The 112,973-nt window shown below is 72.6% G+C and carries 104 protein-coding genes, 1 tRNA gene, 5 pseudogenes and 2 riboswitches (2 of these 112 only partly in view); of the genes and pseudogenes, 40 read left to right on the forward strand and 70 right to left on the reverse strand.

The window, feature by feature from the left end; genetic code table 11:
- Together pstA and pstB are read left to right on the forward strand one after the other, a co-directional pair.
- Positions 1-327, forward strand: partial view of a phosphate ABC transporter permease PstA gene (pstA, locus tag BXA10_RS02160; protein WP_076466914.1) — the 3' end only. 762 nt of this gene lie to the left of the window's left edge; the window shows 327 of its 1,089 coding nt (coding positions 763-1,089); its start codon lies off the left edge, out of view; its stop codon occupies positions 325-327.
- Positions 328-347: 20 nt separating this feature from the next.
- Positions 348-1,124 (forward strand): phosphate ABC transporter ATP-binding protein PstB, encoded by a 777-nt coding sequence (pstB, locus tag BXA10_RS02165; RefSeq protein WP_076467348.1) that lies wholly within the window; start codon positions 348-350, stop codon positions 1,122-1,124.
- A gap of 125 nt (positions 1,125-1,249) precedes the next feature.
- Here the strand turns inward: pstB and BXA10_RS02170 are convergent, their stop codons facing one another.
- Complete coding sequence (locus BXA10_RS02170) at positions 1,250-2,083, reverse strand: NUDIX hydrolase (protein WP_076466916.1); 834 nt, start codon at positions 2,081-2,083, stop codon at positions 1,250-1,252.
- A gap of 70 nt (positions 2,084-2,153) precedes the next feature.
- Here BXA10_RS02170 and BXA10_RS02175 point away from each other — a divergent pair, with 70 nt between their 5' ends.
- Positions 2,154-3,122, forward strand: a complete 969-nt coding sequence (locus BXA10_RS02175) for a Gfo/Idh/MocA family protein (protein ID WP_076466918.1) — start codon at positions 2,154-2,156, stop codon at positions 3,120-3,122.
- A 103-nt stretch (positions 3,123-3,225) separates the two neighbouring features.
- Here BXA10_RS02175 and BXA10_RS02180 read toward each other — a convergent pair whose 3' ends face one another.
- From BXA10_RS02180 to BXA10_RS02195, 4 genes are all read right to left on the reverse strand, one after another.
- A complete protein-coding gene (locus BXA10_RS02180; RefSeq protein WP_076466920.1) occupies positions 3,226-4,233 on the reverse strand; it encodes an inorganic phosphate transporter in 1,008 nt (335 codons plus the stop codon).
- A 4-nt stretch (positions 4,234-4,237) separates the two neighbouring features.
- Positions 4,238-4,864, reverse strand: coding sequence for a DUF47 domain-containing protein (locus BXA10_RS02185; protein WP_076466922.1), 627 nt, complete (start codon positions 4,862-4,864; stop codon positions 4,238-4,240).
- Positions 4,865-4,993: 129 nt separating this feature from the next.
- On the reverse strand, positions 4,994-5,992 hold the full coding sequence (locus tag BXA10_RS02190) for a PPK2 family polyphosphate kinase (RefSeq protein ID WP_076466924.1): 999 nt from the start codon (positions 5,990-5,992) through the stop codon (positions 4,994-4,996).
- Positions 5,993-6,118: 126 nt separating this feature from the next.
- A complete protein-coding gene (locus BXA10_RS02195) occupies positions 6,119-6,625 on the reverse strand; it encodes a DUF402 domain-containing protein (protein WP_076466926.1) in 507 nt (168 codons plus the stop codon).
- Between the two features lie 122 nt (positions 6,626-6,747).
- On the opposite strand from BXA10_RS02195, the pseudogene BXA10_RS32655 reads away from it, so the two are divergent.
- Both BXA10_RS32655 and BXA10_RS32660 read left to right on the forward strand, forming a co-directional pair.
- Positions 6,748-8,109 (forward strand): annotated as a pseudogene (locus tag BXA10_RS32655) (ATP-dependent DNA helicase); the annotation flags it as partial.
- Between the two features lie 114 nt (positions 8,110-8,223).
- Positions 8,224-8,907: pseudogene (locus BXA10_RS32660) on the forward strand (ATP-dependent DNA helicase); the annotation flags it as partial.
- 36 nt (positions 8,908-8,943) lie between these two features.
- Here the strand turns inward: BXA10_RS32660 and BXA10_RS02205 are convergent.
- Positions 8,944-10,437, reverse strand: a complete 1,494-nt coding sequence (locus BXA10_RS02205) for an AI-2E family transporter (RefSeq protein ID WP_425436011.1) — start codon at positions 10,435-10,437, stop codon at positions 8,944-8,946.
- Between BXA10_RS02205 and BXA10_RS02210 the strand changes: the two genes are divergently transcribed.
- Positions 10,400-10,738, forward strand: a complete 339-nt coding sequence (locus BXA10_RS02210; RefSeq protein WP_076466932.1) for a GroES family chaperonin — start codon at positions 10,400-10,402, stop codon at positions 10,736-10,738. The two genes, BXA10_RS02205 and BXA10_RS02210, sit on opposite strands and share 38 nt — an antisense overlap.
- A gap of 115 nt (positions 10,739-10,853) precedes the next feature.
- Positions 10,854-11,021, forward strand: a complete 168-nt coding sequence (locus BXA10_RS31300; RefSeq protein WP_165947321.1) for a hypothetical protein — start codon at positions 10,854-10,856, stop codon at positions 11,019-11,021.
- Positions 11,022-11,097: 76 nt separating this feature from the next.
- On the opposite strand, the gene BXA10_RS02215 is transcribed toward BXA10_RS31300, so the two are convergent.
- Positions 11,098-12,513, reverse strand: a complete 1,416-nt coding sequence (locus tag BXA10_RS02215) for a PrsW family intramembrane metalloprotease (RefSeq protein WP_245828093.1) — start codon at positions 12,511-12,513, stop codon at positions 11,098-11,100.
- A gap of 65 nt (positions 12,514-12,578) precedes the next feature.
- Positions 12,579-12,699, forward strand: a riboswitch (SAM riboswitch).
- A 45-nt stretch (positions 12,700-12,744) separates the two neighbouring features.
- On the opposite strand from BXA10_RS02215, the gene BXA10_RS02220 reads away from it, so the two are divergent.
- Positions 12,745-14,010 (forward strand): aminotransferase class V-fold PLP-dependent enzyme, encoded by a 1,266-nt coding sequence (locus BXA10_RS02220; protein ID WP_076466934.1) that lies wholly within the window; start codon positions 12,745-12,747, stop codon positions 14,008-14,010.
- An 88-nt stretch (positions 14,011-14,098) separates the two neighbouring features.
- Here BXA10_RS02220 and BXA10_RS02225 read toward each other — a convergent pair whose 3' ends face one another.
- Positions 14,099-15,358 carry an FUSC family protein gene (locus BXA10_RS02225; protein WP_076466936.1) on the reverse strand — a complete coding sequence of 420 codons (1,260 nt, stop codon included), beginning with the start codon at positions 15,356-15,358 and terminating at the stop codon, positions 14,099-14,101.
- A 74-nt stretch (positions 15,359-15,432) separates the two neighbouring features.
- Between BXA10_RS02225 and BXA10_RS02230 the strand changes: the two genes are divergently transcribed.
- The gene (locus BXA10_RS02230; RefSeq protein ID WP_076466938.1) at positions 15,433-16,089 is read left to right on the forward strand and encodes an HD domain-containing protein; all 657 of its coding nucleotides are present in this window, start codon (positions 15,433-15,435) and stop codon (positions 16,087-16,089) included.
- Positions 16,090-16,159: 70 nt separating this feature from the next.
- On the opposite strand, the pseudogene BXA10_RS02235 reads toward BXA10_RS02230, so the two are convergent.
- Positions 16,160-16,372, reverse strand: a pseudogene (locus BXA10_RS02235) (DUF4031 domain-containing protein); the annotation flags it as partial.
- Positions 16,373-16,533: 161 nt separating this feature from the next.
- Between BXA10_RS02235 and BXA10_RS02240 the strand changes: the two are divergent.
- A complete protein-coding gene (locus tag BXA10_RS02240; protein ID WP_076466940.1) occupies positions 16,534-17,934 on the forward strand; it encodes an FAD-binding oxidoreductase in 1,401 nt (466 codons plus the stop codon).
- Between the two features lie 115 nt (positions 17,935-18,049).
- Here BXA10_RS02240 and BXA10_RS02245 read toward each other — a convergent pair whose 3' ends face one another.
- Both BXA10_RS02245 and BXA10_RS02250 read right to left on the reverse strand, forming a co-directional pair.
- Positions 18,050-18,580 carry a hypothetical protein gene (locus BXA10_RS02245; RefSeq protein WP_076466942.1) on the reverse strand — a complete coding sequence of 177 codons (531 nt, stop codon included), beginning with the start codon at positions 18,578-18,580 and terminating at the stop codon, positions 18,050-18,052.
- Positions 18,581-18,664: 84 nt separating this feature from the next.
- Entirely contained in the window at positions 18,665-20,491 is a 1,827-nt protein-coding gene (locus BXA10_RS02250; RefSeq protein WP_076466944.1) for a glycerol-3-phosphate dehydrogenase/oxidase, read from the reverse strand.
- A gap of 133 nt (positions 20,492-20,624) precedes the next feature.
- Here BXA10_RS02250 and BXA10_RS02255 point away from each other — a divergent pair, with 133 nt between their 5' ends.
- From BXA10_RS02255 to BXA10_RS02265, 3 genes are all read left to right on the forward strand, one after another.
- Positions 20,625-23,081 (forward strand): S8 family serine peptidase, encoded by a 2,457-nt coding sequence (locus tag BXA10_RS02255; RefSeq protein WP_076466945.1) that lies wholly within the window; start codon positions 20,625-20,627, stop codon positions 23,079-23,081.
- Positions 23,082-23,149: 68 nt separating this feature from the next.
- Positions 23,150-24,082, forward strand: coding sequence for a GNAT family N-acetyltransferase (locus BXA10_RS02260; protein WP_076466947.1), 933 nt, complete (start codon positions 23,150-23,152; stop codon positions 24,080-24,082).
- A gap of 90 nt (positions 24,083-24,172) precedes the next feature.
- Positions 24,173-24,415, forward strand: coding sequence for a hypothetical protein (locus BXA10_RS02265; protein WP_245828094.1), 243 nt, complete (start codon positions 24,173-24,175; stop codon positions 24,413-24,415).
- A 168-nt stretch (positions 24,416-24,583) separates the two neighbouring features.
- On the opposite strand, the gene groL is transcribed toward BXA10_RS02265, so the two are convergent.
- The 3 genes from groL to BXA10_RS02280 all read right to left on the reverse strand — a co-directional run bounded on the left by groL (position 24,584) and on the right by BXA10_RS02280 (position 28,260).
- Positions 24,584-26,206, reverse strand: a complete 1,623-nt coding sequence (gene groL, locus BXA10_RS02270) for a chaperonin GroEL (RefSeq protein WP_076466948.1) — start codon at positions 26,204-26,206, stop codon at positions 24,584-24,586.
- Positions 26,207-26,480: 274 nt separating this feature from the next.
- On the reverse strand, positions 26,481-27,707 hold the full coding sequence (locus tag BXA10_RS02275; RefSeq protein WP_076466950.1) for a hypothetical protein: 1,227 nt from the start codon (positions 27,705-27,707) through the stop codon (positions 26,481-26,483).
- A gap of 349 nt (positions 27,708-28,056) precedes the next feature.
- The gene (locus BXA10_RS02280; protein WP_076466951.1) at positions 28,057-28,260 is read right to left on the reverse strand and encodes a cold-shock protein; all 204 of its coding nucleotides are present in this window, start codon (positions 28,258-28,260) and stop codon (positions 28,057-28,059) included.
- Between the two features lie 224 nt (positions 28,261-28,484).
- On the opposite strand from BXA10_RS02280, the gene BXA10_RS02285 reads away from it, so the two are divergent.
- A complete protein-coding gene (locus BXA10_RS02285) occupies positions 28,485-29,015 on the forward strand; it encodes a GNAT family N-acetyltransferase (protein ID WP_076466953.1) in 531 nt (176 codons plus the stop codon).
- 66 nt (positions 29,016-29,081) lie between these two features.
- Here the strand turns inward: BXA10_RS02285 and paaN are convergent, their stop codons facing one another.
- The 3 genes from paaN to thrC form a co-directional block, all read right to left on the reverse strand.
- Entirely contained in the window at positions 29,082-30,755 is a 1,674-nt protein-coding gene (gene paaN / locus BXA10_RS02290; RefSeq protein WP_076466954.1) for a phenylacetic acid degradation protein PaaN, read from the reverse strand.
- 52 nt (positions 30,756-30,807) lie between these two features.
- Positions 30,808-31,827, reverse strand: coding sequence for a GNAT family N-acetyltransferase (locus BXA10_RS02295; RefSeq protein WP_076466956.1), 1,020 nt, complete (start codon positions 31,825-31,827; stop codon positions 30,808-30,810).
- A gap of 347 nt (positions 31,828-32,174) precedes the next feature.
- A complete protein-coding gene (gene thrC / locus BXA10_RS02300; RefSeq protein WP_076466957.1) occupies positions 32,175-33,461 on the reverse strand; it encodes a threonine synthase in 1,287 nt (428 codons plus the stop codon).
- An 11-nt stretch (positions 33,462-33,472) separates the two neighbouring features.
- Positions 33,473-33,606, reverse strand: a riboswitch (SAM riboswitch).
- A 377-nt stretch (positions 33,607-33,983) separates the two neighbouring features.
- On the opposite strand from thrC, the gene BXA10_RS02305 reads away from it, so the two are divergent.
- Positions 33,984-34,664: a DUF4232 domain-containing protein gene (locus tag BXA10_RS02305; protein WP_076466959.1), complete on the forward strand. Its 681-nt coding sequence runs from the start codon at positions 33,984-33,986 to the stop codon at positions 34,662-34,664.
- Positions 34,665-34,670: 6 nt separating this feature from the next.
- Here BXA10_RS02305 and BXA10_RS02310 read toward each other — a convergent pair whose 3' ends face one another.
- Positions 34,671-35,534, reverse strand: coding sequence for an ABC transporter permease subunit (locus BXA10_RS02310; protein ID WP_076466960.1), 864 nt, complete (start codon positions 35,532-35,534; stop codon positions 34,671-34,673).
- Positions 35,534-38,401 (reverse strand): alpha/beta fold hydrolase, encoded by a 2,868-nt coding sequence (locus BXA10_RS02315; RefSeq protein WP_076466962.1) that lies wholly within the window; start codon positions 38,399-38,401, stop codon positions 35,534-35,536. The genes BXA10_RS02310 and BXA10_RS02315 overlap by 1 nt, the downstream gene beginning before the upstream one ends.
- A gap of 96 nt (positions 38,402-38,497) precedes the next feature.
- On the opposite strand from BXA10_RS02315, the gene BXA10_RS02320 reads away from it, so the two are divergent.
- A complete protein-coding gene (locus BXA10_RS02320) occupies positions 38,498-40,804 on the forward strand; it encodes an AAA family ATPase (RefSeq protein ID WP_076466963.1) in 2,307 nt (768 codons plus the stop codon).
- Positions 40,805-40,939: 135 nt separating this feature from the next.
- Here the strand turns inward: BXA10_RS02320 and BXA10_RS02325 are convergent, their stop codons facing one another.
- From BXA10_RS02325 to BXA10_RS02415, 19 genes are all read right to left on the reverse strand, one after another.
- On the reverse strand, positions 40,940-41,293 hold the full coding sequence (locus BXA10_RS02325; protein WP_084752122.1) for a gas vesicle protein K: 354 nt from the start codon (positions 41,291-41,293) through the stop codon (positions 40,940-40,942).
- On the reverse strand, positions 41,290-41,691 hold the full coding sequence (locus BXA10_RS31305) for a gas vesicle protein (RefSeq protein ID WP_084752125.1): 402 nt from the start codon (positions 41,689-41,691) through the stop codon (positions 41,290-41,292). The genes BXA10_RS02325 and BXA10_RS31305 overlap by 4 nt, the downstream gene beginning before the upstream one ends.
- Positions 41,685-42,719, reverse strand: coding sequence for a GvpL/GvpF family gas vesicle protein (locus BXA10_RS02335; protein ID WP_076466965.1), 1,035 nt, complete (start codon positions 42,717-42,719; stop codon positions 41,685-41,687). Before BXA10_RS02335 ends, BXA10_RS31305 begins: the two co-directional genes overlap by 7 nt.
- Positions 42,703-43,080, reverse strand: a complete 378-nt coding sequence (gvpJ, locus tag BXA10_RS02340; RefSeq protein ID WP_076466966.1) for a gas vesicle protein GvpJ — start codon at positions 43,078-43,080, stop codon at positions 42,703-42,705. The genes BXA10_RS02335 and gvpJ (BXA10_RS02340) overlap by 17 nt, the downstream gene beginning before the upstream one ends.
- 1 nt (position 43,081) lies before the next feature.
- Positions 43,082-43,429 carry a gas vesicle protein GvpO gene (locus BXA10_RS02345; RefSeq protein ID WP_076466968.1) on the reverse strand — a complete coding sequence of 116 codons (348 nt, stop codon included), beginning with the start codon at positions 43,427-43,429 and terminating at the stop codon, positions 43,082-43,084.
- Complete coding sequence (locus BXA10_RS02350; RefSeq protein ID WP_076466969.1) at positions 43,386-43,835, reverse strand: gas vesicle protein GvpG; 450 nt, start codon at positions 43,833-43,835, stop codon at positions 43,386-43,388. The genes BXA10_RS02345 and BXA10_RS02350 overlap by 44 nt, the downstream gene beginning before the upstream one ends.
- A 3-nt stretch (positions 43,836-43,838) precedes the next feature.
- Entirely contained in the window at positions 43,839-44,594 is a 756-nt protein-coding gene (locus BXA10_RS02355; RefSeq protein WP_076466971.1) for a GvpL/GvpF family gas vesicle protein, read from the reverse strand.
- Positions 44,587-45,033, reverse strand: a complete 447-nt coding sequence (gene gvpJ / locus BXA10_RS32665; RefSeq protein ID WP_076466972.1) for a gas vesicle protein GvpJ — start codon at positions 45,031-45,033, stop codon at positions 44,587-44,589. The genes BXA10_RS02355 and gvpJ (BXA10_RS32665) overlap by 8 nt, the downstream gene beginning before the upstream one ends.
- Complete coding sequence (locus BXA10_RS02365; RefSeq protein ID WP_076467354.1) at positions 45,030-46,232, reverse strand: SRPBCC family protein; 1,203 nt, start codon at positions 46,230-46,232, stop codon at positions 45,030-45,032. The genes gvpJ (BXA10_RS32665) and BXA10_RS02365 overlap by 4 nt, the downstream gene beginning before the upstream one ends.
- Positions 46,233-46,234: 2 nt before the next feature.
- Positions 46,235-46,648, reverse strand: coding sequence for a hypothetical protein (locus BXA10_RS02370; protein WP_076466974.1), 414 nt, complete (start codon positions 46,646-46,648; stop codon positions 46,235-46,237).
- Positions 46,649-46,932: 284 nt separating this feature from the next.
- Positions 46,933-47,442, reverse strand: coding sequence for a GNAT family N-acetyltransferase (locus BXA10_RS02375; RefSeq protein WP_076466975.1), 510 nt, complete (start codon positions 47,440-47,442; stop codon positions 46,933-46,935).
- Positions 47,443-47,554: 112 nt separating this feature from the next.
- Entirely contained in the window at positions 47,555-48,439 is an 885-nt protein-coding gene (locus BXA10_RS02380) for a hypothetical protein (RefSeq protein ID WP_084752128.1), read from the reverse strand.
- Positions 48,423-49,073: a DUF3618 domain-containing protein gene (locus tag BXA10_RS02385; RefSeq protein ID WP_076466977.1), complete on the reverse strand. Its 651-nt coding sequence runs from the start codon at positions 49,071-49,073 to the stop codon at positions 48,423-48,425. The genes BXA10_RS02380 and BXA10_RS02385 overlap by 17 nt, the downstream gene beginning before the upstream one ends.
- 21 nt (positions 49,074-49,094) lie before the next feature.
- A complete protein-coding gene (locus BXA10_RS02390; protein ID WP_076466978.1) occupies positions 49,095-49,487 on the reverse strand; it encodes a phage holin family protein in 393 nt (130 codons plus the stop codon).
- Complete coding sequence (locus tag BXA10_RS02395; protein ID WP_076466980.1) at positions 49,484-50,161, reverse strand: hypothetical protein; 678 nt, start codon at positions 50,159-50,161, stop codon at positions 49,484-49,486. Before BXA10_RS02395 ends, BXA10_RS02390 begins: the two co-directional genes overlap by 4 nt.
- A 314-nt stretch (positions 50,162-50,475) precedes the next feature.
- Positions 50,476-50,916, reverse strand: coding sequence for a DUF3263 domain-containing protein (locus BXA10_RS02400; RefSeq protein WP_076466983.1), 441 nt, complete (start codon positions 50,914-50,916; stop codon positions 50,476-50,478).
- A 277-nt stretch (positions 50,917-51,193) separates the two neighbouring features.
- Positions 51,194-52,210, reverse strand: a complete 1,017-nt coding sequence (locus BXA10_RS02405) for an ABC transporter permease subunit (RefSeq protein WP_076467359.1) — start codon at positions 52,208-52,210, stop codon at positions 51,194-51,196.
- Positions 52,207-53,217 carry an ATP-binding cassette domain-containing protein gene (locus BXA10_RS02410; protein WP_076466984.1) on the reverse strand — a complete coding sequence of 337 codons (1,011 nt, stop codon included), beginning with the start codon at positions 53,215-53,217 and terminating at the stop codon, positions 52,207-52,209. Before BXA10_RS02410 ends, BXA10_RS02405 begins: the two co-directional genes overlap by 4 nt.
- A 141-nt stretch (positions 53,218-53,358) precedes the next feature.
- Positions 53,359-54,144: a DeoR/GlpR family DNA-binding transcription regulator gene (locus BXA10_RS02415; protein ID WP_076466986.1), complete on the reverse strand. Its 786-nt coding sequence runs from the start codon at positions 54,142-54,144 to the stop codon at positions 53,359-53,361.
- Positions 54,145-54,343: 199 nt separating this feature from the next.
- Between BXA10_RS02415 and BXA10_RS02420 the strand changes: the two genes are divergently transcribed.
- From BXA10_RS02420 to nagA, 3 genes are read left to right on the forward strand one after another with little or no spacing between them, the layout of a single operon-like run.
- Positions 54,344-55,273, forward strand: a complete 930-nt coding sequence (locus tag BXA10_RS02420; protein ID WP_076466988.1) for an SIS domain-containing protein — start codon at positions 54,344-54,346, stop codon at positions 55,271-55,273.
- Positions 55,270-56,253 carry an ROK family protein gene (locus BXA10_RS02425; protein ID WP_245828095.1) on the forward strand — a complete coding sequence of 328 codons (984 nt, stop codon included), beginning with the start codon at positions 55,270-55,272 and terminating at the stop codon, positions 56,251-56,253. The genes BXA10_RS02420 and BXA10_RS02425 overlap by 4 nt, the downstream gene beginning before the upstream one ends.
- On the forward strand, positions 56,250-57,359 hold the full coding sequence (nagA, locus tag BXA10_RS02430; RefSeq protein ID WP_076466990.1) for an N-acetylglucosamine-6-phosphate deacetylase: 1,110 nt from the start codon (positions 56,250-56,252) through the stop codon (positions 57,357-57,359). Before BXA10_RS02425 ends, nagA begins: the two co-directional genes overlap by 4 nt.
- Before the next feature lie 167 nt (positions 57,360-57,526).
- Here nagA and BXA10_RS02435 read toward each other — a convergent pair whose 3' ends face one another.
- Positions 57,527-58,741: a DUF4032 domain-containing protein gene (locus BXA10_RS02435; protein WP_076467365.1), complete on the reverse strand. Its 1,215-nt coding sequence runs from the start codon at positions 58,739-58,741 to the stop codon at positions 57,527-57,529.
- A gap of 80 nt (positions 58,742-58,821) precedes the next feature.
- Between BXA10_RS02435 and BXA10_RS02440 the strand changes: the two genes are divergently transcribed.
- Both BXA10_RS02440 and BXA10_RS02445 read left to right on the forward strand, forming a co-directional pair.
- Positions 58,822-59,595, forward strand: a complete 774-nt coding sequence (locus tag BXA10_RS02440) for a phosphatase PAP2 family protein (RefSeq protein ID WP_076466991.1) — start codon at positions 58,822-58,824, stop codon at positions 59,593-59,595.
- A gap of 11 nt (positions 59,596-59,606) precedes the next feature.
- Positions 59,607-60,851: an APC family permease gene (locus BXA10_RS02445; RefSeq protein ID WP_139337861.1), complete on the forward strand. Its 1,245-nt coding sequence runs from the start codon at positions 59,607-59,609 to the stop codon at positions 60,849-60,851.
- A 50-nt stretch (positions 60,852-60,901) separates the two neighbouring features.
- Here BXA10_RS02445 and BXA10_RS02450 read toward each other — a convergent pair whose 3' ends face one another.
- Positions 60,902-62,878, reverse strand: a complete 1,977-nt coding sequence (locus BXA10_RS02450; protein ID WP_076466993.1) for an NAD-binding protein — start codon at positions 62,876-62,878, stop codon at positions 60,902-60,904.
- 93 nt (positions 62,879-62,971) lie between these two features.
- On the opposite strand from BXA10_RS02450, the gene BXA10_RS02455 reads away from it, so the two are divergent.
- The 3 genes from BXA10_RS02455 (at position 62,972) to BXA10_RS02465 (ending at position 65,799) form a co-directional block, all read left to right on the forward strand.
- Positions 62,972-63,478 (forward strand): MSMEG_6728 family protein, encoded by a 507-nt coding sequence (locus BXA10_RS02455; RefSeq protein ID WP_076466995.1) that lies wholly within the window; start codon positions 62,972-62,974, stop codon positions 63,476-63,478.
- A gap of 40 nt (positions 63,479-63,518) precedes the next feature.
- Positions 63,519-65,048, forward strand: coding sequence for an FAD-dependent oxidoreductase (locus BXA10_RS02460; protein WP_076466997.1), 1,530 nt, complete (start codon positions 63,519-63,521; stop codon positions 65,046-65,048).
- Between the two features lie 307 nt (positions 65,049-65,355).
- A complete protein-coding gene (locus BXA10_RS02465) occupies positions 65,356-65,799 on the forward strand; it encodes an HNH endonuclease (RefSeq protein WP_076466998.1) in 444 nt (147 codons plus the stop codon).
- A gap of 105 nt (positions 65,800-65,904) precedes the next feature.
- On the opposite strand, the gene BXA10_RS02470 is transcribed toward BXA10_RS02465, so the two are convergent.
- The 5 genes and pseudogenes from BXA10_RS02470 to BXA10_RS31975 all read right to left on the reverse strand — a co-directional run.
- On the reverse strand, positions 65,905-66,672 hold the full coding sequence (locus BXA10_RS02470) for an enoyl-CoA hydratase/isomerase family protein (protein ID WP_076466999.1): 768 nt from the start codon (positions 66,670-66,672) through the stop codon (positions 65,905-65,907).
- Positions 66,673-66,747: 75 nt separating this feature from the next.
- A complete protein-coding gene (locus BXA10_RS02475) occupies positions 66,748-67,377 on the reverse strand; it encodes a histidine phosphatase family protein (protein ID WP_076467001.1) in 630 nt (209 codons plus the stop codon).
- 82 nt (positions 67,378-67,459) lie between these two features.
- The gene (locus BXA10_RS02480; protein WP_076467003.1) at positions 67,460-67,876 is read right to left on the reverse strand and encodes a VOC family protein; all 417 of its coding nucleotides are present in this window, start codon (positions 67,874-67,876) and stop codon (positions 67,460-67,462) included.
- A gap of 35 nt (positions 67,877-67,911) precedes the next feature.
- Positions 67,912-68,310 (reverse strand): helix-turn-helix domain-containing protein, encoded by a 399-nt coding sequence (locus tag BXA10_RS02485; RefSeq protein WP_175649082.1) that lies wholly within the window; start codon positions 68,308-68,310, stop codon positions 67,912-67,914.
- 219 nt (positions 68,311-68,529) lie between these two features.
- Positions 68,530-68,710 (reverse strand): annotated as a pseudogene (locus tag BXA10_RS31975) (helix-turn-helix domain-containing protein); the annotation flags it as partial.
- Between the two features lie 53 nt (positions 68,711-68,763).
- Here BXA10_RS31975 and mgrA point away from each other — a divergent pair.
- The 4 genes from mgrA to BXA10_RS02510 all read left to right on the forward strand — a co-directional run bounded on the left by mgrA (position 68,764) and on the right by BXA10_RS02510 (position 73,443).
- Positions 68,764-69,813, forward strand: a complete 1,050-nt coding sequence (mgrA, locus tag BXA10_RS02495; RefSeq protein WP_076467005.1) for an L-glyceraldehyde 3-phosphate reductase — start codon at positions 68,764-68,766, stop codon at positions 69,811-69,813.
- 648 nt (positions 69,814-70,461) lie between these two features.
- A complete protein-coding gene (locus BXA10_RS02500) occupies positions 70,462-71,034 on the forward strand; it encodes an RNA polymerase sigma factor (protein WP_076467007.1) in 573 nt (190 codons plus the stop codon).
- Complete coding sequence (locus BXA10_RS02505) at positions 71,031-72,167, forward strand: hypothetical protein (RefSeq protein WP_076467009.1); 1,137 nt, start codon at positions 71,031-71,033, stop codon at positions 72,165-72,167. The genes BXA10_RS02500 and BXA10_RS02505 overlap by 4 nt, the downstream gene beginning before the upstream one ends.
- A 571-nt stretch (positions 72,168-72,738) precedes the next feature.
- Positions 72,739-73,443 (forward strand): hypothetical protein, encoded by a 705-nt coding sequence (locus BXA10_RS02510; protein ID WP_139337862.1) that lies wholly within the window; start codon positions 72,739-72,741, stop codon positions 73,441-73,443.
- Between the two features lie 253 nt (positions 73,444-73,696).
- Here the strand turns inward: BXA10_RS02510 and BXA10_RS02515 are convergent.
- Positions 73,697-73,773 (reverse strand) — tRNA-Thr (locus tag BXA10_RS02515).
- 354 nt (positions 73,774-74,127) lie between these two features.
- Between BXA10_RS02515 and BXA10_RS02520 the strand changes: the two genes are divergently transcribed.
- Positions 74,128-75,219 (forward strand): ABC transporter ATP-binding protein, encoded by a 1,092-nt coding sequence (locus BXA10_RS02520; RefSeq protein ID WP_076467013.1) that lies wholly within the window; start codon positions 74,128-74,130, stop codon positions 75,217-75,219.
- 72 nt (positions 75,220-75,291) lie between these two features.
- Here BXA10_RS02520 and rlmB read toward each other — a convergent pair whose 3' ends face one another.
- A complete protein-coding gene (rlmB, locus tag BXA10_RS02525) occupies positions 75,292-76,428 on the reverse strand; it encodes a 23S rRNA (guanosine(2251)-2'-O)-methyltransferase RlmB (protein WP_076467015.1) in 1,137 nt (378 codons plus the stop codon).
- Complete coding sequence (gene cysS, locus BXA10_RS02530) at positions 76,428-77,846, reverse strand: cysteine--tRNA ligase (protein ID WP_076467374.1); 1,419 nt, start codon at positions 77,844-77,846, stop codon at positions 76,428-76,430. The genes rlmB and cysS overlap by 1 nt, the downstream gene beginning before the upstream one ends.
- A gap of 342 nt (positions 77,847-78,188) precedes the next feature.
- Here cysS and BXA10_RS02535 point away from each other — a divergent pair, with 342 nt between their 5' ends.
- Both BXA10_RS02535 and BXA10_RS02540 read left to right on the forward strand, forming a co-directional pair.
- The gene (locus BXA10_RS02535; protein WP_076467376.1) at positions 78,189-78,842 is read left to right on the forward strand and encodes an IclR family transcriptional regulator; all 654 of its coding nucleotides are present in this window, start codon (positions 78,189-78,191) and stop codon (positions 78,840-78,842) included.
- 251 nt (positions 78,843-79,093) lie between these two features.
- Complete coding sequence (locus tag BXA10_RS02540; RefSeq protein ID WP_076467017.1) at positions 79,094-80,167, forward strand: hypothetical protein; 1,074 nt, start codon at positions 79,094-79,096, stop codon at positions 80,165-80,167.
- A gap of 170 nt (positions 80,168-80,337) precedes the next feature.
- Here the strand turns inward: BXA10_RS02540 and BXA10_RS02545 are convergent, their stop codons facing one another.
- Together BXA10_RS02545 and BXA10_RS02550 are read right to left on the reverse strand one after the other, a co-directional pair.
- Complete coding sequence (locus BXA10_RS02545) at positions 80,338-81,048, reverse strand: HAD family hydrolase (protein ID WP_076467379.1); 711 nt, start codon at positions 81,046-81,048, stop codon at positions 80,338-80,340.
- Positions 81,049-81,384: 336 nt separating this feature from the next.
- The gene (locus BXA10_RS02550; protein ID WP_076467019.1) at positions 81,385-82,350 is read right to left on the reverse strand and encodes an EamA family transporter; all 966 of its coding nucleotides are present in this window, start codon (positions 82,348-82,350) and stop codon (positions 81,385-81,387) included.
- An 86-nt stretch (positions 82,351-82,436) separates the two neighbouring features.
- On the opposite strand from BXA10_RS02550, the gene BXA10_RS02555 reads away from it, so the two are divergent.
- Positions 82,437-82,979, forward strand: a complete 543-nt coding sequence (locus tag BXA10_RS02555; protein WP_076467021.1) for a CGNR zinc finger domain-containing protein — start codon at positions 82,437-82,439, stop codon at positions 82,977-82,979.
- A 136-nt stretch (positions 82,980-83,115) separates the two neighbouring features.
- Here the strand turns inward: BXA10_RS02555 and BXA10_RS02560 are convergent, their stop codons facing one another.
- The 5 genes from BXA10_RS02560 to BXA10_RS02580 all read right to left on the reverse strand — a co-directional run bounded on the left by BXA10_RS02560 (position 83,116) and on the right by BXA10_RS02580 (position 91,751).
- Complete coding sequence (locus BXA10_RS02560) at positions 83,116-84,525, reverse strand: class II fumarate hydratase (RefSeq protein ID WP_175649083.1); 1,410 nt, start codon at positions 84,523-84,525, stop codon at positions 83,116-83,118.
- Between the two features lie 46 nt (positions 84,526-84,571).
- Complete coding sequence (locus tag BXA10_RS02565) at positions 84,572-87,553, reverse strand: AfsR/SARP family transcriptional regulator (RefSeq protein ID WP_076467025.1); 2,982 nt, start codon at positions 87,551-87,553, stop codon at positions 84,572-84,574.
- A 268-nt stretch (positions 87,554-87,821) separates the two neighbouring features.
- Positions 87,822-89,489: a fumarate hydratase gene (locus tag BXA10_RS02570; protein ID WP_076467027.1), complete on the reverse strand. Its 1,668-nt coding sequence runs from the start codon at positions 89,487-89,489 to the stop codon at positions 87,822-87,824.
- Between the two features lie 136 nt (positions 89,490-89,625).
- Positions 89,626-91,071 carry an outer membrane protein assembly factor BamB family protein gene (locus BXA10_RS02575; protein ID WP_076467029.1) on the reverse strand — a complete coding sequence of 482 codons (1,446 nt, stop codon included), beginning with the start codon at positions 91,069-91,071 and terminating at the stop codon, positions 89,626-89,628.
- A gap of 191 nt (positions 91,072-91,262) precedes the next feature.
- Positions 91,263-91,751, reverse strand: a complete 489-nt coding sequence (locus BXA10_RS02580) for an Lrp/AsnC family transcriptional regulator (protein ID WP_076467030.1) — start codon at positions 91,749-91,751, stop codon at positions 91,263-91,265.
- Between the two features lie 138 nt (positions 91,752-91,889).
- Between BXA10_RS02580 and hppD the strand changes: the two genes are divergently transcribed.
- The 5 genes and pseudogenes from hppD (at position 91,890) to BXA10_RS02605 (ending at position 97,162) form a co-directional block, all read left to right on the forward strand.
- The gene (hppD, locus tag BXA10_RS02585; protein ID WP_076467031.1) at positions 91,890-93,098 is read left to right on the forward strand and encodes a 4-hydroxyphenylpyruvate dioxygenase; all 1,209 of its coding nucleotides are present in this window, start codon (positions 91,890-91,892) and stop codon (positions 93,096-93,098) included.
- Positions 93,099-93,303: 205 nt separating this feature from the next.
- Positions 93,304-94,334: pseudogene (locus BXA10_RS02590) on the forward strand (RDD family protein).
- Positions 94,331-95,434 (forward strand): histidinol-phosphate transaminase, encoded by a 1,104-nt coding sequence (gene hisC / locus BXA10_RS02595; protein ID WP_076467033.1) that lies wholly within the window; start codon positions 94,331-94,333, stop codon positions 95,432-95,434. The pseudogene BXA10_RS02590 and the gene hisC overlap by 4 nt, the downstream one beginning before the upstream one ends.
- Positions 95,435-95,574: 140 nt before the next feature.
- Entirely contained in the window at positions 95,575-96,129 is a 555-nt protein-coding gene (locus BXA10_RS02600) for a hypothetical protein (RefSeq protein ID WP_076467035.1), read from the forward strand.
- A 22-nt stretch (positions 96,130-96,151) separates the two neighbouring features.
- Positions 96,152-97,162 (forward strand): peptidase, encoded by a 1,011-nt coding sequence (locus BXA10_RS02605; RefSeq protein ID WP_139337863.1) that lies wholly within the window; start codon positions 96,152-96,154, stop codon positions 97,160-97,162.
- 132 nt (positions 97,163-97,294) lie between these two features.
- Here the strand turns inward: BXA10_RS02605 and BXA10_RS31800 are convergent, their stop codons facing one another.
- The 6 genes from BXA10_RS31800 to BXA10_RS02635 form a co-directional block, all read right to left on the reverse strand.
- Positions 97,295-97,684 (reverse strand): LPXTG cell wall anchor domain-containing protein, encoded by a 390-nt coding sequence (locus tag BXA10_RS31800; RefSeq protein ID WP_139337864.1) that lies wholly within the window; start codon positions 97,682-97,684, stop codon positions 97,295-97,297.
- A 315-nt stretch (positions 97,685-97,999) separates the two neighbouring features.
- Positions 98,000-99,253, reverse strand: a complete 1,254-nt coding sequence (locus tag BXA10_RS02615) for an outer membrane protein assembly factor BamB family protein (RefSeq protein WP_076467042.1) — start codon at positions 99,251-99,253, stop codon at positions 98,000-98,002.
- 147 nt (positions 99,254-99,400) lie between these two features.
- The gene (locus tag BXA10_RS02620; RefSeq protein ID WP_076467044.1) at positions 99,401-99,883 is read right to left on the reverse strand and encodes an SRPBCC family protein; all 483 of its coding nucleotides are present in this window, start codon (positions 99,881-99,883) and stop codon (positions 99,401-99,403) included.
- A 158-nt stretch (positions 99,884-100,041) separates the two neighbouring features.
- Positions 100,042-100,251: a DUF397 domain-containing protein gene (locus BXA10_RS02625; protein ID WP_076467046.1), complete on the reverse strand. Its 210-nt coding sequence runs from the start codon at positions 100,249-100,251 to the stop codon at positions 100,042-100,044.
- Between the two features lie 199 nt (positions 100,252-100,450).
- Positions 100,451-101,650: a fumarylacetoacetase gene (gene fahA / locus BXA10_RS02630; protein ID WP_076467048.1), complete on the reverse strand. Its 1,200-nt coding sequence runs from the start codon at positions 101,648-101,650 to the stop codon at positions 100,451-100,453.
- Positions 101,651-101,698: 48 nt separating this feature from the next.
- A complete protein-coding gene (locus BXA10_RS02635) occupies positions 101,699-102,580 on the reverse strand; it encodes a hypothetical protein (RefSeq protein WP_076467054.1) in 882 nt (293 codons plus the stop codon).
- Between the two features lie 94 nt (positions 102,581-102,674).
- Between BXA10_RS02635 and BXA10_RS02640 the strand changes: the two genes are divergently transcribed.
- Positions 102,675-103,841, forward strand: a complete 1,167-nt coding sequence (locus BXA10_RS02640) for a homogentisate 1,2-dioxygenase (RefSeq protein WP_076467057.1) — start codon at positions 102,675-102,677, stop codon at positions 103,839-103,841.
- 54 nt (positions 103,842-103,895) lie between these two features.
- Here BXA10_RS02640 and BXA10_RS02645 read toward each other — a convergent pair whose 3' ends face one another.
- From BXA10_RS02645 to BXA10_RS02665, 5 genes are all read right to left on the reverse strand, one after another.
- On the reverse strand, positions 103,896-104,936 hold the full coding sequence (locus tag BXA10_RS02645) for an NAD(P)-dependent alcohol dehydrogenase (protein ID WP_076467058.1): 1,041 nt from the start codon (positions 104,934-104,936) through the stop codon (positions 103,896-103,898).
- Between the two features lie 172 nt (positions 104,937-105,108).
- Positions 105,109-106,128, reverse strand: coding sequence for a tetratricopeptide repeat protein (locus BXA10_RS02650; RefSeq protein WP_076467061.1), 1,020 nt, complete (start codon positions 106,126-106,128; stop codon positions 105,109-105,111).
- Positions 106,129-106,138: 10 nt separating this feature from the next.
- Positions 106,139-106,624 carry a 2-C-methyl-D-erythritol 2,4-cyclodiphosphate synthase gene (gene ispF, locus BXA10_RS02655; RefSeq protein ID WP_076467382.1) on the reverse strand — a complete coding sequence of 162 codons (486 nt, stop codon included), beginning with the start codon at positions 106,622-106,624 and terminating at the stop codon, positions 106,139-106,141.
- A gap of 13 nt (positions 106,625-106,637) precedes the next feature.
- Positions 106,638-107,333: a 2-C-methyl-D-erythritol 4-phosphate cytidylyltransferase gene (ispD, locus tag BXA10_RS02660; RefSeq protein WP_076467064.1), complete on the reverse strand. Its 696-nt coding sequence runs from the start codon at positions 107,331-107,333 to the stop codon at positions 106,638-106,640.
- Between the two features lie 55 nt (positions 107,334-107,388).
- A complete protein-coding gene (locus BXA10_RS02665; RefSeq protein ID WP_076467066.1) occupies positions 107,389-107,874 on the reverse strand; it encodes a CarD family transcriptional regulator in 486 nt (161 codons plus the stop codon).
- Positions 107,875-108,205: 331 nt separating this feature from the next.
- Here BXA10_RS02665 and BXA10_RS02670 point away from each other — a divergent pair, with 331 nt between their 5' ends.
- Entirely contained in the window at positions 108,206-108,886 is a 681-nt protein-coding gene (locus tag BXA10_RS02670) for a hypothetical protein (RefSeq protein WP_076467068.1), read from the forward strand.
- 16 nt (positions 108,887-108,902) lie between these two features.
- On the opposite strand, the gene BXA10_RS02675 is transcribed toward BXA10_RS02670, so the two are convergent.
- From BXA10_RS02675 to BXA10_RS02690, 4 genes are all read right to left on the reverse strand, one after another.
- On the reverse strand, positions 108,903-109,658 hold the full coding sequence (locus BXA10_RS02675; RefSeq protein WP_076467070.1) for a hypothetical protein: 756 nt from the start codon (positions 109,656-109,658) through the stop codon (positions 108,903-108,905).
- Between the two features lie 22 nt (positions 109,659-109,680).
- Complete coding sequence (locus BXA10_RS02680) at positions 109,681-110,730, reverse strand: type III polyketide synthase (RefSeq protein WP_076467384.1); 1,050 nt, start codon at positions 110,728-110,730, stop codon at positions 109,681-109,683.
- A 73-nt stretch (positions 110,731-110,803) separates the two neighbouring features.
- Positions 110,804-111,970: an acyl-CoA dehydrogenase family protein gene (locus tag BXA10_RS02685; protein ID WP_076467072.1), complete on the reverse strand. Its 1,167-nt coding sequence runs from the start codon at positions 111,968-111,970 to the stop codon at positions 110,804-110,806.
- Between the two features lie 43 nt (positions 111,971-112,013).
- A complete protein-coding gene (locus tag BXA10_RS02690; protein WP_076467074.1) occupies positions 112,014-112,775 on the reverse strand; it encodes a methyltransferase domain-containing protein in 762 nt (253 codons plus the stop codon).
- On the opposite strand from BXA10_RS02690, the gene BXA10_RS02695 reads away from it, so the two are divergent.
- Positions 112,774-112,973 carry the 5' end (the start) of a UbiA family prenyltransferase gene (locus BXA10_RS02695; protein ID WP_076467075.1) on the forward strand. It continues 688 nt past the right edge of the window, so the window shows 200 of its 888 coding nt (coding positions 1-200); its start codon is at positions 112,774-112,776; its stop codon lies beyond the right edge, outside the window. The genes BXA10_RS02690 and BXA10_RS02695 overlap by 2 nt on opposite strands.

A 112,973-nucleotide genomic window follows, 5' to 3' on the forward strand; every position in this document is an offset into this window, starting at 1 on the left:
GGCGTGCCCAAGTGGAAGACCATCCTGCGGGTCGTGCTGCCGACGGCGCTGCCGGGCATCGTGACCGGCGTCATGCTCGCCATCGCCCGCGCGGCCGGCGAGACGGCGCCGGTGCTGCTCGTCGCCGGCGGCGGCGCGGCGATCAACTTCAACCCGTTCGAGAACAACCAGTCGTCGCTGTCGCTCTTCGTGTACCAGCAGGCCGGCGACGCGTCGCGGTTCTCCCCCGCCCGGGCGTGGACCGCGGCTCTCACCCTGGTAGCCCTCGTCCTGATCCTGACGATCGCGGCGAAGCTGCTGGCCCGTCGTAACCGGCTCGGCCGATGAACTTCGGAGGTACCACCACCATGGCCAAGCGCATCGAAGCCTCGAACGTCACCGCCTACTACGGCGGCTTCAAGGCGATCGAGAACATCAACCTCACCGTCGAGCCGAAGACCGTCACCGCCCTGATCGGCCCGTCCGGCTGCGGCAAGTCGACCTTCCTCCGCTCGATCAACCGGATGCACGAGGTGCTCCCCGGTGCCCGGGTCGAGGGCAGCCTCACCATCGACGACCAGGACATCTACGACCGGGACGTCGACGTCACCGCCGTCCGCCGCATGATCGGCATGGTCTTCCAGCGGCCCAACCCGTTCCCCACCATGAGCATCTACGAGAACGCGGTGGCCGGGCTGCGCCTCAACGGCGTACGGAAGAAGTCGATCCTCGACGAGGCCGCGGAGAAGGCGCTGCGCGCGGCGAACCTCTGGGACGAGGTCAAGGACCGGCTCGGTAAGCCGGGTGCGGGTCTCTCCGGCGGTCAGCAGCAGCGGCTCTGCATCGCCCGGACGATCGCCGTCGAGCCGCAGGTGGTCCTGATGGACGAGCCCTGCTCGGCGCTCGACCCGATCTCCACGCTGGCCATCGAGGACCTGATGTTCCAGCTCAAGGACAAGTTCACGATCATCATCGTCACGCACAACATGCAGCAGGCCGCCCGGGTCTCGGACCGTACGGCCTTCTTCTCGATCGAGAAGACCGGCGACCCCGGCCGCCTCATCGAGTACGACAACACCCAGAAGATCTTCAGCAACCCGACCCAGAAGAAGACCGAGGACTACATCACCGGCCGCTTCGGCTGACCCGCCCCACCCCGCCCCTCCGGCGGCGCACTTTCACGGAAAGAGTGGCCATTCCACGGGGGATGGCCACTCTTTCCGTGAAAGTGCGCGCTTCTCTGGGGAGGGGGGCGGGCGGGAGCGGGGGGTCAGTGGAGGCGGAAGTGGGGGGTGTCGTTGTCGGGGTCGTCCAGGTGGGGGGTTACGGGGGTAGCCGCGTCGCGGGTGGTGGCGGCTCGCACGACACCGCTCAGGTCGCCGGCCGCGGCCACCTGCGCCAGCGTCACCAGGGTCGGCGGCAGCATGTTCAGTTCGCCCGCCTCCGCCTTCGCCCGGGCGTCCGCCGGCGGGAGCCAGAGCGTGCGATCGGCCTCTCGCGACACGTGCCGGGGCCGCTGACCCTCGGGCAGCAGGGCCACGAAGAAGTACGTGTCGAAGCGGCGCGGCTCGAACTCCGGCGTGATCCAGCGGCTCCACGGCAGCAGCAGGTCGGAGCGGAGAGTGAGTCCCCGCTCGGCGAGCAGGCCCGCGAAGCCGACCTCGCGCTGCTCCAGCGCGACCCGGGCGGCCTCCCAGTCGTCCCCGCTCACGTCGCCGACAACGCTCGCCGCGTCCGCGCCGGCGAGCAGCACGCCGGCCTCCTCGAAGACCTCCCGGGCGGCCGCACAGACCACCGCCTGCGCGGCGTCCGGCGCGAGCCGGAGCCGTTCGCCCCACTCGGCCGGCGTCGGACCGGCCCAGTCCAGGTGGGTCTCGGAATCCGACCGGTCCACCCCACCGCCCGGGAAGGCGTACATCCCACCGAAGGTCATCGCGGCGACGCGACGGATCAGGTACACCTCGAAGCCGGGGCCGGCCGGACGGAGCAGCAGCACGGTGGCGGCCACCCGGGGCACCGCCGGCACCCCGCCCTCGGCACGGAACCGCCGGGCGTGCTCCACCAGAGCCGGCGGCGCGGGGAAGCCGTCGGGGTCGATCGTCATGCCGTGAGCCTAGTCGCGCCCCCGGGAGCGCATGATCGCCCGTTCACCTGGCTGGACTAGCGTTGCCGCCATGACTCGTTGGGGCATCCTGGCCACCGGCCACATCGCCGCGCGCTTCGCCGAGGATCTCCGGCTGGTGCCGGACGCGGAGCTGGTCGCCGTCGGTTCGCGTACACCGGAGAGCGCGAAGCTCTTCGCCCAGAAGCACGACGTGCCGCGCGCGTACGGCTCGTGGGCGGAGCTGGCCGCCGACCCGGAGGTCGACGCCGTGTACGTGGCGACGCCGCACTCCGCCCACCACGCCGCCGCCATGACCTGCCTCTCGGCCGGGCGGGCGGTGCTGCTGGAGAAGCCGTTCACGCTCGACGTGGCGACCAGCAAGGAACTCATCGACACCGCCCGCGCCGCCGGGGTCTTCCTCATGGAGGCCATGTGGATGCGGACCAACCCGGTGATCCTGCGCCTGGTCGAGCTGATCGCCGACGGCGCGATCGGCACCGTGACCAGCGTGCAGGCCGACTTCGGCGTACCCGGGCCGTTCCCGCCCGAGCACCGGATGCGTGCCCGGGTGCTGGGCGGCGGCGCCCTGCTCGACCTGGGCATCTACCCGATCAGCCTGGCGCACCTGCTGCTCGGGGTACCCCAGCACGTCCGCTCGTGGGCCAAGATCGGCCCGGAGGGCGTGGACGAGAACACCGGTGTGGTCCTCGGCTACGACTCGGGCGCGGTCGCGACGCTCAGCTGCGGCATCATCGGGGCCACCCCGCTGGTCGCCTCGATCACCGGCACCGCCGGCCGGATCGACCTGCCGGCGCCGTTCTTCCGGCCCGACTCGCTGACCCTGCACCGGGCCGGCGCCGAGCCGGAGACCGTCTCGCTGGACGTGCCCGGCGGGGGCTACCAGTACGAGGCGATCGAGGTGCAGCGCTGCCTGGCGGAGGGCCTGCTCGAGAGCCCGCTGGTGCCGCACTCCACCACCCTCGAGGTGATGAGCCTGCTCGACACGATCCGCGGCCAGATCGGCGTCGACTACGCGTGAGCGTCGATCGGATGTGAAACAGGGGCCCCGGTCGTCGCTTCCACGACGACCGGGGCCCCTGTCCGATCCGGGCTCGCTCCGGCATGGCCCGGCGAGCGGTGGCTCAGCCGAAGAGCGGGCGCACCACCAGGTACGCGATGCAGGAGATCAGCGCCGCGGCGGGGAACGTGATGATCCAGGCGAGCACGATGTTGCCCGCGACGTTCCAGCGGACCGCGGAGAGCCGCTTCGTCGCGCCCACGCCCATGATCGCCGAGGTGATCGTGTGGGTGGTGGAGATGGGGGCCTTGAGCACCAGGGCGTTGAAGTAGAGCACCGCGCTGGCCACCGTCTCGGCGGCGAAGCCCTCCGGCGGGCCCAGGTCGATGATCTTGCGGCCGAGGGTGCGGATGATCCGCCAGCCGCCCGCGTAGGTGCCGAGCGCCAGCATGGTCGCGGAGGTCCAGAAGACCCAGCCCGGGATGTGGGTCTTGCTCTCCTGGAAGCCGCCCGTGTAGAGCGCGAGGACCACGATGCCCATGGTCTTCGCCGCGTCCTGCATGCCGTGGCCGACCGACATGGCTGCCGCCGACGCGGTCTGCGCCCAGCGGAAGCCCCGGTTCAGCTTGCCCGGCTGCCCCTTCCGGAACAGCCAGAGGATCGCGAGCATCACCAGGTAGCCCAGCGTGAGGCCGACGATCGGCGAGAGCACCATCGGCAGGATGACCTTCTCGACGATGTTCACCCACTGGACCACACCGCCGGTGGCGAGGAGCGTGGCGCCGACCAGGCCACCGAACAGGGCGTGCGAGGACGACGACGGCAGGCCGAAGTACCAGGTGATGAGGTTCCAGCAGATCGCGCCGAGCACTCCGGCGAAGACGACACCGAGGCTGCCCACCCCGGTGGGTAGCGTGACCAGGCCGTCGCCGACCGTCTTCGCCACGCCTGCGCCGAAGTGCGCTCCGACGAAGTTTCCGACGGCGGCCAGCAGGAGGGCGACCCGGGGTGTCAGCGCCCGGGTGGAGACGCTCGTCGCGATCGCGTTGGCGGCGTCGTGGAAGCCGTTGGTGTAGTCGAACACCAGGGCAGCCGCGATCACCGCCAGAACGGCGATGAGTTCGGGGGTCACAGGATCAGGACTCCTTGACCGCGATGGTCTCGACTGTGTTGGCCACGTGCTCGAAGGCGTCGCACGCGGCTTCGAGCTCGTCGGCGACCTCCTTCATCTTCAGCACGGTCAACGCGTCGTACTCGCCGGAGAAGAGGCGGACGAGCAGCATCCGGTACGCCTGGTCACCGTCGTTCTCCAGCCGGTTGCACTCGATCCAGTAGTCCTCGAGATCCTTCATCGACTTGAGCCGGGGCATCGCCTCGGCGGTCAGCTTCGCCTGCTGGTCGAGCACGTTGACCAGCTCGTGCATCTCCCGGGGCAGCGACGGCAGCTTCGTCAGGCCGTACAGGTAGAGGAGGTTCCCCACCGCCTCCAGGTGGTCCATCACGTCGTCGAGCAGCGACCCGAGCCGGTAGATGTCCTCCCGGTCGAACGGGGTGATGAAGGTAGAGTTGATCTTCTTGTACAGCTCGTGGGTGATCTGGTCGCTGTCGTGCTCCACCTCGGTCAACCGCTCGCTGACCGACTGCACCTCGACACCGGGCAGAGCCAGCTCGTTGAGCAGCTCGGTGCCCCGAACCAGGTTCTGCGCGGCCCTGGTGAAGAGCTCGTAGAAGGCCCCCTCGGTGGGGCGGAAGGAAAACTTCACAGCACGGACCTCGTCGTGTCGGTGGAAGGGTGGCGGACGCCGCCAGGACGCCTGCCCTGGGAATGCTAGGGAACGCCGATGCCGGGAAATTCCCGGCCCACCCCAGGCCAAGCCACATTCATCGCTCGTTCACCTGCCGTTCACCTCTGGCGTCCCTCGCGCCTCGACGACCCCAGTTCGCAGCCGCTCCCGCTCCCGTGCCGGATCGAAACCCGCGGGCGGATACTCCAGGTCGAGGGTGTCGAAGGTCTCTCGGAGCAGGTGGGCCACCGCCCAGTCCCGGTACCACTTGCGATCGGCGGGCACCACGAACCAGGGCGCGGCGTCCGTGCCGCACCGGCCCAGTGCCTCGGCGTACGCGGCCTGATAGTCGTTCCAGCGGGCCCGGGCGGCCACGTCCGCCGGGTTGTACTTCCAGTACTTGCGCGGGTCGTCGAGCCGTTCGAGCAGGCGCTCGCCCTGTTCCGCGTACGAGATGTGCAACATGACCTTGATCAGGGTCACGCCGCTCTCGGTCAGCTCGCGCTCGAAGGCGTTGATCTCGTCGTACCGGGCCCGCCAGGTGGCCGCAGGCACCAGTGCCTCGACCCGGGCCACCAGCACGTCCTCGTAGTGGGAACGGTTGAAGACCCCCAGGTAGCCGGCGGCCGGCAGCGCCCGCCGGATCCGCCACAGGAAGTCGTGCCGCAGCTCTTCGGGGGTCGGCGGACCGAAGGAGCGGATGTGCAGCCCCAGCGGATCCATGGCACCGGCGACCCGCTTGATCGTGCCGTCCTTGCCGCCGCAGTCCATCGCCTGGAGCACCAGCAGCACCCGCCGCGCCGGTCCCGACCCGCCCGGCCGGCTGGACCCGCCGAGGGACCCGGGACCGTCCACGGGACCCGGGTCGGGATCGGCGACCTTCGCCTCCGCGTAGAGCATCTCCTGCTGCCGGCCCAGCTCGGCTCCGATCAGCCGCACCTGGGCCCGGGCCCAGGCCTTCCGGCGCTCACCGGTCACCGTCTCGCCCGGCAGGCCCGGTGTGGACCGCGGGTCGACCGTGCCGAGGTCGACCGGCGCCGTCGCCCTCAGCAGCCACCGCAGGGGCCCGTCGACCGGCGCTACGACTTCCGTCTCACGAGGTGCCACCCTCGGATCATCACCCGTCGACGCCGAACCCGCGCGCCGACCGCCCCCGATGATCATGAGGTTGGCGGGGATCCGATGATCGAAGCCGCCGTCAACCTCATGATCGGCGGGCGCACGCGGTGGGGGTCAGAGAACGAGGGCGAGCCACTTGCGGTACGCGGTGGCGAAGGGCTCGGTGCCGTCGCCGAGCGCGGTCAGGAGCCACCGCGCCGCCGCCTCCGCCTCGGCCACCAGCTCCTCCGGATAGCCGAAGCGCACCCGGTGCTCGGCGAACTCGTCCTCGTCACGCAACTCCACGACGCCTGTCGCACGTCGGCGGACCACGTCCAGGTCGAGGTCGTAGAGGTGGACGGTGTCGTCGGATTCCCAACGGGCCGGGCTGGCGATGTCGCAGTAGACCTCGCTGGTGCGGGGCGGCGGGTTGAACATGCCGGTCCACCACGCCTGGTGGGGCACCAGGAGCACGAACGGAATCTGCTCCACCGACGGCCGCCCGTGGTAGATCGACTTCGTGCCGACCGGTACGCCGAGCCAAACCCCGAGGTCGTCCTCTGCGAGCCGACGGGCCGGGTAGTCGCGGTGGGCGCTGCCGTCGTACTTGCGGTAGATCACGCGGACCACGTCGCTCGGCATGAGTCGCACCCTAACCGATATCGCCCACTCGTCGTAGCGCCGATGTAACGGGCTGAACCCGACGGGCCGCCACGCGGCGGAGGGGCGCGCCCGGTGTCGGCGGCGGCGGGTACCGTCGCACGGTGACCCTGCCCCGCGCCGCCACCGGTTCCAGCACCCCGTCGGCCCGTACGGGGCGGCGGCGCGGCACCCGGCCGAGCGGCGAGAAGCTGCTCGCCGCCGCCGTGGGGGCCGTCCCCGGTGGCACCGCCCGCCCCGGCCAGCAGCAGATGACGGCCGCGATCGAGGAGTGCGTGACCGCCCGCGAGCACCTGCTCGTGCAGGCCGGCACGGGCACCGGGAAGTCCCTGGGTTACCTCGCTCCGGCGCTCACCGTCGAGGGGCCGGTCGTCGTCTCCACCGCCACCCTCGCGCTCCAGTCCCAGCTCGTCGACCACGACCTGCCCCGGCTGGCCGACGCGGTCGAGCCGCTGCTCGGCCGCCGCCCCACCTTCGCCGTGCTGAAGGGCCGACACCATTACCTCTGCCTTGCCCGGCTCGACAACTCGACCGAGGAGGAGCCGACCGACGGCCTCTTCGACGCACCGTCCTCCGGCCCGGCCGGCGGCAAGTGGCTCGGCGAGGCCGGCCGGCTGGGCAAGCAGGTTCAGCGGCTACGGGACTGGGCCATGGATACCGCGACCGGGGACCGGGATGAGCTGGATCCGGGCGTCGACGACCAGGCCTGGCGCCTGGTCTCCATGCCGGCCCGGGAGTGCGTGGGGGCGACCCGCTGCCCGTTCGGCGCGGAGTGCTTCGCCGAGGCGTCCCGGGCCCGGGCACGCGAGGCGGACATCGTCGTCACCAACCACAGCCTCCTCGCGGTGGACATGCTCGCCGGGCGGCAGATCGTGCCGCCGCACAAGCTGCTCATCGTCGACGAGGCGCACGAACTGGCCGACCGGGTCTCCTCGGCCGCACAGGCCGAGCTGGTACCGGAGCTGATCGACCGGTCCACCCGTCGGGCCCGGCCGCTGCTGAAGCCGGAGACCGCGGAGGCGCTGACCGCCGCCGGCGACGCGCTCGCGGTGGGGCTCGCCGAGGCGCCGGCCGGGCGACTCACCGCCGGCCTGCCCCCGGCGTTGCGCGAGGCGTGCACCCTGCTCGACGCGGCCACCCGGGCCGCGCTCGACGCGATCGGGGACGTCAAGTCCGACGATCCCGACCCGGTACGCAAGCAGCAGGCCCGGGCCGTGCTGGACGAGCTGTCGACCACGGCGCAGCGGCTGCTGGAGGAGAACGAACACGACGTCGCCTGGGTCGAGAAGCCCGACAACGGTAGCCGCCGGGCGCTGGTGGTGGCCCCGCTGTCGGTCGCCGGCACCCTCGCCACCCACCTCTACGAGGACCGCACCGTGGTGGCCACCTCGGCCACCCTGACCCTCGGCGGCCGGTTCGACACGGTGGCCCGGGCGCTGGGGCTGGAGGCCCCGGCCGCTTCGCCGCCCTCCCCGGCGGCCGCCGCCCTGGCCGCTTCCACCGACAGGAGTGGCCGCACGGGTACCAGCAGCGGCGGCCGCCGAGGCGAGGCGGGTGCGGAGCGCGAGGCGGGGGCTGCGCCCACGAGCGGGCCGGGCTGGCGGTCACTGGACGTCGGTTCGCCGTTCGACTACGCCCGGCAGGGCATCCTGTACGTCGCCGCCCACCTGCCCAGACCGAGTGTCTCGGGCCTGCCCGACGCGGCCGGTGAGGAGCTGCTGGACCTGGTCCAGACACTCGGTGGTCGTACCCTCGGGCTCTTCTCCTCGCGGCGGGCCGCGCAGCAGGCGGCGGAGCTGGTCCGGGCGCGGACCGACCTGCCGGTGCTGCTGCAGGGCGAGGACGCGCTGCCCCTGTTGGTCCGCCGGTTCCGCGAGCAGCGCGAGACCTGCCTGTTCGGGGTGATGTCGCTCTGGCAGGGGGTGGACGTGCCCGGCGACTCCTGCCAGCTGGTGGTGATCGACCGGCTGCCCTTCCCCCGGCCGGACGAGCCGCTCGCGGCGGCCAGGGCGGCCGCGGTGGACGCCGGCGGCGGCTCGGGTTTCGCCGCGGTCAGCGTGCCGATCGCCGCCATCCGGCTGGCGCAGGGAGTGGGACGGCTCATCCGGGCGACCGGCGACAAGGGAGTCGTCGCTGTGCTCGACTCACGGTTGGAGACCGCTCGCGGCTACGGCCCGTTCCTGCGCCGCTCACTGCCGCCGTTCTGGTACACCACCCGGCGGGACGTCGTCCAGGGCGCGCTGAAGCGCCTCGCCGCGTCCTGACCGGACCGTCGCGGTCCGTCGTGGACGGCGGGGCCGTCAGGGGGTCTGCGAGGCGACCACCACGGCGTCCGGCGGAGTCGCCGGCACCGTACGGGCGGCGAGCCGGCGGATCGCCGTGTTCAGGACCGCGATCAGCGGTACGGCGACCAGCGCGCCGGTGATCCCGGCGAGCACCACCCCGGCGGCGATACCGATGATCACCGCGAGCGGGTGGATGGCCACCGCGCGCCCCATGATCAGTGGCTGGAGCACGTGCCCCTCCACCTGCTGGACGCCGATCACCACGCCGAGGATGATCAGCGCGGTCACCGGCCCGCTGTCGACGAGCGCGACCAGCACGGCGACCCCGCCGGAGAGCGCCGCCCCGACGATCGGGATGAACGCCCCCAGGAAGACCAGCGCGGCGAGCGGGAAGGCGAACGGAATGTCGAAGATGACCAGGAAGATGCCGATGCCGACGGCGTCGATGAAGGCGACAAGCACGGTGGCCCGTACGTAGGCGACCAGCGTCCCCCAGGCGGCGCGGCCGGCGTCGTCCACCCGCCAGCGGGCGGCCACGGGCAGCAGCCGGACCAGGAAGCGCCAGATCCGACTGCCGTCGCGCAGGAAGAAGAACGTGGCGAAGAGCACCAGCAGCAGGCCGGTGACCACCTCGGCGAGGGTGCCCGAGATGGTGGTGGCCGCATCCGTGAACCGGCCGGTGTTCTCACTGACCCACTTCTGGCCCTCCTCGATGTAGCGATCCAGCTGGCTGTCGGAGACGTGCAGCGGGCCGGTCTTCAGCCACTCCTGGATCTGCCGGACACCCTGAGTGGACTTCTCGCTCAGCTCCGGCACGCCCTTGATGAACTCGTTCACCACCAGGGTCAGCGTGCCGACCACCGCGGCCAGACCGGCGACCAGCACCACCCCGGTCGCCAGCGACCGGGGGAAGCGGACCCGCAACAACCAACCCACCGCGGGCGCCAGCAGCGCCGACAGCAGCAGCGCGATGGCGAGCGGAATGATGACGATGCGGATCGTGCCGACGATCCGCAGCAACGCCCAGGCGACCAGGCCGATCACGATCAGACGCCACGACCAGGCGGCGGCGATGCGCAGCGCGTGCGGCACCTCGGCGTCGTCCCGGCTGGTGGTGCTCGGCGGCGGGGGCGGCGGCAGTTCCTCGTCGACCATCGTCGGCGGCGGTGGCGCCACCGGGCCCGGCGACGCCGGCGCGGCCACGCCGGCGTCGGCGGGAACGTCGCTGGAGGTGGCCCGCGCGGATCGTCTGGACGACCGCACCGTCTCGTACGCACGACGGAACCGGTCGCGTACCCGCTCGAAGCGGCTCAAGCGCACCTCCTGGCAAGACGGCCGGTCCGCCCACGGTGACAGGTCGGACAGCATACGCCAGCCTTCGCCACCATAGGCCTCATCCGCAACATTGCCCTGGCCACCGTGACGGTAACCACCGGTCGAGGGGCGGGGGCGACACGGTAGCGTCTGCGACGTGACCGCCGACAAGGATCTCGACTCCGGCCTGCCCATCCGCCTGCTGCACGACCGCGTGCTGGTCAAGTTGGAGGGGAGCGAGGGCGAGCGCCGCTCCAGCGCCGGCATCGTGATCCCGGCGACCGCGGCGGTGGGCAAGCGTCTGGCCTGGGCCACCGCCGTCGGGGTGGGTCCGAACGTCCGCTCCATCGTCTCCGGCGACCGGGTCCTCTTCGACCCCGACGACCGGTCGGAGGTCGAGCTGCACGGCCGGGGCTACGTGCTGCTGCGCGAGCGGGACGTGCACGCCGTCGCCGCCGAGCGGGTGGAGGTCGACGCCACCGGGCTCTACCTCTAGCCCCCCCGTGGTCGGCACCGAACGGTGCCGACTTCCCCGTCCCCGACCGCACGGACACCGTTTGCACCGCTCCCCGCCGGGAAGCCAGCCGGACCACCGGCCCTGGGGAGGGACGATGCCCGAATGGATCAGGAAGCTGCTGTTCTGGGGCTTCATCGCGTTCCTGATCTACTTCATGGCGTTCCGGCCGGACGGTGCGGCGAACATCTTCAAGGCGATCGGGGCGGGTCTGGTGGCCATGTTCCAGGGGCTCGGTGACTTCCTCACCAGCCTGATGACCTGACCCGGCCGGCGACCCGCGCCGGTCCGCCCGAGCACCCGCACCGGTCGGCACCGGCTCGCACTCCGGCGCCGCCCGGTCAGGCGTGCCAAGGCGGGCCGGGCCGCGGCGCGTGCCAGCCCGGCGGCGCGGGCGCGGGTGGTGGCCCGCCCAGCACCACCGGAATCGGCACCACCGGCTCGTCCGGCGCGTTCACGGTCCGCTGGGAGCCGTCCGGGAATCGCAGGTGGTAGCGGTCGCCGTCCCACACCCCGGCGGGCGCCTGCGGGTCCCGGCCGACGAAGAACGAGCGGTACGCCGTGATCGCCTCCAGCAGCTCCCGCTCTTCCCGGGCGGTACGCTCCCGATCCGCCGCCTTCCGGTCCAGGCCGCGTAGCGAACCGTCGCGCAACAACGCCAGCCGGGTGGCCGCGAACTGGTAGCCGCGCATCGCCCTCACCCCGGCGTCCCCGCCCACCCGTCGCGCCCAGGCGCGGGCCGCGTGCCGGCGGCCGAGGCTGCTCAGCGCCGCCACCTCGGGTGGGCTCAGCCAGCCGGCCCGGACGTAGTCCGGCAGCCTGCGCTCGGTGAGCCGCCCCTCCCAGGCCCGTAGCCAGACAGCCAGCCCGACCATGCCGAAGAAGATCGGCACCATCAGGCCGATGAAGCCGTACAGCATGATCAGCGGCTGGTTGGTGGCCTGGCTGAGTGTCGGCAGCAGGTTCCACGTGCCGTGCAGCATCATGGCCACCAGCAGCCCGGCGACGGGGGCGAGCACCCGGACCCGGCGGTCGGCCGTACGGGCGGCGATGCCCAGCCCCACACCGGTCATCGAGGTGAAGAGCGGATGGGCGAACCCGAACAGCAGGATCCGGACGATGAAGATGGCGATGACCTGCTGCGCCCCGGTCGCCGGCCCGTACCGGTCCACACCTGTCGCGAAGCCGTACCCGCCGAGGTAGAGGATGTTCTCCACCATCGCGAAGCCGACCGCCGAGAGCCCGCAGTAGACCAGCCCGTCGGTGATCCCGGACCACTCCCGTCGCCGGAACACCAGCAGCAGGATCGGCCCGAGTGCCTTGGTCGACTCCTCGACGAAGGGTGCGACGAGCACTCCGGTGAGCGCGGCCGGCAGTTTCGCGTGGGCGATCTGGCCGGCCGCGAAGTCGTTCACCGTCAGCGAGGCGGCGGTGGCGACGAACGCGCCCCAGGCGAAACAGAAGATCAGGTACTTCAGCGGCTCGGGTTCGTACCGGTCGAGCCAGAGGAAGCAGGCGACCAGCACGGGCACCGGCAGGATGGCGGCCACCGTGCCGATCAGCAGCGCCTGCACGCCGATGTTCTCGCCGATCGTGTAGACCATGAAGACCGCGCACGCCGCGATGAGGAGCACCAGCCCGGCGAGCACCAGGAACCGCCGCCAGCCCAGCCGGCGCAGCGGCATCCGGAGCACGGCACCCGGACCGGGCGGAACGGACGGCGACGGCGGCGCGCTGCCGGGCGGGGTGTCGGCCATGCGGTCAGCCTAGCCACCGCCGGGCGGGTGGTCCTGGCGCATCGGCAGCCGCTATGCTGCCGACAGGTCACGAGCGCCAGCGTCAAGCCCCGGCTTGCTGGCCGGCAACCCTCGTCGAGTTCGCGGTGGGGTGCCCCGGGTGATGACCGGGCCCGGCCCGATCCGCGTGCCGGGCAAGCGCGGACCCCGTCCCGACGTAGCCCCGGGGTCCCTGGCCCGGGAGGTTCCGGCGTGTCCGTCACCCTCGTATCCCCGATCGACACCCTGTCGGCCGCTCCGGCCGGCAGCGAGCCGCTCAGCGTGCTCGGCGTACCGGGTGAGATCAATCTCGACTACGCGGCCACCGCGCCGTGCGCGCGGGTCGCGGCCGACGCGGTGGCCGCGCTGCTTCCGTGGTACGCGAGTGTGCACCGCGGCGCCGGGGCCCTCTCCCGCCGCTGCACGCTCGCCTACGAGCGGGCCCGGCAGACGGTCGGTGACTTCTTCGGCGCCCGGGCCGAAGACCATGTGATCTTCACCCGCAACACCACCGACGCGCTGAACCTGCTGGCCCGGGCGTTGCCCCCCGGCACCACCGTGGTCACCTTCGGCGGCGAGCACCACGCGAACCTGCTGCCCTGGCCGCGTGGCTCGGTCCGGCTGCCCGTGCCCGCGGACCCGGCCGGGGCGGTACGTGCCCTGGACGCCGCGCTCGCCGAGCTACGCCGGGCGGCGCAGCCCGGGCTGCCGGTGCTGGTGGCGGTAACCGGGGCGAGCAACGTGACAGGCGAACGCTGGCCGGTGGCCGAGCTGGCCCGGGTGGCCCGGCGCCATGGGGCCCGGATCGCAGTGGACGCCGCGCAGCTCGCCCCACACGCACCGGTCGACCTGCTGGCGCTGGACGTCGACTATCTCGCCGTCTCCGGCCACAAGCTCTACGCCCCGTTCGGGGCCGGAGCGCTGGTCGGCCGGGCGGACTGGCTCGACGCGGCGCAGCCGTACCTGGCCGGCGGCGGCGCCACGGCCCGGGTCGGGGCGGCCACCCACGAGGTCACCTGGGCGGTCGGGCCGGCGCGGCACGAGGGAGGAACCCCGAATCTGCTCGGCGCGGTCGCGCTGGCCGCCGTCTGCGACGCCCTCGCGGACGCGGACCGCGCCGCGCTGCACGACCGGGAGCAGCGCCTGCTCGGCCGGCTGCGGGACGGAATCGCGGCGCTGCCGCACGTCGTGGAGCTGCGCACCTTCGGTCCAGACGCGCCCCGGGTGGGCATCGTCTCCTTCGTGGTGGCGGGGCGGGACTCCTCCGACGTGGCTGCCGAGCTGGCCCGGGAGCACGCCATCGGGGTACGCGACGGATTGTTCTGCGCCCATCCGCTCGCCCAGCGACTGCTCATCGAGGCGGCCACGCGCGCCGGACGGCGGGACCTGCCGCCGACCGCGTTGCGGGCCAGCATCGGGCTGGGCAGCACGGAGGAGCACATCGACCGGCTGCTCGCGGCCCTCGCCACGTTCGCCTGAGCGCCCGGCGGCGGACCGCCGCCCGGCCCACGGGCACGGCCCGCCCGGTCGGCGGGCACACCGCGTGCCCGGCCGGCCGGGCGGCAGGTCAGCCGACCGGAGGCGCTATCGGGGGTTTCGGCCGTCCGCCGTCCGGTTCGGGGCGGCCGCCCGGGGGCGCGTTGTGGTTGCCGAAGGACTGCCGGATCAACCGGTTCGCCTCCTCCTGATCGATGCCGGAGGCCACCAGCAGGTCACTCGCCGCGGTCCGCACCTGGGCCACGACCACGCTGCCGGAGAAACCCACCCCCTCGTCGTACGCCCGGCCGGCCTCGCTGACCGCGCGCAGCGACCGTTCCCGGGCCTGCTGCGGCTCGTCGCCGACGGCGAACTCGTGTCTGAGCAGGCGCACCGCTTCCGCGAGGTGATCGACCGCGTCCGGCATCGGCTCGGGGACCGGCTCCTCGTCCTCGATCAGGGTCACCGCGCGGCGGATGAGTGTGCCGCTGTTGCGCATCGCCCGGTCGATGGGCTCGGCCGCCTCCGCGTAGTGGGTCAGCTCGTTGCGGCGGTGCCACCGCGCCGGTGACAGGGTCGCGGTCTCCTTGGCCCCATCGATCGCCTCGACGAAGGTGTCCAGCTCCGACTTGTTGTTACGGAGCCGGTCCAGCGCCCGCTGCACCCGGGCGCGATCCCGGGTGCGCAGCCCCTCCGCGGTGGCGTCGAGCTGCGTGGCGAGCAGATCGAGCGCCGGCCGGGCGGCCCGGTTGAGCACCCGGAGCGGGTTGAGCGGCAGCAGGATCGCGGTCACCAGCAACGCGACCCCGCCGCCGAGGAAGGCGTCGACGAACCGAGGTATCTCCAGGTTCATCGTGGAGGGGCTCAGCGTCACGATCAGTACGGCGGTGGCCGCCGCCTGGATCACGATCGCCACGCTCGCGCCCGCGAAGATCGTCAGCAGGATGGCCGCGGTGACCACGAGGCCGAGTTGCCAGGCCCCGGTGCCGAGGACGTAGATCAGGCCGTCGCCGATCGCCACCCCGATCGCCACCCCGACGATCAGCTCCACCGTGCGCCGGAACCGCTGGCCGACGGAGGCAGCCAGGGTGCCGACCGCCGAGATGGGAGCGAAAACCGGCTGCGGGTTGCCGAGCAGGCGGTGCGACACCAGGTACGCCAGCAAAGCCGCCAGCCCGGCCTGCACGGCCAGCCCGGCGGCCATCCGGACCCGGTGCAGCCGATCGTGCAGGGTCGCCTTGCTGAGGTGGCGGACCTGCTCCATCGCGTCGGCGATACGCGCACTGTCGACGTCGGCGACCAGCTCCCGAGGGCGCACTCGCCTGATCCGTCCACGCTCCCGGGTCGCCATGTCCGCTACTACCCGAGGTGTGCCGGGTGAATCCTCGCTTCCGCACCGTTCCCCGGCTGGGGCAGACTCGTCGCGTGGCCGACCTACTCGAACGGTGGCGGGCGGCGGCCCGGGGCGCCGGGGCGACCGGCCCGGCCGGGCTGACCGACGCCGGGGAAGAGTTGATACACCGGTGGCGGGAGCCGCACCGGCACTACCACACCGTCGACCACCTGCGCGCGGTGCTCGACGTGGTCGATCGGCACGCGGAGCTGGCCGGACGACCGGATCTGGTCCGGCTGGCCGCCTGGTGCCACGACGCGGTCTACGACCCACGCGCCGGCGGTGACGCGAACGAACAGGCCAGCGCCGAGCTGGCCGTCCGCCTGCTCACCGGCCTCGGGCTGCCGGCCGACGCGGTGACGGAGGTCCGCCGGCTGGTGCTGCTCACGGCCGGGCACCAGGTCGACGCCGGGGACGCCGATGGTGCCCTGCTCTGCGACGCCGACCTCGCGGTGCTGGCCGCGCCGCCTGCGGCGTACGAACGGTACGCGGCGGCGGTGCGGCGCGAGTACGCACACGTGCCCGAACCGGACTTCCGGATCGGCAGGGCCCGGGTGCTCAGCGCGCTGCTCGGCCTGCCCGCGCTGTTCCGGTCACCTCCGCTGGCCCGCCGTTGGGAGCGGCCGGCACGGGCGAACCTGCGCCGCGAACTGGCGGCCCTGGCCACCCCGGGACCCGCTCCGGCGTAGCGGAACCGCCGGCTTGCGCCGCCCGTACCAGGTGCTTCGGCCGGCGCAGCCCGGCGCCGCGGAGCAGCCGGACCAGCTCGCGGCTGGGCACCACCCGCGCACCGAGCCAGACGGCCACCGGGAACCGGTCGGCCGGGATGTCGTAGTGGTCCCGGTCGAAGCCGCGCCGAGGCGCACCGAGCGCCTCGGCGAACGCGTGCAGTTCCGCGTAGGAGACGTCGCTGATCAGATGGGACCAGAGCCGGCCGCGCGACGGCCAGGCGGGCCGATCCAGGTAGAGCATGGCCGTAAACCTAGCGCGGTGCCCGGGACCGTCGGCGGCGTCGCGGCGAGGGCCGGGCGACGATCCGGCGTGGCCCGGTGCACGATCCTGGATGCCACGCTTGCCACGCACCGCAGTGGATCATGTTGATGAACGGCGTACGGGCACCTAGCCTCTCCTGCATGGCCGGATCCCCCCTCATCGACGAACTGCGTGCCGCCCTCGGCGAGAGCGCCGTGCTGACCGATCCGGACCTGCTCCGGACGCACGAACGCGACGAAGCCGACCTCTGCGCCGCCGGCACCCCGTTGGTCGTCACCCGCCCGCGCAGCACCGAGGAGGTGGTGGCCGTGGTCCGGGCCGCGGCCCGGCACGGCGTACCGGTGGTGCCGCAGGGAGCCCGTACCGGCCTCGCGGGCGCCGCGAACGCGGTCGACGGTGCGGTGGTGCTCAGCACCGTCGCGATGAACGAGATCCGGGAGATCGACCCGGTGAGCCGGATCGCGGTGGTGCAGCCGGGCGTGGTGAACGCGACGCTGGCCGCCGCGGTGGCGAAGCAGGGGCTCTGGTACCCACCGGACCCCGGCTCCTGGGAGTCCTCCACCATCGGCGGCAACGTCGCCACCAACGCCGGCGGCATGTGCTGCGTGAAGTACGGCGTGACCACGGAGTACGTGCTCGGCCTGGAGGTGGTGCTCGCCTCCGGCGAGGTGCTGCGTACCGGCCGGCGGACGGCGAAGGGCGTGGCCGGGTACGACCTCACCAGGCTCTTCGTCGGCTCGGAGGGCACCCTCGGCGTGGTCACCGAGGTGACGGTCGCGCTGCGCCCGGCGCCGGCGGAGTCGCTCACCCTGGTCGCGGTCTTCCCCACCACTGCGACCGCGGGCACGGCGGTGGCCGAGATCGCCGCCTGCGGGCTCAGCCCGAGCCTGCTGGAACTGCTGGACCAGACCCACCTGCGGGCCATCGAGGCGTACCGGCCGATGGGCCTGCGTACCGACGCCCAGGCGCTGCTGCTGGCCGCTGCCGACACCGGCACCCGGGCCGCGGACGACCTGGCCGCGCTGGCGGAGGTGTGCGAGGCGGCCGGTGCCGACGAGGTCTACGCGGCCACCGACGCGGTCGAGGCGGCCGCCCTGCTCCAGGCCCGCCGGCTCGCTCACCCCGCGATGGAGAAGTTCGCCGCGGACGCGTACCCGGGCGGCAACGGCGGCCTGGTCATCGACGACGTGGCGGTGCCCCGCGGCTCGCTCGCCGCGCTGCTCGACGGGCTGTCCCGGATCGCGACGGAGTGCGACGTGCCGATCGGCGTCGTGGGGCACGCCGGGGACGGCAACATGCACCCGAACATCGTGGTGGACCGCGCCGACCCGGCCAGCCTGGAACGCGGCCGGCGGGCCTTCGACGAGATCATGCGGCTGGGGCTGGAACTCGGCGGCACCTGCACCGGGGAACACGGGGTGGGCCTGCTCAAGCGGGATTGGCTGGCCCGCGAGATCGGACCGGTGGGCGTACGCGTGCACCAGGCGATCAAGGCGGCGCTGGACCCGGCCGGGCTGCTGAACCCCGGCAAGGTGCTCTGAGCCTCCGGGCCGCGGTGAGCCGGACCGGCCGGCGGGCCGGCGCGTTCGCCGGGCACCGGCACCACTGCCGGACCCGACCGGCGTGCGGGCCGGCCCGGTGGCGAGGTGGCGCCGTTCAGCCCTTCAGCTCGGCGGGCGTGGCCTGGGTGAGCAGCAGCAGGATCTCGCCGGCGATCCGGGGATCCTCCACCCCGGGGCAGTCCTCGGTGGTGATCGACCCGACGGCGGTGAGCAGGCTGGAGGTCAGCGCGTCGATGCAGGTCGACCGGTAGTGCCGTGCCTGGTCGGTCTCCGTGGCGAGCGCCGGGTCGGTGAGCAGTTGCTGCAACCGGTTCACCTGCTCCGGGGCGAGGCTGCCGGTGGAGTTCACCCCGTCCCCGGCGCAGTCGAGGCACTTCCAGACGCCGTCCCGCTCGACCTGGAGGGTGCGCAGCGGGCCGTACTCGCCGAGCTTCTGGAAGAGGCTCACCTGGCCATCCCCGACGGTCGTCGGGGCACCCGGCTCCGGTAGCGCGCTGGCCGGATCGTTCGGCGCGGGCACCGGCTCCTCTGTGGACGCGTGGACCAGGGCGCAGCCGGTCATCGTGGCGACCAGCACCGCGCTGAGGAGAGGGCCGAGCAGACGGGAACGGGAACGGCGTGACACTCGCCGGAAGCTACAGCACCGCCGGTTGTGCCTGGTAGCCCTACAGCTCGGTAGCTTACGGCGAGCACCCGTCGCCGGCAGCGGTCAGCTGGAGGGCAGCTTCGCCGGGTCGCCGTCGCCGCCCCGATCGGCGGCGTAACCGCGCACGTCCGGCGCGCCGAGCCGGACCGCGTCGGCCGCGACGTCGTCCGGCATCAGCTGGGACTCCCGCTCCGCCTCGACCCGGGCCCGGTAGTGCTCCACCTCGCGGGCCCGGCGCGCCGCGTCCCAGCCGAGCACCGCGCCCATCAGTTCCGCCGCGTGCTCCGCCGACTCGACGCCCCGGTGACTGGTCTCGATCGAGATCCGGGTACGCCGGGTGAGCACGTCCTCCAGGTGCAGCGCCCCCTCGGCCCGGGCCGCGTACGTGACCTCGGCGGCCAGGTACTCCGGCGCTCCGGCCAGCGGGACGCCGAGCAGCGGCTCGGCGTCGATCAGCGCGAGGACGTCCAGGGTGAGGGTGCCGTACCGCTCCAGCAGGTGCTCCACCACGCCGACCGGCACGCCGTGTCGCCGCGCCAGGTCGGCCCGGTCCCGCCACATCGCGGTGTACCCGTCCGCGCCCAGCAACGGCAGGTCGGCGGTGCGCGACGGACGCACCCCACCGAGGCGCCGCGCGGCCCGGTTCACCACGTCCGAGGCCATCACGCGGTACGTCGTGTACTTGCCGCCGGCCACCAGCAGCAGCCCGAGCATCGGCTCGACGACCGCGTGCTCACGGGAGAGCTTCGAGGTGGAGTCCGCCTCACCCGCCAGCAGCGGACGCAGCCCCGCGTACACCCCCTCGATGTCCGCCGTGGTGAGCGGCCGGTCCAGCACCGTGTTGACCTGATCGAGCAGGTAGTCGATGTCGCTCGCGGTCGCGGCCGGATGGGAGCGGTCCAACTGCCAGTCCGTGTCGGTGGTGCCGATGATCCAGTGACCGCCCCACGGGATGACGAAGAGGACGCTCCTGGCCGTACGCAGGATCAGGCCGGCCTCGCCCGTGATCGCCGAACGGGGCACCACCAGGTGCACACCCTTGGAGGCCCGTACGCGCAGCCCGGGCCGCAGCCCGACGTCGTTCAACATCCGCGCCATGTCGTCGCTCCACACGCCGGTGGCGGCGATGACGGTACGGGCCCGCACCTCGAACTCGGCGTCCGGCGAGCCGGCCGGCGCCTCCATGTCCCGTACCCGGACCCCGGTGACCTCCCGCGCCTGCCGGATCAGGCCGACGGCGCGGGCGCTGCTCACCACGGTGGCACCGAGGCTGGCCGCGGTGCGGGCCAGGGTCACCACCAACCGGGCGTCGTCGACCTGGCCGTCGTAGTAGCGGATCGCCCCGGCGAGCACGTCGGCGCGCAGACTCGGGAAGATCCGGCGGGCCCCCTCCCGGGTCAGGTGCCGGTGCAGCGGCATGCCGCGGCCGGTGCCGAAGATCCCGGCGAACGCGTCGTACGTGGCCACCCCGGTGCCGTAGTAGGAGCGGCGGAAGACCCGTCCCGGCAGGTCGCGAACGCCTCGGCCGGCGGGGAGCGGCACCAGGAACGGCACCGGCCGGACCAGGTGCGGCGCCAGCCGGGTGGCCAGCAGCCCACGCTCGGTTAGCGCCTCGTGGACCAGGTGGAACTCCAACTGCTCCAGGTAGCGCAGCCCGCCGTGGATCAGCTTGCTGGAGCGGCTGGAGGTGCCTGCGGCGAGATCACGCGCCTCGACCAGGGCCACCTTCAGCCCTCGGGAGGCGGCGTCCAGGGCAGCGCCCGCGCCGGTCACCCCACCGCCGATCACCAACACATCGAACCGCTCCGCCCGAAGTTTGCGCAGGTCGCTGCTGCGACGGTCGGGCGACAGCCGGCCGGCGACGGATCGGGAGACGTTCGGGTCGCGCACCCGTCCACCGTAACCGCCGAGAACATCCGGCGGCACGTCGCAGGGGCTCGCCCCGCCGGCCCGACCGGTGCGCGCCCGGGGTCACCCGCGGCCGTACCGGTCCGCGGGCGGCGGCCCGTCGTACTGTTTCTCAATGCCCCTTCCCCCGCCGTGGGCCGACGCCCGCGCGCCGAACAGTTCCTCGCCCTGGCCGGTGGTCGGGGCCGTCCTGGTCGGCTGCTGGAGCGTCGCGGTGACCGGGCCGACCCAGATCGGCGGCTGGCTGGTCGACCAGGTGCTGCTCGGCTTCGGGCGGGACCGGGTCGGCTGGCTCTGGCCGGTGGCGGGCCTGCTGACCGTGCTGCTGGTCGGTACGCCCGCGCTGCTGCTCGCCCTGCTGCCTCGCTCGGGCGTGGTCCGCGCCACCGGCCGGGTCTGGCTGGCCGGCGCGGTCGTGCTCGGCTCGTTCACGCTGCTGCGGGCCGTCCCACCGGTGCATCAGGAGGCGTACCTCGCCGGGCTCGCCGTCACCGCCGCGCTGGCCGCGCTCGTCCTGGGCCGGCTCGCTCGCCGCCGGCCGGGGGTCGTGCCGGCGGGTGGGGCCGACCCGGGCGGCGCCGCGCCGCGCCGCGGGTTGCTCGGTGGGCTGCGGCCCGCGCCGGTCACGTTGCTCGCGATCGCCGGCGGACTCACGCTGCTGCTGCCCTGGACCTGGCTGGGTGCGCTCGGCGGGCTGCTGGAGACGGTGCTCGCCGCGCTGGCGGCCGCCGCGCTCGGCGCGGTGGCCGGGGCGCTCCTCGACGCCGGTTTCTGGTCCCGGTTCGCGGTCGGCGAGCCGCCCCGGCCGGCCCGCCTGGTGCTGGTCGGCGGCTTGGTCGCCGGCGTGGCACTGCTGCTGCTCGCCGCCGGCGCCGGCCAGTCGGGCGCACAACTGCCGGCCCTGCTCACCCTCCCCCCTACCGGTTTCGCGTTGGCCGCTCTGCATGCCGCCGCCCGCCGTCGGGCGCCCGCCGGCGTGGTGTCCGCCGCTCCGACCCGGTGGCTCGTCGGGCTCGCCGCGTTCGGACCGCTGGCCTTCGCCGACCCGGAGGAGATCACGCTGCTGCTGGTCGGTACCCGGGACGTGCCGTACTGGGTGGCGGTCACCGCGGGTGCCGGGCTCGCCGTTGCGCTGCTCCTCGCCGCCGGGTACGGGGTGCTGCTCGCCCGCCGCCGCGCGCGTACCCCGAGCCGGCGGACGGCTGCGATCACCGTCGCGGCGCTGCTGGTGGCGCTCGTCGCGGTGGACCTCGGCCCGGGGCAGCCCGGGCTGTACGGCGAACGCCTGCTCGTGGTGCTGCGCCAGCAGGCCGACCTGAGCGACCTTCCCGCCGCCGCACCGGGCCGGGCCGGCCGCGACGCCCGGGCTCGCGAGGTGTACCGGCGGCTGGTCGACACGGCCGACCGGTCCCAGGCGGGCCTGCGCCGGGAGCTGACCCGCCTGCACCTGCGCCCGAAGTCGTACTACCTGGTGAACGCGATCGAGGTCGACGGCGGACCGGTGGCGCGGGCGTGGCTGTCCGGCCGGCCCGAGGTGGGCCGAGTGCTGGTGAGCCAGCGGCTGCGCCCGTTGCCCGCGCCGGCCGGCATCACCCGGGGAACCGACCCCGCCCCGAGCGGCCCGGAATGGAACATCCGGCGGATCGGCGCCGACCGGGTCTGGACGCAGCTCGGGGTGACCGGCGTCGGCGTGGTCGTCGGCACTTCGGACTCCGGGGTGGACGGTCGTCACCCGGCCCTGACCGAGGGCTTCCGGGGCGGCGACGACTCCTGGTTCGACCCGTGGGACGGCACCCGCTCCCCCACCGACTCCGGTGGGCACGGCACGCACACCCTCGGCAGCGCCGTCGGCCGCGGCGGCATCGGGGTGGCTCCGGGCGCCCAGTGGGTGGGGTGCGTGAATCTTGCTCGCAACCTGGGCAGCCCCGCCCACTACCTCGACTGTCTCCAGTTCATGCTCGCCCCGTTCCCGGCCGGTGGTGACCCGTTCACCGCCGGGCGTCCCGAACGGGCACCGGACATCCTCACCAACTCGTGGGGCTGCCCCGGGATCGAGGGCTGCGACCTGGGCGTTCTCCGGCCGGCGACCGCCGCACTCGACGCCGCCGGAATCTTCGTGGCCGCCGCGGCCGGCAACACCGGCCCTTGGTGCGGCTCGGTCGACGACCCGCCCGCGCCGTACCCGGACGTGCTGACGGTGGGGGCGGTGGACGACCGGGACCGGGTGGCGGAGTTCTCCTCGCGCGGGCCGGCGCCCGGCGGTGCCGCGAAACCCGACGTGGTGGCCCCGGGCGTCGGGGTGCGATCGGCGATGCCCGGCGGCGGGTACGGCACCCTCGACGGCACCTCGATGGCGACCCCGCAGGTGGCCGGCGTGGTGGCGTTGATGTGGTCGGCGAACCCGGCGCTGATCGGTGACGTGGCCCGGACCCGGCAACTGCTTCGGGACACCGCCACACCGGCCCAGCCGACCTACCGGTCCCGCAACCCGTCGGACGCGTGCGGCGGGGACGCCAACATCACCGGCGCCGGGCTGGTCGACGCGTACGCCGCCGTGCGTGCGGCCCGGTGACCGGCTCCTGAGGCGAGGGGCCGGCGCTCTTGCGCTGACCCGTACCCCGTGCTCTAGGGTCGGCGACCATGGACGCAGAGATCATCGTCGTCGAGCTGACCCCTGAGCTGGCACCGGCTGTCGTACGGCTCTGCGAAGGGGCACTGGACCTGCCGGAGGACGCGGCCGAGGCAGCCGTCATCGTGGACGCGCTCTGGTCCCGGGCGGCGGGCGACCGGCCCGTCTTCGCCCTGGGGGCGTACCGCGGGCCGGAGCTGGTCGGGGTGCTGATCGGCTCGATGCCGGCGGCCGACCAGCGACTCGGGCACGTCGACCTGGTCGCGGTCGCACCGGAGCACCGCCGCCGGGGTGCCGCCCGGGCGCTGCTGGCCGGCGCGGAACGGCGCCTCGCCGGGCTGGGCGCGGCGGAGGTGCTGCTCGCCGGCAATCCGCCGTACTACGCCTGGCCGGGCATCGACGTCCGGTACACCCCGGCGGTCTGCGCCGCGCTCGCGCTCGGCTACCAGCAGGACCGGACCGCGTGGAACATGACGGCCGACCTGTCGTACGACGACTCGCCGGCGTTGCGTTCCACGGATGCCGCGGAGCGCCGCCTCGCCGGTCAGGGTGTGACGGTACGCGAGGCGGAGCCGACGGACCTGCCGGCGTTGACCGAGCTCGCCCGCACCACCTTCGGTGGGACCTGGGACGCCGAGCTGGCCGGCTCGGTGGGCCGCTCCGGTGCCGGCTGCCACCTGGCCGAACGGGATGGTGAGGTGATCGCCTTCGCGGCTTACGGCTCGTCCCGACCGAGTTGGTTCGGCCCGATGGGCACCACTCCGGCGGCCGAGGGCTCGGGAATCGGTGGGGTGCTGCTACGGCGGTGCCTGCGCGACCAGCGGGCGGCGGGGCACGATTCGGCGCAGATCGGCTGGGTCGGGCCCGTACCGTTCTATTCGCGCAGCGCGGGCGCCCGGATCGAGCGCGTCTTCTTCCTGTATCGGAAGCAGATCGAGGATTGATAAAAGGGCGAATGGGATATAGACCCAGATAATGCCATTCGCCCTCACCGACCAGCGCCGCCCCCTACCGTTTCGGTAGAGGAGGCAGCCATGACCACGGACGAAGAGAGCGACGACATCGCGCCCGTCACCTGGACGCCGGTCGGCGATCTCCCCGGCCATCTCCCGATCGACCGGCTGGACTACGGCGACGCCGAGCAGCTCGCGGAGATGACCGACACCGACGAACCGGTGACCGAGGAGCCGCTGGAGATGGTGGACGCGCCGATCAAGGTGCGCGCCCCGTACGACCGGGCGCACAAGCGGCGCAACCAACGACCGCTGCCGACCTGACGACAGCCCGGCCACCGAGCCCTCTCAACCTGAACCGCGGTGAGCGCCACCGTGTCCCGACTCGGTTTCCCGGCGGGCGGCGGGGGAGGTTGTGAGAAGGGCCCACTGACGGCGAACGGGGCGGGCCGCTGACGCGACCCGCCCCGTTTTCGACCGGAACTTCAGGACTCAGAAGTCCATCTCTCCGCCACCCGGGCCAGCCGGGGCGGCCGGGGTCTTCTCCGGCTTGTCCGCCACGACGGCCTCGGTGGTGAGGAAGAGCGCCGCGATCGACGACGCGTTCTGCAGCGCCGAACGGGTCACCTTGGCCGGGTCGATGATGCCCGCGGCCAGCAGGTCCACGTACTCGCCGGTGGCGGCGTTGAGGCCGTGGCCCGGCTCCAGGTTGCGGACGCGCTCGACGACCACGCCACCCTCGAGGCCGGCGTTGACGGCGATCTGCCGCAGCGGGGCGTCCAGCGCGATCTTGACGATCTGCGCGCCGGTCGCCTCGTCGCCGGTCAGGTCCAGCTTGTCGAAGGCGGTCTTGCCGGCCTGCACCAGCGCGACGCCACCACCCGGGACGACGCCCTCCTCGACGGCGGCCTTCGCGTTGCGGACGGCGTCCTCGATGCGGTGCTTGCGCTCCTTCAGCTCGACCTCGGTGGCCGCGCCGACCTTGATCACCGCAACACCGCCGGCCAGCTTGGCCAGGCGCTCCTGCAGCTTCTCGCGGTCGTAGTCGGAGTCGCTCTTCTCGATCTCGGCCCGGATCTGGTTGACCCGGCCCTGGATCTGCTCGGCGTCACCGGCGCCGTCGACGATGGTGGTCTCGTCCTTGGTCACCACGACCTTGCGGGCGCGGCCCAGCATGTCGAGGCCGGCGGCGTCGAGCTTGAGGCCGACCTCCTCGCTGATGACCTGGCCACCGGTGAGGATGGCGATGTCGGTCAGCATGGCCTTGCGGCGGTCACCGAAGCCCGGCGCCTTGACGGCGACCGACTTGAAGGTGCCACGGACCTTGTTGACCACCAGGGTGGCGAGGGCCTCGCCCTCCAGGTCCTCGGCGATGATCAGCAGCGGCTTGCCACCCTGCATGACCTTCTCGAGGATCGGGAGCAGGTCCTTCACCGACGAGATCTTGCTGTTCGCGATCAGGATGTACGGGTCGTCGAAGACGGCCTCCATACGCTCCGGGTCGGTCATGAAGTACGCGGAGATGTAGCCCTTGTCGAAGCGCATACCCTCGGTGAGCTCCAGCTCCAGGCCGAAGGTGTTGCTCTCCTCGACGGTGATGACGCCTTCCTTGCCGACCTTGTCCATCGACTCGGCGATGATCTCGCCGACGCTGGTGTCAGCAGCCGAGATGGAGGCGGTGGAGGCGATCTGCTCCTTGGTCTCCACGTCCTTGGCGAGCTTCAGCAGCTCCTCCGAGACGCTGGCCACGGCGGCCTCGATGCCCCGCTTCAGGGCCATCGGGTTGGCACCGGCGGCCACGTTGCGCAGGCCCTCACGGACCAGGGCCTGGGCCAGGACGGTCGCCGTCGTCGTGCCGTCACCGGCAACGTCGTCGGTCTTCTTCGCGACCTCCTTGACCAGCTCGGCGCCGATCTTCTCGTACGGGTCCTCGAGCTCGATCTCCTTGGCGATGCTCACACCATCGTTGGTGATGGTGGGGGCACCCCACTTCTTCTCGAGCACGACGTTGCGGCCCTTGGGGCCGAGGGTCACCTTAACGGCGTCGGCGAGCTGGTTCATGCCCCGCTCGAGGCCGCGGCGCGCCTCTTCGTCGAACGCGATCATCTTGGCCATACGGCGTTGTCCTCCTGGACACTCACGGGCCACCCGAGTGTGTGTCCCGGATGGGCCGCCTGGTGTACGCACCTTGGAACGTCGCCATCAGGTGACGACGACGCCTCCTCGGCCGGGCCGGATAGCCCGCGACGACCGGCCACGTGCCCCACCAGCGGCTTGTCCCGCCGGTGTGGCCGCAGCCCCACCGCCCCGACCTTTGGCACTCACAGTGTGCGAGTGCCAATACCTTGTTTAGCACTCTCCCATGCCGAGTGCAAGCAGCACCAGTTTGTCAGCCGAGTTCCGCAGCCAGCCTCGCGCTGTTCACCGGGCCTTCCTGGGCGCGCTGTTCGGCGTACGTCACCACCAGCCCCACCAGTTGCATGAGCTGCGCGGGAAGGGCCAGCACCCCGGTGACCACCAGCACCGAGATCACACCGATCGCCGTACCGGCGGAACCGAACGGATCGAGGCCGAACGGCGCGCTCCCGGCCGCCTGCACGACACCCGCCACGATGCTGACGACGATCACCAGCGCCACCACCAGCAGCACCCGCCCGAGCACCATCCCGAGCCGCTTGTGGAACATCCCCCACGCCCGGCCCAGCGGGTTCTCCCGCTCGAAGAGGTAGACCGGACCGAACAGGCTCAGCGCGGCGGCGAGATAGATCCCGGGCAGGGCGCAGAAACAGAGGCCCACCGCGATGATCAGACCGGTCAGCAGCGTCCAGCCCCAGAGCCCGAGCATCCGGCGCGCGCCGTAGCGCAGGGCGGTACCCAGGTCGACCGGCTCACCGGCCCCCTGGCGGGCGATCACCCACGTACCGGCCGCCCAACCCAGGCACTGCACCAGCCCGACCAGCACGCTTCCGACGATGGTCACCAGGAGCAGGGTGGTCACGTCGCCTACGAAGGTGTCCGGCAAGCTGGTGGGGTCCTGAGCGATCGAGGCGTCCCATCGCGCGCTCGGATCCACCCCGACACTGATCACCGACAACACCACCGCCGGCAGGACCTGGGTCAGCAGCAGGAGCGGAAGCAGTACGCGCCAACCGCGTCGCACCGCGCCGAGGCAGCGCTCCCACCAGCCGCCGAGGCCGACCCCGGGCGGCGTCACCAGCGGGTCGTTCGGGTCGACGCCGGGCGGATACCAACCGGTGACGGGCCCCCCGTACCAGGTCTGACCGGGGTATGGCGCCGCGGCGGGCGGATAGCCACCGGACGGCGGTACAGGCGGGTAGCCGCCGGGAGGTCCCCAGGGGGTCGACGGGTTCGGGTCCCAGCCGGGCTGCGTGCCCGGGCCGCCCGTACCGGCCGGATCCCAGCCGGGCTGGGTACCCGGGTAGCCGGGTTGCGCGCCCGGGTAACCGGGCTGGCCGGGCTGCGCGCCCGGGTAACCGGGCTGCGGGCCGGGTTGCGCGCCCGGGTAACCGGGCTGGCCGGGCTGCGTACCCGGGTAACCGGGCTGCGGGCCGGGCTGACCCGGGGGTGGGGTGGCCGGGGGCGGCAGGTCGGACATGAACCCTCCTAGCAACAGCTGGACCGGCCCATGATCTTCCTTGCTGGTGTGCCCCGTGCGCAGCCCCGCCCAGGCGGATGCCCGAACCGTAATCAACCGCCCGGCGAACGCTTGATCGACTCGAGTTCCTCGATGTCTCGACTTCCTTGATGTCGGGGGGTCGCCCGATCCGGGACAGCCCGACATCAAGGACGGCGAGTCGATCACTCACGCTCGGGCCGCGAATCGGGTCACGCGCTTGACGCAACCGGCTGCGCTGATCCGCGGACCGAGGCCCGGACCGGGTGATGCCGCGTTGCGCGCGAACCCGGTCCAGGTGACGCCCGGAACCCGTGCGGGACGGGCTGCGTCAGCCGACGACGCGCACCCGCTCCGCCTGCGGACCCTTCTGCCCCTGGGCGATCTCGAACTCCACCCGTTGGCCGTCGTCCAGCGCCTTGTAGCCGTCCATCTCGATCGCGGAGAAGTGGACGAACACGTCCTGACCGCCGTCGACGGCGATGAAGCCGTAGCCCTTTTCGGCGTTGAACCACTTCACGGTGCCCTGTGCCACGGTGCACTTCCTCACTCTGCCCGGCGTTCCCTACCCCGAGCGCCCGGGCACGGCCGGGCGCTCGGAAACCACCGTTTCCGCTATCGGCGACGGACGGGAAAACGGTGACCGAAATCGCACGCTACACGAGGCGTGACGGCGGCGCACGACCACAAAACAGGGCATAATTCGCCGATGACTGCCGGGGAGTCATCGGTGGCTGTCGCTGTGGTAGGTATGCGGGTGTGACGAGCGCTCCGGACGATGTCGGAGGCAGCCGGCCGGAGGTCCGCCGGGTCCGGCCGGGAGATGCGGCCCGGATGCGAGCGCTACGGCTGGAGATGCTCGCCGACGCCCCGCTGGCCTTCCTGGAGACCGTCGCCGACGCGGCGGCCCGGCCACACGCCGAGTACGCCGTCCGGATCGCGTCGACCTCCACCGGGCCGCAGACCGCGCAGTTCGTCGCCGACCCCGGCGGCCGGTTGGTCGGGCACGCCGGCGGCACGGTGATCCCGTCCGAGCCCGGGCTGACCGTCGTCTACGCCGTCTACGTCACCCCGCTCTGGCGGGGCAGCGGGTTGCTCGCCGACCTTGTCGAGGCGGTGGCGGCCTGGTCACGGGCGTGCGGACGACCCGAGTTGATGATGGAGGTCGTGGTCGGCAACGACCGCGCCTACCGGGCGTACCAGCGGCTCGGCTTCACGGACACCGGCGTCCGCGTGCCGCACCCGACCATCCCGGCGATGACCGAACTCCAGATGCGCCGCGCCGCCTGAGCGGCGAGCCCGCTGGCCGGCGTCGACGAGGGCCCCGGCAGAGCGGATCGGCCGGGGCCCTGCTGCTCAGACGTGCCGGCGGGACTGGACGACGCGGAAGCGGTTGGCGACGTACGCCCCGTCGGTGAGCGCGGCGTTGGCGGCCGCGTTGGCACCGCTGCCGTGGAAGTCGGAGAACGCCGCCGACTGGTTCACGAACACCCCGCCGGTCAGGTTGCAGGACAGGTGCACCCCGACCTCGATGGCCACCGCCTCGGTCGCGTCGAGCACCGCCTCATCGGTCGAGTAGACGCCGGCGGTGAGTGCACCCTTCTCGCCCACCGTGCCACGCATGATCTCCAGGCTGTGCGCGGTGGACTCGGTGGGGATGACGAACGAGATCGGCCCGAACCACTCCCGGCCGTAGGTCGCGGTGTCGTTCGCGGCAACCTTGACCACCGTCGGCGTACGGACTACGGCGCCCGGGAAGGAGGGGTGCTCGACCGTGCGCGACTCCAGCACCGGCGCACCGACCTTGGTGACCTCGTCGAGCCGCTCCAGCACCCCGTCGTTGACGATCGCCCCGGTGAGCTCGACCCCGCGGGCCGCGTCGGCGGTGAGCTTGGCGACCGCCGCGGCGATCCCGCCGGCCACCTCGTCGAAGCTCTTGTGCCCCTGGTCGGTCTCGATGCCGTCCGCGGGGATCAGGATGTTCTGCGAGGTGGTGCACATCTGGCCGCTGTAGAGGGTGAGCGTGAAGCCCAGGTTGCGGCACATGCCCGCGAAGTCGTCGGTGGAGTCGATGACCACCGTGTTGAGGCCCGCCTTCTCGGTGTAGACGGACGCCTGCCGGGCGTTGGCCTCCAGCCAGTCGCCGTACTCCGTGGAGCCGGTGAAGTCGACGATCTTCACGGCTGGGTGCAGGGCCAGCGAGGAGGCGAGCTTCTCGCCCGGCGCCTCGGTGGCGAGCAGCAGCAGGTTCGGGTCGAACCCGGCCTCGGCCAGGACCTCCCGGGCGTACTTGACCGTGATGGCCAGGGGCAGCACGGCACGGGGGTGCGGCTTGACGATCACCGGGTTGCCGGTGGCCAGCGAGGCGAAGAGCCCCGGGTACGAGTTCCACGTCGGGAAGGTGTTGCAGCCGACGACCAGGGCCACGCCACGCGGCACCACGTGGAACGTCTTGGTCATCCGCAGCGGGTCACCCTTGCCTGCGGCCTTCTCCCAGCCGGCCTGCCCCGGGTGCCGGGTCATCTCGGCGTACGCGTAGGCGAGCGACTCCAGCGCGCGGTCCAGCGCGTGCGTCCCGCCGGCCTGGAAGGCCATCACGAAGGCCTGGCCGCTGGTGAACTGCACCGCGTTGGCCAGCTCGAAGACGTTCTTGTGCAGCCGGTCGAGGATCTCCAGGCAGACGCCGATCCGGGTCTGCGGGCCGGCGTCACGCCAGGCGGGCAGGGCGGCGCTCGCGGCGGCGACCAGCTCGTCGACCCCGGCGTGCGGGTAGCGCACACCCAGCTCCACCCCGAACGGGCTCGCCTCGGTGGCGACCCGGTCGCCGGCGCCCGGCTGGTCGAGCGGGAAGTCGCCGTTCAGGTACGCCTCGAAGGCGGCCTTGCCGTCGGCTGCGGCGGTCTCGCCGTACACCCGGGGGCTGGGCGATTCCGGGTAGGCGGACCAGTATCCGCGCTCAGTGATCGCGGTCAGCGCACGGGTGAGGGTGTCGACGTGCCGGTCGTAGAGGGGGTGCGGGGTGTCCGTCATGCCCGTCATGATGCAACAGAAGGGGTCGCGATCAGTAGACCTGTGTCACAACTCAAATCGTCAACTGCCAGTCCGTCCAGCCGTCCACCGGACGGAAGCCGAGCTGCTCGTTGATCGCGATCATGTGGCTGTTGCTCGCGGCGTTGAAGGCGTCGATCGCGCGTACGGACGGCTCGTGCGCGAGCAGGTGACGCAGGTTCTCGACCTTGACGAGCAGGCCCAGCCGATGCCCGCGGTGCTCCGGGTCGACGAGGGTGATCTGCTGGAACGCGTGCCAGTCGGCCGACGGGCCGACATCGAGCACGGTCCACGCGACCAGCCGTCCGGACGCCACGTGCTGGGCCGCGACGTGGTACTGCCGCCGGCCCCGCGCGGCCAGCGCCCGCTCGGTGTCCCGGATCCGCTCGGCGTCGACCTTCTCCGCCTCCCACTCCAGGTCACCCATCGGCGCGTCGGTGCTCAACCGGCCGTCGAGGTAGGCGATGTCGGCGACGTGCTCGTCGGGCACGAGACCGTGCCACCGGACGGTGCGGTAGCCCTCCGTGTGGGCGCGGGCATCGGCCAGCAGCGCGTCCAGCGCGACCTGGTCGACTCCGGTGGGGTCGAGCCGGCGGCGGACCTCGGCGAGGGCCGGCCGGGCGCCCATCGCGGCGGCGAACGCGCCGCCCGCCCCGGATCGCGCCGGCCCGTCCGGCAGCGCCGAGACGGCCATCCCGATGACCCGCTTGCGGCCGTGTTCCCGCAGCAGCCGCAGGCAGTGCTCGTGCAACGCCCGGCCGACGCCGTGACGCCGGTACGCCGGATCGACGGCGAGCTCGACAGTGGCGTTGTCGGTGTTGTCGAGCTGCGGCAGGTCCAGCGCCAGGAAACCGGCGGGTACGCCGTCCAGCCGGGCCAACGCCCAGAGCGTGACGATGCCCGGGAAGGGATGACGCAGCTTCGCGTCGAAGCGGCGACGGCAGAACGGGGGGTAGTCGGGCACGTCCGCGTCGTTGGCCGCGGCCCCGACCTGGTACGCCGCCTCGATCGCGGCGGTATCGGTGGCGTCGAACGACGTGATTGTGATGCTCATGCCCGCGAGCGTGCCCGCCGCATGGACGAACGGGCCAGCGATTTAATCGCTGGCCCGTTCGGACGTTGGTCGGGAGGGACGATCGCGCAACGCCTCCGGCGTTGGGTCGAAAGAACTGAAAGTCTTCGGCGATACGCCCTCCCGCACGGAGCATCTTGCGCCGTCCGGTTCCTGCCGTCAAGTCCTTAGGGGCGGGTTTCTCGCACCCAGAGCGAAAAGCCGGTTACCCGGCGGATCGGCCTGATCCCCCGATCGGGCGATCCGCAGATGATCCGCCCGGCTCCCCGAACGCCGGGCCGTCCGCCGCGTGGATGCCGCACGGCCTTCAGTCGGACGATCGCGGCCGGTCAGCCGAGTAGACCGGCGTCGCGCGCGGCGCGCAGCGACGGACGGATGTGGTGGGTGGGGCCTACCTGGCCGGCGACGGCGTCGATCGTCTTCAACCCCTCGCCCGTGTTGAACACGACCGTCTCGGCGGCCGGGTCGAGCTTGCCGGACTCGACGAGCTTGCGCAGCACCGCCACCGTGACGCCGCCGGCGGTCTCGGCGAAGACGCCGGTGGTGCGGGCCAGCAGGCGGATGGCGGCGCGGATCTCGTCGTCGTCGGCGTACTCCATCCAGCCACCGGTGCGACGGACCGCCTCCAGGGCGTAGAGGCCGGCCGCCGGGTCGCCGATGTTCAGCGACTTGGCGATGCCGGTCGGCTTGACCGGGACGATCTCGTCGCTGCCGCGGTGCAGCGCGGTGGCGATCGGATTGCAGCCGGCCGACTGCGCGCCGAAGACCTTCCAACCACCGGCCGGCGCCTCGACCAGTCCGATCTCGATCAGCTCGGTGAACGCCTTGTCGATCTTCGTGAGCAGTTCGCCGGAGGCCATCGGGATCACCACCTGCGCCGGGATCCGCCAGCCGAGCTGCTCCGCCACCTCGTAACCGAGCGTCTTCGACCCCTCGGCGTAGTACGGACGGACGTTGACGTTGACGAACGCGGTGTCCTCGAACTCGTCGGTCTCCACCAGTTCGCCGCAAAGCCGGTTCACGTCGTCGTACGAGCCGTCGATGGCGACGAGCTCACCCCCGTAGACGGCGGTCGTGACGACCTTGCCCTGCTCCAGGTCGCTCGGGATGAACACCACCGACGGCGCGCCCGCCCGGGCGGCGTGGGCGGCGACCGAGTTCGCGAGGTTGCCGGTCGACGCACAGGCGAAGCGGGTGAAGCCGAGCGCCCGGGCGGCGGTCAGCGCCACGGAGACGACCCGGTCCTTGAACGAGTGGGTCGGGTTGGCGCTGTCGTCCTTGACCCAGAGCGGGGCCGTGATGCCCAGCTCCGCAGCGAGGTTCGGGGCGGCGACCAGCGGGGTGAGGCCGGGGTCGAGGGTGACCCGGGTGGCCGGATCCTGGCCGGCGGGAAGCAGCGCCGCGTACCGCCAGAGGTTGCGCGGGCCGGCCTCGATCTGCTCCCGGGTCACGGTGGCCAGCGCGGCGGCGTCGTAGTCGACCTCGAGCGGGCCGAAACACTCGTAGCAGGCGTGCTGCGCGGCGAGCGGGTAGCGGGCCTGACAGGCACGGCAGACCAGGGCGCGGGCGGGGCTGGCGGTGGTGTCGATGCCGGACGGAGCGATCGTCGACGTCATGTCGAGAATTCCTCTCATCTTCCCCCGCATCGCACTCTGCGGCGGGGACGGAATTGGCACCTGCCCGCCGGCGCTCGACGGTGAGCGCGTGGGGTGGTTGCCGGGGCGTCATCGGGCCGTATCCCTAAGCCCCTCTGGATGAGGTGTTCAGTTGTACGGCCGAGTCTAGGCGTCGGCCGGGGACGGCCCCAGCGGGGTTCCCACGTTGTGAACGGGCGGAGAGGAACCGGACGGTCCAGCGGACCGGGCAGGGTCGCCTCCCCGAGCCGCCCCGGACCCACGGCCCGCGAGGCTGAAGGAGAATCCAGCTGGACATGCCCGGCGCCGGCGCTGGCTGCGGCAGCTCGCGGGTGTGGAGCCGCGCCCCATTTCTGGGGCAGCTCGACAGCGCGCGACCCCCAGTCATTCGGACGGGGGCGCTCACGTCCAGGCGTGTCATCACACCGTTCGCGCGAGCCATCGGCGTGCCGCCCGCTCTCGCCCGAGACGGAGGTGAGTCGAACTCGGTGAAAGGATGCCCCAATGACGCCTCGACAGGCCCGCCGGCAGCTCCTGCTCACCGGATTGCCGCTCGCCGGCGCCCTGCTGCTCGGTGCCTGCACCGCCGACCACGCCGGTACGGCCGGAGACAGTCCTTCGGCAGGCGAGAGGCCCGGGGCAGGGCCCACCGCGCCCGGCGACGATCCGACCGGCGCGTGCCCGGAGTCGGGTGTGCTCATCCGGTCGACCGGCTCGGACGCCGCCATGGGCCTGCGCGCGCTCGGCCTGGAGCTGATCAACTGCGGCACCGCTCCGTACCGGCTCAACGGCTACCCCGCGCTCACCGTGCAGGACGAACAGCACCAGCAGATCCGGGTCACGGTGATCAAGGGCGCCAAGGAGATCACCAGCGGGTTCGACGCCCCGCCCGTTCCGATCACGCTGAGCCCCGGCGGTCGGGCCACTGCCGCCGTGCTCTGGCGCAACACGGTCACCGAGACGACGGTCGAGGCGACCACCGGCGCGTACCTGGACGTCGCGCCGGACGCCGGCCGGCCCGCCCAGGCCGTCGACCCGGACGGCCCGATCGATCTGGGCAACACCGGCCGGATCGGCGTCAGCGCCTGGAAGGAGGCGGAGCCGACGACTCCCGCCGCACCGCCGGCGCCGTCACAGCCCAGCGGCGCTCCCTCGATGGCGGTGACCCCGGACAGCCGGCTGTGAGCGCCGCTACGAGGTGACGTCCTTGCGCGTGAAACGCCAGTACGCCAGCGCCCAGAACAGCGTCGCGTAGCTGATCGACGAGACGGCGCCGCGTACCACGTCGTCCGTCTGTACCGGCGTGGAGAGCAACCCGAGCCACGCGGTGCTGAAGTGGGTCGGCAGGAAGGCACGCAGCCCGCCGAGCGCGGTGATCTGGTCCAGGATGCTGGAGAGGATCCAGAGCAGCACTGCGCCGCCGACCGCGCCGAGCGCGGCGTCCGTGCTCACCGACAGCAGGAACGCCAGGCCGGCCACCACCAGCAGTACGACGGCCAGGTAGCCGAGCACCGCCAGCAGCCGCAGCAGCCCCTGCCCCGGCGGCAGTTCCGCCGCGACCATGCTGCGCAGCGGCGACCAGCCGTAGCGGAGTGTGCCGGCGGCAAGGGCGGTGCCGGCGAGCAGCAGCAGCGCCAACCCCGAGTAGGCGGCCGCGACCAGCAGCTTCACCGTGAGCAGCCGGGCGCGCGGCACCGGCACGGCGAGCAGGTACCGCAGGCTTCCCCAGCTCGCCTCGCTGGCCACCGTGTCGCCGAAGAAGAGCGCCACCACCACGACCAGCAGGAACGACGCCGAGACGAAGATGGTGAAGAGCGTGAAGTTCAGCCCGCCCGAGGTGGCGAACGAGACGAGGCTGGCGAACTCGCCCCCACCGTTGTCGTCGTCGCCGGAGTCGAACTGGAACGCGATCAGGATGATCAGCGGCAGCAGCACCATGAACCCGAGCGCCAGCTGGGTACGCCGTCGGGCCGCCTGGCGGCGGAACTCCGCGACGAACGGCAGTGTGGCCGAAGGCCGGTAGCCGGGGGCGGCCCCCACCGTGGACGTACTCATCAGCGGTCCCCGCTTCCCCGCGAACTCTCCCCCACGAGGGCGAGGAACGCGTCCTCCAGGCGGCGCCGAGGCACCACCCGGTCCACTCCGATGCCGGCCCGCACCAGCTCCGCCACCACGTCGCTACGCGCGGTGCCGTTGGTGTCCACCACCAGTTGCCCGTCGCTCTCGGGCAGTACCCGGACCCCGTCGAGGCGGTCCAGGACGGCCCGCGCCGCGGCCGGATCGGTCACGTCGATCAGCACGCTGGGTGACTCGCCGACGATCTCCTCGACCGGGCCGGACGCCACGATCCGGCCCTTGTTGACCACCACGGCGTGCGTACAGGTCTGCTCGACCTCGGCGAGCAGGTGGCTGGAGACCAGCACCGCCCGGCCGTCCGTGGCGTAGCGCTGGAGCACCCGGCGCATCTCGGCGATCTGCGGCGGGTCCAACCCGTCGGTCGGCTCGTCGAGCACCAGCAGCTCGGGCAGGCCGAGCATGGCCTGCGCGATGGCGAGCCGCTGCCGCATCCCGTGGCTGTACGTCTTGATCCTGCGGTGCACGGAGTCGCCGAGGCCGGCGATCTCCAGCGCCTGGTCGAAGTGCGCGTCCGACTCCGGGCGCCCGGTCGCCCGCCAGTACGCCCGCAGGTTCTCCAGGCCGGACAGGTGCGGCAGGAAACCGGGCCCCTCGACCAGCGCGCCGATCCGCGAGAGCACCGGGGAACCGGGCACCAGCCGGTGGCCGAACACGTAGATCTCGCCCGCCGTCGGCTGGGTGAGCCCCATCAGCACCCGCAGGGTGGTGGTCTTGCCGGCGCCGTTCGGCCCGAGCAGGCCGACCACCTGGCCGGGGCGCACCTCGAAGTCCACGTTGGACACGGCGACGAAGCCGTCCGCGTACTCCTTGCGCAGTTGGCGTACGGCGAGCGGCACCTGCGCGTACTCCGGATGCACCGAGCTGTCGTGGTGGCGCTGCCGGCGGCGCACCAAGGCGACGACCACGACGAGCCCGACCACGATCGCGGCCAGCAGCCCGACCAGCACCCAGCGCCAGATGGTGGCCGCCGTCGGGATCGGGTCGCCCGCCACTTCGGGAAGGGCGAGCGGCGCGTCGCCCGCCGCGACCGTGTAGACGTTCGGCTCCGCCGGGCTCGCGTACGCCTGGTCGGACGTCGCGACCACCACCCGGAGCCGGTGCCCGGCCTCGAACCGGCGGACGATCGCCGGCAGGGTCACGGTGACCGGGCGGGCTTCGGCGACCCGCTCCGGCAGGCCGGTGAGCCGGACCGGGGCGATCAACCCGTTGGGCAGGGTGGCTGCGCCGTTCGGGTCCACGTCGTAGAGCTTCACGAAGAGCACCGCCTCACCGGTCGGAGACGCGGCCCGGATCGAGACCGTCGGCGCACCGACCACGTCCACCGCCTCGGCCAGCGGCGCCGACTCGAACCGGGCGTGCTGACCCGGCACGTCCCCGGCCACCCCGTCCAGCAGGGCGGAGAGACCGCCCGCGAAGGGCACCGAGGAGATGGCGGCCGGATTGCCGTTCGGCGGGTTGGCGATCCGCTGCTCGGGGCCGGTCAGCGCCACCTCGGTACGACGCTGCCCGCCCGTGCCGGGGTAGTCGGTGGTGCGGTAGCCGGTGGCGACCAGGCCACGGTCCAGCGCATCGAAGCCGGCGATCCGGGACCAGGTGAAGTCGTTCCCGGGCGCCTCGCCCGCACCCCGCACGTAGTGGTCCAGCCACTGGAGGGTCAGGAAGCGCACCCGGTCGGAGTCCGTCTTCGGCCCGTCACCGCCGTCGTGCCCGCCGGTGAACCAGGCCACCCGGACGGGGATGCCGTTGGCCGCGAGCCCTCGGGCGTTGGCGTCCGCCTCAGCGAGCGGGAAGAGGCTGTCCGCCTCGCCCTGCACGAGCAGGGTGGGGGCGGTGATCCGGTCCAGCACCCCGGCCGGGCTGGACCGGTGCAGCAGGTCCACCGCCGCCTGGTCGGCCCGGCCGGAGGTGGCCATCCGCAGGTACGCGGCGCAGACGTCGGCCGCGAACCGCCCGCAGGACGGGTCGGCCGCGGCACCCGGGGCGTGCCCCGGGCCGCTGCCCGGACCCGCACCGGGGTCGGGGCTGGGCGGCCCGGCCGACGCGGGCGCCCCCTGCGGCTGGGCCGCGATGTTGCCGGAGAACCCGGCCGGCCCCGAGCCGACGCTGCCGCCACCACCGAAGAAGAGGCCCGCCCAGCCCTTCTTGAACACGCCCGCCGTGGCGGATCCGCCCGCGCTGTCCGGCAGGAGGCTCCGAGCCAGGTCGTTCCAGGTGATCATCGGGACGATCCCGTCCACCCGTCGGTCCTGTGCGGCGAGCAGCAGGGCGAGCGCGCCGCCGTACGAGCCGCCGACCACGCCGACCCGGGGATCCCCGGTCGCGTCGGTGCGGACCTCCGGACGGGCGGCGAGCCAGTCCAGCAGCCGCTGCGCGTCGCGTACCTCGTAGTCGGGGCTGTCCAGGTGGATCTCGCCACCGCTGCGACCGAAGCCGCGCGCCGTCCAGGTGAGTACGGCGTACCCACGCTCGGCGAACTCCTCGGCGTCGTCGCGTACCGACTCCTTGGTGCCGCCGAAGCCGTGCGCCAGCAGCACCGCGGGCACCTTGTGCCGGGCCGAGGCGTCCTCGGGCAGGTAGAACGTGGTGTCCAGGTCGACCGGCTGCTGCCCGTCCGGTCCGGACCGCACGGTCAGCATGGCGGCCTCGGTACGCACCTCGGGGTCGCGCGGCCGGACCGCCCAGCCGACGGCGACGGCCAGCAGCACGGCGACCACCGCCGCGACGATCGCCCGACGACCGGTGGGAAGGGCACGCCGGATCCGAGGGATCGACAACCGCGATGTCATGCGGCACACGGTACGGGCCGATCCCTGAGGGTTGGCTGAGATCTCCGTACCCCGTCGCAGCCGACGCCGGCTGCCCGTGGCGGCTAGGGTCGGGCGATGGCGCAACCTGACCTGATCCTGACCGCGAGTCTGCGCCCGGCGGCACTGGACGCGCGGCGCGGCATCGTACGGCTGCACCCGGAGATCCTGACGGCGCTGGACCTGCGCCCGGGCTCCCCGGTCCGGCTCGCCGGCCGGCGGATCACGGCAGGGATCGTGGCGGCGGCAGCCGCGGACGTGAGCAGATCCCTGCTCTACGCCGACGACCTGACGCTGGGAAACCTCGGGATCCGCGACGGCGGCCAGGTGACGGTGACCCCGCTCCCGGTGACCGCCGCCAGCCGGGTCACCCTGGCCGGGCCGGTGGAGATCGTCGCCGCGGTGAGCCCCGAGATGCTCCGCCTGGCGCTGCTCGGCAAGATGGTCACCGCCGGGGACGACGTGTCGCTGCTGCCCCAGGACGTGCTGCCGGACGCCTCGGTCCGCAGCCTGGTCGCCGCGGCCCGGCACAGCCTGGCCAACACCGTCGGCTACGCGTGGACCAGCACGCTGCTCACCGTGGTCGGCACCGAGCCGGCCGACAGCGCGCTGGTGACCATGGAGACCCTGGTCGGCTGGGAACACGGGCCGGTCACCCACGGCTCCGCGGCCGTCGGAGCGCCCGGCGGCCGCGCGGCCACCGGTGGCGTCGCGCCGGGCGGGCCGGGCGCGGGCGGCGCGTCGACGGCGCACGCCGTCGACGTACGGGCCGCGGGTGAGCCGGCCGGCGACGCCCGCCAGGTCGAGGCGGTGGCACCGGCCGACGCACCGACGGTCGACGAGCTGCCCGGGCTGCGCGCTCAGGCCGAGGAGCTGACCGAGCTGCTCGACCTCGGCTTCCACCACCGGGAGGTGCTGAACCAGCTGGGCACCGACGTGTCGCTCGGCGTCCTGGTCAGCGGCCCGGCCGGCTCGGGCAAGTCGGCGCTGGTCCACGCGGTGGCGGCGCAGGTCGGGGCCCGGGTCTTCCCGCTCTGGGCACCCGAGGTCGCCGCACTGACCAACCAGGCCGCCGCCGAGCGGCTGCGCGCCGCCGGAGCCGCGGTCCGGGCCGACGGGCCGGCCGTGCTGCTGATCACCGACGTGGAGGCACTCGCCCCGGCCGACGAACCCGGCCCGGTGGCCACCGTGTTCCGCCAGGTGCTCGCCGAGACGGTACGGGCCGGGTCGGCGGTCGTCTGCACCACCGGCCGCCCGGAGGCGGTCGACCCGGCGCTGCGCGCCCCGGACCTGCTCTCCCTGCGGATCGGCATCCCACTGCCCGATCCGGCGTTGCGCCGGGAGCAACTCACCGTGCTCACCCGCCAGGTGCCCCTCGCCGACGACGTCCGGCTGGACGAGATCGCCGGCCGGACCCCCGGGTTCGTCGCCGCCGACCTGGCCGCGCTGGTCCGCGAGGCCGGCGTGCGGGCGGCACTACGGCAGAAGTCGGCCCAGACGCCGACGGTGGCGATGGCGGACTTCGTCGCCGCGTTGGAGGTGGTCCGGCCGACCACGATGGCCGCGTCCACCCTGGAGCTGGCCACCGTGACGCTCGACGACGTGGGCGACCTGGTCGAGGTGAAGCAGATGCTCACCGAGTCGGTGCTCTGGCCGCTGACGTACCCGGACACGTTCGCCCGGCTCGGCGTGCAGCCGCCACGCGGCGTGCTGCTCTACGGCCCGCCGGGCTGCGGCAAGACGTACCTGGTGACCGCGCTGGCCGGATCGGGCCGCGCGAACGTGCTCTCGGTGAAGGGTGCCGAACTGCTCTCCAAGTGGGTCGGCGAGAGCGAACGGGCGGTCCGCGAACTGTTCCGGCGGGCCCGCGAGGCCGCGCCGACCCTGATCTTCCTCGACGAGGTGGACGCGCTCGCCCCGGTCCGCGGGCAGGCCAGCGACGGCGGTACGACCGACCGCGTGGTGGCCGCTCTCCTCACCGAACTGGACGGGGTGGAGACGCTGCGCAACGTGGTGGTGGTGGGCGCGACCAACCGGCCCGACCTGATCGACCCGGCGCTGCTACGCCCCGGCCGGCTGGAGCGCCTGGTCTACGTGCCACCACCGGACGGGCCGGCCCGGAAGGAGATCCTGCGCGCCGCCGCCCGCAACGTCCCCCTCGCACCGGACGTGGACCTCGCCGCGCTCGCCGACGAGTTGGACGGGTTCTCGGCGGCGGACTGCGCGGCGCTGGTACGCGAGGCGGCGCTGGCCGCGATGCGGGAGTCGTTGAGCGCCTCCACGGTCACCGCCGCGCACGTCGCGGCCGCCCGGAGGCGGGTCCGCCCCTCCCTGGACCCCACCCAGGTAGCCCGCCTCTCCACCTACGCCAAAACCCACTCCTGACCCCAACCCTGACCGGTTGATCAAGAGGTTTGCGTCAAGTTCGGGCAGGAACTTGACGCAAACCTCTTGATCAACCGGTCAGGGGGTGGGGGCGGTCAGGGGGTGGGGGCGGTCAGGGGGTGGGGGGGCAGGGGGTTAGTCGGTGGGGAGGAGGGGGCCGAGGGGGCCCAGGTCGAGGTTCAGGTCCTCGGGGGCCAGGCCGAAGTGCTCGCGCAGGCCGACCATCTGCTCCTCCAGCGCCATCAGCGTCACCCCGATCCGCTCGATCTGCTCCTCGTCGAGATCGCCCAGCTCCACCCGGCGCAGCGCCTGCCGCTCCATCAGCTGCCGGAGCAGCTCGATCACGGTGAGCACGAGGCTGGCCAGTCCCCGCTCGACGGAGTCCCGGTCCACGGCGAGTCGCCGGTCCAGCGGGGTCACCCGGGGCGGTCGCCACTGTGGCGCGTCCAGTGCGGCGGCCAGTTCGGCCGCCTCGTCGCGCCCGGTCATTCCCCGGCCCCGAACACATCGCCGACGTCGGCCCCGCGGCCGGAGGCGGCCCCAGGCACCAGACCGGCGGCACCAGCAGCAGCGGCCCCAGGCGCCAGACCGGCGGCACCAGCAGCAGCGGCCCCAGGCGCCAGACCGGCGGCGTCGGAGGCGGCGATTCCGGCGCCCGTGTCGGCGGGCGGCCACGCGGCCGGCTCGGGCGGGGCGAGCGCACCGACCGACGCGATCAGGGCACGCAACGAGATGCGGACCAGATCCACGTCGGCGATGGCGAGGGTGATGTCACCACTCACCACCACACCGGTGGCCAGGACCCGGTCCAGCAGGTCGACCAGGGCGACCGGCCGGTACGCCAGGGGGTCGTCGGCACTGTTCGGCGCGAGCGAGGTGGTCACCATGCCGGCCCCCGAACCACAGCGGCGCCCGGGTCCGACGCCGACTCCCGAACCACCGCCGCGTCGAGGTCCGACGGCGACTTCCGAACCACCGCCGCGTCGAGGTCCGACGGCGACTCCCGAACCACCGCCGCATCGCGGTCCGACGCGGCCTCCGACGTCGACTCGCCCGCCGGTGCCGGCTCGCGGAGCACGGCGGGCGCGTCCACATCACCGAGCGGCGCGTCGTCGCCGGCCGCCACCGGCCGTTCCGTCACGAAGGAGTACGGCGGCCACGGGCCGGTGAGTTCCAGCCGCAGCTCCGGATGGCGCTCGGCGAGCGCCTCCACCAGCCGGGCGAAATCGGCCTGCGCTCCGACGTCCACGAGGTACGCACCGTTGAGCGCCATGGTGGCCGCCACACCCGAGAGCCGCCGGTCCTGCGGCGGATGCCGTCGGGCGACCACCGCACGCCGCGCGAGCGCCTCGTGCACGGTCGCGGCGACGTGTGCGGCGTCCCGCTGCGCGTCCTCCCGGGCAGCGAGCTGAGCCCGCCGCCGCCGCAGGTACGCCGTACCGACCCCGCCCGGCCCGGCGGTCTCCGCGGCCCGGGACGCGACGCCCGGCACCAGGTACCCCTTGACGCCCCACTCACCGCGGCCGGCGAGGCCGTCGAGCAGGGCGACCAGTTCGCTGCGCCGGCCGGTGAGCGACGCGGTGACCGCGTCGTCGTCGCGGTGCACGGTCGCCAGCCGGGCCGGTACGACGGCTCCGGTTCCGGCCAGCGCGTCGACCACCCGGTGGTGCGCCCGGGCCGCCTGTTCCAGCCAGCCGAGGTCCTCCAGGTTGCGACGCAGCGCCTCCTCGCCGTACTCGGTCAGCGGCACGGTGCTCACCACCGCCACCAGACCGTCGGCGCGGACCGGGCGGACCGGTTCGCCCGTCATCCCCGGCACCGTGCTCAGCAACCCCAGATCCGCCTCCCGGACGACGCCGTGCAACCAGCGGCCGGCGCCCGCGGCACCGGATCGGGAATCAACCGTCGAGCTCATCCCACTCCTCCCGTCGGACCCCCCGCCGCCGGGCCCGGGCCGCGGCCCGGGGCCGGCGTTCGGCCTCCACCTCTTCGGGATCACGTGGGCCCGGCTCGACGGGCGGGCGGGCCCGCGAGCTGAGCCAGGGGTCGTGTTCCCACCAGTCGATGCCGATCTGGCGCGCGGTGTCGACCGAGGCGATGACCAGCCGCAGCTTCAGCGTCAGCAACTCGATGTCGAGCAGGCTGACCCGGATGTCGCCGGCGATCACGATGCCCCGGTCGAGGACCCGCTCGAGGATGTCGCCGAGGTTGGCCGGCTCGTGCCCGGCCGGCAGGACCTGGCCGGAGTTCTGCACCACCGATGGCGTACTGCTCATCTCAGCCCACCTCGCCCTTCCCCCGCTGGTAGCGCCGCACCCGGCGGTAGCCGAGCAGGGTGCCGTCGATGTCGAGCTCCACCTCGTAGAGGCCGAGCAGGTCCGTCGACGCGGGGATGCGGCGATCCTCGATCACCTCCACCCCGACCAGCCAGCCGTCCCGCACCGCCTTCAACGACGTGGTCCCCACCGGTTCCCGGCCGGTCAGCTCCACGACCTGCCGCAGCCCCTCGCGGGCGGCCTCGGCGGCCGACAGCGGCTCGACGTACTCCTCGTCGCCGACCCACTCGTCCTCCGGTTCCGGCTCACGCCGGCGGGTTCGGCCGCCGTCGCCACGAATCCGCTCCATCTCGTACACCTCCTCCGCCGTCTCGCCGCCGCTCCGCGTCCGTCCGCCGCGCCCGCTCGGCGACCGGCCGGGGACCGCCGCGCCGCGACCCGCTCCGCCGCACGACGGGCGCGTCGCGCCGGGGCCCGCCCGCCCGCCGGGCCGGCGCGGATTCGCGCCGGCCGGCGGGGAACGGGGCGGGGCCTCCGCCGGTGAGCCGCTCCAGGACCTGTTGCTGCCGCACGTCCCGTTCGGCCGGGCTCAGCTCACCGGTGGCGACGGCCGCGTCCAGTTCCTCCAGCTCCCGCCGGATGTTGGCCGGGTCGTACCGCTGTGCCTCCGCCTCCCGGGCGATCACCTTCACCACCGCGGTCAGGCCACGCATCGGCGCGTACGGCAGGGTCAGCAGCGTCCAGAGGATGTCCACACCTCACCCCGTCACCTGGTGCGCGCTCGCGAAGTCGTACGGGGCGAGCGGGCCGAGCAACCGCATCCGGACCAGGTCCCGCCGCTGCTCGGCGAACTCCTCGACGGCGTCGACGAATTCGTCCTCCCGGTCGGCGTCGACGAGGAACGCCACGTTCACCGCGTCCAGCTCGTGGCTCGGCGGCCGGTTGGCGGTCGACACCGCCAGCGTTGCGAGCAGGTCGATCAGTTGCCGGCTCTCCGCCTCCCGCCGCAGCTCCACCGCCCTGCCGATGAACTCACCGAGCCGGATCCGCTGCTCCCGGGTCACCTCCTCCGGTCGCCCGCGCACCTGGTCGGCCAGCTCCGCGGCGGCCGGATTGTCGTCCAGCACCCGCCGGATCAGCGCCGATTCCTCGTAGCGGCCGTGCACGACGTACTGGATCCGCCCCTCGAACTCGTCGAGGACCGCGGCGAACCGGTCGGCGTGCGCGTCGAGCAGCTCGATGGCCGCGTCGGGCCCGGCGACCACCGTGCCGAAGCGGACCGGCAGCACCGGGGCCACCGCGGCCGTCCCGTCCAGCAGCATCTGGTACGTCGTGAGGTCCGCCGGGCGGCCGAGCGCCGCGTCCGGTGCCACCTCGCTCACCAGTACCGCTACCGGGCCGTGCCGCACCACTGTCACCGAGCCCGGCGGGTCGCCGACGCCCGGCACGTCCGGCGACGGCTCCACGTCGGACGGCACGATGCCGTAGATGAACAGTCCGCGCTGATCACTCATCGTCGTACTCCTCGTCGCGGCGGCGACGCCGGGGCCGCTCACGGTCGTGGTCCCGATCCCGGTCCGGGCCGAGCTCGCCGACCGCCTCGCGGACCGCACCGCCGATCTTCCCGACGGTCCTGCTCAGTCCGGCGGCCGCCTTGCCGGCACCGACCGCTCCGGAGGCCCCCTCGACCAGGTCGGGCAGCCCCTTCTGGTTGCGCGGAGTGATGTCGAGCCGGTCCACCGCCTGCGCGAACCGCAGGTACGTCTCGACGCTCGCCACCACCACCCGGGCGTTGATCTCCAACAGTTGGATGCCGACCACGGCGACGGAGACCTGGGCGTCGATCACCACGCCCTTGTCGAGCACGGTCTCCACGACGTCCGCCAGGCTCGACGACGATCCGCTCCGCTGCAGCGCGCTACCGGACTGGCCGTCAGTTGTCGCGACAGTCATTCGTCCGACACCTCCCGTCGACGACGGACCGCGGGGCGGCGGGGCGGCGTGGGCGCGCGTCGGGGGCGTGGCTCCGCACCGGGCTCCGGCTCCTCAGGCGGACGCGTCCGGCGGACTCGTTGCGGCGCGCGCCGGCGCACCGGTCGCGGCGGCTCGGGCTCCTCCGGTTCGTCCTCGTACTCCTCGTGGTCCTCGTCGTACTCGTCTTCGTACTCGTCCTCGTACTCTTCATCGGCCGGACGACGCCGCGCCGGCCGGCGACGTGCCCCCGCCGCGGGGCGGGCACGGCGTGGCCGCTCCTCGGCGTGCTCCTCTTCCGGCTGCTCCTGCCCCTCCTCGATCCGCTGCTCGTGTTCCTGCTCCTCGCGGACGGCCGCGTCGTGGTCCTTGACCACCTGGGAGTCCCGGATCTCGCCGCGCCAGCCCGACACCGAGTCCGGGTCGAGCACGGTCCGCGTCATCACGTGCCGGACGAAGTGCTTCAGCTCCAGCCGCACGCGGCGTCCCTGGGCGCGCCACAGGTTCCCGGTGTGTTCGAAGAGCCCCTGCGGGTGGTACTCGAGCACGACGAGGATGCGGGTCAGGTCGGGAGTCAGCTCGTGGAAGCTCACCGTCCCGTCGACCGAGCCCTTCTCACCCTTCGAGCGCCAGTGGATGAGCCGGTCCGGGACCTGCCGGACGATGGTCGACTCCCACGTCCGGTGCGACCAGAAGACCTGTGCCTTCCACATGAGCTTCTCGTCGGACTCGGTGTCGACGTTCTCGACCTTCTTCATGAAGCTCGGGAAGTCGCCGAACTGGGTCCACTGGTCGTACGCGACCCGCACCGGCACGCCGACGTCGACCGTCTCGACGATGTTCGTCACCTTGATCTTGCGGCTCCCGCCGCCGGTGCGCTCCTTACGCCGGCCGAGCGCCGACATCACCTTCTCCTTACCGCCGGCCATCCCGGCGTGGATCATCGCCTTCATCGGGGAATCCCCCGCGGCCATCCGCTGCGCCCCGGTGGCGGCCGCGATCAGGCCCGGACCGCCGCCCTGCTTGGCGTACTCGCTGAGCCGATGCGTCGCGCCGGTGACCTTCTCGGTGACCGCGGACGCGGCCCGCTCACCGAGCGCTTCGGCCAGGTTCCGCACCTCGTCGGCGAGTTGGCCGCGAACCTTGCCGCCCAGTCCGCCGCTGCTCGGGTTCGGTGCCATGTTCACCGCCCCCGCCGCTGGCCGGCGGGCTCGGACTCGTCCGCCGAGGGATCGGCGTCACGTTCCGACTTCTGCTCGCCGCCAGCCGACGCACCGGTGACCGAGGCGGTGCGGCGGCGCAACGCGTCGGCCGAGCTGTGCAGCTTGTCGCTGAGCGCGTCCACACCGCTGCCGGCGGCGGCGGTCGCCGCCGCTTTGCCGGCCACGGCGAGCGGGCCGCCGAGGCGGCCGAGGTTGCCCAGGTGGGGGGAGGAGTTCAACAGGTCGGCGCCCCGTTTCAACAGCCCGCCCGGATGCATCGTCGCCCGGCCGGCCGCGACGGCCGCGGCGAGGGCGAGGGCGGTACGCAGTTTGCGGCGGCGACCGACCAGGTAGCCGAGACCCACCGCTAGTCCGATTCTTGTTCCGCTGTTCATCAATTCTCCTTCGCTCCCCGCTGTTCGGACGCCTGCTGCCTTCGGGGGCCGAAAGGGGCCCGCTGATCGACGTGAGCGGGACCTCTCATCAGGCGTCCCGTTTTGGCGGACCCGGCGGGCAGTACCCCACGGCCAGATCGCGAAACCGCGCAGGCAATTTCGGCGGGCGCCTGGGAAACGAATTCGAAAAGCGGTGCAGTAAACCGTCAAAACGGACGGAGAGACACGGAGAGGCAGCTCAAGGGTGCGGAGCAATCACTAGCGGAGCTATCGCAAGAACGGGATCAGAGAGCCGGCGGGGTCGAATCCAGGCAGATTTCGGCATGCACCTTGCCGCCGTCCTCACGCAATTTCGCACCGCATTTTCCGAGCACCTTCAATGCCTCGATGTTGTCCGGAGTCGTTTCCGCGACGACCGTACGCATGCCGGCTGCGGCGGCCTCGTTGAGCAACTCCCGCAGGGCTGCCACACCGAGTCCCTGGCCGCGCGCCGACCGGCCCAGCCACATGCCGGTCTCGACCGTGCCGGGCTCGTCGCGGCGGGTCATCCGGACCATCCCGACCACCTCGCCGCCGGCCAGGATCGCGTACATCTGGGTACGGGTCGGGCCGGTGAGCCCGGCGAAGCTGGCGCGGTGGAATTCGCGGAAGGCGTCCCGGCGGGCGAGCGACCAGCCGGCCGGTGCCTCCACCGGCGGCATCACCTCGCCCGGTTCCGCCTCGGCGGCCGCTACGGAGAGCAACGGCTCGAGGTTCTGCTCGTTCACCGGCTCCAACCGGACCGCACCCGTCACGTCGCGCAGTTTGCCGCCCCCACCGGCATAAGTCCACCCCGTTGAGCCGCTACTGACGGTCCGTCGAGAGGGTTCGGCCGGTCGGACGGCATCGGAGGCACCTCACGCTCCGCTATCGATCCGGACCGAACTCGCAGAGCACCACAGAGGCGTCGTCGACACGCTTGTGCCGGCGCAACCGGTCGGAAAGGTCCCGCTCGGCGGTCCGGACCCGGTCGATCAACGCGCCCGGGCCCTCGGCGGCCACCAGATCGAGCAGACCCGGCCAGTCGAGAAGGCCGAACTGCTCCACGGCGCTGGACGCACCGTCGCTGAGCAGCGCCGCCCGCCGCAACGCGCCCGGCCCGCGCAGCGGCACCGTGCCGGTCAGCGCGTGGTACGCCGCGTCCGGATCGGCGGCGGCCACCCAGTAACCGTGCGTCCGGTTCATGCGTTCGCGCTGCAGGCCGACCGCCTGCCGGAACCGGGTCGCCCGGTCCGCCGCCGCGCCCGCCGGCACCATGGCGACGGTTTCGCGCAGCTCGGTCATCGCCCGGTCCAGCCGGTCGTCGGAGACGACGCTGACCCGGCCGCCGGCGTCCAGCACCAGGGGGCTGTCACACAGCACCAGGTAGTCCACCTGGTCGCCGCCCTCACGAAGCAGGCAGACGGTGCTGGACGGGGTACCGGGATGGTCGAGGTCGCACTTGCCGTCGTGGTCGGCGCGTACCGCGAGGATGGCCGCGGCGAGGTTGCTCATCAGCGACGCGGTGGGGCGCGCCGCCTCGGCCAGCCCGATCCGGGCGGCCAGGTGCCGGACGTACCACTCCGGCCCGTGTACGCAGCCGGTGTCGAAGCCCTCGGGGACGGTGGCACCGTCGAGGACCCCGACGAGCGGACCGAACCGGAACACGACGTCCTCGTTCACGTCCCGGCCCGGTGCCGCAGCGGAGGCGGAGCGGACCCGCATCAGCGGAGCCCGCCCCACCGCCCGCACCGGCTCAACGGCGGAGCTCACCGACGGCCTCTTGCGTCTGCCCACGCATCTGGTGGGCGGCCGACCGGCCCTGCTGGCGTATCTCGGCTGCGCCCTTGATGGCGGTGGACCCTACGGACCGAGCCGCCTGGGACGCCGGCTGCCGCATGCTGTCGCGGAGCCGGTGACCGAACATGCTGGCCTGCTCCCGCAGTTCACCCGAGTGCTGGCCGACCTGCTGGCTGACCATCCCCTTGGCCTGACCGGCGAGCTGCCGTTCGCGACGGCTCGGCGGAAGCAGGGCGGACACCAGCAGGCCCGCGCCGAAGGCGATCAGACCGGCCGCCAACGGGTTGCCGTGCATCTGCTCCCGGGACTGCTGACCCACGTGCTGGACCGAGCCGGCGGCGGACGACGCGGTCTGGCCGGCCTGCTGGCCCATGTGTTGCGCTGTGCCTCTGGCGGACGACATGCGCTGTCCGGCCGCATCGCCCATGTGTGCCGAGGTACCCATCACCTTCTCCTTCATCCGGGTGAGCGCACCACGTGCCTCCCCGACGCGGTCACCGGCGATCCGCCGCGGGCTGACCTTGTCGGCCAACGCGTCGACGCTACTGCTCAGATCTCGCCGGGTGTACTCGATCTCTTGCCGGATCCGATCCGGATCGGTCGACATCACCTGCTCCCTCCCGGCCGGTCATCGGCCGCGCAACGCGTCCGGCACCTGCCGTGCGGTCTGTTGCGTCCGCGGTAGCAACCCACCGACCTGGCGCATCTTCGACCGCCCCACGACGGCCGTGATGGCGGTGACGACCGCCCAGAAGCCCGCCACGATCAGTGCGGCCCAACCCTGGTCCATCACGTTGGACAAACCCCACCAGGCCGCGTACGAGAGGAACAGCACCACGAGGAAACCGGCCAGCGCCGCGACGCCGAACATGGCACCGGCCTTACCGGCCTGCGTGGCCTCCTCGCGCAGTTCCACCTTGGCGAGCTGTATCTCCTGGCGGACCAGGGTGGACATATCGCGGGTCACGTCACCCAGCAGCTCGCCTACCGACTGGGTGCGTTCCTTGAACGGGGCGCTCACGGTGCCACCCCGCCGGGGATCCCGGGATCCTGGCGCCGGCCGTCGGGCGAGATGTTCTGCGCCCGTGCCGTTCCGGCGTAGGGTCCCTCGGCGCTGTACGGCGCGGTGACCGGCTGCTCGTACGGCCGCCTACCGGTCTCCATCGGCCGGCCCATCTGTCCGGCCTGGCCGCCTGGGCCCCGCCCGTTGCCCGACGAGGTCAGGTTCCGGGCGAGCCGGCCGAACAGCAGTCCGGCCACGGCCGTGCCGGCCAGGAACGCGCCGGGATGCCGGCGGGCGTACCCGCGAACCTCGTGCAGCAGATCGGCGGGCTCGTTCTCGTCGATCCATCCCGCGGCCCGCTGTGCCATGTCCGCCGCCCGGCGGACGGCCTCACCGGCGAGCTGGGACTGGCTGCCCTCCGCCATCGAGTCGAGGTCGTGCCCCAACCCGCGCAACCCCTCGGCGGCCCGGTGCTTCTGCGACATGGCCTGGTCACGCAGCTGCGTGGTGGCCTCGCCGCCCAGGTTCCGCACCTGCTGCCGCGCCTGCGCGGTCACTTCCCGGCCCTGTTCGGCCATGGTGTGGCCGACCTGGCTACCGGCCTGAGCGGTCTGGTGACCGACCCGGGAGGCCTGCTGACGGGCCTGTCCCGTGGTGCTGTCCGGCGGTCTGCTCTGGTTGATCGCCGTCATCACACGCTCCCTTCATCTGTCCCGAGCCACGGTGGGACCCGGGACGTCTACCGCCTACCCGTCGGGTCCGGCGACATTCGTTCGTCGCCGGTCGGCCACGACGCCGCGGGGGCAGGGATCCGGCCAGGTGATGGAGGGCTCGCCGAGCCGGGCGATCGGTGGTCGCGACCGGACGGTCGGACCCATCCCCGCCGGGTTCGACCACAGCTACGCAGCCGGGCGGATCCGTCCGGCTGCGTAGCTGGGACGCAGGCCGCAGCGGGCCGTTCTCGGGGCAACCCGTCCAGGTCGCCGCGACCTGACCGCCGATCCGGTCAACCGCGACGATTACGGGCGCGGGAGGAGCGCAGCCGGCGCAGCCGGCCGATGAGCACAGGTTCGGCGGCGAGCGCCGCCGGGTTGTCGAGCAGCCCGTTGAGCAGTTGGTAGTAGCGGGTCGCGGAAACCCCGAAGGTGTCCCGGATCGCCTGTTCCTTCGCCCCGGCGTGCCGCCACCACTGCTGTTCGAAGGCGAGGACGGCGAGTTCCCGCTCGGTGAGTTCCGGGCGCGCCGCGTCCGCCACCGACCCGCCTCCGGCATCCGCCGTCGTCTCGAGGGAGTCGTCGGAAATGGCCGGCTCGACCACCTCGTCACCCGGCACGGCCTCGACGGCCGGCGCGGAACGGGGCGGTGGAACCGGCCGGGCCGCCACCCGGTGGTCCCTGTCGTCGGCGGGCGGCTCGGCGGCGGCCGGGGCGGCGTCGGCGGGCTGCATGTCGCTCCTCGGTCGGACGGGCCGGCACGGCAACACCGACCGGGTACACCAGCCTAACCAGGGCCGACGCGCCCCGCATCCGCCGCCGCCGCGCCCTTCGCGCACGCCGCCGCAGACCCGGCAACGAGGTCTCGCTCCCGCGCCGAGGGCCCCACCCGGGCGAAAGCGCTCGAAAGAACGCGGGTGACGGCGGAGCCGCCCACCGGGGTGCTCCCGGATGGACGGCTCCGCCGTGCCGTCGCGACGACGTCATCGACGTCGGAGACGTGGGCCGAAATCAGGAGATGTCGCGCCGGCGCATCATCCAGAGGGCCGACCCGAGGACCACCGCGACGCCCACCGCCAGCAACACCGACGAGTGCTGCCAGGTGATGTCGAACGTCTCGGGCTTGCACTCCCCGAAGACCGTGGCGTTGCACGAGTCCCAGTTCTGCAGCGTCACCTTCTTCTGCATCCAGGCCAGCGCGTACGTCGGCAGCAGCCAAGCCTCGGGGAACCGGACGCCGGCCATGTCCAGCAGGATGCCGAGGCCGAACTGGCCGACCACCGCCACCGCGACCACACCGCCGAGGGCCATCGCGGTGTGCCGCCCCAGGGAGGCCAGGGCGAAGCCCAGCGTGCTGACGACCAGCACCAGCAGCAGCGCGCGCAGTCCGGTAAGCCCGGCGGACTGCCACACCCCGCTGGTCACCTTCTCCGTGCTGCCGCGGAACGTGGCGACCAGCCAGAACCCGGCGAACCAGGCCACCGCGGCGGGCAGGGCGACGGCGAGCATCCCGGTGAGCAGCGCCGCGAGCTTGGTCGCCAGTACGGTCAACCGCTTGGGGCGCCACAGCAGGAGATTCATCATCCCGCCGCTGCTCCACTCGGCGCCGATGAAGGACGCGCCGATCACGAACCCGACCAGGGCCAGGATCGCGGCGAACGGCACCAGGGTCTCCGGGAACGCCTCACGGAAGTCGAACGTGGACGGCAGGAACCACGAGGTCTCGATCGACTCGCGGGGAGGCGCGCTGATCATCGAGCAGTCGTCGGGGTAGCGGCCGTCGTTCGGCGTACCGGCCGCCTGGGCCGCCTCGCAGGCCGCGCGCTCCTGCTCACTCCAGCGGACCTGCTGCTCGTACTGCTGGTCGGCCTGCCGCTCGGCCTGGGCGATCGCGCCGGCGTCGAGCTTGTGGTTGGTGAGGAACGTCCCGACCACAACGGCGAGGAGCACCAGCAGGCCGAGCAACGTCATGTACCGGGTGAACCGCCGCTTGGTCAGCCGGCGAAGCTCCGTACGGTAGAGGCTCACGCCCCCCACCCCCCTCCGGTGGCGCCGGACTGCTCCGCGCCACCGACCTTCAAGGACTGGTCGACCTGCCGGTGCTGGCCCGGTACGGGCGCGGTGGCGGTCAGTTCGAGGAAGACGCTCTCCAGGTCGACGGCGACCGGCGACAGTTCGCTGACGTAGAGCCCCTGCTCGGCGAGGAGCCGGGTCACCACCGCGGGCTTGTCGACGCCGGCGAGCATCAGGTGGTCGGCGTGCCCGGTGAGCCGGATCCCCGAGCGGGTGAGCGCGTCGGCGGCGGCCGGCAGGTCGGTCACGGCCTCCAGGCGTACCCGCACCGCCCCGGAGGAGTGCTGCGCCAGCACCTCGTCGACCGGCCCGAACGCGACCCGGCGGCCCAGCGAGATGATGGTGACGGAGTCGCAGATCAGTTGGATCTCGCCGAGGATGTGGCTGGACAGCACCACCGTCATGCCGGATTCGGCGAGGTTCCGGGTGAGCGTACGCATCTCTCGGATGCCGCCGGGGTCGAGGCCGTTGGCCGGCTCGTCGAGGATCAGCAGCTTCGGATCCTTGAGCAGGGCCGAGGCGACCGCGAGCCGTTGCTTCATGCCGAGCGAGTAGGTCTTCACCCGCTCGCCGGCCCGCTCCCGGAGCCCGACCAGTTCCAGCACCTCGTCGACCCGGTTCGACGGCACGTCACCGGCGGACGCCAGCAGGGACAGCGTGTCCCGGGCGGTGAAGTGTGGGAAGAACTGGGGACTCTCCACGATGGCGCCGACCTGTCCGGCGACGACCGGCAGCGCGTCGGGTACCTCGTGGCCGAGGATCGTCATCCGTCCGCCGTCGGGCCGGATCAGGCCCAGCAGCGTACGCAGGGTCGTGGTCTTGCCCGACCCGTTCGGGCCGAGGAAGCCGTGCACCTGCCCGGCCTCGACCCGCATGTTGAAGCCGTCCAGCGCGTTGCGGGTGCCGCGCCGGCGGCTCTTGTAGGTCTTCCGTAGACCTTCGATCTCCAGGACAGCTGGCAAGCTGCACCTCCCCCGATGGTGGGCGTGACAGCGCACACCATACGCGGTATGCATCGCGGTGCAATACTCGGTATGCACCGACGCGCCGACCGGAAAGTCAGATGGGGTCGAGCACCCCCTGTGGGGGCCTGTCCGCGCAGGTCAGGCGCAGACGACGTGCACGCCCGCGGTGCGGAACGCCTCGACCAGCTCGAGGTTCGCACCGGAGTCGGTGACGAGGGTCTCCACCCGGTCCAGCGAGCAGATCCGGGCGAACGCGTGACCCCCCAGCTTGGACGAGTCGGCGATGATCACCACCCGCTTGGCCCGGGCCACCATCAGGCTGTTCATCGCCGCCTCCCCCTCGTGGTGGGCGGCGGCGCCGAGCTGCGGGTCGATCGCGTCCACGCCGAGCAGGGCGATGTCGAGGGTGACCTCGCGCAGCAGCGCCCCGCCCAGCGGCCCGACCAGCTCGAAGGACTTCGGCCGGACCACACCACCGGCCACCACGACCTTCATCCGGGAGCGCACCAGCAACTCGTTGGCGATGTTCAACGCGTTGGTCACCACGGTGAGCTGCGCACCGTCGGTATTGGTGTTCAGGTCCGGCCGCACGGCCAGGGCCCGGGCCACCTCGGTGCTGGTGGTGCCGCCGTTGAGACCGACCACCGTGCCGGGCGTGACCAGGGCGGCGGCGGCCGTGCCTATCCGCTGCTTCTCCGCCGAGTGCTTGGCGGTCTTGTAGCGCAGCGGCAGGTCGTACGAGACCCCGTTGGCCACCGCGCCGCCACGGGTACGCGTGATCATCTGTTGCTGGGCGAGCTGGTCGAAGTCGCGCCGGATGGTCGCCTGGGAGACGTCCAGGCGCTCGGCTGCCTCCTCGACGCTGACCCGGCCGTCCTCGGTCAGCATCTCGAGCAGGGCATTCCATCTGGCGTACCGGTCCACCGCGGATGCCCTCCCAGCTGCTGCACAATCGGTGATTGATTGCGTGCACAGTAGTGCGCGAAACTACCCTGGCGCAAAACATTGACCTGCTCGATCCTCCGGCCGGTTGCCACGACCACCCGAATTCGCGCAGAATGGCGCTCGAAAGACGGGTGTATCGAGCCCTATTGCGCACGGCTGCCTCCTCCGAGGAGTTCTCATGGCGTACGTCCACGCGGAGATCGAGAGCCAGCCCGACTGCTGGCGGAGGGCCGCGGAGCTGGCCGCCGACGTACGCGCCGACCTGCCGGCGCCCGGCGAACGGGTCGCCGTCGTCGGTTGCGGCACGTCGTGGTTCATGGCCATGGCGTACGCGGCGCTGCGCGAGCAGGCCGGCCAGGGCGAGACGGACGCGTTCCAGGCCTCGGAGTTCCCGACCGGCCGCCGCTACGACCGGCTGATCGGCATCACTCGCTCCGGCACCACCACCGAGGTGGTTGAGCTGCTCGACGCCCTGCGCGGGCGGACGCCCACGACCGTCCTCGTCGGCGACCCCGACTCGCCCGCTGCCCAGCTGGCCGACACCTCGGTCCTCATGCCCTTCGCCGACGAGCGATCGGTGGTGCAGACCCGCTTCGCGACCACGACCCTGGCCCTGCTCCGCGCCCACCTGGGCGAGAACCTCGACGCGCTCTCCGCCGACGCCGAGGTGGCCGTCCGGGCCCCGCTGCCGATCGACCCAACCTCGATCGAGCAGGTCACCTTCCTCGGTCGGGGTTGGACGGTCGGCCTGGCCCAGGAGGCCGCGCTGAAGTGCCGCGAGGCAGCCACCTTCTGGGCCGAGGCGTACCCGGCGATGGACTACCGGCACGGCCCGATCTCGATCGCCGCCCCCGGCCGGCTCGTCTGGGCGTTCGGCTCCCTTCCCGACGGGCTGCCGGAGGATGTCGCCGCGACGGGCGCGGCGTTCGTGCACAGCCGCACCCACGGCTGCCGCACCGTGCTCGGCAACTGGGCGGCGGGACGCAACCCGGTCGACCCGATGGCGGACCTGATCCTGGCCCAGCGGTTCGCGGTCGCCCTCGCCACGAGCCGGGGCCTCGACCCGGACGCGCCCCGGCACCTCACCCGGTCCGTGGTGCTCGCGTGAGCGAGCCGCACGACCGGACCATCCAGTACGGCAACGCGACCGGCGGCGACGTCGTCGTCGCGCTCGACGTCGGCGGCACCGGCATCAAGTGCGGCCTGGTCCGCCCGGACGGCGTCGCCGTACACGCGGAACGACACCCGACGGAGGCGGCACGCGGCCCGGCGGCAGTGGTCGACACGATCCTCGACGTCGCAGCGGGGCTGACCGGCATGGCGCGCGCCGGGGGTCTCACACCCGTCGCGCTCGGGATCGCCGTGCCGGGCGTGGTCGACGAGGCGCGCGGCGTGGCGGTCTGGTCGGCGAACGTCGGCTTCCGGGACGTACCGCTGCGGGACCTCGCGGTGGCGCGGCTCGGCCTGCCCGCGACGCTCGGCCACGACGTGCGGGCCGGCGGGATCGCCGAGGCCCGGCTGGGCGCCGGCCGCGGGGCCGGCCACGTCCTCTTCGTCGCGATCGGCACCGGGATCGCGGCCGCGCACGTCGTGGACGGGGCGGCGAACATCGGCGCCCACGGCGCGGCCGGAGAGTTCGGGCACATCCTGGTCCGGCCGGATGGGCCACGCTGCGGCTGCGGCCGGCCCGGCTGCCTGGAGGCGGTCGCCTCGGCCGCAGCGGTCGGCCGCCGCTACCAGGAACTTGCCGGCACGCCGGGCACGGCGGCCGAGGTCGCCGAGCGGGCAGCCGCAGGTGAGCCCGTCGCGGTGCGGGTCTGGCAGGAGGCCGTCGAGGCGCTTGCCGACGGGCTCGCCACCGCACAGGCGCTCTTCGACGTGGCCACGGTCGTGGTCGGCGGCGGGCTGGCACAGGCCGGCGCGCGGCTGCTCGACCCGCTCCGGGCGGCGCTGCGCGAGCGGGTGACCTTTCACCGGGAGCCGCGCCTGGTCGCGGCGGCCCTCGGCGACGAGGCCGGCTGCCTCGGCGCCGCTCTGCTAGCTCTCGACGCCCACGGTGGCGTCTCGACAACCATGGAGGCGCGATGACTCAGCGGGTCAGCGGCAAGGTGGTGACCCCGGCGGGCGTCATCCGGCAGGGCTGTGTCGAGTGGGACGGCGAGCGGATCACGGCGGTGGCCGAGTACCCGTCGGTCCACGACGGACACTGGATCCTGCCCGGCTTCGTGGACATGCACACCCACGGCGGCGGCGGGCACACGTTCACCACCGGCGATCCCGAGCAGGCCCGGCAGGCCGCCGCGTTCCACCTGCGCCACGGCACCACGACGCTGCTGGCCAGCCTGGTCAGTTCCCCGTTCGAGCTGATGCGGTCGGCCACCGCCGCGTTCCGTCCGCTGGTACGCGAGGGAGCGCTCGCCGGTATCCACTTCGAGGGGCCGTACCTCTCGGCGGCCCGGTGCGGCGCCCAGAACCCGGAGTACCTCCGCGACCCGTCCCCCGAAGAGCTGGCCGAGCTGATCGAACTGGCCGGGTCCACCCTCCGGATGGTGACCCTCGCGCCCGAGCGGGACGGCGCGCTGGAGGCCGTGAAGCTGCTCACCGCGCACCGGGTGGTCGCCGCGGTGGGCCACACCGACGCCACGTACGACGAGACCCGCGCGGCGATCGCCGCCGGCGCGAGCGTCGGCACGCACCTGTTCAACGGGATGCGGCCGGTACATCACCGCGAGCCCGGCCCGGTGACGGCTCTGCTGGACGCCCCGAACGTGGTCTGCGAGCTGGTCGCCGACGGCGTGCACCTGCACGACGGGATGCTCACGTTCGCCTCGTCGGTGGCCGGACCCGAACGGTCCGCCATGATCACCGACGCGATGGCCGCCGCCGGCATGCCCGACGGCGAGTACGAACTGGGTGGCCAGGCGGTCACCGTGGCCGACGGGGTGGCCCGGCTCGCCCGCGACGGCGCGATCGCCGGCAGCACGCTGACCATGGACGCCGCGCTGCGGCACGCCATCGCCGCCGGCATCCCCATGGCGGACGCCGCCCGGATGGCCGCGACCACTCCGGCCCGCGCGATCGGCCTCGGCGACCAGCTCGGCGCTCTCCAGGTGGGGCTCCGCGCCGATCTGGTGATCCTCGACGACGACCTCAACGTGGTACGGGTGCTGCGCGCCGGCTCCTGGCAGGACTGACCCGCCACTCCCTGATGCTTGGCCTGACGGGTGGGTGCATTGCTCTGAGCTTGATACCTCAGAGGCATATTGATGCCTCTGAGGTATCAGCCTCGTAGGCACAGGGCCTCGCCCGCCGGATGCGGGTCAGCCAGGTCCGCGGGCGCGGTGGCGGTCGTGTTCCCGGGTCAGCCGGTGACGGTGGGGAGCTCCACACCGAGCACGGCCTGCTCGTCGGGACGGTGCACGAGCACGTCCGACAGGTACGACTGCACCGCGTGGCGCATCCCGACGTCCCGGCCGGCCCGCTCGGAGAGCAGCCACTTGTGCTCGATGATCTGCGTGAACAGCTCCTGCGGCTCCAGTTTGCGCCGCAGATGGGCCGGCACCGCCCGCACCACCGGCTCGAAGACCTCGGTCAGCCAGCGGTGCGCGGCCTGCTGCTCGTCGCTGAGGTCGCTCTCGGCCCGGTAGGTGTCCAGGTCGTTCAGGAGCTTGCGGGCCTGGTTCTCCTCCGCGTCCAGGCCGGTTAGCCGCAGCAGCCGACGGGTGTGGTAGCCCGCGTCGACGACCTTCGGGCGGACCAGGTAGCGCCCGTCGGCGATGGTCGACATGGCCACCTCGGCGACGTCGAAGCCCAGCTCGTTGAGGCGGCGGATCCGGCTCTCGATGTCGTGCCGGGCCTCCCGCTCGACCTGCTGTTCGTAGGTGATCTCGTGCCAGAGCCGCTCGTAGCGCTGCACGACCTCCTCGGAGACCACCTCCGGGTCGATCGACTCGTGCAGCAGCCCGGCGGCCTGGAGGTCCAGCGCCTCACCGAAGATGTTGACCCGCGCGATCTCCAGGTCCTCGTTCCGCTGGCCGTTGGAGAGCGAGGGGCGCAGCGCGCCGGTCTCCGCATCGACGAGGTACGCCGCGAAGGCTCCGGCGTCCCGACGGAACAGGGTGTTCGACAGCGAGCAGTCGCCCCAGAAGAAGCCGGTCAGGTGCATCCGGACCAGCAGCGCGGCGAGGGCGTCGAGCAGCCGGCCCATCGTCTCCGGCCGCAGCGTGTGCGAGAAGAGCGCCCGGTACGGCAGCGAGAACTGCAGGTGCCGGGTGATCAGCACCGATTCGAGGGGCTCGCCGTCGTCGGTCTGCCGGTCCGCGACGACCGCCACCGCCTCCACCGCCGGGAAGTCGATCCGCTCCAGGGCGCGGAGCAGGTCGTACTCCCGTTCGGCGATCCGCTCGCGGGTCTCCTTGAAGGCGTACACGTAGTCGCCCAGCCGGACAAAGCGGACGACGTGCCGGGAGATACCCTGCGGCAGCGCCACCAGATGCTCGGCAGGCCACTCCTCCAGCGGGGTCGACCACGGAAGGTCGAGCAGCGCCGGGTCCACGAGAGCAGAAGTGATCCGCACGGGCACAAGTGTGACCCGTCCACCCGCACATCGCTCCCCATCGTGGCTGGGCCCACAGCGCCGCCCGGTAGCTTGGTCGGATGCGCAACACCGCAGGGGTACGCGAACCGGTGCGGCTACGGCCGGTGCGGCCTGCCGGTTGGTGGTACGACGCACTGCTGCTCGCCGCCCTGGCCGGCCTGACCGTGGCGCTCACCACCCATCACCTCTTCGGCGTCGACCGGGCGGTGGCGGACTGGGCGGAGACGCATCGCCCGACGGTGGCGTACTGGCTGGCCCGGACCCTGAACCTGCTCGGTCAGGGCACCCCGCTGACCCTGATCGCGGCCGGGCTCGGGGTGCTGGTGGCGATCCGGATCCGCTCGATCCGGCCGATCCTGCCGCCGGTCGTCGGGTTCGTGCTCACCACCTTCACCATCGGGCCGCTGAAGGTCTGGACAGCCCGGCCCGCGCCGAGCGCCAGCATCAAGGAGCCCTTCCTGGCTCCCGAGCAGACCCTGCCGCTGTTCCAGGAGAACCTGCCGCTGCGCTTCGCCCAGTCGTATCCGTCGGGGCACGTGGCCAACGCGATCGTCTGGTACGGCGTGCTCGCGCTGCTGCTCGCCCCGCTGCTGCGCACCTACGGGCGCACCGTCCCGCCCCGGCTCGTCCTCGCGATCCGGGTCCTCCCCCCGCTGATCGTGCTCTGCACCACCACCTACCTGGGCTGGCACTGGCTCACCGACTCGGTGGCCGGGCTGCTGCTCGGCCTGTTCCTGGACCGGCTGGTGCACCGGGTGCCGTGGGACGACGTACCGCTGCCCGCTCGGGTGCCCTGGTCGGGCCGCACCCGGTTGTTCACCTCCGGCCCGTAGCCTGGCCCGCCGTGACTGGACTGGAACGCCGGCTGGGCGTACCCGACGCGGTGCTCATCGGCCTGGGGTCGATGCTCGGCGCGGGCGTCTTCGTGGTCTTCGGCCCGGCAGCGGCGGCGGCCGGTGGCGCCGGACTACTGCCCGCCCTGGTGCTGGCCGGCTTCATCGCCTTCTGCAACGCGACCAGCTCCGCCCGGCTGGCCGCCCGCTACCCGGAGTCCGGCGGCACGTACGTCTACGGCCGGGAACGACTCGGGCCGTTCGCCGGGTTCGTCGCCGGCTGGGGCTTCGTGGTCGGCAAGACGGCGAGTTGCGCGGCGATGGCACTGACCATCGGGGCGTACCTCTGGCCGGGGCAGGCCCGACTGGTCGCGGTCGCCGCAGTGCTCGCGGTGACGGCGGTGAACCTGCGTGGCATCGGGAAGACGGCGGCCGTGACCAAGGCGCTGGTCGCGCTGGTGCTCGCGGTGCTGGCGCTGGTCGCGGTCACCGGCGTGGTCGGCGGGCCGGTCGAGTTGGCCCGGCTGGCCGGCCCCGGGGGTCCCGGTCGGGGCGTGCTCACCGCTGCCGGCCTGCTCTTCTTCGCCTTCGCCGGGTACGCCCGGATCGCCACGCTCGGTGAGGAGGTCCGCGACCCGGAGCGGACCATCCCCCGGGCCGTGCCGCTCGCGCTCGGCGTGGTGCTGGCGACCTACCTGGTGCTCGCCGTCGTCGCGCTCGGCGTGCTCGGCGCCGACCGGCTGGCCGGTTCCGTCGCGCCCCTGGCCGACGTGGTGACGGCGGCCGGCCTGCCCGGGCTCGCCTGGGTGGTCCGGGCCGGAGCCACCGTCGCGGTCACCGGCGTGCTGCTCTCCCTGCTCGCCGGGGTGGGCCGCACCCTGCTGGCGATGGCCCGCCGCCGGGACGTGCCGGGGGCGCTGGCGGCCGTACATGCCCGGTACCGGGTGCCGCACCGGGCCGAACTGGCGGTCGCCGCGGTGGTGATCGTGGTGGTGCTGCTCGGCGACGTCCGCCAGGCGATCGGCTTCTCCAGCTGCACGGTGCTGGTCTACTACGCGATCACGAACGCGGCGGCGCTCACGCTCGGTCGCGACCGGGGCCGCAAGCTGCCGGTCCAGGCGCTCGCCGTGCTGGGGTTGGCCGGCTGCCTGCTGCTCGCCGCCAACCTGCCGCTGACCAGCGTCGTCGCCGGCTTCGGCGTCCTCGCCGTCGGCGCTGCCTGGTACGCGCTCCGCCGCTCCTTGTCCGCACGTTGATCGGGAAGTCGCCGACGAAGACGCACCGGCTGGCAGGGTCAGGGCGGGGGTCAGCTGGGGTGGGCGGTGGGGTGAGCACCGGGGGCGTCGCCGTCCGGAGCGGGCCCTGTCGGGGGTCCACCGTTGCCGTTGGCCGGGGGCGCCGGGTGTTCGCCGGTCGCCTGTTCCGGCAGGGCGGCCACCCCGGAGGTCGCCGGGACGCCGGACGCGCCGGACGGCGGCGGAGTGCCGCGGAGCGGGGTGCCGGACCGGGAGGTGGGTACGTCCCGCTCCGGCGGCGCCGGCGGGGCGCACTGGCGGGTGAGCCAGTCCAGCCCGGCGCGGCGGGCGACCACGGTCAACCGGTCACCCGCGAAGATCACCTGCCGGGGATCGAGGTCCTTCCACCAGATCGTCCGCCCGCCACCGGCCGGGGTACGCGCGATCACCCGCACCTGCCCCTCCCGGAAGACCGCGGCGAGCGGCCGCCCGTCGAGCTCCGAGCCGGCGGCGACGGGCACCTCGGCGACGGGCAGCGCGTGCCGCCCGACCGGAATGGTGGCGATGACCGCCCGCTCGGTCAGTGCGCCGGTGAACGCGGGTGCGGCCAGGTAGGAGACCGACCGGGAGACACCCAGGCCGAACGCCTCCTCGACCCGCTCGGCGAAGTCGTTCTCGAACAGCCGCAGCACCACCCGCAGGTCGGCCCGCGTGTCACGGGCGGCGAGCGCCGCCTCCAGGTTGGCCACGTCGTCGGTCGACACGATCACCAACGCCTGACAGGCGGCGACCGAGGCGGCTTCCAGCGTCTCCGGCCGAGCGGCGTCGCCGACGATCAGCGGCACCTCCAACTGGCGGGCCAGGCCGCCGCCGCGCGGCTCCGGATCCTTGTCGATGGCGACGACCTCGACGTCGTACTCACGTAGTTGGGCCATCACCCGGGTGCCGACGTTTCCGAGGCCGACCACCACCACGTGACCGGAGCGGTGCGGCTGGAGCCGGCCGGTGTGCAGGGCCAGCCGGGCGTTGACGATCCCGTCCACCACGACGGCGGTGATCAGCGGGATCAGCGCCAGCCCGGCGAAGTTCAGCACGACCTGCATCACCTGCGCGCCCCCCGATTTGTCGGGGTCCGGGTCGGCGCCGCTGAGCGTGGTCACCAGGGTGACGTACAGCGCCTCCGCGGGCGAGATGTGGTCCTCGGTCTGGGCGATCAACGCGCCGAGGATGGCGACGACCGCGAGCACGAGCATCATCGCGATGCCGATCTTGCGGGTGGCGAAGCCGCGTACCGCCCGCATGAAAACCGCGACCGGCCGGCGCCGGGCCCGAACCAGCCGCCGGGCGGCGACCTCGGTGCCGGGCGGCTGCCCGGTCGCCTCGGCAAGCACCAGATCGGCGGCGGACTGGTCGGCGGGCAGCAGCACCACCCGCTGCGGGTCGCGCAGGTCGGCCAGGGCGCAGACCACATCCTGCTCCCGGACGTCGGCTCGGCGGGCCACCCGCAGCGTCCGGCCCCGGTGCTGGAAGTGCGTCGGGTCGACCTCGCCGAGCGCCGCCGCGACGAACGCCGGCGCGGCCATCTCGGCGTCGGAGAGCACCTCGACCGGCGCCTTGAGCAGGGTACGGACACCATCGGCGAGGGTGCCGTTGAACATCCGCAGCACCTGCCGGACGTTCTTGTCGACCGCCTGGGCGCAGAGCGCGGCGTGCAGGTTGCCCACGTCGTCCTGGTCCAGCAGGGCGAGGCCGGCCGCGCCGGGCAGATTGGCGGCCCGGAAGGTCGCCTCATCGAGACGGTCGGAACGGAACACCCGCACGCCCTTCAGCGTCGCCACATCGGCCCCGTTGGACCGGTGCCGCTCCGGCACGATCACGGTCACCCGTGCGCCGCCGGCGGGTACGTCGCTCGCCAGCAGGGCCTCGGCCACGTAGTAGGCCAGCGAGTCCCGCCCGCAGATGACGTAATGCGGGCGGGGATCACCGGCGGGGCGCCGCCAGTTCCACTCGACCGCCCGACGTGCCCGGTCCCGCCACGGCTCCCCCATGCCGGGATCGTAGTAAGGACGGCCACGCTGGGCGAGACCTTCCGGTTCGCCCCGGCCAGGCATGGGCCCCGGGCCGGCGGGTAGAGCAGCGGCATGCAGACCTTCCTCCCGTACCCGGACTTCCTGGCCAGCGCCCGGGCGTTGGACCAGAAGCGGCTGGGGAAGCAGCGGGTGGAGACGATCCAGGTGCTGCGCGGGCTGACCTGGCCGACGTACGGCTGGCGCAACCACCCCGCGGTGAAGATGTGGGCGGGGTACGAGGAGGCGCTGACCCGGTACGGGCTGGACATGTGCGCGGTCTGGGTCGAGCCGGGACGGGCCGACACCTGTGCCGTGACGATGGCCCGGGATCTCGCCGCCGCCTGCGGTATCGGGATCGTCCGAGGCCAGGAGGAACTGGCCGCCGCCGGTGAGCTGCCGCCCTGGCTGGGCCGGGAGGACCTGCACCTGAGCCACCGTTCGTCGCTCGTACGCAAGGACCCGGAGCACTACCGGCCGCTCTTCGGCGACGTCCCACCCGACCTCGAGTACGTCTGGCCCGACTCGGACCGGGAGCGCCGCTGCCGCACGGTCGAGGGGCAGGGAGACGTCCCCTCCTGACGCACCACGTCTAGTCCGGCGAACGCGAGGAGGTGGCCTGATGGTGCTGTCACGGCTGACCGGTCGGCTCCTCGGCGTACGGCGGCACGTCGTCGACCCGGGCGGCGACGGTGCTTCCCGGGTACCGCACCCGGTGGCCGCGGTCGTGGTGGGGGGCGGGATCGCTGGCATGTCGGCGGCGGTGGTGCTCGCCGAGCGCGGGGTACGGGTGACCGTGCTGGAGTCCTCGGCGACGCTCGGCGGCCGGTTGGCGGCTTGGCCGGAGCAGCTCGCCGACGGTGTGCAGCAGGTGGAGCACGGGTTCCATGCGTTCTTCCGGCAGTACTACAACTGGCGATCGATCCTCCGCCGGATCGATCCGGACCTGGGCTTCCTGCGCCCGGTGCCCGGTTATCCGATCCTCGCCGACCGGTGGCCTACCGAGGAGTTCGGCGACCTGCCCGCCGTACCACCGCTGAACCTTCTGGCATTGCTGGCCCGCAGCCCCAGCATCCGCCTGCCCGACCTGCGACGGATGGACCGGGAGGCCGCGCTGCCGCTGCTCGGCTACCACCCGGTGCGCACGTACGCCGAACTGGACGACACCACCGCCGACGAACTGCTCGACTCGCTGCGGCTGCCGGACCGGGCCCGCGCGATGCTCTTCGAAGTCTTCGCACACTCCTTCTTCAACCACGAGTCGGAGATGTCGGCCGCCGAGCTGGTCGCCCAGTTCCACTTCTACCTCCTAGGCAACGGGGAGGGGCTGGCGTTCGACGCGCCGGACGAGGACTACACGACGGCGATCTGGACGCCGCTGGCCCGGCACCTGGAACGGCACGGCGGGCGGGTGCTGACCGGTGTCGCGGCCACCGCGCTGCACCCGACCGGTACGGGCTGGCGGGTGCGGACCGGCGGCGGCGCCGGGCACGAGGCCCCGCACGTCGTACTCGCCGTCGATCCGCCCGCGCTCGCCGAGCTGGTCGGCGCCTCCCCGGCACTGGCGACGCACGCGCCACGGCTGGTGGCCGCCATGGCCCGGTTCGGTGTGCCCGGCCCGCCCTACGCGGTGGCGCGCTACTGGCTCGACGGGGACGTACGCCCCGACCGGGCAATCTTCAGCGGCGTCTCCCGGCAGTCCACCCTGGACTCGGTGACGCTCTACCACCGGCTGGAGCGCGAACCGCGGCGCTGGGCCGAGCGCACCGGCGGCAGCGTGCTCGAGCTGCACGCGTACGCGTGCGAACCGGACGTGCCCGCCACGGCGCTGGCCGAACGGATGCGCGGCGAGCTGACGGCGCTCTGGCCGGAGGTCGCCGAACTGTCGGCCCGCGAGCTGCGTGCCCGGGTGCAGGCGCGGGCGCCGGCCTTCACCCCTGGCAGTCACGCCCGGCGACCGGGGGTACGCACCGACGCCGACGGCGTCTACCTCGCCGGCGACGGCATCGCCACGGAGTTCCCCAGCGCGTTGATGGAACGCGCGGCGGCGACGGGCGTCATCGCGGCCAACCACATCCTGCGCGCGGAGCGCGCAGCGGCCGAACCGGTCTACTCCGTCCGACCGCGCGGTCTGCTCGCCGGGCGAGCCTGAAGCCGCCCCGCCCCCAAGCCCGGCTCCCACCCGCCGGCTGATCGAAATCCGTTGCTCGTCTCCGGCGAGTGGACCTACCGTGAGCGCGCAAGGTCAACCGCCGCTCCGGGAGCCGTCCATGTCGATGTCGCACGTCACCACCGTGCCGTCGTGGCTGCTCAGCGACGGTTGCCGAGCCGAAGGCCCCGGAGACGACCCGCCCGACTGACGCGCACCCGCACCCGTCGAGCCGCCCGTCCCGCCTCCGGACCGGGCGGCTCGTTCGCTGTCCGGCCCTGTTCGTCCGTCACTGTGGAGGGAGATTCCGGTGAATGCCGTCCTCGTCGTCAACGCCGACCTCGGCCCGCTGCACCGGGTCACCATCCAGCACGCCATCCGGATGCTCTGCCGCCGGGTCGCCGAGATCCACGAGGCCGAGCCGGACCAGGTGATAGGGGTCTTCCCGATGCCCCGGGTGGTCCGGCTGGTCCGGTACGTGGTGACCCGCTGGCGGTTCACCGGCGGGCCGGCCTGGTCGAGGGCGGGGGTGTTACGGCGCGACGGCCGCTGCTGCGGCTACTGCGGCGGGCCGGCCGACACCGTCGACCACATCCTGCCCCGCTCGCGGGGCGGCCGGAACACCTGGCGGAACACGACCGCCGCCTGCTACGCGTGCAACCAGCGCAAGGGCGACCGTACGCCGGCCGAGGCGGGCATGCCGCTGAGCCGGGAGGCACCCGTCCCGAGTTGGGCGGCGCTGGCCGGACGGTGAGCGGACCGGCCGGCGGGAACGGGGGGCCGCGCCGGAGGGACACTTCCGGCGCGGCACCCGCCGGCCCTCGCCGCAGCGGGCGGCCCGACCCGCGAGCCGTCGAGTTCAGTCGGGCGGCGTCCAGGCGAAGCGGGGCGTACGGCGCTCGCGAACTGCCGCGATTCCCTCCCGGGCCTCGCCGCTCTCCGCGACCTTCCGATGCCACCAGGCGATCCGGGCCGGCCCGGCGCGATCGTCGACGATCTCCTTCGCCGCGGCGACGCTGATCGGCGAGCGCTCGGCGATCGCCGTGGTGATCTCGTCCACCCGGGCGTCGAGCGCCGTTGCGGGCACCACCTCGTCGGCCAGGCCGATCCGCAGGGCCCGCTCGGCGTCGATCAGCTCGGCGGTGAAGAGCAGGAACTTGGCGGCGGACGGGCCGATCAGGCGGGTGAGCCGCCGCGTGGTGGGTGCCGGGTAGACCAGACCGAGCCGGGCCGGCGGTACACCGAAGCGGGCGTCGACCGCGGCGATCCGCAGGTCACACGCCACCGCGAGCTGGCAGCCGCCGCCGACGCACGCGCCGCGTACCGCCGCGATCGTCGGTTTGGCGAAGCTCGCGAGCCGCTCCTCGGCGGCCACCGCGATACTCCCGTCACCGGCCGCCAGCAGTTCGTCCAGATCGCCCAGATCGGCACCGGCGCAGAAGGCGTCACCGGCGCCGGTGAGCACCAACGCGCGGACGGCGGGGTCGGCCTCCAACCGGTCGAGGATCGGCGGGAGTTGCCGCCACATGTACGGCGTCATCGCGTTGCGCCGTGCCGGATTGTGGATGACCACCGTCGCCACCGGCCCGGCCGCCTCGACGACGAGTTCCGCGTCCGCCACCGTCACCCTCCCTCGCCGCCTGGTGCGAGAGACCTTAGCCAAACGGTGAGCCGACGCCCCCGGCGGGCGACACGTGCCGCCTCACAGCCGGTACTCCGCGGGCAGCCCGGTGCCGCGTAGTTCGGCGGGCAGGTGCGCGACGTCGTTGAAGGCGATCAGGGTGGGCGGCACGCCGGTCCGGTAGCGGATGACGGTCAGACCGGCGTTGTGATGGTTCAGGCCCAGCCAGCGCGACCCGGGTGCACCCAGCGCGTCCCGCACCAGCCACCCGATCAGGAAGGTGTGCGTGACGACCAGGTCGTACCGGTCGCCGCCGTCGGGCGCTCCGGCGAACCTGCGCACCGCCTCCGCCGTCAGCCGCGGCCCGTCGGCCCGTTCGGCCGGGTCGAAGCCGGCCAGCAGCCGGGCGTACGCGGGCGGCAGCCCGGCTGCCGGCGTGTCCTCCGGCAGGTGGTCGCCGGCGAGTTCGGTGGCGTTTACCGGGACTCCGGGGAGTGCGGCCGACACCAACCGGGCGGTCTCCGCGGCCCGGGGCAACGGCCCGTGGTGGATCGCGTCGACCGGTACGCCGCGCAGCCGCTCGCCGAGCAGTTCCGCCTGGCGACGCCCCCGGATGGAGAGTCCCGCCTCCGGCGGGTCGGTGCCCGGCGGTGTCTCCGGCGGCACGTCCTGTTCGCCGTGCCTGGCCAGTAGGAGCAGTCGCGTCGGCATTCGGCTCCTCACACGTCTCGGGAGGCGTGATGTTAGTCGCGCCTCCCGAGACGCGGGTGCCCGGACCGCCCGGGCACGGTGGTCAGCTCTCGCGCATCTGGCCGATACGGATCTTGTTGCCGAACGGGTCGCGGATGCCGAAGTCGATCCCGTACGGCTTCTCGGTCGGCTCGTCCGTGATCTCGACCCCCTTGGCGACGAGCGTCTCGTACGTCTTGTGCGCGTCGTCGGTGGTGATGCAGAGCCAACCACCCATGGCGCCCTTGCTCAGCAGCTCGCGAACCTGCTCGGCGGTCGCCGGGTCGAGCGCCGGCGCCCCGGGCTTCTCCAGCAAGATCTCCCGGCCCTTGTCGCCGGGGACGTTGACCGTGAGCCAACGCATGAAGCCGAGGTCGACGTCGGTGTTCACTTCGAGACCGAGCTTGCCGACGTAGAAGTCGAGCGCCTCGTCCTGGTCGAGAACATAGATCGAGGATCGGGTGAGTGCGTTCAAAGTCATGCCCAAGACGCTAGAGGGCTGCCCTGACCTGCTGCTTATCCAAAACTGCTCGGTCTGGTCCAGGCCTTGGTGAAGCAGGTCGGCACGTCCACCGGCGCCTTGCGCCTGCGGTACTCGGTCGGGGACTCCCCGACGATCTGCCGGAAGGTGCGGCTGAAGGTACCGAGGCTGCTGAAGCCGACCGCGAAGCAGATGTCGGTGACGTCCTGCTCGGTCTGCACGAGCAGGTACATGGCCCGCTCGATCCGCCGCCGCTGCAGGTAGCGGTGCGGGGTCTCGCCGAACGTGGTGCGGAACGTGCGGACGAAGTGCGCCTCGGACACGTGGGCTATCCGGGCCAGCGCCGGGATGTCCAGCGGATCGGCGTACGACCGGTCCATCGCGTCGCGGGCGCGCAGCATCGCCCGGTTCGACGCCTCGACCGCTCGACTCACCGTTCTCCTCCCACGCTCACGGCCAGGCTACCGACGCCGTGACCAGGCCCCAACGGCCGCTCGGCCGGGCTACCGACGCCGTGACCAGGCCCCAACGGCCGCTCGGCCGCGCCGACAGGGCCGTCCGGGGACTGCTCGACACGCCGCGGCCGGCGTGCCCGCGGCCGGTTCCGCGCGGCGCTGGCCAGGGTCCGGTGCGCCTCGGCGAACAGGGCCCCGGGCGGCCGTCAGCTCGACCCGGCGGATACTGCGGACGAAGAGTTCGGCATCCAGATCCCGCTCCAACGCCCGGATTTGGGCGGATAATCCGGATTGCGCCAGGCGCATCCGCTCCGCCGCCCGGGTGAAGTGGCGTTCCTCGGCGACCGCCGCGAAAGTGCTCCAGGTGCCGCAACTCCATGATTGAGCAGACCACCGAGATCGGGCAGTGGGAACTGCCGCCACCGCCCGTCAATGAATCACAGGAGTGCCGTGAACACCAGCTACGTCGCCGAGCCCGATCGGTACGACACCATGGAGTACCGCCGGACCGGCCGCAGTGGCCTCAAGCTGCCCGCCGTCTCGCTCGGCCTGTGGCACAACTTCGGCGACAACCGGCCGCTGGAGACCCAGCGGGCCATCCTGCGCCGCGCCTTCGACCTGGGCATCACCCACTTCGACCTCGCCAACAACTACGGCCCGCCGTACGGGTCGGCCGAGGAGAACTTCGGTCGCATCCTGGCCATCGACTTCCGGCCGTACCGGGACGAGCTGATCATCTCGACGAAGGCCGGCTACGACATGTGGCCCGGCCCGTACGGCGAGTGGGGTTCCCGCAAGTACCTGACCGCGTCGCTGGACCAGTCGCTCCAGCGGATGGGGCTCGATTACGTCGACATCTTCTACTCGCACCGCTTCGACCCGGACACCCCGCTGGAAGAGACCATGGGCGCGCTGGACGCGGCGGTACGCGCCGGCAAGGCGCTCTACGTCGGCATCTCCTCGTACTCGCCGGCCCGCACCGCCGAGGCCGCCGCGATCCTCCGCGACCTCGGAACTCCCCTGCTCATCCACCAGCCGTCGTACTCGATGTTGAACCGCTGGATCGAGGACGAGCTGCTCGACGTGCTGGAGCGGGAGGGCGTGGGCTGCATCGGCTTCTCGCCGCTCGCCCAGGGCATGCTGACCGACCGTTACCTGCAGGGGGTGCCCGCCGATTCCCGGGCCAGCGCGCAGACCTCGCTGTTCCCCGAGTGGCTCACCGAGGAGAACCTGGGCAAGATCCGGGCGCTGAACGGCATCGCCGCAAGGCGTGGGCAGAGCCTCGCGCAGCTCGCGATCGCCTGGACGCTTCGCGACCCGCGGATGACCTCCACGGTGCTCGGCGCGAGCAGCGTCGCCCAGTTGGAGGCGAACGTGGCGGCTTTGGAGAACACCACGTTCACCGCCGAGGAGCTGGCCGAGATCGACAGGTACGCGACCGAGTCGGGCATCAACCTCTGGGCCCGGTCGAGCGCGGACTGACACCGGCACCGGTACGGGTCGGAGCGCCACGGCGTTCCGACCCGCCGCGCCGCTCGCGCCGGAACCGTTCTCCGTCCCTACTACGCCCCTCGACGTGACCGGCCGGTCGTGCTGTCACTGATAGCGCCTGCCGGGCCGTCGGGCGCTGGTCGACTTGTTGATCACGGTATCCCTGCCCCTGCGGCGCCTCATGATGGATTTCGCCCTCTTCTTCAACCCCGTCAGGATCCTGGCCTTCATCTCCGGCCTCCCTTCCTCACTCGGATCAGCCGCGGCGGTTCCGCACGAGTGGGCCGGCCGGACGCACGGCTCAGGCGTGATCCTTCGCGCATCGCGGCTCACGTACCCGGCGCGACAGCCGTCATTCATCGGCGTCGCGGTCACCGGCGCAAGGCATCGACCGCTCCGGGGCCGGTCCTTCCGTCGCACTCGGCGGAATTACCGTTAACTGCCTACCCGCCCCTTTTCGTACCCGGAGCAGCCCTCGTCGTGCCCCACCGGGCTCGCCTGCTGGGCCCCAACGTTCACGCCGGAACTCAGCCCCTCGTGCACCTCAGCGACGACGGACCTCGGCGCCTTCGAGCCTGAACACTTTGGCGACCGATCGGCAATGTCAGGTTGGAAGCACGGAGTATGCCGAGGAGGGTCATGGCTTCGGACGCGGATTTGATAGGCCGGTCGCTCGATGGCGACGTCGACGCCTTCGTGGAGCTGGTCGAGCGTCATGAGGTCGCGGTCGGCTCGTACCTCGCTCGTCGGGCGGGGCGCGATGCGGCCGAGGACCTGCTGGGCGAGGTTTGGGTGGCGGCGTTCGAGTCGCGGGCGTCGTACGACCGGTCGTACGACGACGCGCGGCCGTGGCTGTTCGGGGTGGCGCTGAACCGGTTGCGTCGCTACTGGCGGTCCCGGCCGTCCGAGGAGTTGGTCGCGGACCTGACAAACCTGGCTACCGGCTGGGATCCGTGGTCGGCGGTCGACCTCGGCGTGGACGCCCGGGCCGTACTCCGGTCGGCCCTGATGCGGCTCAGACCCGAAGAGCGGGAGGTCCTGAGGCTCGTCGCATGGGAGGACCTGACGGCAGCCGACGCCGCGCGGGCGCTCGGCATGCCGGCCGGCACCGCCCGGCGTCTGCTGAGCCAGGCCAGGACGGCGTTGCGCGACGCACCGGGGGTGTCCGCGCTTCTGAAGGAAAGCAACAGCGCGAAGGAGAGACACCGATGACCGACGAGCTGGATCTGGTCGGTGAGTTGGGTAGCGCGGAACCACTGCGCCCGGAGGCGTATCAGCGGGCGCGGGCGGTGCTGCGGGCAGCGATGGCCGACCCCGGAACCGTGCGGTTGCTGGGCGCGATATCAGCGGAGGACAAAACTATGGAGACGAATTCCACCATGGAACCGAAGACCACGCGGGATCACGAATCCAGCCCGGCGACCCAGCGCCGCCGAGGGATCGGCATCGCGGGCCGGTTCGGCATCGGCGCCGTAGGGGTTGCCGCCGCAGCGGCGGTCGTCGCGCTGGCACTCAACTCGTCGGCGACCGGGAGCGCGGTGGTCGGCAACGATTCGTCGGCCGCCGTAGGGTCGGCCACCGTCGAGGGGTCCGGCGAGCGTGCGCCGCTACTGACTCTGGCCGGGAACATCGAGACGATGACCTCATCGACCGGCGACGCGTGGCTGGTGAAGGCGACTCAGGTCAACGGCACCAAGACCATGCAGGTCGTCTACACGCTGTACACCGACGGTCGCGAGATCTACACGGGCAACAGCGTGGCGGACATCAAGGGTGCCATCACCAGCCACCAGGACCAGATGAAGGTCGGCGGCTATGCTCCGCTCCTCCAGGCGGCCGTCGCCGCAGCGGACAGCAGCCCGGCCGACGGACGGACCCAGATGCTCAAAGCGGCCAAGGACCCGCTGGTCGGCCTCGACCCCACGGCGCAGAAGGTGGAGTGGGACAAGGGACAGGCGGCCGCCCAGGCGATCATTAAGCAGAAGGGCGGCAACGTCCCGCCGAAGCCGTACAGCCCTCAGGCCGTCCAGCAGCACTTCGACAACGCCCTGTGGACGCACAGCACCACGGCGCTGTCCGCCGGCGGCGGCAACACGCAGGTACGGTCAGGTGTACTGCGTCTGCTGTCCACCATCTCCGCGGTCAGCGTCAAGGACTCGACCACCAACGGCAAGGCCACGCTGACGATCACCGCGGGCCCCGAGGTGTTCGGCGGCCAGGGCGGCGAGGTGCTGACCATCGACGCCAGGACCGGCATGCTGGTCATGGATGTGTCCACCGTGCCGGGCCTTCCCAAGGCCTCCACGACGTACGAGTCCTCCCGGGTGACGACGGCCGACCTCTAGGCCGGCAACTTCCCGCCCACCCAGCGTTACTCGCAGACGGTGCGGGCCGCGTTCCCAGACGGCCCGCACCGTCGTTCTGCGTTTCAAGCTATGTCCACAAAGTACGGACGATCACACGGTGGGCCTCGCGTCCACCCCGCGACCGCCCCCAGCTCGCCGACGCCGCTGGCGTGCACTCCCCCACGCCGCGCGGGCTTGTGGCCGCACGGCCCGGCCGGCTGCCGGCCTACCACCACACCCTGAGCGATCTGTCGCTCTGCGACGGCCTTCCGGGCCTTCCGCTCTCCGCGCCAGCCACCGGGCGTCTGGCGTGACGGCCGCGGAGCGACAGCGACAGCGGCCGGCGCGCGCCCAGGCGGCGGCGCGTGCGGCCCGCCAAGGGCCGTCTTGAAGACGCCGCAGGTTGTCGCCGCCGGCTGCCGGCACCGACCGCCGGCAAAGGTGGTTCAAGTTTTCTGTACCAGCCGGCGATGTTCCTTACGCGACCTGGCCTGAGCGGCTTCGCGGCCTGGCACAACCCCTGCCTTATGCATCTCAGGCCTTGACGCGGATAGCTAATCGACTTAACTTTATGGCTATCTCAGTTAGCGTCATCGCCTCGCCCCAGGAGACCGCCATGCCCCTCTCCCGCAACCGCCTCGCCGCCGCATCGTTGATCGCGGCCGGAGTCTTGTTCTTCCTTTACCCGGCACTGCGACCGTGGGCCGACGAGTCCACAGCGGCCGGCGCGGTGCACGCCATGTCCTCGCCGTGGTGGGCTGCGACCCATCTCTTCGCGATGATCGGGTTCATCCTCGTCCCGCTGGCACTGCTCCACGTCGACCAGACCGCCGCGGTCATCATGTGGATCGGCGCCGGGCTGACTCTGCCGTACTACGGCGCGGAGGACTTCGCGCTGAACACGATCGCCACCAAGGTGGCGGACGGACAGCAGCTGGACCTGCTTGATCTCGCCCAGAGCATCCGCTACCACCCGACTGCCATCACCACCTTCGGCGTCGGACTCGTCCTGCTGGCGGTCGGTGCGGTGTGGGCCGCCGTGGCGGTCTGGCGGGCCGGCGTCCCGCGTCGTTTCAGCGGGGTGCTCTTTGGTGCTGGATTCGCCTTGTTCCTCCCGCAGTTCTTCGTCAGCGAGACCGGGCGGATCGGGCACGGCGTCCTGATGGCCGCCGGGTGCGGGTGGCTCGCCGTGGCACTCTGGCGAGCCCCGTCCGCGCCGGTTCGTCGCTCGCGCCACACCCGCCCCGACCGGTTCGTTCCAGAGCCGGCGGTCTAACGGCAGCATCGCCAGACCCCACAGCCAGCAACGTCGCAGCCAGGGTCGTACACCCTTACAGGCTCCCGGCGTGGAGGTGCGTGGCCGCTGGTGGGACGGGTCGTTGGGCAGGATCGCTCGGCGGGATACGCTCACGCCAACCTTGACGCGATGCGTCAGGCGCTCGGCTAGCTCAACGGGCGGCTGTCATGAACCGCGTTGCTGTCATCTCGTCGTCTCGCGGCAACCATCGGCCGAAAACGCCTTGTGGAATTGGAGCCCCCGGCCGGGATCGAACCGGCGACATCTCGCTTACAAGGCGAGTGCTCTGGCCAGCTGAGCTACAGGGGCGCTGGTTTTCGTGGCCAGCATAGCGACTGACGTCCGGATTTCCCGCTCGGCAGGCCCTCCCAGCACGGAAAACGTCAACATCCCGACGGCGACCGGAGTGATTGAGGCGCTAGGGCGCGGTGATTGATGTCCGCCCGTGCCCGCTTGACCGGAATGCCCACCCGGGTGGGGTGCCGAAGATCGCTCGCCGCTTGGCGGCGTCCGCAAAGGCGTCTACGGTGCAATGACACGGACGTCATAATCGGCCGCCCCTCGACCGGTTCCCTGCCCCCGTTGGCCGGCGCGACAAGCGCCGGTCGCTCCTTCACTCGGATCGTCCGGCACGTTCCTGCCGGTGAAAGGAAGCGCACGACCATGGCTACGGTCACCTACGCCAAGGCGTCCCGGATCTACCCGGGCACCGAGCGTCCCGCCGTCAACCAGCTCGACCTCGAGATCGGCGACGGCGAGTTCCTCGTCCTCGTCGGCCCCTCCGGTTGCGGTAAGTCCACCAGCCTGCGCATGCTCGCCGGCCTTGAGGACGTCGACCAGGGTGCGATCTACATCGACCAGCGCGACGTCACGCACCTCCCCCCGAAGTCCCGCGACATCGCGATGGTCTTCCAGAACTACGCCCTCTACCCGCACATGACGGTGTACGAGAACATGGCGTTCGCGCTGAAGCTCCGCAAGACCCCGAAGTCGGAGATCGACCGGCGGGTCAAGGAGGCGGCCGGTCTGCTCCAGCTGGAGGAGTACCTGGGCCGCAAGCCGAAGGCGCTCTCCGGTGGCCAGCGCCAGCGTGTCGCCATGGGCCGCGCGATCGTGCGTGAGCCGCAGGTCTTCCTGATGGACGAGCCGCTGTCGAACCTCGACGCGAAGCTGCGGGTGCAGACCCGTACCCAGATCGCGTCGCTGCAGGCCAAGCTCGGCGTCACCACCGTCTACGTCACCCACGACCAGGTCGAGGCCATGACCATGGGCCACCGGGTCGCGGTGCTGCTCGACGGTGAGCTCCAGCAGGTGGACACCCCGCGGGCGCTCTACGACACCCCGGCGAACGTCTTCGTCGCCGGCTTCATGGGCTCCCCGGCCATGAACATCAAGACGGTGCCGCTGACCGAGAAGGGCGCCGAGTTCGCCGAGATGTTCGTGCCGCTGACCCGCGAGCAGGCCGAGGCGGCCAAGGCCGAGGGCGGCGACGGCAAGGTGACCGTCGGCTTCCGCCCGGAGGACGTCGACCTGGTCAGCCCGACCGAGGGCGGCATGCCGATCGTGGTCGAGCTTGTCGAGGACCTGGGCTCCGACGCCAACATCTACGGCCACGCCGCGCTGGGCGGCAACTCGGAGCGTTTCGTCGTCCGGACCGACCGGCGCAACATGCCGAACATGGGTGACACCGTGTTCGTCAAGCCGAACGCCGACCGTACGCACGTCTTCCACGCCGCCACCGGCAAGCGGATCTGACGTACGACCCGAAAAGGGGCGGCCCGCCATCGGCGGACCGCCCCTTCTTCGTCGTCTGGCTTTTGAACTACCTCACTCGGCGGCCGAACGGCGCCGCGCCACCTCGGCGAGGGTGACCGCGGCGGCGACGCTCGCGTTCAGCGACTCCACGTCCGACACCATCGGGATACGCACGGTCAGGTCGCAGGTCTCCCCGACGAGCCGGGACAACCCGCGCCCCTCCGAGCCGACCACCACGACGACCGGCCCGACCGCGGCTTCCAGGTCGTACAGGTCGGTCTCGCCGTCCGCGTCCAGGCCCACCACCATGAACCCAGCGCTCTTGCACGCCTTCAGCGACCGGGTCAGGTTGGTCACCTGGGCGACCGGGACGCGCGCCGCCGCGCCGGCGCTGGTCCGCCAGGCGGTCGCGGTGATGCCGGCGGCCCGCCGTTCGGGTACGAAGACACCCTGCGCGCCGAACGCGGCGGCGGAACGGAGCACCGCGCCGAGGTTGCGTGGGTCGGTGACTCCGTCCAGCGCGACGAGCAGCGGCGCCGGCTGCTCCACAGCAGCGGCCAGCATGTCCTCAAACGGCTGGTACGCGAAGGGCGGCACCTGGAGGCCGACCCCCTGGTGCAGCACCCCGCCGGTCATCCGGTCCAGCTCGGCCCGGCTCACCTCGAGGATCGCGATGCCCCGGTCGGCGGCCGTCCGAACGATCTCGTTGATCCGGTCGTCGATGTCGATGCCCTGGGCGGTGTAGAGCGCGGTCGCCGGCACACCGGCACGCAGCGACTCCACCACCGGGTTGCGGCCCACCAGCAGCTCGGGCGCGTCCCGGGACGGGTTGGACTTGCGCCCGGGGGCGACCCGCGGGCCGGTCCGACCGGTCGGCTTGCCACCGCGGCCGGCCGCACCGCGACCGCCGCCGCCCGCCGGAACACCCCGGCCGCCACCCTTGCCCCAGGTGGTGTCCTTGCTGCCGGGCTGGCCGATCTTGGGAGCACGCCCCTCCTCGGCAGCGGCCCGACGCTCCTTCTCCTGCTTCCAAGCGGTGCGCTGGGGCAGCTTCTCAGTGCCCGAGTACGCCTTGTGCCAGGGCCGCTCGTCGGCCGGCAGGGTACGCCCCCGGCCGGCGAGGGCGTCCCGGTTCTTGCCGCCGGAGCCCTTCGGGGCGCCCGCCTTGGGCGTCACCCGCCGACCGCGACGCTGGGAGTTGCCAGCCATCAGATCTTCTGCTCTCCAATAGTCCAACGGGGGCCCTGGGGGGTGTCCTCGACCACCACACCGGCCTGCTTGAGCTGGTCACGTACGGCGTCCGCGGCGGCCCAGTCCTTACGGGCGCGGGCCTGCGCGCGCTGCTCCAGGGCCAGAGCCACGAGGGAATCCACCACATCACGCAGGTCGTCCGCCTGGCCGCCGGCGGTCCACGCCGGGTCGAGGGGGTCGATGCCGAGGATATCCAGCATTGCGCGGGTGGCGGCCAGCGCCGTGCGGACGGTCACATCGTCGCCGCCCGTCAACGCGGTGTTGCCGTCGCGAACGACCTCGTGCAACACGGCCAGCGCGGCGGAGGTGTTCAGGTCGTCGTCCATCGCCTCGACGAACGGGGCCGGCAACTCGCCGAGCAGACCGGGACCGACCCGCTCGGCAGCACGCTGCACGAACCCCTCGATCCGCCGGTACGCGGTGGCCGCCTCGCGGAGCGCCTCCTCGGAATAGTCGATCCGGGAGCGGTAGTGCGCCGCCGCGTAGTAGTAGCGCAGCTCCACCGGCCGTACGCCGAGCGACCGGACGTACGCCAGGTCGAGGGTGTTGCCGAGCGACTTGCCCATCTTCGCTCCGCCGATGCTGAGCAGGCCGTGGTGCACCCAGTAGCGGGCGAAGGGCAGGCCGGCGGACCTCGACTGGGCCAGCTCGTTCTCGTGGTGCGGGAAGGTCAGGTCGAGCCCGCCGCCGTGGATGTCGAACTCCGCCCCGAGATAGCGCCAGCACATCGCCGAGCACTCGATGTGCCAGCCGGGACGACCCCGGCCCCACGGCGACGGCCAGTACGCGTCCGCCGGCTCGTCGGGCTTGGCGCCCTTCCACAGGGCGAAGTCACGCGGGTCGCGCTTGCCCCGGTCGGGGGCGTCACCTGCCGACTGCATGTCGTCCGGCGACTGGTTGGACAGCGAACCGTACTCCGGCCAGGACATGACATCGAAGTAGACGTCGCCGGAGCCGTCGAGCGCCGGGTAGGCGTGGCCGTCGGCGATCAGCTTGCCGATCAGCTCGTGCATCTCCGGGATGTGCCCGGTCGCCCGCGGCTCGTACGTCGGCGGCAACACGTTGAGCTGCCGGTACGCGTCAGCCAGAATCTGCTCGTTGGCGTAGGCGATCGACCAGAACGGCCGCCCCTGCTCCTGCGCCTTGACCAGGATCTTGTCGTCGATGTCGGTCAGGTTGCGGACGAACGTGACCTGGTAGCCCTCGGCGGTCAGCCAACGGCGCAGGATGTCGTAGTTCACTCCGGAGCGAAGGTGACCGATGTGCGGCGGCGCCTGGAGGGTGAGACCACACAGGTAGACGGCCACCTTGCCGGCTTCGCGGGGAACGAACTCCCGGACCGATCGGGTGGCGGTGTCATACAAGCGCAGCGTCACCGTACAAGGGTAGCCGTCCGCGTATCTCCGGGTCGCCCGGTGGCTCGTCGTACGCTCGCTGTCATGGACACGGCGGCACGGCTCGGCGGCGGCGCAGCGGGCCAGGCCGCGCACCCGTCTGGAGCGGCATCGACGCGGGGCAACGACCCGGCCGGGCGGCCGGGCGGCCGGGCCGGACGCCAGCGCGACCCGGGCCCGGCGGCCACCACCCGCAGGGCCCCGACCGGTGACGAAACGGACGGCGGCGCCCCGCCGGCCACCGGCGCCCGCCGCACCGAACCCCCCGCCCCCGGCAGCCGAACCGCGAGCCCGCGCGACCCGGGCCCGGTCGCCGGCCGGGCGATGGCGGGCGAGACGACCGCGCGGGCCGGCGAGTCGGCGCAGACCCTGGACCGGGGTCTGCGCCTGCTGCACCTGGTGGCGGAGGCACCGAACGGGTTGACCGTGACCGAGGCCGCCAACCGGCTGGGCATCGGCCGGGCCGCGGTGTACCGGCTCGCCGGCCCGCTGACCGGGCACGGGATGCTGCGGCGCGACGAGGCCGGCCGGCTGCGGCTGGGCGCGGGGGTCCTGCACCTGGCCCGGCGGGCACAGCCGCTGCTGGCGGAGGGCGCGCTCCCCGCTCTGCGTCGGCTCGCCGAACAGGCCGGCGCCACCGCGCACCTGACCGTCGTCGAGGGCGGCGAGGGCGTGGCCCTCGCGGTGGTCGAGCCGAGCTGGACGTCGTTCCACGTCGCGTACCGGACGGGGGCGCGGCATCCACTGGACCGGGGCGCCGCCGGCCGGGCCATCCTCGCAGGCCGGGCGGGTTCCGCGGACCCGGTGAGCAGCAGCGGGGAGTTGCAGGCCGGGGCGTACGGGGTGGCCGCGCCGGTGCTCGGCGTGCCCGGTCTGGAGGCGAGCGTCGGCGTGGTCGCGCTCGCCCCGCTGGACGTCGAGGCGGTCGGCAGCCAGGTACGCACGGCCGCCGCCGCGATCGCCACGGCCCTCGGCTGAAGGCCGAGCCGCTCCGCCCCGCGGCGTTCGACTCGAGTTCGAGGAAGTCGGGGTGTCCGACTCGGGTCAACACCCCGACTTCATGGATCCCGAGTCGATCGAGTCGGGCAGCCCGGCAGTCCTAGTGAGTGGGTGCAGGTAGCACATGTGACGGGCCCTTGGGAGGTTGTCCACAGGGACCCCTTGGCCGGCCGGTCGCTGTTGTCCACAGGGGTGCCGATGGTCGGTGGACGGGCGGCACGCTCGTCGACATGCCACCTCAACCGCATCGACCCGACGCCCTCACCTGGCAGGTCTTTCGCGGCTCCACCGCGGTCCGACAGGGGTTGCTCACCGAGCATCAGCTCCGCAGCGGGGCCTGGATCCGGCTGCGGCACGACGTGTACGCCGACGCGCGGCTCGACCGCGACCACGCCCTCACCTGCCGGGCAGCGTTGCTGCGCCTGCCTCCCGGAGTCATGATCGCCGGCCCGTCGGCCGCCTACCTGCACGGCGTCGACCACGCCGCGACCTTCACCGACGAGGTTCACGTGCTGGTGCCACCGCAGATGCGGATCGGTGCCCAGCGGGGTCTCCGTCTGCACATCGGCGGCGCCGACCTGGCACCGGCCCCCGGGAGCGCGGCCTCGGGACGGAGACCCCGCGCACTCGACGCGATCGGGCGGCCCGGGCGGGCAGCCACGGCGACGCTCGACCGACAGACGTCGGACGCCGGCTCAGGCCTCCCCTCGGGCCGCCACCGCTCGGCCGGCACCAGGCCCTCCCCAGTCGTCCTGCCGCGTACCAGCTCCGCAGTCGTCCTGCCGCGTACCAGCTCCGCGCAGGCGGCCTGGGAGACCGCGGTCTGGCTTGAGCCCGTCCGCGCGGTGGGCATCGTCGACACACTGCTCGCCAACGGGCTCACCGACCAGGACGCGTTGGCCGCCATCGCCGACGCGAACGTCGGTCGGCCGGGTGCGCAACGTGCGCGATGGGTGTTCGGCCTGGCCGATCCGGCCGCCCAGTCGCCGCCCGAATCGCACCTACGCGTCCGGCTGGTGCTGGCCGGTCTGCCCCGGCCGGTGGCACAACATCCGGTACGCCTGCCCACCGGCCTGGTCCTCCACCCCGACCTCGCTTGGCCGCGGTTCCGGGTCGCGATCGAGTACGACGGCCACTGGCCCTCCGATCCGGACCGGCTGCACACCGACCGGAAGCGGCTCAACCAGTTGGTCGCCGCCGGCTGGCTCGTGCTCCACGTGACGAGCCGCCGTATGCAGAACGATTTCCCGAACGTGCTGCGCGAGGTCCGGGCCGCGCTGATCGCCCGGGGCTGGCGGCGCTGATCAGTCCCGTCCACCGACGCGGGCAACCAGCCTGCCTTCCACCCGCCACCCGGCACCCGCACCCGCACCCGCACCCGCACCCGGCAGGTTCGATGATCCGCCCAGCCCCCGTCGAGATCGACTCGTCTTCGAGAAAGTCGGGGTGTCCGCGCGAGCAGGACACCCCGGCTTCATGGAACTCGGGAATGATCAGCCGAGAATTCGCCGGCCATGTCGGCCAGAAGGCCCGGCAGCTCCGCCACGGTGGACACCTGCCCGTCCGGGAACACGTCGGCCGGGCAGGGCAGCCCCGAGCGGTTGAGCCACACCGCGCGCAGCCCAGCCCGTTGGGCGGCCACCACATCGTGCTCGAGTGAGTCCCCCACGTACAGCACCCGCGACGCCGAAACACCCGCTGCCTCGACCACCGCCGCGTAGAACTCGACTGCCGGTTTCTTGGGCAGTCCGTTCTCGTGCGCGTACAGCTCGAACGCGAATTCTCCGGCGAGGCCGCACCGCTCAGCGCGGCTGTTGCCGTTGGTGGCGAACCCCAGCGTCCACCGCTGACGCAGCACGGCCAACGCCGGCAGGACGTCCGGGAACGGCCGAGTAAGCGCGAATCGCCGGGCGAAGAATAGGGCCGCGATGTCATCGAGGTGCGCGTCGAGCCCAGCCCGCGACAGGGAACGCGCCAGCGCCGCCCGGCGGATCTCCGTGACCGGCGCAGCCATTGACTCGCCGAAGACCGCCGCCCAGTCCAACTCCAGGTCGGCCAGCGAAACGTCGACGGCCGCCGGGGTCAGCCGTCGCATCGCCTCGAGTACGGCCACAAGCCCGCCGGTCACCGCCGGACGAAGGTCGATCAGTGTTTCGTCGGCGTCGAAGACGATGGTGGTCAGCACGATCAAGAGGGTGACATCATCGACGGTCGTACGCGACCCCAGGTCCGCCCATCAGGCCGTCCCCCGGGACCGCCTGGCCCCTTCAGACGTGCCCCAGGGAGGAAGAGGTAGGCCCGGTCCAGTCCGCCCGGCACGACCCGTCGGAGGCGCCTAGGTCAACTCGTCTTCAAGGAAGTCGGGGTATCCGCGCAAGCAGGACACCCCGACTTCATGGAACTCGGGAATGATCAAGGGCCGGGCCGGGCCGGGCAAGGGCCGGGCCGGGCAAGGGCCGGGCCGGGCAAGGGCCGGGCCGGGCAAGGGCCGGGCCGGGCAAGGGCCGGGGCGGGGCGGGGGTCAGCGGTCGGCGGCGAGGAGCGGTTCGGGGAGCGCGTCGGTCGTCGTCGGCGTGCGGCGCAGCTCGTCGAGACGGACGAGCGCGACCCCGGCCACGATCAGCACACCGCCGAACAGTTGCACCACCGTTGGCAGTTCGCCGAGGACCAGCCAGGCGATGAGGACGGCGAACATGACCTCGGTCAGCCCGACGAACGACGACAGGCGAGGGCCGAGGATCCGCGCGCCGGCGATCCCCGTCAGGTACGCGACCACGGCGGCGACCAGGGAGAGACCGGCGATCGGCACGAGCCAGCTGGTCTGCCGGCCGGCGAAGCCGACCTCCTCGAAGACGGCGTGCAGCGGCAGCACTCCGACGAGCCCGAGGACGGCGAGTGCGGCGGCGCCGACGCCCATCCCGCCGCTGGCGAGCACCACCGAGGGGAGTTGGGGGTCGACCCGACCGGCGAGCACGTAGTAGCCGGCCAGGCCCACGGCGGCACCTAGCCCCCAGAGCACACCGAGCACGTCGAGCCCTGCGGCGCCGGTGAGGTCGAGCACGAAGACCAGCCCGGCCAGCGCCGCCACCGCGCCGGCGACGGTGAGCCGACGAGGGGGTTGCTTGTGGACCAGCCACGTCCAGGCCACGACCAGGATGATGCCCAGGTACTCCAGGAGCAGGGCGACGCCGACCGGCAGGTAGCGGACCGCGTTGAAGAAGCACACCTGGGCGAGTGCCACCCCGAGCAGCCCGAAGAGGCCGACCACACCGAGGTTGCGTCGCAGCACGGGCCACCGGCCGCGCAGCGAGAGCGCCGCGGGCAGGGCGAGCACCAGCGCGGCGATCCCGACCCGGGCGATCACGGCGGACGGGGCCGACCAGCCGGCCTCGATCAGTGACCGGGCGAAGGTGCCCGAGGTGGCGAACGTGACGGCGGAGAGCAGGGCGAGACCGAGGCCGGCCCCGGTGGCAGGTGACTTCTGCATCAGGCGCTCCTTGGCACGTCACGATGGTCATGGGCAAAATAGAGTTATGCCGATGACGCTAGGCGGCCAGCGCGACAGGAGTCAAGTTGCTTTTTGCCCATGACACCGAGTGCTCGTTGATCGCCGCCGCCGCCCTCGTCAATACCGCCGGCACCGGCGAGGGGCTACCCGACGTGGCCGCTCTGGACGACTTCTACGTCGCGCACGCGTACACCGGACGGCACGAGCACACCGAGGCCGAGCTGGCGTCGGTACGCGACCTCCGGCCCCGGCTCCGCCGGCTCTGGGACGCGGACGTCCACGAGGTCGTCACCATCGTCAACGGCCTGCTCCGGGAGCACGACGCTCTGCCGCAGCTCATCACGCACGACGACGAGCCGTACCACTTCCACGCCGTACCCCGGAACGCTCCGCTGGCGATCCGGATGGCGGTCGAGGCGGCCATGGCGGTCGCGGACCTGATCCGCAGCGGCGAGTTGAACCGGCTGCGGATCTGCGCCCACCCCGACTGCGACAACGTGGTCGTCGACCTCTCCCGCAACCGCTCGCGGCGGTTCTGCGAGGCGGGCTGCGGCAACCGGGCCGCCGTCACCGCGTACCGGGCCCGCAAGGCGGCCGCACGCGGCTGACCGGGCGCGCTCAGGCGGCTGACCCGGCTCTGTGAACTCCGGGGGCCGCGCCTCCACCCCGGACCGCGCCGCGCCGGCCCGCGGACGGACCGGCGGGCGGACCGGCGGGCGGACCGGCGGGCGGCGGCAGGGGCGATCAGGGGTGGGTCATCCGGAGCAGGTCGAGCGCCTCCTCGAGCTGGGTTTCGGTGAGCTTCCCCGAGTCCACGTGCCCACGGGAGAGCACCACCTCGCGGATCGAGATCTGCTTCGCGAGCGCCTCCTTGGCGATCGAGGCTGCCTCGTCGTACCCCAGATAGCGGTTGAGCGGGGTGACGATCGACGGCGAGCCCTCGGCGTAGGCCAGAGCGACCTCGGCGTCCGCGACCAGCCCGGCCACCAGGCGGTCGGCGAAGAGCCGGCTCGACGCGGCCAGCAACTTGATGGACTCCAGCAGGTTGCGGCCCATCACCGGCAGCATCACGTTCAACTCGAAGTCGCCCTGGCTACCGGCGAACGCCACGGCGGCGTCGTTGCCGATCACCTGCGCGCAGACCTGCCGCATCGCCTCGGCGACGACCGGGTTCACCTTGCCAGGCATGATCGACGAGCCGGGCTGGAGGTCGGGGATGCGCAGCTCGCGCAGTCCGGCGCGGGGCCCGGAGCCCATCCAGCGGATGTCGTTGGCGATCTTGTAGAGCCCTACCGCGATGGTGCGGAGCTGGCCGGACGTCTCGACCAGCGCGTCCCGGGCGCCCTGCGCCTCGAAGTGGTTACGCGCCTCGGTCAACGGCAGCCCGGTCGACTCGCGCAGCTTGCCGATCACCGCGGCGGCGAAGCCGAGCGGGGTGTTGATACCGGTGCCCACCGCGGTGCCGCCCAACGGCAGCTCGGCGAGCCGAGGCAGCACCGTCTCCAGCCGCTCGAGGCCGTAGCGGACCTGTGCCGCGTACCCGCCGAACTCCTGCCCCAGGGTGACCGGGGTGGCGTCCATCAGGTGCGTACGCCCCGCCTTCACCACGGTCTCGAACTCGGCCGACTTCTCCTCCAGCGCCTCGGCCAGGTGCCTGAGCGAGGGCATCAGGTCCTCCACCACGAACTGGGTGGCGGCCAGGTGGATCGAGGACGGGAAGACGTCGTTGCTGGACTGGGAGGCGTTCACATCGTCGTTCGGATGCACGTCACGGCCCAGCTCCCGGCCGGCCAGCGTGGCGATCACCTCGTTGGCGTTCATGTTGGACGACGTGCCGGAGCCGGTCTGGAACACGTCGATCGGGAACTGGTCGTCGTAGCCGCCGTCGGCGACGTGCGCCGCCGCCGCGGCGATCGCCGCCGCCACGTTCGCGTCGATCACCCCCAGCTCGCCGTTGATCTGCGCCGCCGCGCCCTTGATCTGCGCCAGGGCCTTGATCTGTGCCGGCTCGATCCCCCGGCCGGAGATGGGGAAGTTCTGCACGGCACGCTGCGTCTGCGCCCGCCAAAGCGCCTCAGCGGGCACCTCCACCTCGCCCATCGAGTCGCGTTCGATCCGGTAACCCGTCACGTCTGGATTCGTCACGCGTACCATCCTGCCGCGCCGGTGCGGCGGTGTGCAGATGATCGCGACGAGCGCCTCACTCCGGATCGGCCAGCAGCCGTTCCACCTCGAACCGCTCCGGTGCCCCGAACTCACTGAACAGCGCCTGCGCCCGGACCCAGTGAGCGCGGGCGGCGGCCGGGTCGGTGCCGACCAGGCAGCGGGCGATCCCGTCCAGCGCGCGGGCCTGCTCGTACCGGGCGTTGAGCCGGGTGGCGTCCGCCAGCACCCGCCGGTGCAGGTCCAACGCGCTGGCCGCATCACCCTGGTCCAGCAGGGCCCGGGCGAGCAGGTTCCGCGAGGCGCACTGCCCGCTGCGGTCACCGGCCTCCGTCATCGACAGCAACGCCTCCCGGTGCAGGCTCATCGCCGCTTCCGGGTGGCCGCTCATCCGTTCCAGCACACCTATCTCGTTGAGCAGTTCGCCGACGCCGTACCAGTTGCCGAGCCGACGCTTGATCGCGAGCGCGGCGCGCAGCCTCCGGAGGGCGGGCTCGCCATGCCCCATCCGGGCCCGGGCCATCGCGATGTGCCCCAGCGCGTTGGCGCTGTCGTAAAGGGTGCCGGCCGTACGCGCCAGCATCAGGTGCTGGCGGGACAGCGCCAACGCCTCGTCCAGCCGCCCCGCGCTCAACAGGACGGACGCCTGATTGTTGAAGACCGCCACGACCCCTGCCGCATGCCCCTCCCGCCGGACGATGTGCAGCGCCTCGGTCAGGTGTTGCAGCGCGGCCGGTACGTTGCCGAGGATCGCGTGGACGGCCGCCACGTTCTTGTGCGTACCGGCCCGTCCCAACGGGTCACCCAGCCGCTTGCGCAGGTCGAGGGCAAGCTCCATCGAGGCCAGCGCCTCCGCGTAGCGGGCCACCCGGTGGTATCCGGAGGCGAGGTAGTTGTGCATGGTGGCGATCGCGGCCTCGTCGCCGAGGCGCTCCGCAGCCCGCAGCCCGATCGTGTGCGCCTCGATCAACTCGTCCGGGTGGCCGGAGGCGTACCAGTAGCTCCACCCCGCGAAGGCGAGCTGCCAGCAGTAGTCGTACCGGCCCTCCGCCTCGGCTAGCCGGACCATGGCGGTCACGCTGGCCCGGTTCTCCTCGAGCCAACCCAGGTTCGGCGGTGTGCCGGTCTCCACGAGATCGGGCCGGAGCATCGGTGGCCGCCGAAAAGACGCCCGGCTCGCCGACCGCTCGACCTGGTTGGAAGCCAGCAGGACCAGGTGCAGGCAGACGTTGAACATCCGCTCCACCGCCGCCGAACGCTCGGTGGCGCGCGCCGGCTCGGCCATCAGCCGTCGCGCGTAGTCGCGTACCAGGTCGTGGAAGCGGAACAGGCCCGGCTCCGGCTCGTCGACCAGGTGTACGTCGACCAACTCGTCGAGGAGGTGCTGCGCCTCGCTCATCGGCACGTCGGCGAGCGCCGCGGCCATCACCGCGTCGAGCCGCGTTCCGGGGTGCAGCCCGAGCAGCCGGAACATCCGCTGGGCGGTCGGGGTGACCTGCGCGTACGACAGGGCGAAGGCCTGACCGACGGAGCGGTCGCCGGCCACCAGCTCGCTCAGCGCGTCCGGTCCGGCGGCGAGTCGAGCGGCCAGGTCGGCGATGCGCCAGCGGGGGCGGTGCGCGAGCCGTGCCCCGGCGAGCCGGATCGCCAGCGGCAGGCACCCGCACCGGCGGACCACCTCGGCGGCGGCCTCCGGTTCGGCGACCACCCGCTCGGCGCCCGCCACCCGGGCGAGCAACTCGATCCCCTCGTCGGGGTCGAGGACGGCGAGTGACGACGGCCGTCCCTCGTCCAGGCCGGTGAGGCGGCGCCGGCTCGTGATCAGCGTCAGGGTGCCCGGGCCGCTGGGCAGCAGCGGTGCCACCTGGGCCGCCGACGCCGCGTTGTCCAGCACCACCACCGCCCGCCGGTCGGCCAGCTCGCTGCGCCAGAGGGCGGCCCGCTCGTCGACGTCGGCCGGTATGCGATCCCCGGGCACGCCGAGCTGGCGCAGCAGCGCGGCGAGCGCCGCGACCGGAAGCAGCGGCTCCCGGTCGCTGTGCCCGTGCAGGTCGATGAAGAGCTGCGCGTCGGGGTAACGGTCGGCCAGCGCGGTGGCGAGGTGAACCGCCAGGGTCGTCTTACCGCTGCCGGCCATTCCGTCGATCAACTGAACCCGGGTGTGATCCTCCTCGATCTCCTTCACCAGCCGCGCCAGGGTCTCCTGGCGGCCGGTGAAATCGCTGATGGCCCGGGGCAGGACACGGACCGGAACGGTGCGGTGCTCCTGCGGCCGGGCCAGCGCCAGGTCGCCGGCGAGCACGCGTTGGTGCAGTTCCTGCAATGCGGCACCGGGCTCGATGCCCAACTCCTCGGCGTATAGCCGGCGGCCCTCGCGGTAGACGGCGAGCGCGTCCGCCTGCCGGCCGACCGCGGACAGGGCGAGCATGACCTGGCCGCGCAGCCGCTCGCGGAGCGGGTACCGGGCCATGGTCTCGGTCAAAACATCGAGGATCTCGGCCGGGTCACCGAGCCGCAGCTCGACGTCCACGCACTCTTCCAGCGCGGTGAGTCCCTGCTCGTCGAGAGCCTGCGCTCGCCGTCGTACGCTCCGGCTGGTGATTCCGCTCAGCGCCGGCCCGCGCCAGAGTGCGAGCGCGTTCCGGAAGTGGCGGCGTGCGTCGGCCGGCTGGTCGGCGGCAAGGGCGGCCCGGGCGGCCTCGACGCCCCGGGCGAACACGTCGGCGTCCACCTCGCCGGGCTCGGTGCTGATGGCGTAGCCGACCGGGTCGCTGAGGATGGCCGCCGGGGAGAGTCCGAGTTGGGCGAACCGGCGGCGGAGGCGGGACACGCAGGTCTGCACCTGGGCGCGGGCGGTGGCCGGTGGCCGCTCCTCCCAGATCGCGTCGACGAGTTCCTCCACCGGCACGATCCGATTGGGCCGCAGCAGCAGCATGGCGAGCACGGTCCGATCCCGCCCGGCGGTGACGGTGGCCTCGCCGGCACCGACCCGCAGGGGCCCCAGGATCCCGAACCGCATTCCCGCTCCCGTCCGAACCGGCGTAACGATCGCAGCGTAGCCCGCTGCTGACGGAAGGTCTCCGGCCGGTGATAGCGATGTGAGAGTGGATCGGCAGTGGACAGGCCCAATCTTGACGTGGGGTGCCTGCACCGACACCCGACGGGGGCGGTGCGCCCGCCCGGGACCCCTCGGGGGGCGGGCGCACCGACGTCAAAGATCCGTCTGACTTCAGGCACGGAAAAGGGGCGCCGGGCTCGTGCCCGGCACCCCTTTCACATCGGTACGGTTAGCGGCGGCCGATGGTGAGCACCGGCTTGGTGACCTCCGCGAAGAAGTCGTTGCCCTTGTCGTCGACCACGATGAAGGCCGGGAAGTCCTCCACCTCGATCTTCCAGACGGCCTCCATGCCCAGCTCCGGGTACTCGAGCACCTCGACGTGCTTGATGCAGTCCTGGGCGAGCCGGGCGGCCGGGCCACCGATCGAGCCGAGGTAGAAGCCGCCGTACTGCTGGCACGCGTTGGTCACCTGGGCCGACCTGTTGCCCTTGGCCAGCATGACCTGCGAGCCGCCGGCCGCCTGGAACTTCTCCACGTACGCGTCCATCCGGCCCGCCGTGGTCGGACCGAACGAGCCGGAGGCGTAGCCCTCGGGGGTCTTGGCCGGCCCGGCGTAGTAGACGGCGTGGTCGCGCAGGTACTGCGGCATCGGCTCGCCCGCGTCCAGCCGCTCGGCGATCTTGGCGTGCGCGATGTCGCGGGCCACCACCAGCGGACCGGTCAGCGAGAGCCGGGTCTTCACCGGGTACTTGGACAGCTCGGCCCGGATCTCGTCCATCGGCCGGTTCAGGTCCACCCGGACCACCTCGGAGGTGTCCAGCTGAGCGTCGGTGACGTCCGGCAGGTAGCGGGCGGGGTCCGTCTCGAGTCGTTCCAGCCACACGCCCGACGGGGTGATCTTCGCGACGGCCTGCCGGTCCGCGGAGCAGGAGACGGCGATGGCCACCGGGCAGGACGCGCCGTGCCGGGGCAGCCGGACGACCCGTACGTCGTGGCAGAAGTAGCGACCGCCGAACTGCGCGCCGATGCCGAAGTTGCGGGTCAGCTCCAGCACCTCGGCCTCCAGCTCCAGGTCCCGGAAGCCGTGCGCGGTCATCGAGCCGGAGGTGGGCAGGGCGTCCAGGTACTTGGCGCTGGCGTACTTGGCCGTCTTCAGCGCGTACTCGGCCGAGGTGCCGCCGATGACGATGGCCAGGTGGTACGGCGGGCAGGCGGAGGTGCCGATCAGCCGCAGCTTCTCCTCCAGGAACTGCATCATCCGCGTCGGGTTCAGCAGCGCCTTGGTCTCCTGGTAGAGGTACGACTTGTTGGCCGACCCGCCGCCCTTGGCCATGAAGAGGAACTTGTACGCGTCGGGATGCCCGTCCGGGTCCTCGGCGTAGATCTCCACCTGCGCCGGCAGGTTGCTGCCGGTGTTGCGCTCCTCCCACATGGTCAGCGGGGCGAGCTGCGAGTAGCGCAGGTTGAGCCGGGTGTACGCCTGCCAGACGCCCCGGGAGATCGCCTCGGCGTCGCTGCCGTCGGTCAGCACGTGCCGGCCGCGCTTGCCCATCACGATCGCGGTGCCGGTGTCCTGGCACATCGGCAGCACCCCGCCGGCGGCGATGTTGGCGTTGCGCAGCAGGTCGAGGGCGACGAACCGGTCGTTCGGCGAGGCGGCCGGGTCGTCGATGATCGACCGCAGCTGGGCCAGGTGCGCGGGGCGTAGGAAGTGCGCGATGTCGTGCATGGCCTCGGCGGTCAGCGCGGTGAGCGCTGCCGGCTCCACGGTGAGGAACCGGCGACCTCCCGGGCCGTGCACGACGTCGACGCCCTCGTCGGTGACCAGGCGGTATTCCGTCTGGTCGGGGCCGGTCGGCAGCAGGGGAGCGTACGAGAAGGCGGCGGCACTGCTCATGAGCGGAAAGCCTAGGGCAGACCGGTCGATCATTCCCACCCGCCGGGTCCCCCTGGGACGCCGCTCTCACCGGACCCGCGAGGTGGACGGATCGATCGCCTGGCATCGCCGGTGTGAACAGGTGGCATCGCGTCGATCAGCCGCTGGTCCCGTCGGGGCACAACTCGCGCTTCGGCCCGCAGTCGTCGTCGCCCCCACCGGGCGCGGGGGCGCTGCCGCCCGGGCCCGGGCCGGGCACGCCGTCGCCGCTCGACGGGTCGGGCCCGCCGTCCGCCTGCGATCCGAACCGGACGTACCCGATCTCCCGCCCCTCACCGATGACCATGCCGGCCGGGCCGACCGCGAGCGCGTTCGCCGAGGTCCGCAGCGCGGCCAACTCCCGTCCGGTACGCGGATCCAGGGCGATCAGCCGGGACGGCTTCTCGTCGGCGATCACCGCGGCGTGCGGGGTGAGTGTCGCACCCGCCTTGCCGCCGGCCGGGCGGGTCCAGAGCGTGCGCTCGGCGGCCAGCCCACGGCCGAGGATCGACCGCCGGTCGGCCGCGCGGACCAGCGCGTACCGGTCGTCGACGGCGAGCAGCTTCTCGCCGTCCGCACCCACCCAGAGCAGCCGGCCGTCGTACCCGTCGAGCACCGTCTCCCGGGCATCCGGCGCGACCCCGATGAGCACGTTGCGCGCGCCCTGCGGATCCTCCCGCTGCACGCAACCGGCCTTGTCGGCGGTACGCAGGTTGATCCCGGCCCGACGCCAGGTCTCCCGGCCGGTGGCCGGGTCGACGCCGGAGATGGCGAAGTAACAGTTGTCGTCCTGGGAGCGCGCGGCGATGCGCAGCAGCCGCCCGCCGACCACGGAGAGGCGCTCCTCCCGTCCCGGCTCGACGTTCTGCAGGACGGAGCCGGTCGCGGTGTCCACCACGTGCACCCGGCCGTCGACCGGGAAGCCGAGCAGCGGCGGCACCGGCTCCGGTCCCGCCATCTCCTCGTCGAGCCGCTGCGCGGTCAGTCGCCGGGTGCCACGCAGTCCGGGATTGTCCGCGAAGAGCCCGCTGCCCACGCCGGGCAGGAATGCGGTCCACAGTGGTTTGGTGCCGCGCGGGTCCCAGGCGCTCAGCGTGCAGTCGGTCGGCTGGACGCAGCGCGCGTCGAGCAGCAGGTTGCGGTACGTCCAGACGGCCACCGCGTCGTCGTCACGCCGGCGGGTCACCCCGGTGGTCGGGTCGAGCACCTCGTACCCCTTGACCAGCAGCTTGCCCACGACGACGACCGCGTTCCGGTCGGCGCCGGCGACGGCCGCCCAGTCGGCCTTGCGCTCCCAGAGCTGGCCGCCGGTGGCGAGGGCGCGCGCCTCGACGCGGGTGCGCTGCTCGACGACCACCGTCTCGCCGGCGATGGTCACGCTCTTCGGTGTGCCGCCGATCCGCTGCTGCCAGACCACGTCCGGCTCGGCGATCGGCTCGCTCCGGTCGACCCAGTCCCAGACCCTCGGGAACGGGTTCCAGACTCCGGTCGCGGCGAGGGCGACGACGGCGATCAGAGCGAGCAGCAGAACCGCTCGTACGCCTCGACCCCTCCCCTTCGCCACACGCACACGGTAGCCACGATCACGTAGCTCCCATACGCCCGCACCGCCGTGTCGCCGCGCTTTCTGCCGCCGGAGGTGTTAACGGACCCGCCCGGTCCGCCCACTGTCGACTCCCGTCGGCAACGCGGACCGGCCGCCGGAAGAGCGGACCGGCAGCGCCGGATCACGGCGGCGTCCGGCAGTGGCCCTGCTCAGCTCCGGGCGGCGGAGCGGACCAGTGGCAGGGTGCGGTACGGAATCTGCTCGGCCAGCGCGATGATCGTCGAGGCGCGGGTGATCCCCTCGGAGGACACGATCTGGTCGATCACCCGCTGGAGGTCGGTGTTCGATCTGGCCACGATCCGGCAGAGCAGGTCACTGGAGCCGGTGATGGTGTGCGCCTCCAGTACCTCGGGGATGCCGGCGAGGTGGGCGGTGACCGGGTCGTGCCCGTGCCGCTGACTGATCTCCAGGGTCACGAAGCTGGTCACTCCGAATCCGATGGCGGCCGGCGAGATCTCGGGGCCGAGGCCGGCGATGACGCCCCGGCCGATGAGCTTGTCGAGGCGCGCCTGGACTGTCCCCCGAGCCACACCGAGCCGCCGCGAGCACTCCAGCACACCGATCCGGGGCTCCTGGGCAAGCAGCTCGATCAACCGGGCGTCCAGGTCGTCGAGCTGGACATCCTGACCAGTGTTCATGGGGTTTCACCTTACTCGATGCACAACCTGACCAGCATTTCGGCGAACTATTGCCCAACTGGCGGCGGCACCGCGATCCTCGGCACAAAGCACGCACGGCGGCCCACGAGGCCGGCCGGTACGCAAGGGAGACCACCCATGACCCAGGCGATCGACCGACCCCAGCCCGGCGACGAAACGGTCGACGTCGACCGGCTCATCGGCGCCGTCGACCACGACATCACCCGCGACCCCTTCCCGGTCAAGGGCCTCGACCACGTGCACTTCCTGGTCGGCAACGCCAAGCAGGCGGCCCACTACTACTCGACCGCGTTCGGCATGACCTGCGTGGCCTACCGCGGCCCCGAGCAGGGCTACCGGGACCACGCCCAGTACGTCCTGACCAGCGGCTCGGCCCGGTTCGTGCTGACCGGCGTCGTCCGTCCGGACGCCGAGGGCGCCGAGCACGTGGCCAAGCACAGCGACGGCATCAGCGACATCGCGCTCGAGGTGCCGGACGTCGACACCGCTTACGCGCACGCCACCGCCCAGGGCGCGACCGGCCTCGTCGAGCCGCACGACGTGAGCGACGAGCACGGCACCGTCCGGATGGCGGCCATCGCCACCTACGGCGACACCCGGCACACCCTGGTCGACCGGTCCCGGTACACCGGGCCGTTCCTGCCGGGCTTCGTGGCGCGCGGACCGATCGTGGACCGGCAGCCGATGATCGCCGCCGGCATCCAGCCGAAGCGCTTCTTCCAGGCGGTCGACCACGTGGTCGGCAACGTCGAGCTCGGCCGGATGGACGAGTGGGTGGAGTTCTACAAGCGCGTCATGGGCTTCACCAACATGGCGGAGTTCATCGGCGACGACATCGCCACCGACTACTCGGCGCTGATGAGCAAGGTGGTCGCCAGCGGTACCCGCAAGGTGAAGTTCCCGCTCAACGAGCCGGCGATCGCCCGCAAGAAGTCGCAGATCGACGAGTACCTGGAGTTCTACCAGGGCCCCGGCGCTCAGCACATCGCCGTCGCCACGAACGACATCCTGGCCAGCGTCGACGCGATGCGGGCCGCCGGCGTCGAGTTCCTGGACACCCCGGACTCGTACTACGACGACCCGGAGCTGCGCGCCCGCATCGGGGAGGTGCGCGCGCCGATCGAGGAGCTGAAGGCCCGCAAGATCCTGGTCGACCGGGACGAGGACGGCTACCTGCTCCAGATCTTCACCAAGCCGGTGCAGGACCGGCCGACCGTCTTCTTCGAGCTGATCGAGCGGCACGGCTCGCTCGGCTTCGGAAAGGGCAACTTCAAGGCCCTGTTCGAGGCCATCGAGCGTGAGCAGGAAGCCCGCGGCAACCTGTAACACTTGCCAGCGTGACGCAACCCCCGTCGTACCCGACGCCGCCGGCTGGTGGGCCCGCGCCCACCGCCGGCGGCTTCGTGCCGCCCGCCCGTCCCGCCCGCCAGCCGTACCGCGACCACCCGGGCGCCGTCCCGCCCCCGCCGCCGAGTCCGGCCCTGTGCCGCCACGACCGGTTCGCCGGGAGTGTCGTCGTTAAGGTGGCTGCGTGAGCGTGCAACCCGGCTGGTACATCGACCCCGCCGACCGCGAGACCCGACGGTACTGGGACGGCGAGGGCTGGATCGGCGCGCCCATCCCCGTTGACGCCGTTCCGCCGGAGGGTCCGCCTCCGGTCGAGGCTCCGCCGGAGCCGCCGGCGCCGGTCGCGCCCGGCCCGGCACCTGTGACCCCGGCCTCCGCGCCACCGACTGCGGGCTGGCCCGGTCACCCCGGCCCTCCGCCGGGGTACGGCCCTCCGGGCGTCCCGCCCGGTCACGGGCCCCAGGGCGCACCCGGCTACGGGCCGCCCGGCACGCCACCCGGCCACGGCCCGCAGGGCGGCCCACCCGGATACGGGCCTCCGGGCGCACCCGGCTACGGGCCTCCGGGCACCCCGCCCGGCTGGGTTTCCCCGGGCTGGTCCGGGCGGATGCCCGAGCCCCGACCGCACGGGCTGCCGCTGGCCGGCTTCGGCCGCCGGCTGGCCGCCCGGCTCATCGACTTCGCCATCGTCCTGGCGCTGAACGTCGTGGTGAACGGTTGGTTCGTCTGGCGGTTCCTCGAGGAGATGGAACCGTACTGGCGAGAGGTCGTCCGGCGGGCGATGGAGGGCAACACGTCCCGCGAGGGGCTGCCCCCGATCGGTGAGCAGGCCGGGGGCCTCCAGCTGGCCATCGTGGCGATCGCCGCCGCGCTCTGGCTCGCGTACGAGGTGCCCGCGACGGCCTCGTCCGGCCAGACGATCGGCAAGCGGGCGATGCGGATCAGGGCGGTCCCGCTCACCGCCGACGCGCCCCTCGGCTTCGGCCGCGCGCTGGCCCGGTGGAACACCTACGGCGGCGTGCCCACCCTGCTCTGGTGCTGTTTCGGCCTGGGCCTGCTGATCCAGTTCATCGACGCGCTCTCCCCCCTCTTCGATCACCCCCTGCGACAGGCGCTGCACGACAAGCGGGCCCAGACCGTCGTCGTCCAGCTGCCCAAGTCGGACCCGAACCGCCCCCTGAACGACCGTTCCGACCCCCAGGAGACACCCCATGACCCACACCGGAAGACCTGACCCGGCGGTACGACTGACCCGCGCAGACCTGGACTCGCTGCCCAGCTACGTACCGGGTCGCAACCCGGCCGACCTGGCTCGGGATCTCGGGCTGCCCGAGGCGATCAAGCTGGCCAGCAACGAGGTTCCGTACGGCCCGCTGCCCGGCGTGGTCGAGGCGGTCACCGAGGCCGCCGCCGGGGTGCACCGATACCCGGACATGGGCGTGCTCGCACTCCGCGACGCGCTGGCCGAGCGGTACGGCGTGGACGCCGACCGGATCGCGACCGGCTGCGGGTCGGTGGCGCTCGCGGAGCACCTGACCCGTGCCACCAGCCTGCCCGGCGACGAGGTGCTCTACTCGTGGCGTTCGTTCGAGGCGTACCCGATCATCGCGGCGACCAGCGGCGCGACCAGCATCCGGGTGCCGAACGACGCCGGCCACGGGCACGACCTGACCGCCATGGCGGCGGCGGTGACCGACCGGACCCGACTGATCCTGGTCTGCACCCCGAACAACCCGACCGGCACCGCGATCCGCAAGCCGGAGCTGGACCGATTCCTCGACGCCGTGCCGGACGACGTGCTCGTGGTGATCGACGAGGCGTACCGCGAGTTCGTCACCGACCCGGAGGTGCCGGACGGGCTGACCTACCTGGACCGGCCGAACGTGGCGGTGCTGCGCACCCTCTCCAAGGCGTGGGGGCTGGCCGGGCTCCGGGTCGGCTTCCTGGTCGCCCAGCCGGAGGTGGCGGCGGCGGTCCGCAAGGTGGTCACCCCGTTCTCCACCAGCGCGGTCGCCCAGGCAGCCGCACTAGCCGCGCTCGCGCAGGCCGACGAGGTCGAGCGCCGCTGCGCCCTGGTCGTCGCCGAGCGGGACCGGGTGACCGAGGCGCTGCGCAAGTTCGTGCCCGACGTCCCCACCAGCCAGGCGAACTTCGTGTGGCTGCCGCTGGGCGACCGGGCGGTGGCGTTCGGCAAGGCGTGCGAGTCGCGCGGCGTGATCGTCCGGCCGTTCCCCGGCGACGGGGTACGCGTCACCATCGGCACCCCGGCCGAGAACGACGCCTTCCTGGCCGCCGCCGAGGCGGCCCTGGCCTGACGCCGAGCGTGAATCATTACCCTTTGTACCTTTAGTCTGTTTTGACACTGTTTATGCCCTATCTTCCAAGTAGCCGGCCTGCTGCGACTCAAGCGGCGCCCGAACCACGCCGGCCCACTTCGAGAACGGGGTAAGAACCAGTGCGTACTGCCAAGATCTGGACCACCGTCGCGGCCACCGCCGCGGCGGTGGGCCTCCTCGCCACGCCGGCCGCCGCCGCACCGACCGACACCACGGACACCACGTTCGAGGTGCTCGTCGGCACCCTCGACGTCGTCACGCCGGCCACCGCCGACCTGGGTAGCGGCGACACGGGCGGCACCATCACCGGCGCTCTCGGCACCGTGCTCGTCGACGACTCCCGGGGCGCCGCCGACGCCTCGTGGACCGCGTCGGTCACGGCCACCGTCTTCCAGACCGGCGGCGGCAGCCCGCAGGAGACGGTGCTGCCATCGGAGATCGACTACTGGTCGGGAGCGGCGACGGCGACGACAGGCACTGGCACCTTCACGCCTGGCCAGCTCACCGGGGGCGACGCCCAGCCCCTGGACAGCGTCACACCGCTGACAGCGTTCACCCACTCGGGCGGCACCGGTGGGAACACCGCCGAGTGGAACCCCACCCTGGTGGTCAACGTTCCGCTGGACAGCATCGCGGGCGAGTACACCGGGACGGTGACTCATTCGGTGGCGTAGCCGCCGGCTGCGGTCGGCCGTGGTGATCACGGTCGTCCTGCTCGGTCTCGCCGGCCTGGGTCTGCCGACTCGGGGCGGCGCGGCCGAGCCGGACGAGGGCAGCATCGGGATCCGGCTGCTGGAGGCGCCGACGAACCGGCGCGACGACCCGCGCGCCCTGCGCTACATCGTTGATCACCTCCGGCCGGGCACCACCATCAAGCGGCAGCTACTGATCGTCAACCGCAGCGCCGAGCGTCGTGCGGTCGAGTTCTACCCGGCCGCGGCGAGCGTGGAGGGCGCGAGGTTCGTCTTCGACGGAGGGCGGGCGGCCAACGAGCTGACCTCCTGGATCACCATCGATCGGGACGCCATCGAGTTGGAACCGTGGGAGGAGACCCGGGTCCGGGCGACGATCGCCGTGCCGGCCGATGTGCCCGCCGGCGAGCGGTACGGGGTGCTCTGGGCGTCCGCTGCCTCCTCGCCGTCCCCCTCCGGCGGCCAGGTGACCCAGGTTCACCGGGTCGGCGTGCGGGTCTACCTCGATGTGGGCGAGGGCGGCGAGCCGGTCTCCGACTTCACCATCGGCGAGATGCGTCCGGCCCGCAGTTCGCACGGCGAGCCGTCGGTCACGGTCCGGGTCGACAACACCGGCGGGCGCGCGGTGGATCTGACCGGGACGGTCACGCTGACCGACGGACCGGCCGGCAGCCGCGTCGGCCCGTTCCCGGTGTCGGAGGGCACCACCCTGGCCGTGGGTGCCACCGGCCAGGTCAGCGCACGGTTTCCGCCCGAACTGCCGAACGGTCCCTGGAAGATCCAGGTCAATCTGAAGAGCGGCCGGGTGGAACGGAGCGCGACCGGCCAGATCCGGTTCCCCGAACCGGGCGGCGAGGGCGTGCGGGCGACGCTCTACTCCCGGATGCTCACCGGCTGGGGGGCCCTCGCCGCCGTGGCGGGCCTACTGCTCCTGGCCGGGCTCGCCGTGCTGGCGCGCCGATTCCGGCGGACAGCGGGGCGCGTGCCCCGCGAGCGGATCTCCGCGCACCGCTGAGCTCGACTGACGAGCGCGGCAGCTCTTCCGCCTCGACCTCGTCCCCCCCCGCTTCAACCGACCAGGGCGGGCGTCGGACCGGTGCCGCCGCCGGGCGGGCGTCAGCTCGGATCCCGGCGGAATCGGCGGGCGTCAGATCGGCCGCCGGCGGCGGGCCGCCAGCCAGCCGAGGAGAAGCAGGGCGGACCCGAGTGCGGCGAGCATCGGCACGGACCGACCGCCGCCGGTCACCGGCAGCTGACCGCCGTGGGTCGGCTGTGGGGTCGGCGGTGCCGGCTGCGGCGTGGGTGGGGTCGGCTGCGGGGAGGCGGGTCGCACCTCGAAGGTGACCCGGCCGCTCCTCGAAGGCTCCGTCGGGGCGACGGCCACTGCCCCTCCGGCCACGGGCGCCGGCACTGGAGCGACCGCCGGCGCCCCCGGCGACGCGGCAGCCGGGTTGAACGCCGGCGTCACCACCAACATGACGCCCGCCGCAGCGGCGAGCGCCGCGCCGACGAGTCGCTTGGCCGCCGTCCCAGACATCCGCACGATCCCTTCCCGCAGGAACATGAACCGTCCGTAATGTAACTTTTTCTGACCTAGCCGGCGGTTTATTCGGTTTCGCTCATCCCGAGGCACTCGAGAGCAGGCGCGTCGAGCCCAGCCCACGCTGGGACGGCACCATCGGCGCCGGACGCCGCCGGGGCCACCGGAGACGTACGGGGAGCCGGCGCAGCATCGGCCGGCGCGGGGCTTATCAAGATGATGATCACGCCCACCAGGGCTGCCACGAGTCGCACCGGGTGACTATAAGTGGCTATTGTCCGATTTGTTGAGCATTTGAGGCGGCGTTTCGGCTCAGGTCGCGGCGAGCACCAACGGCTCGGAGGTGAGGAAGTAGGCCTGGTCGTCCGCGTCCGGGTCGACCGGCTCCCGCAGGCGCTCCACCACCAGGTAGCCGTCCGCCGCGTACACCGCCCCCGGGACGTAGCCGGTCCCGTCCTGCCCGACGGTGAGCGTGAACCGGGACCGCTCGGCGCCGGTCGCGGGATCGAGCGTGATCAGCTCCCGGGCGTCGGTCAGCACGTGCACCCGGCCCGGCTGGACGGCGATCACCCGCCCCGGCCCCAGGTCGGGGCGACGCCACAACTCGGTCCCGGTCCGGGCGGAGCGGCCGACCAGTACCCCGTCGACGGTCCCGACGACCTGTTCGCCGGCGAGCTGCGTGTCGAGCCCGTCCAGCGCTGGTGCGGCCATCGGCGCCCCGGCCCCGACCAGCCACGCCCGGCCCGCCGCGTCTCCCGGGCCGGCCGTACGCAGAGCGGAGCAGCCGGACGTCGCGGTACGACAGCCGACCGGGGTCACGACCAGTTCGCCAGTCACGCCGGGAGGCCGCCAGCGATTCGCCACCTCGCCGGTGGCCGCGTCCCGGAACTCGACGGCGGCCTCCCCCGCGCAACCGTCCACGCTGACCAGCTGCCCGGTCGGCGTGGTACCGACGTCATTCCGGCACTGCGTGCCGAACTCCGACCGCCAGAGCTCGCGCCCGGCGGTCAGGTCGACGCCGCGTTCCTCGCCGTCGCCGGTCGCCACCAACACGTCCCGACCGTCGGGCGTGCGGGTGAGGTAGAGCCCGACGGGATCCCACACGGTCGCCGATCCGGTGCGCCGGACGCTCGACCTCTGCTGCGGCACGGGTCCGTCGGCCCGCCAGGCCACCCGCCCGTCCCGCGCGTCCAGCGCCACCAGTCGCCCGTCCGACCACCGGCTGACGACGGTGGTCCCGCTGGCCACCACGCCGACCAGCTCGGCCGGCCAACGGCGGTACGACCAGAACGGGGTGGTGCGGTACCGGCCGTCGACCGGGGCGTCCGCGTACACCTGGCGGTGGCCCGCGTACACGCGTAGGCGGCCGTCCACGATCAGCGGGGCGACCGGCAGCCGCCCGATCACTCCCACGGGAGGTTGCGCAGCGGCCGGATAGGCGGCATGGGCGACCGTGCTGACCTCGGCGGGGGCGAGCACCCGGTAGACCGTCGCCGCCACCGCGGCGGTGACGAGCAGCGTTGCGACCACCTGCACGACACGTCGCCGGTCGATCCGGAACCCCATGCGCACCTCCGCCCGGCACAGTACTAGGGCGGTTTTCATGAGGCTCGCCCGAGCGAGCCGAGGCCCGGCCGGCGGGCCCGGCGCAGCCGGGCATGGCGTCCCGAACGTGCCTCGACGGCGCGCACGACGGATTCAGGACGTCGAGGTTCAGGCGGCCCGGACCGCGCTGGAACACCCCTCGACGGCGGCGGCCAGGTCGGCGAGGTCCGTCCGCAGCGCGTGCTCCATCGCCCGCGCCGCCAGCGCGCCGAGGAACAGTGCCGCCACCCGACCGTACGGGTCGACCGGGAACGCCGCCAGGGTGACGCTGGCCAGGGTGCAGCCGTGGTGTCGGCGTCCCGCCCCGCGCAGCTCCCAGGTGATCCGGTAGTCGACGCCGACTCCGGACGAGACGAGGACGAGGCGCCGAGGCGGGACCGCCTCCACGACGCAGAACTCCTCGACGAGGAGACCGCCGTCCGGCTGGGAGCGGGGCTCGCGCCACGAGGTACCCGGACCGAACGGCCCGGAGGTGAGCAGCTCGACCGGGCCGGCGAGGTGTCGCCGGGCCCGGCCGGGCAGGTCGGTCAGCAGGCGCCAGACGTCGACGGCGTGCGCCTCGATGCGCCCGGTAACCGCCACCGTCGACATGCCACCTCCCGTGGCGTCGACGGTACGCGGCGTGAGCGCTGTGCGGGGGTCTCCGGGCGCAATTCCCAACGGGGACCCCGAAAAGGTACGGCTGCGACCCGTACCGGGTCCGCCCGCGAGGACCGGTCCCCGGGCGACCCGGTCCGCGAGGCCGACGGTCAGCGGTCGAACTGGCCTGCTCTGATCGCGCCGACGAAGGCCGCCCAGCCGGGCGGGCTGACCGCGAGTGCGGGACCGGTCCGGTCCTTCGAGTCGCGTACCGCGACCACCCCGACGACTTCGACCAGGTTGTCCGCCACCTCCACGCAGAGCCCCTGGTCGTTGGAGCGGCTGCTGGTACGCCAGACGGCGCCCGTCAGATCGTGCATCGTGAACTACCTCCCGCTGCGTCGGGACGCCCCGTCCACGGCCGGCGGGACCTGTCGCGGGCCCGTCCGGCGCGACGGGGCGTCGGAATCCGGAGCGATCAACGCGGGAGGGTGGCGGCCCGGTCGCACCATCTGTGCGATCGGCTGATCACGGTTGGGACGACCTGTATTACGCCGCTGGCCGGCGTGTCCGGCCTGGTCAGCGGGGCGGCAGGATGGTTCCGGTGACCTCGCCGAGGGCGATGGTGGTGCCGTCCGGGCCGGGCGCGGTCGCGGTGATCGTGACCGTGTCCCCGTCCTCCAGGAAGGTCCGCTGCTCGCCCCCTCCGAGCTGCACCGGCTCGGCCCCGCCCCAGGTCAGCTCCAGGAACGAGCCGACCTGGCCGCGTTCGGGACCGGAGACGGTGCCGGACGCGTAGAGATCACCGGTACGCAGCGACGCCCCGTTGACGGTCAGGTGGGCCAACTGCTGGGCGGGCGTCCAGTACATGGTGGCGAACGGAGGTTCGCTGACCCGCTCGCCGTTCCACTCGACGACGATCCGCAGGTCGAGCCCCCGGTGCGGCACGTCGCGCAGGTAGTCGACGACCGGCGGCTCCTGCTCCGGCGCGGGCACGAACGCGTCGGTGAGGGCGTCCAGCGGTGTCACCCACGCCGAGACGGAGGTGGCGAAGGACTTGCCCAGGAAAGGGCCGAGCGGCTGGTATTCCCAGGCCTGGATGTCCCGGGCGGACCAGTCGTTGACGAGCACCACGCCGAATACGTGGTCGGTGAAGTCGTCGACGGAGACCTGGGCGCCGAGCGGACTGGGTACGCCGACCACGAAGCCCACCTCGGCCTCGATGTCCAGCCGGGCGGAGGGCCCGTACGTGGGGCCGTCCGCTCCCGGCCGCTGACCCGACGGACGGACCACCGGGGTCCCCGACACGACCACCGTGCCGGCCCGGCCGTGGTAGCCGATCGGCAGGTGCCTCCAGTTCGGCAGCAGCGGCGGCTGGCCCGGCCGGAAGATCTGTCCCACGTTGCCGGCGTGGTGCTCCGAGGAGTAGAAGTCGACGTAGTCGGCCACCTCGAACGGCAGCAGCAGGCGAACCTCGTCCAGCGGCACCAGTAGCGGTTCCACCGCTGCCCGGTGCGCGACGTCGGTGAGCAGCTCGGTGACCCGCTGCCGCACCGCCGTCCACTGCGGACGCCCCAGCGTCATGAAGTCGTTGAGGGTGGGTCGGCCCAGTGCACCGGCCGCCAGCACCAGGCCCGCCGCCTCGGCACCGGCCAGGTCGAGCACGAAATCCCCGATGCGTACGCCGATCCGCGGCTCCCGCCCGTCGTGCACGAACACCCCGTACGGCAGGTTGGTCACCCCGTACGCCGAGCCGTCGGCACCCGCCACCCAGGTCATACGTCCTCGCCCTCGTTCACGTCGGTCCCGTTCATCGCCACCGGCCCGTCACGTCCTCGACCGGTCCAGCAGGCCCAGGCGGGCCAGGTCCGCCAGTGGCTCGCCGATGCTGCACGAGCCGTAGCCCACCCAGAGCGGACGCGGCCGGCCCAGCCGGCCCTCGACCGCCTCCAGGAGCGGACGCGGATCGGTGACCGTGAGCAGCTCGGCGACCTGCTCCAGACCCGCGCCCTGCGCGGCGGCCAGGGTGGCGGCCAGCACGTTCACGAAGCCGTGGTGGACGAGGCCGGTCTCCGGCTCCAGGTGGCGTAGCGCGTTGTGCAGCCCGGCGGTCAACTTGAACGGCAGGGCCCGGTCCCGGCAGCCGCAGATCACCGCGGCCAGCTCTATCGGGGTCGGGAAGAGTTCGGCGGCCAGCCCGCCGGTGCGGAACTTCGCCGCGATCGGCAGCCCCTCGGCCCGGATCGCGGCGAGCCGGTCCAGCGCCCCCATGAGCCCGAACGTCAACGGGATCTCGGCGAAGACATCGAGGCCTTGGCCGTCGTCGCCGGACGCGGTGTCCCGCTCGCGCCGAACCAGGTCGACCAGCTCGGCTAGGCCCGGCTGCGGATCCTCGCCGCGCCGGGCGACGGCCGCCTCGACCTGGCGGACGCGGATTCGTCGATCCACCCCGGCACGCATCCCGTCAAGCCGGCCGATCGGCACGTCGGCGATCACCCCGACCGCGATCCGCTCGTCGGCGGCGAGCAGAGCGGGCAGCTCGGGCAACTTCGAGGCGGGCACCAGCAGGGGGCCGACCAGGCCGGCGTACCAGGCATCGCGATGACGTCGATGTGCGGCGACGGCGTCCGGGAGCGCGGCGCTGCCGGGCGGGAAGACTGCGGCGTCGTCCACCAGACCGTCGAGGAGCGCGGGCACCTGCGTTGACACGGAACAAGAATCTACGGGACGCTACGAGGAACGGACAACAGCGTCCGATTATCGGACGTCCCTAGCCGGTTAACGGGACACACCGGGAGGCGAGATGCCCTACTACCGCAGCGTCGGCGAGGTGCCGCGCAAGCGCCACACCCAGTTCCGCCAGCCCGACGGCAGCCTCTACGCCGAGGAACTGATGGGCCAGGAGGGCTTCTCGTCCGACTCGTCCCTGCTCTACCACCGGCACGCCCCGACGGCGATCGTGGCCGCCGAGGAGTTCACCCCGCCGGCCTTCACCCGGGCGCCGAACCTGCCGCTCAAGCCACGGCACCTGCGTACGCACAAGCTCGACAGCGCCGGCGCCGACCCGGTGCTCGGCCGGCAGTATCTGCTCGCCAACGACGACGTACGTATCGCGTACGTGCTGGCCGACCGCCCCTCCCCACTGTTTCGGGACGCCGTCGGCGACCACTGCCTCTACGTCGAGGCGGGCAGCATGCGGGTCGAGTCGACGTTCGGGACGCTCGACGTGACCGCCGGCGACTACGTCGTCATCCCCACCTCGACCATCCACCGGCTCGTGCCCACCGGCGACCAGCCGGTACGGCTGCTCACCATCGAGGCGTCCGGTCACATCGGCCCACCCAAGCGTTACCTCTCGGTACGCGGGCAGTTCCTGGAGCACTCGCCGTACTGCGAGCGCGACCTGCGCGGCCCGGACGCGCCACTGCTGGTCGACGGCGAGGACGTCGAGGTCCTGGTCCGCCACCGTCGTGGTTGGACCCGACACACGTACGCCCACCACCCGTTCGACGTGGTCGGCTGGGACGGGCACATGTACCCGTGGGCGTTCTCCATCCACGACTTCGAGCCGATCACCGGACGGATCCACCAGCCGCCGCCGGTGCACCAGACCTTCCAGGGCCCGAACTTCGTCATCTGCTCGTTCGTGCCGCGCAAGGTCGACTACCACCCCGACGCGATCCCGGTGCCGTACAACCACCACAACGTCGACTCCGACGAGATGCTCTTCTACACCGGCGGCAACTACGAGGCCCGCCGCGGCTCCGGCATCGAGCAGGGCTCGATCTCGCTGCACCCGTCCGGCTTCACCCACGGCCCGCAGCCCGGTGCCGCCGAGCGGGCGATCGGCGTCGACTTCTTCGACGAGTTGGCCGTCATGGTCGACACGTTCCGCCCACTCGACCTCTGCGACGCCGCCGCTGCCTGCGAGGACCCGGGATACGCCTGGACCTGGGCACGCAAGCCCTGACGTACGCCGAAGGGGCCGCGCCCGGCACGGACGCGGCCCCTTCGCACGCGGTCGTCAGAACGTCGAGGCGTCGATGACGAACCGGTAGCGCACGTCGGAGGCGAGTACCCGCTCGTACGCCTCGTTGATCTTCTCGGCCGGGATCACCTCGATCTCGGCGCCCAGCTCGTGCTCGGCGCAGAAGTCGAGCATCTCCTGGGTCTCGGCGATGCCGCCGATCGACGAACCGGCGAACGACCGCCGGCCCGGGATCAGCGAGAACGCGTGCACCGACAGCGGCTCCTCCGGCGCGCCCACGTTGACGAGCGTTCCGTCCACGGCCAGCAGCCGCAGGTACGCGTTGATGTCGATCGTCGCGCTGACGGTGTTGATGATCAGGTCGAACGAGCCGGCCAGCTTGGTGAAGGTCTCCTCGTCCGAGGTGGCGTGATAGTGGTCGGCGCCGAGCCGGAGCCCATCCTCCTGCTTCTTGAGCGACTGCGACAGTACGGTCACCTCGGCACCCATGGCGTGGGCCAGCTTGACGGCCATGTGGCCGAGACCACCGAACCCGATGACCGCCACCTTGGTGCCCGGGCCGGCGCCCCAGTGGCGCAGCGGCGAGTACGTGGTGATGCCGGCGCAGAGCAGCGGCGCCGCGACGTCCAGCCCGAGGCCGTCCGGGATACGCAGGACGAAGTCCTCGGTCACCACGATGGCCTGCGAGTAGCCACCCTGGGTGGGCTGCCCGTCCCGCCCGACCCCGCCGTACGTCCCGGTGTTGCCCTTCAGGCAGTACTGCTCCAGGCCCTTGCGGCAGTTGTCGCACTCCCGGCAGGAGTCGACCATACAGCCGACGCCGACCCGGTCGCCGACGGCGAACTTCGTCACCGCCGGGCCGACCTCGCGCACCACCCCGGCGATCTCATGGCCGACCACGATCGGGTACCGGGTCGGGCCCCACTCGCTGCGCGCGGTGTGGATGTCGGAGTGGCAGATGCCGGCGTACTTGATGTCGATCAGAACGTCGTGTGGTCCGAGGTCACGCCGCTCGATGGTGGTCGGAGCGAGCGGTTCGGTCGCGGACGTGGCTGCGTAGGCGTTGACGGTGAGCACGATTCTCCGTTTCCTGCAGTTCGTGGGGTGACATCTGCACGGTCGCCATCGACGGCGAGCATGCCGCACATGAAACCTTCGCTCCCCTCCTTGCTACCCCGAGTCCGCCCCTATCGACACGTTGCACCGGTCACTCCCTGGCAGGGAATAGTCCCAGTGGAACCGAGCCGGCTCAGCGACGAATCAGCACCAGAGACTCGGCGGCCGTCGCCGCGATGATCGACGCGACGAGCGGCCACGGCCCGCCGACCAACGCGTAGAGCACCAGCAGCACGGGGGCGGCGGCCACGGCGTACAGCGCCAGGGTCAGGCTGCGATCGGCGCGGAACCGCCACGGAAGGGTTGCGCCGACCAGGCCGGGCATTCGGGCCGCGTACCGCCAGGCCACCAGCACCCCACCGAGCGCGGTCGCCACCGCGACGACCCGGGACGCTCCGGGCACAGGTGCCGCCAGGAACGCCACCAGCACCGCGACGACCAGGGACCAGCCAGCCGCGTAGAGGACCATCCGACGGAGCCGGTCGGGAATGCTCCGGCCGCCGTCGACCCGGGCCGGACCGGTTGCCGCCGCCTCGGCGAGATGCTCCAGCGCCTCACTCCAGCGCCGCTGCTCCAGCCGGATCACGCCGATGTCGTGCCGCGCCTCGGCGAGCCGCGGGTCCAGGCGCAGCGCCTCCCGGTACGCCCGCTCGGCGAGGTCGTACAGGTGCAGGTTCGCGGCCACCAGGCCGAGCACCAGGTGCCCCTCGGGCTCCTCGGGCGTCAGCTCCACCGCGCGCCAGGCCGCGTTCAGCGCCGGCTGGCCGTTGCGCGATCCGGCCAGGATCGCCGCCGCGCTCCGCTGGGCGTAGGCGTCGTCCGGGCCGATCGCCAGGATCTCGTCGGCGGCCCGGGCCGACTCCGCGTAACGCTCCAGGTCGGCGAGGGCCATCCCCCGGGCGACCAGCGGCGCCACGGTGCCGGGGGCGGCTGCGAGGGCCGTGTCGGCCACGGTGAGCGCCTCGGCGGGCCGGCCGGCGGCCAGGTGCAGCCGGGCGAGCAGCGTCAACGCCACGGCGTTGGCGGGCTCGAGCGCCACCGCGTACGAGACCTCGGCGGCGGCCTCGTCGTACCGTCCGAGCTCGGCCAGGAGCTTCGCCCGCTGGAGATAGCCGTCGGTGGTGGACTGGTCGGGAGCCGCGTCGCTGGACATCGCGGCGAGCCTAGGCGGCCGGGGCCTCGTACACCAGAGCCACCGCGATTCCGGCGAGCCCCTCGCCGCGTCCGGTGAAGCCGAGCCCGTCGGTCGTCGCGGCGGAGACGGTGACCGGCGCGCCGACGGCGGCGGAGAGCACCTGTTCGGCCTCCGCCCGGCGCGGCCCGATCTTCGGTCGGTTCCCGATCACCTGGACCGAGACGTTGCCGATCGTCAGCCCCTCGGCGCGGACCCGACGGGCCGACTCGGTGAGCAGCGTGACGCCCGAGGCCCCGGCCCACTCCGGCTGGTCCACGCCGAAGTTCGCGCCCAGGTCACCGAGGCCGGCCGCGGAGAGCAGGGCGTTGCAGGCCGCGTGGGCCGCGACGTCCGCGTCGGAGTGACCGGCCAACCCGTCCTGGTCGGGCCAGTGCAGGCCGGCCACCCAGCACGGCCGGCCGGCGGAGAAGGCGTGCACGTCGGTGCCGATGGCCACCCGGGGAACGATCATGATCAGAGGGTACGCGTCAAGCACCGCTGGCCAGCAGATGCTCGGCCAGCGCCAGGTCGAACGGGCGAGTGATCTTGAGGGCGTACTCCGAACCGGGTACGCAGGAGACCGGCACGCCCTGCTTCTCCACCAGGCCGGCGTCGTCGGTGAGCGCGTCGCCGGCCGCCGCGTGCGCTGCGGTGAGCACCGACCGGCGGAAGCCCTGCGGGGTCTGCACCGCTCGCAGGGCGGAACGGTCGACGGTGCCGAGCACGACCTCCTCGGCGCCGACCTCCTTGATCGTGTCGACGACCGGCAACACCGGGATGACCGCCGACCGCCCCGCGCGAACCGCCGCGGCGACCGACTCGACCAGATCCGGCGGGGTGAGCGCCCTGGCCGCGTCGTGCACGAGGACGATCTCCGGACCGGGGGGCACCGCCGAGAGGGCGGCGGCCACGGATTCCTGCCGCTCCGCGCCGCCCGGCACCACGGTCACCGGGGCCACCGGAGCGAGCAGCTCACGGACCGCCTCGACCTCGGCCACGGGCGCCGCGACGACGATGGTGTGCACACTGCGGGCCGCGGCGAGCCGGCGTACCGCGTGCACCAGCAGTGGTTCTCCCGCGAGCAGGCGCAGCGCCTTGGGCCGACCGGGGCCGAGCCGTACGCCGGCACCCGCCGCAGGAACGAGGACCGCGACGTCACCGCGCGGATTGAGCTGCGCGGTCACGTCGCGGTCCTTGTGGATTCTTCGCTACGAACTGGGTACGTGGATGCTGTGCGGACTAGGCCTCGGCCAGCACCTTGTCGAGGAGCGTCTCCGCCTCGTCCTTGGTGCTCTTCTCGGCCAGCGCGACCTCGCCGACGAGAATGTCCCGGGCCTTGGCGAGCATGCGCTTCTCACCCGCGGAAAGACCCCGCTCCCGCTCGCGACGCCACAGGTCACGAACAACCTCGGCGACCTTCAGCGGGTTGCCGGAGGCGAGCTTCTCCAGGTTGGCCTTGTAACGCCGCGACCAGTTGGTCGGCTCCTCGGTGTGCGGGGCACGGAGCACGTCGAAGACCTTGCCCAGGCCCTCTTCGCCGACCACCTCGCGCACACCCACGATCTCGGCGTTCTCGGCGGGAACCCGGACCGTGAGGTCACCCTGCGCGACCCTCAGGACGAGATACTGCTTCTCCTCGCCCTTGATGACCCGAGTCTCGATTGCCTCGATGAGTGCGGCCCCGTGGTGGGGGTAAACAACGGTCTCGCCGACACTGAAAACCATAGGTTCGAAACCCCTTTCGCTGTGTCTAGGGTAACACGCTCAGGCACCGATGTCTCACCGCTGTCCTGACCGTTGGCGCAGCTCAGGGGCCCTGTGAGAGGTATTTCTTCGACTTGACAGGCAGTCAAATCGATGGTGTCAACACGCTCCGTAACCGCCGGATGACACCCCGGGTCGGGTGAACGGAACGTCGAGATCAAGGGCTATGCGCTTCGTTCATGGTATCCCGCCGGCCGCTTCTGCGCCCAGGTGTAGCGGGAGCTGCCCTCGGTAGGCGAGGCTGGAAGGCGAGCCAATGTCGGCTCCAAGAGACGGTTCCAGGGGGACGGCGATGAATACGCCGGGCACGGAGGGGAACGGGCTGCCGGACCTGCCGCCGGAGTGGGGTCGGGTAGTCGTACCCGACGACGCCTCGGCGCTGGCGCAGGAGGCCGCCCAGGTCCGACGCGAGCTACGGGAGCGCGCCCGCCTGGCCACCAGGAAGCGCCTCACAGCGCTCCGGATGCCCCTCGTGTGGCTGGTGGTCGCGGTGCTCATCACGCTCGCCGGGCTGGCCGCCGTCACCCGGCCCGGTCCGACCCCCGCCCCCGCGACCAGCCCGGCGGCACCACCCGCCACACTCTCCGGGCGGTCGCTGCCCGCCCTGGACCTGGTCGACGCGGGGCAGGATCCGGTGCCACTGCGCGGTCTGCTGCCCGCGATGATCATCCTGGTCGACGGTTGCGCGTGCCCCGAACGGGTGAGCGAGGCCGCCGCCGCCACACCGCCCAAGGTGAACCTGGTGGCCGTCACCGGAGGCCGGTCGGTCCCGAGCGCTCCACCCGCCGACGGGACCGGCGTACGTACGCTCGCCGACCCCGCCGGTGGTCTTCGCTCCTTCCTGCACCTGTCGCCCCGTCCGGACGCTGCGGTGGCCGTGCTCGTCGACCGGTCCGGCGTGGTGGTCCGGGTGCTGCCGGAACTCGGCCCGGTCGAGGCGTACCGCGCCGACCTCGATCGCCTCGCCGCCTGAGCGGCACCGCCGGGTTTCAGTCGACCGCGGCGAGCTGCATCTGCACCCGGACCGGCTCCGCGTCGAGGGGCCCGACCTCGACGCGGAGCGGCCCACCGACAGCGATCAGCAGGTTCCTTCGAACCTGGCCGTCACAGATCGGCCGGAGATCGTCGGCGCTCTGGCCGCCCTTGATCGTGACGATCAGCCCACTCGACCCGGTGCAGACGTACTCGAACAGGTACGGGGCGTCCGGCCGGCCGTTCACCTGTCGGATCACGCTCCGCTCCGGCCCGATGAGGGTCCGCTCACGCCAGAGCGTGTTCGGGTACCGCGACAGCCCGCCGCCCTGCTCGCCACTCCCCCACTGCCCGTCCGAGCCGGGGCGGGGCTGGACCGGGCCGGTGCCCGAGCGCTGGTCGAGCGGGCGCGCCGCGCCGGTCTCCGGGTCGATGCGGACCGCGGAGCCGTCCTCCACCCGGAAGACGTACCTGCTGCCGGGATCGACGCGCAGAGCGACTCCGGTGGCGGGATCCACCACGGCCACCCGGCCGGTGCCGGATCCCGGGGGAACGAGCGGGACACCCAGCGCCGCCGGAGCGGTCAGACCGGCCACCGGAGGAGCCGCGCCGGGCGCCCGGGCGGCCAACGCGGGTGACGACACGGCCAGGCCGAGGCTCCCCTCGTCCGCCGGGACGTTGGCCCGCCACCACCAGCCGCCCGCGACCAGGGCAAGCACGGTCAAGCCGACCAGCACCCCACCACGCATCCGGTCCTGCGCCCCCACGTCCACCAACCGAGGGTAAGCCGGACGGTCAGCCCTGTCGATCGAGCAGTACGGCGTAGAGCGTGAGACCGGGGCCGAAGGCGAGCATGAGGATCCGTTCCGGCGGGGTCGGGGCACGGCGCAGCCGGTCCAGGATGAGCAGCACGGTCGGGGACGAGCAGTTGCCGTGTTCGTCCAGCGTCGCGCGGGACGCCGCCAGCGCCTCCGGCGGCAGCCCCAGCTCGCGCTCCACCACGTTGAGAATGCGGGGACCGCCCGGGTGCACCGCCCAGCCGTCCACCTCGTCCAGCGTGGCGCCGTGCCGGGCCAGCAGATCGTCGACCAGGCCACGCACGTGTGTGGAGAGCACCTGGGGCACCTTCGGTGACAACCCCATCCGGAAGCCGGCGTCGGTGACGTCCCAGGTCATGTGGTCGGCGGTGGAGGTGTCGGTGACCGAGGTGACCTCGCGCAGCGCATACCCGGGGCCGCCGGGCAGCACCACGGCGGCGACCGCCGCGTCCGAGAAGAGCGCGTGCGAGACGATCTGCTGCGTGTCCACCCGGGCCGTCGACGGCTGGATGTGCAGGCTGGTCAACTCGGCACAGAGCAGCAGCGCCGGGCGGCCCCGGGCGGTGACGAAGTCGCTCGCCGCGCCCAGCCCGGGCAGCGCCGCGTAGCAGCCCATGTGGCCGACGAACATCCGCTGGGTGCCGGGGGCCATGCCGAGGTCCCGGGCGAGCAGGATGTCCAGCCCCGGGGTGGCGTACCCGGTGCACGAGCAGACGACGAACAGCCCGATGTCACCGGCGTCCAGGCCGGCGGCGGTCAGCGCCCGACCGACCGCCTCCTTGCCCAGCGGCAACGCCTCCACGAGGTAACGGCGCATCCGCCGCTCGGTCGGCCAGTCGGAGACGTCCTCCAGCAGCGGATTGACCGCCGCCTGCCGCGTGGTGACTCCGGAGTTGGCGAAGATCCGTTGCGCCAACGACCGGGTGGTGCCGGTGAAGTGCCGGGAGAAGAAGCCCTCCCACAACTCGTCCTGACGGGCCGACGGCGGCTGCGCCGTCCCGAGGCCTGCGATCACTGGTACCGACACGATCCCCACCTCTCGTCCGACGCCGCCCTCGCCCGGACCGTCCCCACCGGAACGGCCACGGCGGGCCCCACGCTCACCAACGAGGCGCCGAGCCGTCGCGGTCCGGGTCACCTCCCAACGCGGCGATGCCGAGCCAGTCGGCGCAGACGTCCGAGGTGGCCGGATGCAGCGATCCGCAGCGGGCGTCCCGGTAGAGCCGCTCCAGCGGATGGCCTCGCCGGGTCGCCGAGGTACCGGCCGCCTCGAGCATCGACGCGGCGACGTCGGCGGCGGTCGTACCGGCCAGCAGCTTCGCCCGCCACACCCAGCGGTTGGTCTCGGCGTCGCCGGCCGCTTCGTCGACCCGGCGGGCCGCCTCGCCCACCACCAGTTCGGCCGCCGCCACCGCCGCGTCGGCACGGCCGAGGCGCGCCCGAACCGCCGGCAGCCCGGCGAGGTTGCGGGCGTTCAGGTGCTCGGCGGCCGCCTCGATCGCCGCCCGCGCGACGCCGACGTAGACGGCCGCGTAGCTGGCCACCAGCCAGTGCGGCATGAGCTGGGCGACCACCAGCGCCAGCCCTTCCACCCCACCCAGCAGCCGGTCGGTCGGAACCGTCGCCTCCAGGTGCAGGTCGTGCGAGGCGGTGGCACGCATGCCGAGCGAGTCCCAGGTCGGCTCGACGGTGAGCCCGGCCCCGGCCGGGACCAGGAACTGGGAGACCACCGACGGGTCGGCGGCGCTCCGCGCGGCGACCAGGTAGCCGTCGGCGTGTCCGGCACCAGAGCAGAAGGTCTTGCTGCCCTTGAGGTGCCAGCCGCCCTCGACCGGCTCGTAGACGGTGCTGAGCTGGGAGAGCCGCGCCCCCGCGCCACGCTCGCTCATCGCCACCGCGTACCAGGAGCCCTCGGCGGCCGCGCGCAGCAGCCGGTCCCGGGCGGCCAGCGCCTCGTCCGGGACGCCGAGCGCCTCGGCGAGCTCCTCATTGACCGCGCCGAGGGCGCCGGTCACCGACGCGTGCATGTTGAACACCAGCGCGGTGGCGCCGTTGCCCTTGGCCAGCTCGGTGGCGACGGCCGCGTACTCGGCGAACGTCGCACCGAACCCGCCCAGCTCGCGAGGCACCATCAGCCCGAAGAGCCCAGCCTCGCGCAGATCCTCGAAGTCCTCGACCGGGAAGGCGCCCTCCCGGTCGTACTCGGCCGCCCGGGCGGCGAGTCGCGGCGCCAACCTGCGCGCCGCCTCCAACGCGTGCACCGTCATCTACGCCCCCTCTTCGGCGTCCTTACCCCCGCCGGGGTCGGAACTATCCTTTCCGGACCCCCCAGCCCTGGTACAGCACCGCGGTCGAGCGCGTCGGAACCATCCGTGGGGCCCGGCCACCCGGCGCGGTCCCCGCGGCGCCCCGCGCCCGGCGCAACAGCCAGCCGAGCAGACCGCCCAGCTGCGGCCGTACACCGCGCAGTTGCAGTGTGACGCCGTGCCGGGCGCACTCGGTGACCAACGCGCGGGCGTCCACGAACAACCGCGGGTCGTGGATGCCACGCGGCACGGTCGGCAACCGCTCGCCGATGTGGACCGCCACCAACCGGCTCAGCGCGGTGTCGTTCAAGGTGTCGAGCACGAGCAGACCGCCCGGCCGGAGGAGCCGGCACGCCTCGGCCGCCGCGCGACGCCAGTCCGGCACGTGCTCGAGCATCTCGCCGGCCGCCACCACGTCCGCGCAGCCGTCCGCGAGCGGCACGGCGGTCGCGTCGCCGTTGACCGGTGTGACGCCGTGCTCGGCGGCCTGGGCCAACGCCGAACGGGTCAGGTCGACACCGACGTGCCGGTAGCCCTTGCCGGCGAGGTGGGGCGCGAGCAGCCCGGCCCCGCAGCCGAGGTCCACCAGCAACGCGCCGGGACGCTCGGCCGGCGGCACCAGGGCCGCCCGCGCCTCGGCCAGCCAGTGCAGCATCGCGAAGACGCCGTCCGGCTGCCACCACTCGTCGGCCAGGTCGTCGTACTGGCGCGGGTCGTTGCGCGGCAGCACGCGGGGCCGGGTGGGCACCGGAGCCACGTCTCGCATGGATTCGAGCGTGGCACGACTCACGGGTAACATCCAGACTTCCCTTATGTCGACTTCGGTGTTAGGGCTGGTCAGGGCGAGCCATCCGGAACCGGCCGCGGCGGTGACCCTGGTGACCGGTCTGCTCGCCGCCGGCGTGGGACATCGGCCCGCCGGAGTCACCGCTGTCGTCCTCGCCGTGCTGGCCAGCCAGCTCGC

The sequence above is a fragment of the Micromonospora avicenniae genome, assembly GCF_900156065.1.
Taxonomy (GTDB): domain Bacteria; phylum Actinomycetota; class Actinomycetes; order Mycobacteriales; family Micromonosporaceae; genus Micromonospora; species Micromonospora avicenniae.

Excerpts from the sequence above, each read along its gene's own strand:
- BXA10_RS02315 (WP_076466962.1), bottom strand. The coding sequence starts at position 38,401 with ATGACATCGCGGTTGTCGATCCCTCGGATCCGGCGTGCCCTTCCCACC.
- BXA10_RS02240 (WP_076466940.1), top strand. The coding sequence starts at position 16,534 with ATGGCCGGATCCCCCCTCATCGACGAACTGCGTGCCGCCCTCGGCGAG.
- BXA10_RS02535 (WP_076467376.1), top strand. The coding sequence starts at position 78,189 with ATGGCGGGCGAGACGACCGCGCGGGCCGGCGAGTCGGCGCAGACCCTG.
- BXA10_RS02615 (WP_076467042.1), bottom strand. The coding sequence starts at position 99,253 with ATGGGGTTCCGGATCGACCGGCGACGTGTCGTGCAGGTGGTCGCAACG.
- BXA10_RS02550 (WP_076467019.1), bottom strand. The coding sequence starts at position 82,350 with ATGCAGAAGTCACCTGCCACCGGGGCCGGCCTCGGTCTCGCCCTGCTC.
- BXA10_RS02320 (WP_076466963.1), top strand. The coding sequence starts at position 38,498 with ATGGCGCAACCTGACCTGATCCTGACCGCGAGTCTGCGCCCGGCGGCA.
- BXA10_RS02560 (WP_175649083.1), bottom strand. The coding sequence starts at position 84,525 with ATGGTACGCGTGACGAATCCAGACGTGACGGGTTACCGGATCGAACGC.
- BXA10_RS02565 (WP_076467025.1), bottom strand. The coding sequence starts at position 87,553 with ATGCGGTTCGGGATCCTGGGGCCCCTGCGGGTCGGTGCCGGCGAGGCC.
- BXA10_RS02335 (WP_076466965.1), bottom strand. The coding sequence starts at position 42,719 with ATGAGCTCGACGGTTGATTCCCGATCCGGTGCCGCGGGCGCCGGCCGC.
- BXA10_RS02225 (WP_076466936.1), bottom strand. The coding sequence starts at position 15,358 with ATGGCGACCCGGGAGCGTGGACGGATCAGGCGAGTGCGCCCTCGGGAG.
- BXA10_RS02665 (WP_076467066.1), bottom strand. The coding sequence starts at position 107,874 with ATGGTTTTCAGTGTCGGCGAGACCGTTGTTTACCCCCACCACGGGGCC.
- BXA10_RS02450 (WP_076466993.1), bottom strand. The coding sequence starts at position 62,878 with ATGGGGGAGCCGTGGCGGGACCGGGCACGTCGGGCGGTCGAGTGGAAC.
- BXA10_RS02510 (WP_139337862.1), top strand. The coding sequence starts at position 72,739 with ATGGCTATCTCAGTTAGCGTCATCGCCTCGCCCCAGGAGACCGCCATG.
- BXA10_RS02275 (WP_076466950.1), bottom strand. The coding sequence starts at position 27,707 with ATGTCCGACCTGCCGCCCCCGGCCACCCCACCCCCGGGTCAGCCCGGC.
- BXA10_RS02455 (WP_076466995.1), top strand. The coding sequence starts at position 62,972 with ATGCAGACCTTCCTCCCGTACCCGGACTTCCTGGCCAGCGCCCGGGCG.
- BXA10_RS02310 (WP_076466960.1), bottom strand. The coding sequence starts at position 35,534 with ATGAGTACGTCCACGGTGGGGGCCGCCCCCGGCTACCGGCCTTCGGCC.
- BXA10_RS02305 (WP_076466959.1), top strand. The coding sequence starts at position 33,984 with ATGACGCCTCGACAGGCCCGCCGGCAGCTCCTGCTCACCGGATTGCCG.
- BXA10_RS02265 (WP_245828094.1), top strand. The coding sequence starts at position 24,173 with ATGACCACGGACGAAGAGAGCGACGACATCGCGCCCGTCACCTGGACG.
- BXA10_RS02295 (WP_076466956.1), bottom strand. The coding sequence starts at position 31,827 with ATGAGCATCACAATCACGTCGTTCGACGCCACCGATACCGCCGCGATC.
- gvpJ (WP_076466966.1), bottom strand. The coding sequence starts at position 43,080 with ATGAGCAGTACGCCATCGGTGGTGCAGAACTCCGGCCAGGTCCTGCCG.
- BXA10_RS02570 (WP_076467027.1), bottom strand. The coding sequence starts at position 89,489 with ATGAGCAGTGCCGCCGCCTTCTCGTACGCTCCCCTGCTGCCGACCGGC.
- hppD (WP_076467031.1), top strand. The coding sequence starts at position 91,890 with ATGACCCAGGCGATCGACCGACCCCAGCCCGGCGACGAAACGGTCGAC.
- BXA10_RS02640 (WP_076467057.1), top strand. The coding sequence starts at position 102,675 with ATGCCCTACTACCGCAGCGTCGGCGAGGTGCCGCGCAAGCGCCACACC.
- nagA (WP_076466990.1), top strand. The coding sequence starts at position 56,250 with ATGACTCAGCGGGTCAGCGGCAAGGTGGTGACCCCGGCGGGCGTCATC.
- pstB (WP_076467348.1), top strand. The coding sequence starts at position 348 with ATGGCCAAGCGCATCGAAGCCTCGAACGTCACCGCCTACTACGGCGGC.
- BXA10_RS02395 (WP_076466980.1), bottom strand. The coding sequence starts at position 50,161 with ATGACGGCGATCAACCAGAGCAGACCGCCGGACAGCACCACGGGACAG.
- BXA10_RS02170 (WP_076466916.1), bottom strand. The coding sequence starts at position 2,083 with ATGACGATCGACCCCGACGGCTTCCCCGCGCCGCCGGCTCTGGTGGAG.
- BXA10_RS02480 (WP_076467003.1), bottom strand. The coding sequence starts at position 67,876 with ATGACTTTGAACGCACTCACCCGATCCTCGATCTATGTTCTCGACCAG.
- thrC (WP_076466957.1), bottom strand. The coding sequence starts at position 33,461 with ATGACGTCGACGATCGCTCCGTCCGGCATCGACACCACCGCCAGCCCC.
- BXA10_RS02520 (WP_076467013.1), top strand. The coding sequence starts at position 74,128 with ATGGCTACGGTCACCTACGCCAAGGCGTCCCGGATCTACCCGGGCACC.
- groL (WP_076466948.1), bottom strand. The coding sequence starts at position 26,206 with ATGGCCAAGATGATCGCGTTCGACGAAGAGGCGCGCCGCGGCCTCGAG.
- BXA10_RS02620 (WP_076467044.1), bottom strand. The coding sequence starts at position 99,883 with ATGTCGACGGTGGCGGTTACCGGGCGCATCGAGGCGCACGCCGTCGAC.
- BXA10_RS02175 (WP_076466918.1), top strand. The coding sequence starts at position 2,154 with ATGACTCGTTGGGGCATCCTGGCCACCGGCCACATCGCCGCGCGCTTC.
- BXA10_RS02650 (WP_076467061.1), bottom strand. The coding sequence starts at position 106,128 with ATGTCCAGCGACGCGGCTCCCGACCAGTCCACCACCGACGGCTATCTC.
- fahA (WP_076467048.1), bottom strand. The coding sequence starts at position 101,650 with ATGACCTGGGTGGCGGGTGCCGACGGCTCGGCGTACGGGGTGACCAAC.
- BXA10_RS02440 (WP_076466991.1), top strand. The coding sequence starts at position 58,822 with ATGCGCAACACCGCAGGGGTACGCGAACCGGTGCGGCTACGGCCGGTG.
- BXA10_RS02420 (WP_076466988.1), top strand. The coding sequence starts at position 54,344 with ATGGCGTACGTCCACGCGGAGATCGAGAGCCAGCCCGACTGCTGGCGG.
- BXA10_RS31300 (WP_165947321.1), top strand. The coding sequence starts at position 10,854 with ATGCCCGAATGGATCAGGAAGCTGCTGTTCTGGGGCTTCATCGCGTTC.
- paaN (WP_076466954.1), bottom strand. The coding sequence starts at position 30,755 with ATGACGGACACCCCGCACCCCCTCTACGACCGGCACGTCGACACCCTC.
- rlmB (WP_076467015.1), bottom strand. The coding sequence starts at position 76,428 with ATGGCTGGCAACTCCCAGCGTCGCGGTCGGCGGGTGACGCCCAAGGCG.
- BXA10_RS02400 (WP_076466983.1), bottom strand. The coding sequence starts at position 50,916 with ATGCAGCCCGCCGACGCCGCCCCGGCCGCCGCCGAGCCGCCCGCCGAC.
- hisC (WP_076467033.1), top strand. The coding sequence starts at position 94,331 with ATGACCCACACCGGAAGACCTGACCCGGCGGTACGACTGACCCGCGCA.
- BXA10_RS02370 (WP_076466974.1), bottom strand. The coding sequence starts at position 46,648 with ATGAACAGCGGAACAAGAATCGGACTAGCGGTGGGTCTCGGCTACCTG.
- BXA10_RS02385 (WP_076466977.1), bottom strand. The coding sequence starts at position 49,073 with ATGTCGACCGATCCGGATCGGATCCGGCAAGAGATCGAGTACACCCGG.
- gvpJ (WP_076466972.1), bottom strand. The coding sequence starts at position 45,033 with ATGACTGTCGCGACAACTGACGGCCAGTCCGGTAGCGCGCTGCAGCGG.
- BXA10_RS02500 (WP_076467007.1), top strand. The coding sequence starts at position 70,462 with ATGGCTTCGGACGCGGATTTGATAGGCCGGTCGCTCGATGGCGACGTC.
- BXA10_RS02205 (WP_425436011.1), bottom strand. The coding sequence starts at position 10,437 with ATGGGCAGGCCGGAGTCGAGATCCTTGTCGGCGGTCACGTCGCAGACG.
- BXA10_RS02685 (WP_076467072.1), bottom strand. The coding sequence starts at position 111,970 with ATGACGGTGCACGCGTTGGAGGCGGCGCGCAGGTTGGCGCCGCGACTC.
- BXA10_RS02195 (WP_076466926.1), bottom strand. The coding sequence starts at position 6,625 with ATGCCGAGCGACGTGGTCCGCGTGATCTACCGCAAGTACGACGGCAGC.
- BXA10_RS02625 (WP_076467046.1), bottom strand. The coding sequence starts at position 100,251 with ATGCACGATCTGACGGGCGCCGTCTGGCGTACCAGCAGCCGCTCCAAC.
- mgrA (WP_076467005.1), top strand. The coding sequence starts at position 68,764 with ATGAATCACAGGAGTGCCGTGAACACCAGCTACGTCGCCGAGCCCGAT.
- BXA10_RS02460 (WP_076466997.1), top strand. The coding sequence starts at position 63,519 with ATGGTGCTGTCACGGCTGACCGGTCGGCTCCTCGGCGTACGGCGGCAC.
- BXA10_RS02540 (WP_076467017.1), top strand. The coding sequence starts at position 79,094 with ATGCCACCTCAACCGCATCGACCCGACGCCCTCACCTGGCAGGTCTTT.
- BXA10_RS02475 (WP_076467001.1), bottom strand. The coding sequence starts at position 67,377 with ATGCCGACGCGACTGCTCCTACTGGCCAGGCACGGCGAACAGGACGTG.
- BXA10_RS02215 (WP_245828093.1), bottom strand. The coding sequence starts at position 12,513 with ATGGCCGACACCCCGCCCGGCAGCGCGCCGCCGTCGCCGTCCGTTCCG.
- BXA10_RS02345 (WP_076466968.1), bottom strand. The coding sequence starts at position 43,429 with ATGGAGCGGATTCGTGGCGACGGCGGCCGAACCCGCCGGCGTGAGCCG.
- BXA10_RS02690 (WP_076467074.1), bottom strand. The coding sequence starts at position 112,775 with ATGCGAGACGTGGCTCCGGTGCCCACCCGGCCCCGCGTGCTGCCGCGC.
- BXA10_RS02255 (WP_076466945.1), top strand. The coding sequence starts at position 20,625 with ATGCCCCTTCCCCCGCCGTGGGCCGACGCCCGCGCGCCGAACAGTTCC.
- BXA10_RS02365 (WP_076467354.1), bottom strand. The coding sequence starts at position 46,232 with ATGGCACCGAACCCGAGCAGCGGCGGACTGGGCGGCAAGGTTCGCGGC.
- BXA10_RS02670 (WP_076467068.1), top strand. The coding sequence starts at position 108,206 with ATGAATACGCCGGGCACGGAGGGGAACGGGCTGCCGGACCTGCCGCCG.
- BXA10_RS02580 (WP_076467030.1), bottom strand. The coding sequence starts at position 91,751 with ATGAACACTGGTCAGGATGTCCAGCTCGACGACCTGGACGCCCGGTTG.
- BXA10_RS02355 (WP_076466971.1), bottom strand. The coding sequence starts at position 44,594 with ATGAGTGATCAGCGCGGACTGTTCATCTACGGCATCGTGCCGTCCGAC.
- BXA10_RS31305 (WP_084752125.1), bottom strand. The coding sequence starts at position 41,691 with ATGGTGACCACCTCGCTCGCGCCGAACAGTGCCGACGACCCCCTGGCG.
- BXA10_RS02325 (WP_084752122.1), bottom strand. The coding sequence starts at position 41,293 with ATGACCGGGCGCGACGAGGCGGCCGAACTGGCCGCCGCACTGGACGCG.
- BXA10_RS02505 (WP_076467009.1), top strand. The coding sequence starts at position 71,031 with ATGACCGACGAGCTGGATCTGGTCGGTGAGTTGGGTAGCGCGGAACCA.
- BXA10_RS31800 (WP_139337864.1), bottom strand. The coding sequence starts at position 97,684 with ATGTCTGGGACGGCGGCCAAGCGACTCGTCGGCGCGGCGCTCGCCGCT.
- BXA10_RS02260 (WP_076466947.1), top strand. The coding sequence starts at position 23,150 with ATGGACGCAGAGATCATCGTCGTCGAGCTGACCCCTGAGCTGGCACCG.